Genomic DNA, 113,213 nt, shown 5'->3' on the forward strand with positions numbered 1-113,213 from the left:
TGGCGGCCTTGCGCTCCGGGTCCAGGTCCACGATGTCCTGCTCCGCCAGCCGGGTCAGCGCCAGCTCGACCATGCCCACCGCACCCTCCACGATCTGTGTGCGTGCCGCCACGACCGCGCCCGCCTGCTGGCGCTGGAGCATCGCGGAGGCGATCTCAGGAGCGTACGCGAGATGCGTGAAGCGGGACTCGATGATGTGCACGCCGGCCGCCTCGACGCGCGCGTGCAGCTCGACCGCCAGCTTCTCGGTGATCTCCTCGGCGTTCCCGCGCAGCGACAGGCCGCCCTCGTCGTGCGAGTCGTAGGGGTATTCGATCGCGATGTGCCGGACCGCCGCCTCGGTCTGGGTCTCGACGAACTCCGTGAAGTCCTCGACCTCGAAGGTGGCCCGCGCGGTGTCCTCGACCCGCCACACCACGACCGCCGCGAGCTCGATCGGGTTGCCGTAGGCGTCGTTGACCTTCAGGACGGCCGTCTCGTGGTTGCGGACCCGGGTGGAGATCTTCTCGCGCGAGGTGAGCGGGTTGACCCAGCGCAGTCCGTCGGTGCGGATCGTGCCCCGGTAGCGGCCGAAGAGCTGCACGACCCGGGCCTCGCCCGGCGCCACCGTGTTCAGGCCGCTCATGGCTATGACGGAGCCGAGGATCGTGAGGACGCCGAGGGCGATGAGCGCCGCCTTGGCCGCGACGGCCGTCGCCACCGCGCCCGCCGCGATGAGGCCCCCGCCCGCCAACAGGCCCGCCAGGCCGAGGAGTAGCGCCAGACCGCCGCCCACGCTGCGCGCGGTGAACTCCCGTACCCCGTCCGGTGTGGCGATTGGGTTCGTCATCTTTTGCCCCGTTTCTCTGGTCGCGGCCGCTCGGACCGTCTAGCAAAGTGATATCACTTTTTTGCGTTGCGGCAACCCTTCGGCTTAGGTGAGCGTCGGTTCCAGTGATGTGGGTGCTCATTCTCACGTCCGGATTGACCGGTATTGGTAAGGGTTGACCATCCTTTGTCACAGCCTGCGGTGTTAGCTTTCTGAGCTGACGTCGGGGGGGTAATCGAGCGGAGCGGGAGTGATGGGCCGAGCAGAAGTGCGTAAGGCGCAGCAGCGCGGTGCGGGGCGTGCGCCGAGCAGACGCGCCAACGGCGACAAGGGCAAGGGCGGCGCCGGCAAACGCAGCGGCATACGTCGCTTCTTCACGTGGAAGAAGATCCTCGGGACCTTCCTCGGGGCGATCCTCCTCCTCATGGCCGCGGCGATCGTCCTCTACTTCTCGGTGGACGAACCCACCGACCCCAACAAGCAGGCCACGCTCCAGAGCAACACCTACCGGTACTCCGACGGCTCGATCATGGCCCGCACCGGTGACACGAACCGCGAGATCGTGCCGATCGACAAGATTCCCGAGGACGTCCGCACCGCGTTCATCGCCATCGAGAACAAGTCCTTCTACAGCGACCGCGGCATCGACGTGATGGGCGTGGCCCGGGGCCTGTTCAACACGGCGACCGGCAAGGGCAAGGCCGGCGGCTCGACGATCACTCAGCAGTACGTCAAGAACTACTACCTGACGCAGGACCAGTCGGCGACGCGCAAGCTCCGGGAGCTGGTGATCTCCCTCAAGGTCGACCAGCGCATGGAGAAGGACGACGTCCTCGTCGGCTACCTGAACACGAACTTCTACGGCCGCAACGCGTACGGCATCCAGGCCGCGGCCCAGGCCTTCTACGGCGTGGACTCCGACAAGCTCACCCTGGAGCAGGGCGCCTACCTCGCCGCCGTCATCCAGGCCCCCAGCCAGTACGACCTGGCGACGGCCGGCCCGAACGGCACGCGGCTGGTCAACATCCGCTTCAACGCCGTCCTCGACAACATGGTCGAGATGGGCAAGCTGGACCCGGCCAAGCGCAAGACCATGACCCTCCCGCCGCCGATCAAGCCCAAGCCCCGCCCGGGCATGGACGGCCAGAAGGGCTACCTGGTCCAGGCCGCCAACGACGAGCTGAACAAGCAGAACATCACCGACGCCCAGATCGCGGCCGGCGGCTGGACCATCACGCTCAACGTCGACAAGGCGAAGCAGGCGGCGCTGGAGAAGGCCGTCGACGACGAGCTGGAGTCGAAGCTCGACCGCAAGGACACCAAGGGCCGGCCCCAGGACCAGAGCGTCCAGGCCGGCGCGACCTCCGTGGACGCGAAGACCGGTGCGATCGTCGCCATGTACGGCGGCCAGGGCCTGACGGAGAAGTCCGAGAGCAACGCCCTGCGCAAGGACTACCAGCCGGGCTCGACCTTCAAGCCGATCGTGCTCGCCTCCGCCCTGGAGAACGGGTCGAAGACCCAGGACGGCAAGCCGATCACCCCGAACTCGCTGTACGACGGCACCAGCAAGCGCCAGGTGGTCGGCAGCAAGATCCCGTTCAACCCGCAGAACCAGGACAACCGGAACTTCGGCGACCCGATGATGACGGTCCAGGAAGCCACCGACTTCTCGGTGAACTCCGTCTACGCGCAGATGATCGTGGACGTGAAGCCGCCCAACGTGAAGAAGACGGCCCTGGCCCTCGGCATGGTGGACCGCGAGGGCTGGCCCGAGGACAGGCCGGCCATGGCGCTCGGCACGATGACCGCGAGCACCGTGGAGATGGCCGGCGTCTACGCCAGCTTCGACAACCACGGCAAGAAGGTCACGCCGACGATCATCAAGAGCGCCAGTCACAAGGAACGCGAGTTCACCCCCCAGCAGGCCGTCGGCAGCCAGGCCATCAGCCGCAAGACCGCCGACACCGTCACCAAGGTGCTGCAGGGCGTGGTCAACGACGAGGGCGGCTCCGGCAACAAGGTCAGGAGCAGCTCCTACGAGGCGGCCGGCAAGACCGGTACCAGTGAGTCGAACTTCTCCGGCTGGTTCACCGGCTACACGCCCGAGCTGGTCACCGTCGTCGCGATGTTCGGCGAGGAGCCGGGCACGCACACCCAGGTCACCCTGACCGGCACCGCCGGCCTGGGACGCGCGGGCGGTTCCAGCTTCCCCGCCTCGATCTGGAAGGCGTACACGCTCGCCGCGCTCAAGGGCGTGGACACGGGCAAGTTCGACACGTCGGACGCGGAGATGGGCGCCGTGCAGGCGCCGTCCCGCAGCGCCTCGCCGACGCCCACGACGAGCCAGTCCTCCAGCCCGCCGGCGTCCAGCAGCAGCCCGGCGCAGTCCCCGACGGCGCCGGTGAGCCCCACGCCGACGAAGACCGGCCCGACGCCGACGACCACGCCGACGGCGACGCCGACCACCACGCCGACCAAGACCGGCGGTCCCAAGCCGCCGGACCCGCCGGTCTTCGGCGGGAACGAGGAACGCTGAAAAACCGCCGCCCCGCAGCCTTCACGCTGCGGGGCGGCGGTTTTTTCGCAGGGGCTCCGGTGCCCGTGGGCCTCAAGCCCACCGCCGCCGCCGCGATCCGGTCAGCGCCGCTCCTGTGCCCCCGGCAACGGGAGCTCGAACCAGACCACTTTTCCGCTGCTGAGACGGGTCGCACCCCAGCGGCGCGCCATCCGGTTGACCAGGAACAGGCCGCGGCCGCCCTCGTCGGTGTCCCGCGCCCGGCGCTGGCGGGGCAGCTGCGGGGAGTCGTCGCCGACCTCGCAGCGCAGTACGTCCGTACGCAGCAGGCGCAGCGTCACGGGCCGCTCGGCGTACCGGACGGCATTGGTGACCACCTCGCTGACCAGCAGCTCCAGCGAGTCGCTCAGCTCCTCCAGGCCCCATCGGGTCAGCGCGCGGCGGGCGAACCGGCGGGCCCGGCCCGGAGCGGTCTCCTCCGGGTCCAGGAACCAGTACGCGACGTCACTGGGCGCGATCCCGTCGAAGCGGGCCGCGAGCAGTGCGATGTCGTCGTCCCGGTCGCCCGGGCCGAGCATGTCCAGCACGTCGTCGCACAGGGCCTCCAGCGGCGGCGGGTGGTCCAGGCCGGTCAGCTGGGCGGTGGTGGCCAGCCGCTCGCGCAGCTGCTCGATGCCGGTCCACACGTCCCGCAGGCGCGACTCCACCAGGCCGTCGGTGTAGAGCAGCAGGGTGGCCCCCGCGGGCGCGTCCAGCTCCACGGCCTCGAAGTCCACGCCGCCGACGCCGATGGGCGCGCCCGGCGGTACGCGGAGCACCTCGGCGCGGCCGCCCAGGTGCAGCAGCACCGGCGGCGGGTGACCGGCGTTGGCGATGGTGATCCGGTGTGCGACCGGATCGTAGACGGCGTACAGGCAGGTGGCCATGCGGTCGGAGCCCAGGCGCTGCGCCTGCTCGTCCAGGTGGTGCAGGACCTCGGCGGGCGGCAGGTCCAGCTGGGCGAGGGTCTGCGCCGTGGTCCGGAGCTGGCCCATGATCGCGGCGGAGGTCATGGAGTGGCCCATGACGTCGCCGACGACGAGCGCGACCCGGCTGCCGGGCAGCGGTATGGCGTCGTACCAGTCGCCGCCGACCCGCGCCGTCTCGGCGGCGGGCAGGTAGCGGGAGGCCAGCCGCACCCCGGTGGGCTGCGGGAGGCTGTCGGGCAGCATCGTGCGCTGCAGCTCGTCGGCGATGTACGCCTCACGGCCGTACAGGACGGCCTTGTCGATGCCCAGCGCGGTGTGGGTGGCCAGCTGGGCGGCGACCAGGAGGTCGTTCTGCTCGAAGGCGGGACGCTCCGGGCTGCGCAGGAACACGGCGGCGCCGATCACCCGACGGCGGCCGCGCAGGGGCGCGAGCACGGCCCGGTTGCCGCGCGGCAGCGGATGGTCCGCGCCGAGCAGCTCGGGCAGCGCCGCCCGGGCGGCGGAGGAGGACCCGAAGACGGGCCGTACGCCGCGCAGCACCTCGGCGAGCGCGCCGCCGGGCCGGATCTCGCACAGCTCGGCCGCCGGCAGGTCACCCTGCGGGCCGACCAGCGGCAGCTGGCTGAAGTCGAGCTCGCCGGTGGCCCCCGCGGCCCCGGCGAGGTCCATCCCCGCGCCGATGGTGCTGCTGATGTCCGTCAGGTCGTCGATCGGCCGGAGCCGGTCGGTGCGCCGGAGCCTTAAAACGACCGGGCCGACGGGCCGCTCGTCGCCGACCGGGAGCGGATCGCGCAGGTAGACGAGGATGGCGTCCGAGAAGGTGGGCACGGTGGCCCGGCACAGGCCGAGCACGATCTCGTCGAGGTCGATGCCGCGGGCGATCCGCCGGGTGGCGGCGCCCACGAAACGCAGCCGGTCCCCTTCGCGGCGTGCGGCGGTCGCCTCTCCGGCGCCTGTGCCCGGTATGCCGCTGCCGCCGCCGTGGCGCTCGCCCCCGGCGCGGTACCCGCTGTTCTGCCCGGCGCTCTCGTCCCCACCGGCCGCGGCGTCGGTCGCCGACGGGTCCTGGTGACGGGCGGCTGCGCCGTCCGCGGTCCGCTGTCCGGCAATGCCGGGGTCGAGGCCGTCACCGCGCGGGCGGGGCGGCTCGGCGGGGTCGCCGTGCCCGGCGGTGGCGCCCGCGGCGTTGCGGGCGGCCGCGCCGTCCCGCAGCCGGACGCCGTCCTGGCCCTGGACCGGGTCCGGGGCGGCCGGGCCGCCGGACTCGCCCGGGGCGGGAGCCTTGCGGCGGGGCCGGGGGAGCCCGGCGGCCCCGCCCGCGCCCGCCGCGGAGCGGGCCGAGCGCGCGTCGGAAGCCGCCGCGGCGGCGCCGCCCGACTCTGCGGCACGGTCGGCGCCGGCGCTCGGCGCATGCGTGCGTACGGCCTCGGCGGCGGCGATGGGCGCCTTGCCGTGGCCGGCCTCGTCCGTACCTCCGCCGGAGGCGACGGGCTGCGGGCCCTCCTGGGAGGTGGGGTACTCCGTCACGCGTGGAATTCCGTCCGTTTGCGCTCGATGTGCGCTGCACTCAACTCGGTCAGTCGCGGTATACCCGCTCAGCGGCCCGGGCACCATCGCCCCGAGGTTCCTCTTTGCCTCTCGCCCCGCGCCGACCTCCCGTCAGGTTCCGCGTGCGGCACGCCACTTGCCGATGCACGACCCGAACGCACCGTCCCGCGCACGCGACCTCGCGGAGCACGATCCTACGTTTGAACCCCGGGGGCGCATCAAGGGTCTCATGAGGTCATATGCGCCGGGGTGTGGTCCCAGTCCTCCGGAAGGGCCGGAATTCTCCAGGCGGGATCCGGCCGCCAGTCCTGCCAGCCGTCGGAGAACGGCGCTCCCCATTCCTTGATCACCTCGACCGCCGTGCGGCCGGCGTGCCTGACCCGCAGCGCCTGCTCCCGGTCCATCAGACCGGACCGCTGCGCCTGCGCGAACTCGTCCTCGTCCAGCCACTTCCAACTGCGGTCCGGGTAGACGGCGATGTCGAGGAAGTGGTCCACGGAATCCACCCCGCCGGCCCACCGCGACCGCGGTTCCTCCAGGTTCACGTACCAGTTCTTGAACCGCCAGCCGTGCCCCCAGAACAGCCACACCGACCAAGGGTCCCCGGGGCGGGCCAGCTTCAGCACCCCGCCGCCGAACCAGCGCGAGCGCACGGTCGTCCGCGGCGCCGTGTAGCGGGTGGCGAGCGGTTCCTCGTGGACGGGGGTGCCGTCGGCCAGGACCGGCTTGACGCACTCGGTCCCCGGGGCCATCCAGACGGCCAGCAGCTCGTCCGTGTCCTGAACCACCGTCACCGGGCGGCAGATGTGCACCGGGCCCTTCAGTCCCGGGGCGTGGTCGCGGTAGCGCCAGAGGATCTGTTCCCCGGGCGCCCAGCGCGTGCCCCGCGCGGGATCCTGCGGCGCTTCCTGCGCCGAACCGCTCCCCGGCTTGAAGGTACCTGTCATGCGCAGATCTTAGGGCTGGGGCCCCCGTCCCCGCTGCGGTGCAGGTCACTGGGGGGTTGGCGGACGGGAATCGACCGGATCCGGCCCCCGTCCGGGGGCCGGGCCCGGCGGGTCACGGGTGCGTCATGCGCAGCACGTCCAGGGCCTCGTCGAGCTGCTCCAGGGTGAGGGCGCCGCGCTCCACGTAGCCGGACTCCAGGACGACCTCCCTGATCGTCTTCCGCTCGGCAAGGGACCTCTTGGCCACCTTGGCGGCCTCCTCGTAGCCGATGTAGCGGTTGAGCGGGGTCACCACGGAGGGCGAGGACTCGGCGTATTCCCTGGCCCGCGCCTCGTTGGCGGTGATCCCGTCGACCGTGCGGTCGGCCAGCAGGCGGCTCGCGCTGCCGAGCAGCCGGATCGATTCGAGGAGGTTCCTGGCCATCACCGGGAGCATCACATTGAGCTCGAAGTTGCCGGCCGCGCCCGCCACCGCGACGGTGGCGTCGTTCCCCATGACCTGTGCGGCGACCATCAGGACGGCTTCCGGGACCACCGGATTGACCTTCCCGGGCATGATCGAGGAGCCGGGCTGGAGATCCGGGAGATTGATTTCGGCCAAACCGGTGCGCGGCCCGGAGGCCATCCAGCGCAGGTCGTTGGAGATCTTGGTGAGCGAGACGGCGACCGTGCGGAGCATCCCGGAGGTCTCCACCAGCGCGTCCCGCGCCCCCTGGGCCTCGAAGTGGTCGCGGGCCTCGGTCAGCGGCAGCCCGGTGGCGGCGGCCACCTCGGCGATCACGGCGGCGGAGAAACCGGGCGGGGTGTTGATGCCGGTGCCCACCGCGGTGCCGCCCAGCGGCAGCTCGGCGAGGCGGGGGAGGGCGGCGCGCAGCCGCTCGACGCCGTAGCGGATCTGGGCCGCGTACCCGCCGAACTCCTGGCCCAGGGTGACCGGGGTGGCGTCCATCAGGTGGGTCCGCCCGGCCTTGACCACCTGCGCGAACCCGGCCGCCTTGCGCTCCAGTGCGGCGGCGAGGTGCTCCAGGGCCGGGATCAGCTCGCCGGTGACGGCGGCGGTGGCGGCGATGTGGATGGACGACGGGAAGACGTCGTTGGAGCTCTGCGAGGCGTTGACGTGGTCGTTGGGGTGCACCTCCCGGCCGAGCCGCTCGGTGGCGAGGGTGGCGATGACCTCGTTGGTGTTCATGTTGGACGAGGTCCCGGAGCCGGTCTGGAAGACGTCCACGGGGAAGTGGTCGTCCCAGCGGCCGTCCGCGACCTCGGCGGCGGCGGACCGGATCGCGTCGGCGACGTCCTGGCCGACGACGCCCAGCCGCGCGTTCACCACGGCGGCCGCGGCCTTGATGCGGGCGAGGGCCTCGATGTGGGCGCGTTCCAACCGCTGGCCGGACACGGGGAAGTTCTCCACCGCGCGCTGGGTCTGGGCGCGCCACTTGGCGTGCAGGGGCACCCGTACGTCGCCCATGGAGTCGTGCTCGATCCGGAACGCTTCGGCCTGCTGATGTTCGGTCATTTTCCTGGCCTCCTCAAAAACTTGAGCAATTGTCTTGTTCGAAGTGTTCCCAACTCACTTACCGGCCAGTAAATACCGTGGGTAACACTGACATCCGGGGAGGCGTTCATGGCACGTGCACGTACGAAACCCATGCTCAGATCTACCTTCGCCGCCGTCGCGGCGATCGCGGCCGCCCTGGGCGGAGTCACCGCCATCACCCCCATGGCCCAGGCGGCGGCCCCCGCAGGGGCCGTCACCCCCCTCTCGCCCGAGCTGGAGGCGATCCGCGCCGCGGAGGCCGTCAAGATCTACGGCGACGCCGCCGTCCGCCCGCTGAACGAGCGCAAGACCGGCCTGATCTCGCTGGGCGACAGCGAGATATCGGGCGAGGGCGTGGGCAACTACGACCCCGCGACCAACACGCCGAACAACCAGTGCCACCGTTCACCCGACTCGGCGATCCACCGCACCGGCATCCCCGCGGACCTGACCTTCAACGTCGCCTGCTCCGGCGGCTACACGGGCAACATCAGGATCGGCGGCAGCAAGCAGTACGCCGACGAGCTGGTGCAGAGCGACAGCCTGGCCGTCAAGGCCCGCAACACGAAGATCAAGATGGTCCTGCTGGTCGCCGGGGCCAACGACGACCTGCAGTTCGGCCCGGTCATGACCGACTGCGTGACCCGCTGGGTGCTCAGCCAGGGCACCTGCGAGCCCAAGTACGGTCCCGGCTGGCAGGGGCGCGTCGACGGGCTGAAGCCCAAGGTCGAGGCCACGGTCGCGGACCTCAAGACGGTCATGCGCGACGCCGGTTACGCCGACTCCGACTACAAGCTGGTCGTGATGGGCTACCCCAGCCCCATCGGACCCGACTTCTACGACAACCCGAACTTCCCCGGCAAGCTGCCCGGCGGATGCGCCGGCTACGACTCCGACGCCACCTGGGGCCGCAACTACGCGGTACCCACCTTCGAGAAGGGCATGCGTGCGGCGGCCCTCGCCTCCGGCGCCACCTACCTGGACAACTCGCGGCTCTTCCACGGGCACGAGGTGTGCATGGAGGACACCTGGGCCCGCGGGCTCTACCTGGACCTCGGGGACCACTTCCCGTGGGACGAGAACACCGCCCGCCAGTCCTTCCACCCCAACTACCGCGGCCACGGCGCCTTCGCGTCCTGTCTGACGCAGCTCTACAACTCGGGCCTGCGCGAGGCCTCCTGCGCCGACCCCGCGAGCACCGGGACGCCCGTCCTGCAGGCCGGGGCCTGGGATGACAAGTTCAGGCCCCTGAAGAACGAGGCGACCGGCAACTGCCTCGACTCCTTCGGCGGCTCCAGCGCCAACGAGACGAAGATCGTGGGCTGGGACTGCCACGGCGGCCGGAACCAGGGCTGGTGGTACGACAGCGTCCGCAGGTCCGTCCACACCGAGCTGACCCAGGACCGCTGCCTCGACGCCCCCGGCGCCAACTACGGCTCCGGCACCGGCCTGATCATCTGGAACTGCCACGGCGGCGCGAACCAGCAGTTCGTCCGCGACGGCGCCACCCTCCGCCCCGCCGCCGCCCCGGGCATGTGCCTGACGGTGGCCGCCGCCCACGAGCCGCTGCGCCTGCAGACCTGCAACGGGTCCGCCAACCAGCGCTTCGTGTAACCCCGCCCCGATCCGCCCGTACGACCCCCCACGCCCGGCCGGCGCACCCCGGCCGGGTGTTCCCATGCCGGTCACAAGGAGCGCAGGTACTCCCGTACCTCGCGGGGCCTGTTGGTGATCAGGGTGTCCACGCCGAGCCGCAGGCACAGCTCCACGTCCTCCGGCTCGTCCACGGTCCACACCCGTACGGACAGCCCCTTGGCCTTCAGCCGGGCCACCAGCCCCGGATCCTTGCGCAGCAGGTCGATGCCCGGCCCGGCGTGCCCCGCGAAGGGCGGCCGGACCGGCCGCAGCCGCCGCTCGATCAGGTAGACGGAGGGCAGGCCCGGCGCGAGCCGGTTCAGCCTCGTCAAGGCGTTGCGGGAGAAGCTCATCACCTCGACCAGGCCGGCCGAGCCGTCGGCCAGCCCGTGCTCCTTCAGGACCCGTACGAGCTCGGCCTCCAGACGGCCGCCGGTGCGGGTGGGGTGCTTCGTCTCGACGGCCAGCCCGACGGGCCGGTCGGCGGCCAGCGCCTCCTTGAGCAGGTCCTCGAAGAGCAGCACCTGCGCCCCGCGGTGCTCCTCGCCCTTCCAGCCGCCGAAGTCGAGCGCGCACAGCTCCTCGTAGGTCATCCCGGAGACCGCTCCGCGCCCGTCCGAGGTCCGCTCCACCCGCCGGTCGTGCACGCAGACCAGCTTCCGGTCGGCGGTGAGCCGCACATCGCATTCGAGCGCGTCGGCCCCGTCGGCGATGGCCTGCCGGTAGGCGGCGAGGGTGTGCTCGGGGTGCTTGTGGGAGGCCCCGCGATGGGCGATGACGCGCACGTCGCGGGCGGTGAGGGGCTGCATCTGCGTCATGCCCCAGACGTTATCCGCAGGTGCGGGACGCCCCGGTACCGCATCCTGCCCGGATGGCCGAACAGCAGATGTACGTGACCCTTCACTGCGAGCCGTGCGAGGAGTGCGTCCAGGAGGACCGGCGGTCATCCGGGACGGCGAGCGGGGTACCGGGCCACCCCCGTTGAGGCCCGGTACCTGTCCGGTCCGACGCCGTGACTACGGCTTCGGCTGCGGGGCCAGGGGCGCCGGGGTGACCTTGTAGCCGCCCTTGGTGACCTCCGTGAAGGGGGCCGGGGCCATGCAGGTGCCCACCGTTGCCTGCGCCACCGTGCCGTCCGGCTTCGCGTCGACGTTGGCGACGGCCCAGGAGAAGCCGACGCGGTCCGGCTCGCCGCGCTGGCCGTCCTGGACGCTGATGCCGATCCGCTGGCCCTCCCAGCCGACGTTCGAGGTCTTGACCACGGCGGTCAGGGTGGCGGTCCTGCCGCCCGTGACCAGGCAGTCCACCTCCGCCTCGGCGGTGCCGGTGAAGCCGGTCTCCGTGAAGTAGTGGGAGATCGTCACCCGGCCCCGCGCATCCGTCGGCAGACCCTTCTCCAGGCCCGGCACCGGATACGGCCTGGTCCACGGGGCAGACTCGGCGTCGACCGTGAAGCGGATGTCGTCCTTGGGGGAGTAGGGGAAGTAGATCGTGGCGCCCCCGTGCACCGAGGCGGTCTTCGGCGCGACCGGTGCCGCCGGGGCGGGGCTCGCGAGGGCCAGGGCCGCGAGCAGGGCGGCGGTTCCGGCGAAGGCGAGGGCGCGCGTGCGGGTCTGCATGGTGAACTCCCTTTTCGGGTGGTCCGTTTGGGTACGGGAACAGCCTCGCCGGGAGCCCGCCGGCCTGCCATCTGCCGATGGGCGGATATGCCTGAGGGCCTCTCCCCCGAACGGGGGAGAGGCCCTCGGGCGGTCGTGCTACAGGCCCGGGCCGCGGACCGGGATGTGGGTGAACGTCGGCTCCGGGGCCGGGTTCTGGAAGAAGTCGTTGCCCTTGTCGTCGACGACGATGAAGGCCGGGAAGTCCTCGACCTCGATCTTCCAGACCGCCTCCATGCCGAGCTCCTCGTACTCCAGGACCTCGACCTTCTTGATGCAGTCCTGCGCCAGGCGCGCCGCCGGGCCGCCGATGGAGCCCAGGTAGAAGCCGCCGTGCGTGCCGCACGCGTCCGTCACCTGCTGGGAGCGGTTGCCCTTGGCCAGCATGACCTTGGAGCCGCCCGCAGCCTGGAACTGCTCGACGTAGGAGTCCATGCGGCCGGCCGTGGTCGGGCCGAAGGAGCCCGAGGCGTAGCCCTCGGGGGTCTTCGCGGGGCCGGCGTAGTAGACCGGGTGGTCCTTGAGGTACTGCGGCATCTCCGCGCCCGAGTCCAGCAGCTCCTTGATCTTGGCGTGCGCGATGTCGCGCGCCACGACCAGCGGGCCGGTCAGCGAGAGGCGGGTCTTGACCGGGTGCTTGGTCAGGGTCGCCAGGATCTCGTCCATCGGCTGGTTGAGGTCGATGGAGACCACGTCCGCGGACTCGTCGAGGTGCGAGTCCGTGGTGTCCGGCAGGAAGCGCGCCGGGTCCGTCTCCAGCTGCTCCAGGAAGACGCCCTCGGCGGTGATCTTCGCGGTGGCCTGGCGGTCGGCCGAGCAGGACACGGCGATGGCGACGGGCAGCGAGGCGCCGTGGCGCGGCAGGCGGACCACGCGGACGTCGTGGCAGAAGTACTTGCCGCCGAACTGCGCGCCGATGCCGATCTTCTGGGTCAGCTCGAAGACCTGCTGCTCCAGGGCCTCGTCGCGGAAGCCGTGGCCCAGCGGGGAGCCCTCGCGGGGCAGCTCGTCCAGGTAGTGCGCGGAGGCGTACTTCGCGGTCTTCAGCGCGTGCTCGGCGGAGGTGCCGCCGACGACGATCGCCAGGTGGTAGGGCGGGCAGGCCGCCGTGCCGAGCGAGCGGATCTTCTCCTCCAGGAACTTCATCATGGAGGCCTCGTTGAGGACCGCCTTGGTCTCCTGGTAGAGGAAGGACTTGTTGGCCGAGCCGCCACCCTTGGCCATGAAGAGGAACTTGTACGCGCCGCCGTCGGTCGCGTACAGCTCGATCTGCGCGGGCAGGTTCGAGCCGGTGTTCTTCTCCTCCCACATGGTGAGCGGGGCCATCTGCGAGTAGCGCAGGTTCAGGCGGGTGTACGCGTCGTAGATGCCGCGCGACAGCGCCGCCTCGTCGCCGCCCTCGGTGAGGACGTTCTGGCCGCGCTTGCCCATCACGATCGCCGTGCCCGTGTCCTGGCACATCGGCAGGACGCCGGCCGCCGCGATGTTCGCGTTCTTGAGGAGGTCGAGCGCGACGAACTTGTCGTTCGAGGAGGCCTCGGGGTCGTCGATGATGCGGCGCAGCTGCGCGAGGTGCGCGGGGCGCAGGAAGTGCTGGATGTCGTGGATGGCCTCTTCGGCGAGCTTGCGCAGCGCCTCGGGCTCGACCTTGAGGAACGTACGGCCGTCCGCCTCGAAGGTGGACACGCCCTCGGCGGTCACCAGCCGGTAGGGGGTGGTGTCCTCGCCCAGGGGCAGCAGGTCGGTGTACGCGAACTCCGGCATCGTGTGGCCAATCCTCACTCGGCAGACAGCGCTGGCGACCAATTGGCAGCGCAGTCCACCAGCGTAGAACCTCTCGCCCGGGACGTGTCTGTGAGGTAAGGCTCACTCGGTAGTATCGCGATCTATCGTGTCTCGCTATGCTGGGTGCCGTGGACCTGGAAAAGCAACCCGCCGCCCCCGCAGCCGCAGCCCCTCCCGCCGGGCTGCGCGCCTCCGACGCCGACCGGGACCGGATCGCGCAGATCCTCGGCGACGCCCTCGCCGAAGGCCGGCTGACCTCAGACGAGCACTCCGAGCGCCTGGACTCGCTGTACGCCTTCAAGACGGTAGGCGAGCTGGAAGGCCTCGTACGGGATCTGCCCGCACCCGGCGGCGCCCATGCCCCGTTCGCGCCGGCCCGTCCCGCGGCGCCGGCCGGCGCGGGGCCCGCCGAGACGATCGTCGCCGTGTGCAGCAGCTCCGCCCGCAAGGGCCGCTGGCGGCCGGGCGCACACACCCGCGCGGTCTCCGTGATGGGCGACATCACCATCGACCTCACCGAGGCCGTCTTCGAGCAGCAGGTCACCGAGATCAACGTGACCTGCGTCCTCGGCAACGTCGAGGTCCTGGTCCCGGAGAACGTCACCCTGCGCGGCTACGGCAGCGGGGTCCTCGGCAACTTCGAGGTGCGCGGCGAGGGCCGCGGGGAGAGCGACCCGCAGGCGCCGGTGGTGATCGTCCGGGGCTTCGCCCTGCTCGGCAACATCGAGGCACGCCCCAAAATGGGCGCCCGCCTGGTCGATCTGGCCCGCAAACTGCGCGAGCGCCTGGACGGCTGAAAGCCGCTCACGGCTAGGGTCGCGTTTCGGACGAACCCCCGCGGCCCGGCGGCACCCGGTGCATAGGGGCGCGTGCAGCGGGTAGGGACAGGTGCATCGTCTCTCGCTCGCGTACCCGTCGTCAGGAGTAGACCGTGCCGCATCCGCCGCATCAGTCCCTGAAGGTTGCCGCCGTGCCGAACCCGCGGGTGCCGGCGAGGGCTGAGGACGGCCCATGGCATGCGGAGGCGGTGTGCCGCCGGGACGAGGCGGGGCTGTTCTTCGCCCCCTCCAAGGAGCCCACGGCGGCCCGGCTCTCCCGCGAGGAGGCCGCCAAGCGCGTCTGTGCCCGCTGCCCGGTCATGGTCGCCTGCCGGCAGCACGCACTCCTGCAGCCCGAGCCGTACGGGGTCTGGGGCGGCCTCACCGCCGCCGAGCGCCGGGTGGTCCTGGCGCGCATGCGCCGCAGGTCGGCCGAGCTGCGCCAGGCCCCGGCGGCCGGACCCGTCGCAGCCGCCGGCTAGCCGGCTGCCGCCGGCGGCCGCGGTCCGGGCCCGCACCGCGGCGCAGCCCCGTGCGAGCCGCGCAGCCCCCGTACGAACCCGCGTGGACACAGCGAGAGGGGCGGTCACCGCCGCACACGGTGACCGCCCCTCTCGCTGTGGACGCGCGCTGTCTGCCTACTGCGCGCGGTCGAAGTCGATCGCGCTGTACGCGCGCAGCTTCGACAGGCGGTGCGTGGAGTCGATCTGCCGGATCGTGCCCGACTTCGAGCGCATGACCAGCGAGGACGTCGTCGCGGTCTCCGAGCGGTAGTGGACGCCGCGCAGCAGCTCGCCGTCCGTGATGCCGGTGGCGACGAAGAAGACGTTGTCGCCGGACACCAGGTCGTTCGTGTGCAGGACGCGGTCCAGGTCGTGGCCCGCGTCGATGGCCTTCTGACGCTCGGCCTCGTCCTTCGGCCACAGCTTGCCCTGGATCGTGCCGCCGAGGCACTTGATGGCGCAGGCCGAGATGATGCCCTCGGGGGTGCCGCCGATGCCCAGGAGCAGGTCCACGCCGGTGCCCTCGCGCACCGCCATGACCGAGCCCGCGACGTCGCCGTCCGAGATGAACTTGATCCGGGCGCCGGTCTCGCGGATCTCCTTGACGATGCCCTCGTGGCGGGGGCGGTCCAGGATGATGACGGTGACGTCCTCGACGGCCATGTTCTTGGCCTTCGCGACGCGCCGGATGTTGACCGAGACGGGTGCGTTGATGTCGACGAAGTCGGCGGCCTCGGGACCGGTGACGAGCTTCTCCATGTAGAAGACCGCGGACGGGTCGAACATGGTGCCGCGGTCGGCGGCGGCGAGCACGGCGATGGCGTTGGGCATGCCCTTGGCGTTCAGGGTGGTGCCGTCGATCGGGTCCACGGCGATGTCGACCTCGGCACCGGTGCCGTCACCGACCCGCTCGCCGTTGAAGAGCATCGGGGCTTCGTCCTTCTCGCCCTCGCCGATGACGACGACGCCGTTCATCGAGACGGTGGAGATCAGGGTCCGCATCGCGTTGACCGCGGCGCCGTCGGCGCCGAGCTTGTCGCCGCGCCCGACCCACCGGCCCGCGGCCATGGCGGCGGCCTCGGTGACCCGGACGAGTTCCAGGGCGAGGTTGCGGTCGGGGGCCTCCGGAGAGACTTCGAGCTGGGGCGGCAGGTTGTGCTCGGTCATCGGAGCGCACCTTTCTGTACGGCGACGGCCGGGAAGTGAGGGTGCTGGAACTCTATCGGTACGTCGACATATTGAGCAGAGCGGGTCACGTATGAGCGGAATATCGGTCAGGCGTTTGGCCTGAGCGGACATCTTGCGGGCCCCTGCGGGAATCTCAAGCGTCCGCCGTGCGGCCCGCCGGCGCGACCCCGGCGGTGATCGCCCCCCTGTGATGCGGGACGATGGTGCCGTGGCAGGTATGAAAGGCAAGCAGACGGTCTGGGACATGGTCCGGTCGCTGGGGGTGATCGGCATCGTCGTCGCCGGGATCTACCTCTTCGTCCCCCATGACGAGGAGGCCGACCCGACGCACGCGGTCGACTACCGGGTGGAGACGATCACGGCCCGGCGCGCCGCCCCGTACCCGGTGGCGGCCCCCGTGGGGCTCCCGGAGCAGTGGCGGGCGACCTCGGTGACGTACGAGCGCAAGAACGCCAACGCCTGGCACCTGGGCTTCCTCGACCCGGAGAAGCAGTACGTGGCGGTGGAGCAGTCCTCGGACACTTCGCCCAAGTACCTCGACCGGGTCACCCAGAAGGCGACGGCCACCGGACAGACCCAGCAGGTCGGCGACACGGCGTGGGAGCGCTGGGACGGCGAGAAGTACGACGCCCTCGTCCGCCGGGAGCAGGGCCACGTCACGGTGGTGACGGGGACGGCCTCGTTCGAGCAGCTCGGTGCGATGGCGGCGACGCTGGAGTTCAAGCGGGGCAGCTAGGCCCTGACCCGTCCGGTACGGGCCGGGCGTCCCGCTGCGGGCGGCCGGTCCCCTGCGGGACCGGACCGGCCGGCCGGCGCAGATGTGCGAGAAGGGCCGTGCGCCCCGGGATCCCGGGGCGCACGGCCCTTCTCGCGTACTGCGGCTACGGCCGCGGCCGGGCTCAGACGGTGGTGACGACCTCGTCGAACGCCAGGCGCGGGGAGCGCGGGAAGGCGGCGTCCTCGCCCGGCTTGCCGATGTTGACGACCATCAGCGGGGTGTGGTCGGCGTCCAGGAACTCCTTCTGGATGCCGCCGAAGTCGGCGCCGGTCATCGGGCCCGCGGCCAGACCGGCGGCGCGGACGCCGACGATGAAGTACGCGGCCTGCAGGGCGGCGTTCAGCAGCGCGGACTGCTCGCGGACCGGACGCTCGGCGAAGAACAGGTCCTTGGCCTGCGGGAAGTGCGGCAGCAGCTGCGGGAGCTCCTCGTGGAACTCGTTGTCCGCGGAGAGGATCGCGACCAGCGGCGCGGTGGCGGTCTTCGCCGCGTTGCCCTCGGCCATGTGCTTCACGAGGCGCTCGCGGGCCTCGGGGGAGCGGACCAGGGTGATGCGCAGCGGCGTCTGGTTGAACGCGGTGGGGCCGAACTTCACCAGGTCGTAGATCGCCTGGACCTGCTCCTCGGTGACCGGCTCGTCCGAGAACGAGTTGGCCGTGCGGGCCTCGCGGAACAGCAGGTCCTGCGCGGCGGAGTCAAGAACGAGAGACATCGGAAAGCCTTCTTCCATACGGAGGTGAAGCGATGTCCCAGACTCTACGGCCGAAGTAGATGAACTTTCAACTAAATCCCCCTGATGGTGACCGGGATCACTCCTCCTCGGCCGGCTCGCGCGCGGCCAGCGCCGAGTCCAGCCGGGCCCTGGCCCCCTCGAGCCAGTGCCGGCAGACCTTCGCCAGCTCCTCGCCGCGCTCCCAGAGCGCCAGCGAGTCCTCCAGCGAGGTCCCGCCCGCCTCCAGCTTGCGGACGACCTCGATGAGCTCGTCGCGGGCCTGCTCGTATCCCAGCGCGGTCTCGGCTTCTGCCATTCCCTTTTCCACCCTATGTGTGTAGTGCAACCAGTTGGTTGCGGCCGTGTGTCGTGTTCCCGGGGCGGCTGCCGACTGCCCGCTGTCCGCTACTCGGGCGGGGCGACCCGTACCGAGAAGGTGCCCTCCGCCACCCGTGCGCGCAGCACCTCGTCCGTCGCGAGCCCCTCCGGCGAACGCACCACATGGCCGTCGGCCCGCTGCAGTACGGCGTACCCGCGCTCCAGGGTCGCGGCCGGGGACAGCGCCACCACCCGGGCGAGCGTGTGGGCGAGCTCCGAGTCGGCCCGGTCCAGCAGGTGCCCCAGCGTGCGCCGGCCGCGCGCCAGCAGCGCGTCCAGCTCGTCCTCCCGGATCTCCACCATCCGCTGCGGGTGGACGAAGACCGGCCGGGCGAGGGCGTGCGCGAGCCCCCGCTCCTCCCGGTCGAGCAGACCGGTCACCGCGCGCAGCCCCCGGCCCTGCAGCTGGCGTACGCGCTCCAGCTCCTCGCCCACGTCCGGGACCACCTTCTTCGCCGCGTCCGTGGGCGTGGAGGCCCGCACGTCCGCGACCAGGTCCAGCAGCGGGGAGTCGGGCTCGTGGCCGATCGCCGAGACCACGGGGGTGCGGGCCGCCGCGACCGTGCGGACGACCTCCTCGTCGGAGAAGGGCAGCAGGTCCTCCACGCTGCCGCCGCCGCGCGCCACGATGATCACGTCGACCTCGTCCAGGGCGTCGAGCTCCTTGACCGCCTGGACCACCTGGGGCACCGCGTGCACGCCCTGGACGGCGACGTTGCGCACCTCGAAGCGGACGGCCGGCCAGCGGCGCCGGGCGTTCTCCAGTACGTCGCGCTCGGCCGCCGAGGCCCGCCCGACCACCAGCCCGATCAGCTGCGGCAGGAAGGGCAGCGGCTTCTTGCGCTCCAGCGCGAAGAGCCCCTCGGAGGCCAGCGACCGCTTGAGCCGCTCCAGCCGGGCGAGGAGCTCGCCGATGCCGACGGGCCGTATCTCCGTGGCCCGCAGGGACAGCTGCCCGCGCGGGGCGTACCACTCCGGCTTGGCCAGCAGGACGACCCGCGCGCCCTCCGAGACCACGTCCGCGACCTCGTCGAAGACCTGGCGGAAGCAGGTCACGCTGACCGAGATGTCGTGCGAGGGGTCGCGCAGCGTCAGGAAGACCACCCCCGCCCCCGGCCGCCGCGAGAGCTGCGTGATCTGCCCTTCCACCCACACCTGACCGAGCCGCTCGATCCAGCCCCCGATGAGCCGGGACACCTGGCCTACCGGCAGCGGCGCCTCGGCCGACGTATTCAGACCCATGCACGCAGGCTAACGGGCGTCGCTGACAGCGTCTCAGGCTCCGGGGCGGGTGTCGGGTCCCGGGGCCGCGGAATCCACGGGTCCGCCAGGTGCGCGCGAGGTGCCCGGTGTGCGCGAGGCGCCGGGTGCGCCGGGTGGACCCGGTCCGTCCGGTGTGCCCGGTCCGGCCGGTCCGGCGCGCCGGCCGCGCTGGGCGAGGAGCACGCCCAGGCCCACCGCCAGCCACACCGCCCCCACCACCTGCGCCGTCCAGGAGGCCTCCACGATCACCGCGACGGTCACCGCGGCGCCGAGCACCGGCATCACCAGGTGCTTCCACCAGACCGGCGGGCCCTCCCGCCGCTTCACCACGAACCACCCCACCACCGAGGCGTGCAGCAGGGTGAAGGCCACCAGCGCCCCGACGTCCACGACGGACACCAGGTGGTCCAGCCCGTCGTCGCGCCGGGCCGCCCACACGGCCGCGACCAGCGTGATGGCGGCCGCCACCAGCAGGGCGAGCCGCGGGGTGCCGTCCGAGGTCCGGGCGAGCGCCCGGGGCAGCCGGCCCTCCCGGGCCATCGCGAACACCAGCCGCCCGGCCGCCGCCTGCCCCGCCAGCGCCGCGAAGGCCGCTCCGATCGCCTTGCTGACCGCCACCAGGTCGTGCAGCCAGGTGCCGACCGAGGACTCCACCGCGTTGTAGAAGGCCGGTCCCTGCAGCCCCGGATCGGCCGCCAGCTCCGCCGCGGAGAGGGGCGTGAGCAGCGCCGCCAGATAGCTCTGCGCGAGGAACAGCAGCCCGGCCAGCGCCAGGCAGAACAGCACCGCCCGCGCCACCCGCTCCGAGCCCCCCGTCACCTCCTCGGCGAAGGAGGCGATGGCGTCGAAGCCGAGGTACGACAGCACCGCCACCGACACCGCGCCCAGCACGGCGGCGGTGCTGAAGCCGAGCGAGCCGTCGCCGGTCAGCGGCGAGAGCCAGCCGCGCTGCGCCCCGCCCCGGACCAGCACGGTCACCGCGGCGACCAGGAAGACGAGCAGGACGAGGATCTCCAGGGCCAGCACGGCGAAGCCCACGCGCGCGGCCGCCCGCACGCCCCACAGGTTCAGCAGGGTGGTGATCACGACGGCCAGGGCCGTCCACACCCACCGGGAGACCTCCGGCACCAGCGCGTTCATCGCGATCCCCGAGAAGAGGTACGCGACCGCCGGGATCAGCAGGTAGTCGAGCATCGCCATCCACCCGGCGATCAGCCCGGGCCCCTCGCCCAGGCCCTTGCGGGCGTAGGTGAAGACCGAGCCGGCCTGCGGGGCGACCCGCACCATCTGGGCGTAGGAGAAGGCCGTGAAGGCCATGGCGACGGTCGCGGCGAGGTAGACGAGGGCGACCGCGCCGTGCGACTTGGCGTCCAGGGTGCCGAAGACCCCGACCGGGGCCATGGGGGCGATGAAGAGCAGCCCGTAGACGACCAGGTCCCGGAAGCCGAGGCTCCGCCGCAGCGGGCCGGCCGGGGCCCGCTCCGGTACCGGCGGCGCCGTACCGGGATCCGCACCCGACACCATCGGCCCTCCGAGGGATGCTGTGAACACGCTTGCGATCAAGTGTGGGACGGACGGGGGACGAACGGCCTGCTGGGGACCCCCGTACGATGGAGGGCATGACTGCTGCCGCTTCCCGCCGTGTCCTGCTCGCCGCCCCTCGCGGCTACTGCGCGGGCGTCGACCGAGCCGTGATCGCTGTCGAGAAGGCTCTCGAGCAGTACGGCGCGCCGGTCTACGTCCGCCACGAGATCGTGCACAACAAGTACGTCGTCCAGACCCTGGAGAAGAAGGGCGCCATCTTCGTCGAGCGGACGGAGGAGGTGCCCGAGGGCTCCATCGTGATGTTCTCCGCGCACGGCGTGGCGCCGGTGGTGCACGAGGAGGCGGCGCGCGGCAAGCTGGCGACGATCGACGCGACCTGCCCGCTGGTCACCAAGGTGCACAAGGAAGCCATCCGGTACGCGAACGAGGACTTCGACATCCTCCTCATCGGCCACGAGGGCCACGAGGAGGTCATCGGCACCTCCGGCGAGGCCCCGGACCACATCACGATCGTCGACGGCCCGGACGACGTCGCCAAGGTCGAGGTGCGGGACGAGTCGAAGGTCGTCTGGCTGTCGCAGACCACCCTCTCGGTCGACGAGACGATGGAGACGGTCGACGCGCTGAAGACCAAGTTCCCGCTGCTGGTCTCGCCGCCGAGCGACGACATCTGCTACGCCACCTCGAACCGGCAGGCCGCCGTCAAGGTGATGGGCGCCGACTCCGACCTGGTCATCGTGGTCGGCTCGAAGAACTCCTCGAACTCCATCCGGCTGGTCGAGGTCGCGCTCGACGCGGGCGCGGGCGCCGCGTACCTCGTCGACTTCGCGAGCGAGATCGACGAGGCCTGGCTGGAGGGCGTCACCACCGTCGGCCTCACCTCGGGCGCCTCGGTGCCGGAGGTCCTGGTCGAGGAGGTCCTGGAGTGGCTCGCGGCGCGTGGTTACGCGGACGTGGAGATCGTCAAGACCGCCGAGGAGTCGATCGTCTTCTCGCTGCCCAAGGAACTCCGCCGCGACCTGCGGGCCGAGGCTGCCGAACTGGTCGCCGACAAGTAACTCCTTTCGTACGGTATGTCCATGCAGATCTTCGGCGTGGACATCGGCGGATCCGGGATCAAGGGCGCTCCCGTGGACCTGGACCGTGGCGACCTGGCGCAAGAGCGCCACAAAGTACTGACACCGCAGCCGGCCACCCCCGACGGGGTGGCCGGCTGCGTCGTCGAGGTGGTGCGCCACTTCGACTGGGACGGCCCGGTGGGCGTCACCTTCCCCGGGGTGGTCACGGGCGGCGTGACCCGTACGGCGGCCAACATGGACAAGGCGTGGATCGGCGTCGACACGGCGGACCTGCTCTCCGGGCGCCTGGACGGCAGGCAGGTCACGGTCCTCAACGACGCGGACGCGGCGGGGATCGCGGAGATGACGTACGGGGCCGGGAAGGGGCGGGACGGCACGGTCATCCTGCTCACCCTGGGGACCGGCATCGGGAGTGCCCTGTTCCGGGACGGGCTGCTGGTCCCGAACACGGAGCTAGGACACCTGGAGCTGAAGGGCCACGACGCGGAGACGCGGGCGTCGGTGAAGGCCAAGGAGGACCACGGCCTCACCTGGGAGCGATGGGCCCACCGGGTGCAGAGGTACCTGGAGTACGTGGAGATGCTCTTCTCCCCCGACCTCTTCATCATCGGCGGCGGCGTCAGCCGCAAGCCGGAGAAGTTCCTTCCGCTGATCGAGAACGTCCGGGCCGAGATCGTGCCGGCGAAGCTGCAGAACAACGCGGGGATCGTGGGCGCGGCGATGGCGGCGAAGGGGTCCGCCCGGGGCCGGGTCCAGGAGGGGCCGGGAGGGGCCGGGAGGGGCTAGGGAGGTCGAGGCGGTCCGGCGGGGCTAGGAGGTCGGGGCGGTCCGGCGGGGGAGCCGCCTCTTCCCGATCAGCACCGCCTTGCGCACGACGGCGATCAGCGCGGCGACCAGCGTGCCCGCGTACAGCCAGCCTGCGTGCAGGGACAGCGCGGACACCAGCCCCATCAGCTGCCCGCCGAAGCCGCCGGAGCCGCCCGAGATGGGCCACACCCCGGCGGCGAAGGCGATGGGGGCGCTGATCGGCGCGGTGATCAGGTCGGCGGGCCGCACCCAGAGCGCGGCGGCGGCCGCGACGGGCACGAAGAGCAGCCCGTAGACGAAGAGCGAGGAGCTGAAGAGCAGCCAGCAGATCCCTGCGACGAGCACCATGCCGGCGCATGCGAACAGCCCGCCGCCGAGCCCGGTCAGCCGGGGCCGGGGCATCCGCCGCGCCGGCGCGGGCCGCGGGGCGCCGCCCTGGGCGGGCACGCCCGCCGGCGGCCGCCGACGCTGGGCCGGAGGTCGCTGCGGGTGAGGGGCCGATCGCGTGCTGTATTGCTCCACTCCACCAAACTAGGCGGGGAGACGGCCGGATCGGGCCCCGGACACGCGTACATCGACCGCCACTCATCGGAAAGTAAACTGTCCGGTGGCCCACCTCCGGGCCGCCGCCCCCTCCAGCTACGGGAAGTCGCCAACGTGTCGCTCACGATCGGAATCGTCGGCCTGCCGAATGTCGGCAAGTCGACCCTGTTCAACGCCCTGACCAAGAACGACGTGCTGGCGGCCAACTACCCGTTCGCCACGATCGAGCCGAACGTCGGCGTCGTCGGCGTCCCGGACCAGCGCCTCGCCGTGCTGGCCGGCATCTTCGGCTCGCAGCGCGTCCTCCCGGCGACGGTCGACTTCGTCGACATCGCGGGCATCGTCCGCGGCGCCTCGGAGGGCGAGGGCCTGGGCAACAAGTTCCTCGCGAACATCCGCGAGTCGGACGCCATCTGCCAGGTCATCCGCGCCTTCAAGGACGAGAACGTCGTCCACGTCGACGGCAAGGTCTCGCCGAAGGACGACATCGAGACGATCAACACCGAGCTGATCCTCGCCGACCTCCAGTCCATCGAGAAGGCGGTGCCGCGCCTGACGAAGGAGTCCCGCCTCCAGAAGGAGAAGGTCGCGGTCCTGGCCGCCGTCGAGAAGGCCCAGAAGATCCTGGAGGAGGGGCACACCCTCTTCTCCCGCGGCATCACCAAGGGCACGGAGCAGGGCGACCTCCTCCACGAGCTCCACCTCCTCACCACCAAGCCCTTCCTCTACGTCTTCAACGTGGACGAGGACGAGCTGACGGACGACGCGTTCAAGGCGGAGCAGTCCGCGCTGGTCGCCCCGGCGGAGGCGATCTTCCTGAACGCCAAGCTGGAGGCGGACCTGGTCGAGCTGGACGACGAGGAAGCCCTCGAACTCCTCCAGTCGGTCGGCCAGGACGAGCCGGGCATGGCCACCCTGGGCCGCGTCGGCTTCGCCACCCTGGGCCTGCAGACCTACCTGACGGCCGGCCCGAAGGAAACCCGCGCCTGGACGATCAAGCAGGGCGCCACCGCCCCCGAGGCCGCCGGCGTGATCCACACCGACTTCCAGCGCGGCTTCATCAAGGCCGAGGTCATCTCCTTCGCGGACCTGGTCGACTGCGGCTCGGTCGCCGAAGCCCGTGCCAAGGGCAAGGCCCGCATGGAGGGCAAGGACTACGTCATGCAGGACGGCGACGTGGTCGAGTTCCGCTTCAACGTCTGAGCGGATGAAGTGACGCCACGTCGCTGACGTGGCAAACACGCAGGTCAGAAGGGGTCGGACTCGGTTGAGTCCGGCCCCTTCCGCCTTGGCTCGGCGCGCGAGGGGGGGCGCAGGGTCAGGCGTGGGGGACCGCCGTGGCGAGGACCACCTCGAATTCCTCCAGGCTGAGGGCGCTCACGCGGGCCTTCGCCGCGGCCTCTCCGCGGACCGCCGCGACGGCGCCACGGGATGCCACCAGTGCGTCGCGGTCGGTGTAGAGCGAGCCGACAGCGGCTCTGCCTCGATCGCGGTCGATGAGCAGGGAGATGCCGGCCAGTCCGGGGATCTTCTGGACCTTGGGCAGTGAGGTGTCGCGGAACGTGTCCACCAGCAGGTCGATGTCGGACGGCTGGACGTCCATGCGGACCAGCCGGAACCTGGCGCCCGGCCCGAGTTCCTCTGCGCGGCGGGCGACCGCCGCTTCCCAGTTGTCGACCGCCATGGTCTGCGCGAAGGGTGCCATCATCTCGGCCCGCCGCTTGCTCAGGTTCTCGTAGCTGGCCTGCCGGGAGGCCTCGTCCTCCCACCACGATCCCACCAGGAGCTTGCCGAGCTCGCGGTCGGCGAACAGACCCATCCCGCGAAAGCCCGGCTGCGTCGACAGCAGCGCCCGCCCGTCGGTCCGTAGAGCCTCGGCGACCCCGTCGAGCTCGGCCGGATCACCCGTTGCATAGATGCTGCGAACGTACATGGCGCCCTTTCCTGCCTTCCGGTGCCCCGCGCGGGCTCGTGCTCCTCACTCCATGCGATGGCCGGGGTGGACGGGGGGCAACGCGGCCGGGGCATTCAGGTGAAGAGGCGGGCCGTCGCCGGGCGCGTGCGGCTCCCTGTGGAGCCCATGGGCGACGAGTCGGAATCAGGCGTCGTAAACGGTGGACCGTGTCCTACGTGAACGACCCAGACCACCAGTTCCCCGTTGTCGATCGTGTAGACGACCCGGTGGTCGCCGACCCCTAGCCGACGGCGGTCTGGCTGGGACACGAGTGCGGTGGTGTTGAAGCCGAGCGGATCGCTTTCCAGCTCGGTCAGCTTGGCCAGGATGCGCAGCGCCGTGTCGCGAGGGATTTTCCGAAGTTCGGCCTGCGCCTCAGGGCGGAAGACGGTTCGGTACTCACTCACTGCGCGCCAGGGTCTCCCTCATGCTGTCCTCGATCGGGATGCCGGGTGCGGGGTTGGCCATGCGCTCGTCGATGATCCGATTGATCTCGCGCTCTTCCCACTCCTGGTACTTGCGCAGCACCTCGCTGGAGACGACGGCGGCGACTTCCTTGCCCCGGCGCGTGATCACCGTGGGCACGTCGTCGCGGTCCGCGCGCTCCACGACCTCCGCCAGGTGGGCGCGCACGTCGGGTCGGACTCTGGCGAGTCCGACCCTTTTTCAGCTGCTGCGTGGCGGCGTGAGCTTGTCGAGGTCCAGGGTGATCTCGAAGGGCGCCGGCCGCTGGAGGGTGCCCCGCCCGGTCCGGGTTTTTCGGCAGCGTGCCGCGCCGTGGCCGCCGCGTGGCCGACTCCCGCGGGGGGTCGGCCCCTTCGGTGTCGGCGGGCCGGTGCGGGCGTGGTTTCTTGTGGTGCAAGGTAGTTCGGGACTATCTTGTACCGCATGACAAAGGAACTGTCCGCGACCGGTGACCAACGGCGCAGTCAGCTCCTGCGCGGGGTGCTCGACCTCTGTCTGCTCTCGCTGATCGCCGAGCGGCCGAGGTACGGCTTCGAGTTCGCCGAGGCGCTCGCCGGCGGTGGGATGGAGCTGGTCAGTGACGGCAGCATCTATCCGCTGCTCGCGCGGATGGAGCGGGCGGGGCTCGTGTCCTCGTACCGTGCTCCGTCGCCCAGCGGCGGTGCCCCGCGCAAGTACTACCGCCTGACCGAGGCGGGGCGCACCGAACTGAGCGCCGGCCGGGCCGACTGGCAGGCCTTCGCCGGGGCGGTGGGCCGGATCCTGGCCGGTACGGAGTCCACGGGGGACAGCACATCATGACGAACGCGCAGATAATCGCCGCCTGCCGCAGCAACTGGGAGTACCGGGGGATCGACGACGCCTCCATGCGCGAGATGCTCGACGAGCTCTCCGCGCACCTCGAGGACGCGGAGGCCGCCGGCCGCACCGCGCAGGACGTCGTCGGGCGGGACGTCCGGGCCTTCGCCGCGTCCTGGGCGCGGGCCCGCGCCCCGCTCTCCCGCCGGGCGCCGCGCACGCTGGCCATGGCCTGCTTCGTGACCGGCTGGCTCCTGCTGGGCGTGTACCTGTTCCGGTGGACCACCGAGGTGGACGTGACCGCCGCCTTCCTCGCCTTCTGGCTGGCCACCGGCACGGCCACGGTCGCCTGGGAGCTGCGGCGGGGCGGCCTCGGCCCGGTGACGAACTGGCTGGTCGGCCTCGCCGTCGGTCTGCCCGCGGCGATCGTCACCCAGCGGCTGGCCGGTGACGGGGTGCTCTTCGCCCTGCCGCTGTGGGCCGCTCCGCTCCTGCTGCTGCCCGGGCTGCCGTACGCCGTCGCCGACGCGCGCGCCGCGAAGCGGCGCCGCAAGGTCGAGGCCGAAGGCTCCTGAGCGGAGGCCGGAGCGGAATGGGATGGCTCAACTTGCCCTTGCACAAGGTTACTTGACGGTATCCCTGTCCGGCGCGCCGGAGGCTTGGCACGATCGCGTGATCATGTGCCCCGCCAGCGACGCAAGGAGAGTGCCACCGCGATGACGAACGCAACGGTCCTGATATCCGGAGCCGGGATTGCCGGTACCGCGCTGGCCTACTGGCTGCGCAGGCACGGTTTCGAGCCGACCGTGGTGGAGCGGGCTCCCGCGATCCGCGACGGGGGCTACAAGGTCGACATCCGGGGCGCGGCGCTCGACGTGGTCACGCGCATGGGCCTGCGGGAGGACATCCGCAAGCACCGTACGGACGTGCGCGGCGGCTCGGTCGTCAACGCCGCAGGCAAGCGCGTGGCCAGCATGGACGGGGACACCTTCGGCGGCCGGCAGGGCGAGGACGCGGAGATCCTGCGCGGCGATCTCAACCGGCTGCTGCACGACGCGGCCGCGGGGGAGGTCGAGTACCTCTTCGACGACTGCGTCACCGGCATCGACGAGGGAGACTCCGGGGTGACGGTGACCTTCGCGAGCGGCCGGGTCCAGGACTTCGGCCTCGTCGTCGGCGCGGACGGGCTGCACTCCGCCACCCGTGCGCTGGCGTTCGGCAGCGACGAGACGCGGTTCGTGCACGACCTCGGCTACTACGTCTCCATCTTCAGCGTGCCCAACCACCTCGCCCTCGACCGCTGGGAGCTGACCTACGTCGGCCCCGGCCGCACCGCGCTCACCTACAGCACGGCCAAGGACGCCGGAGCCAAGGCCATGTTCCTCTTCGCCTCCGCACCGCTGGAGTACGACCGGCGCGACCGGGCCGGCCAGCAGCGGCTGCTGGCCGACGCCTACGCCGGCGAGGGCTGGGAGGTGCCCCGGCTGCTCGAAGGCATGGACGGGGCACCCGACTTCTACTTCGACTCGCTCAGCCAGGTCCGCATGGACCGCTGGTCGACCGGCCGGGTCACGCTGCTCGGCGACGCCGCCTACTGCGCCTCGCCCGCCTCCGGGCAGGGCACCAGCCTCGCGCTGGTCGGCGCGTACGTCCTGGCCGGCGAGCTGGCGGCGGCGGCAGGCGAGCACACCGCCGGACTGGCCGCGTACGAACGCGAGATGCGCCCCTTCGTCGAGCGGAACCAGGAGCTCGGGCCCGCCAACATCAAGCGGATGGTGCTGCGCACCGCGGGCCAGGTCCGGATCTCCATGGCGATGCTGTCGCTGCTCTCCCGCCTTCCGGGCAAGGACAAGCTCATGGCCAAGGCCGTCGAGCCGATCCACCGGGCCGCCACGGCGATCACGCTCGAGCAGTACTGACGGCCCCGGCCGGCGCCGCCGCGCTCAGAGGCCCCGGACCGAGGCGATCGTGAACGTGGTCGGGGTGCCAGAGCCGGGGGACATCGGACCGCCCTTGTCGAACTGGGAACGGACCACCAGCGTGCGGCCCGGGATGTGGGCGAGGGTGGTGGGGATCTGCAGCGACGGGTCCGTGATCGTACGGGTCAGCCGGGCGCGGGCGCCGTCCGCGGAGAGCTGCCAGCGGGTCAGCGTGTTGGTGGTGTTGTGCGCCACGCGCAGGGTGCCGTCGGGGGAGAGGTCGAGTCCGTCGGCGGCCTTCAGGTCGCCGCCGGTGAGGGCGACCCGGCGGACGGCGCCCGTGCACAGGTCGATGCGGAAGAGCTCGCCCTCCACCATGTCGACGGTGAGCAGGTAGCGGCCCGTCCGGTCGGAGACGATGCCGTTGAGGCTGAACCCGCCCGCAGGCCGGGGGCGCAGGGCCGGAGTGAGGTCGTAGGCCTCGGTCAGGACGCCGCCGCCGGCGGCCAGCTGCTCCGGGGTCGCACGGTAGACCACGCCGCGGATGCTGTCGGTCAGGTACGCGGTGCCGTCCGGGGTGACGGCCAGGTCGTTGACGAAGCGGGCGGCGGTCCCCGCGGCCACCTCGAAGTGGGCGATCCGCGCCCCGGTGGCGGTGTCGTAGACCGCCACGCCCGCGGTGGAGTCCGTCACCCACAGGCGGCCGCGGGCGTCGACCCGCAGGCCGTTCGCCGTGTGCCGGCCGTCGGTGCCGGCGGGCAGGAACACCTCCGCCTCGGGCCGGCCGGGGCGGGCCCGGTAGACGGTGCCGTCCGCGTACGAGCCGACGTAGACCGTGCGGGTGCGGGGGTCCGTGGCGATTCCCTCGGGGTAGACCTTTGCGCCGGGCAGGGTGAAGGCCGTGGATATCCGGCCGTCGGTCGCCTGCGCGGGTGCCGCGCCCACGGTGAGGGCGGCGGCCAGGGCCGTGGTGAGGGCCAGAACCGTGGTGGGCAGGAACTTCTTCTGCGGTGCACGCATGAACAGGTGTCCCCTTCTCGATGTGTGAGGACGAAGATAAATTAGAGTTCTAATGCACGCAAGGGTCGTAGGATGCGGGCCGTGGTTCCGCCGAGATCCCCGTCATTCTTTGCTCGGACTTGGAACTGTGCGGGGGTTTCGCACATCAGCACTAGGGGATGCCCAGCCGTTCTGCCCTCGGGGGCAGTCAAGACCGTTCGGAGCGAAGTCCGTGCACCAGTACCCGCAGCCTGACGGCCATCCGTCGTACGAGGAGTACCCGCCCGGGGGCCAGGGTCAGGGCCCCTACGAGCACCCGCAGCCCGGGCGGTCCCGGCGCCGAATATGGATCAGTGCGGTGGTCGCCTCCGCGCTCCTGCTCGGCGGCGGGGGTTTCGCCGCGTGGAAGTTCGACTGGTTCTCGGGCGACGGCGAGGCGGTGAGCTTCGGCAAGACCCCGCCCCCGGCCGCGGAGAAGAGCGAGCCCGGAACCCCGACCGCCCCGGCCAAGCCCTCCGGTGACCCGGACGTGCTCATGCCGGCCGGCCCGAAGTCCGACTTCAAGCAGACGACCAAGCTCGACGACGGCACGATCATCGCCAAGACCCGCCTCGCGGGCGCGAAGTCCGGCTTCGAGGGCGACGTATGGGTGTGGGCGCCCAAGGAGTACGACGATCCGAAGTACGCCAAGAGCGGCTTCCCGGTCCTCATCGCGCTCCCCGGCGGCAACGGCTTCCCGGCCAACTACTGGTCCGACCGCAGCCTCGGCCTCCAGAAGGCCATCAGCGAGGGCGTCCAGGCCGGCACCAGCCTGCCGTTCATCGTGATCATGCCGGTGCTCAATCCGGACGCCAAGTTCTACTACGACGGTTCCGACATCCCCGGCCAGGCCAAGATGGGGACGTGGATGGCCGAGGACGTCCCGGACTTCGCCAGGGCCAACTTCCGTACGTACAAGTCCCGTGACGGCTGGGCCTTCATGGGCTCCTCCTCCGGCGCCTTCGTCGGCATGAAGACGGTCCTGCAGCACCCGGACAAGTTCAAGGCCGTGATCGCCAGCGGCGGCGAGATCGTTCCCGATTCCCCGCTGTGGAAGGGCCACCAGGCGGAGATGGACGCGAACAACCCCGAGAAGCTCGCGAAGAAGCTGATCGACGGCAACGGCCCCGAGGTCTACATCAACTTCCAGATCGGCACGAAGGAGAGCGGGAAGGAGCGGATGACGAAGTTCCAGCAGCAGTACGGCAAGGGACCCGTCAAGATCACCATCCGCGACATCCAGAACGGCGAGCACAACGGCTGGCACTACGTCCGGGGCATGAAGGAAGGCTCCCTGGAGTGGGTCAGCAAGGTGCTGAAGGGCCCGAAGCCCGAAGCCGGCTGACCTCCGCACGGGCCCCCGCACGGCCCCCGCGCGGCCGCCGTTCGGCCGCCACGTGGTGCTCACCACGTCCCGCCCGTCCCAGGCAACCCATCCGGTCGTTCATACCTCTGTAAAGGGTGTAAGGGGGACCGATCGGTCCGACCCGCGCTCCGAGGTGAGCGCCGGAGAAGGAACGGGACAACGACCGTGCAGCATGACCAGCAAGGCGACGGCAGCCCCATGACCAAGGGCAGCAGCCGTCGCCCCCACCGCCTGCGCCTGATTCTGATCAGCGGCGGACTCGCGCTCACCCTCGCCGGGGGCGGAGCGGCCGCCTACAAGTACGGCCTCTTCTCCGACATAGGGGATCCGGTCTCCTTCGGGAAGGTCCAGGAGAAGGCTGCCGTCGCAGCCGACGTTCCGCCCGAGGTGCTCATGCCCACCGGGCCCGCGGCCCAGTTCGTCCGCACCAACCGGCTGGCGGACGGCACGCAGATCGGCCGGACCACCCTCACCGGCAAGAAGTCCGGCTTCACGGGCGACGTGTGGGTGTGGGTGCCCAAGGAGTACGACGACCCGAGGTACGCCAAGAGCGGCTTCCCGGTCCTGATCTCCCTGCCCGGCGGCCGCGGCTACCCCACGAACTACTGGGGGACCGGCCCCGGCCTGGGCCTGCAGAAGGCCGTGAGCGACGGGGTCAAGGCCGGCACCAGCCTGCCCTTCATCCTCATCATGCCGGTGCACAACGCCGACACCAAGCACCACTTTGACGCCTCGGACATCCCCGGAGAGCCCAAGATGGGTACCTGGATGGTCGAAGACGTCCCGGATTTCGCGAAGGCCAATTTCCGGACCTTCACCTCCCGCGACGGGTGGGCCTTCATGGGCTCCTCCGCCGGCGGATTCGGCGCTTTCAAGCACGTCCTGAAGTACCCCGACCGGTTCAAGGCCGCGATCGCGAGCGGGGTCGACATCGTCCCCGATTCCCCGCTGTGGAAGGGGAACACGCAGGCCATGGACGAGAACAACCCCGAAAAGCTCGCCGAGAAGCTGATCAAGGCGGGCGGCCCGGACGTCTACATCAACTTCCAGATCGGCACCGCGGAGAGCGGCCGGGACAAGGCCGAGAAGTTCATGAGCGACTACGGGAGGGGCCCCGTGCACACCTCGCTGCAGGTGATCCAGGATGGTGAGCACAACGGAAAGTCGTACGTGCGCGGTATGAGGGAGGGCTCCCTGGAGTGGATCAGCAAGGTGATGAAGGGACCGACACCCGAGCCCGCCGTGCGATGAGCACGGTGGTGAAGGGGGCCTCCGCGGCCGTCGCCGCGGGGGTCGCGGCGGTGTGCGCCCTCGCCTTCATGGAGGCGCCCGGCGACCGCCCCGTACTGCCCTTCCCCACCGTCGGCGTCCTCATGGCGGGCGGCGAGCACTGGTGCACGGCGAGCGTCGTCGACAGCCCGAAGGGCAACGTCGTCGCCACCGCCGCGCACTGCGTGGCCCCCGCCGGCGAGGACGGCCGGCCGGGAGAGGTGGCCCATGACGGCCTCGCCATCGGCGAGCTCTCCTTCGCCCCCGCCTTCTCCGGCGAGGGCGCCGGCACCCAGCCGCTGGGGGTGTGGAAGGTCCGCTCGATCCACGTGGACGACCGCTGGACGAAGTGGGGCGAGGACACCGCCGACTTCGCCTTCCTCACCATCGCGCCGGACGAGGACGGGCGCAGCGTCCAGGACGCCGTCGGCGGCCGCGCCGAGGCCCCGAAGCCCGAGTGGACCTCCGGGTACGACCGGGACGTGACCGTCGTCGGCTATCCGGAGTCCGAGCACAACCCGGAGAACAAGCCCGTCTCCTGCACGACGCAGACCCGCCACGACGACGAGGACCCCGACATGCTCTACATGAGCTGCGCCGGGTTCTGGACGGGCACCAGCGGCAGCCCCTGGATCGCCGACCGGGGCGGGGCGGACCGCGCCGGACGGCTGATCGGGGTGCTGAGCGGCGGGGACACGGACGTGGACTCCACTGCCGCGCTGTTCGACGAGCACGCGAAGGCCCTCTACGAGAAGGCCGCGCGGGGCTGAGCCGGCGCTCGGTGCCCGCTCCTTCCTGAGCTCAGCTACTTCCTGCGCTCCGTGCTGACGATCACGCCCACCGCCGCCACGACGATCGCACCGCCGACCACGATCGGCCAGGTCAGGGCCTCGCCGAGGATCAGCGCGCCGAGCGCGACGGCCACGACCGGATTGACGTACGCGTACGTGGCCACGAGCGACAGCGGCGCGGCCTGCAGCAGCCACACGTACGCGGTGAAAGCGACGAGCGAGCCGAAGAGCACCAGGTAGCCGAGGGCCAGCCAGGAGGCGGTGGAGAAGGCCGCCGGGTCCAGACCGCGGTGCTCGCCGCGCAGCAGGCCGACGACCACCCCGCCCACTCCGCCGGCGAGCATCTGGTACGCGCTGCCCGCGAACGGATTGCCCGGCAGCGGCAGCTTCGACGCCGAGAACGAGCCCAGCGACCACAGGACGGACGCCACCAGGATCAGGAGCACCCCCGACAGCCGCACCGTCCCGCTGAGGCCCGGACTGGTCAGCACCGCGAGCCCGGCCAGGCCGACGAGCACCCCGCCCAGGGTGCGCAGCGGAGGCCGGTCACCGGTGCTCGCCCGCAGCACCACCAGCCACATCGGCACCGCCGCGACCAGCAGTGCGGCCAGGCCGGACGGCACGGAGGTCTCGGCGAGCACCACCAGGCCGTTGCCGCCGAGGATCAGCAGCAGGCCCACCAGCACCGCCGAGCCGAGCTGCGCACGGGTGGCCTTGAGCGCGGCCGGGCCGTACCGCCAGGCGACGGCCGCGGCCAGCAGCAGGGCGGCGGTGATGAAGCGGGCTCCGGCGGAGAGGAAGGGAGGCATGGTCTCGACGACGATCCGGATGCCGAGGTAGGTCGAGCCCCAGACGACGTAGACCAGGGCGAGGGCGATCCAGACCGCGCCGGTGATCCTGCCGCGCGACGCGGACGCCGCCTTCTCGTCCACCGGGATTGAAGTGCGCATGACTGGATCCTATGGTCGTTGCCCCATGCAGGCTTCTGGAAATCTCAGCCCTTGAGCAGGGTGTTCAGTTCGCCGTAGGGGAGGGAGTGGGCGAGGGCTCCGTACGTGCCGTCGGAGATCAGCTCCTCGGCGGCGCGGCGGACCACGGCGTACGCGGCTTCGGCGACCCACGAGCCGAGGCTGACGCGGGACACGCCGAGTGCGCCGAGGGCGGCGACGGTCGGGGCGTCGGGGCCGAGGAGGATGTTGAGGGGGGCGTCGACGCCCTTGGCGAGATCGGCGACGGTGGCCGGGTCGAGCACGCCGGGCACGAAGATGCCGGTGGCTCCGGCGCGGAGGTAGGCGGCGACGCGGGCCAGGGTCTCGTCGAGGCGGGTGGCCGGGTCCCCGAGGCCCCTGAGGTACGTGTCGACGCGGGCGTTGATGTAGAGCGGGACCCCGGCGGCGTCGGCCGCGGCCCGGGCGGCGGCCAGGCGCTCGGCCATCTCGGCCGGGGCGCGGTGGGGGCCGTCCTCGATGTTGATGCCGACCGCCCCGGCGGCGAGCACCCCGGCGACGGTCTCGCCCACGGCGTCGGCGTCGGCGCCGAAGCCGCCCTCGATGTCGGCGGTGACGGGCACGGAGACGGCGGAGACCACGCGGGCGACGAGGTCGAGGGCCCGGTCGCGGGCGAGCGCGTCGCCGTCGGGCGAGCCGAGGGACCAGGCGACGCCGGCGCTGGTCGTGGCGACGGCGGGGGCGCCGGCGGCCTCGACGATGCGGGCGCTGGCGACGTCCCAGGCGTTCGCGAGGGCGAGGGGGTTCGCGGAGGTGTGCAGGGCCGCGAACGCGGTGGCCTTGGCGGCGAGGTCAAGATTCGTGGTCATGGGGCCACTTCACCAGACCGGGCGGGCCCGGGCTCGCGGTTTTCCGACATCAAGGTCGCCCCCTCCACCGGGGCTCCGCCCCAGCCCCGTACGGCGCTCCGCGCCCGCGCCTCAATCGCCGGCGGGGCTCGAAAGTACGGGGCTCCGCCCCGGACCCCGGTCCTCAAACGCCGGACGGCTGAAAGATCGCCTCAAACGCCGGCGGGGCTGGAGGCAGGACGGAGCTTGTCCTCCAAGCAGTTCAGCGGCACCGACGGAACGGCGGCGGCCCGCATCCAGCCCCGCCGGCGTTTGAGGCGCGGGTCTGGGCGGAGCCCAGGAAGGCGGCGTGCAGGCGCGCACGGTGCTGGGCCGCCCATTCAGCCCCGCCGGCGTTTGAGGCGCGGGTCTGGGCGGAGCCCGGGACAGCGGCCCGCAGGGGCTCGCGGGCTCGGGCGGAGACCGGAGGGGGGCTTACGGGGCCAGGCCCGTTTTGGCGCCTGCGCCGCAGAGGGGGATCACCGCGGTGCGGCCCTGCAACGGGTCGGAGGGGGCGCCCGGCCCCACCGCCGCCCAGCAGGCCGCCGCCGTCGGTTCGACGAAGAGCCCGCGCCGGGCCAGGTCCCGCTGGGCCTCGCGCAGCCGGGCGTCCGGGACCGTCAGGAAGGTGCCGCCGGACTTGCGGACCGCGGCCAGGATCTGCCGGGCGCGCGGCGGCGCGGGGATCGCGATCCCCTCGGCCAGGGTCGGCAGCTGCGGAACGGGATCCGCGTCCTCGGCGCCGGCAGCGAAGGCCGTGGCCAGCGGAGCCACCGCCTCCGACTGCACCGCGATCAACGCCGGCGGCCGCACCCCGCGCCGGGCCAGCTCCTCCACGGCCAGTGCGGCCCCCAGCAGCAGGGTCCCGTTGCCGACCGGCACGACCAGCACCTCCGGCAGCCGCCCGCCCAGTTCCTCCCACACCTCGTACACGTACGTCTTGGTCCCGTGCAGGAAGTAGGGGTTGAAGACGTGGCTCGCGTAGAACACCCCGGGCGCGTCCGCTTCCGTACGGGCGGCCTGCGCAGCGGCCTCGCGCCCACCCGGGATCACCCGCACGAGCGCCCCGTGTGCCCGCATCTGGTCGGTTTTCTTCTCTGATGTGCCCTCGGGCACATAGATTTCACAAGAGAGCCCGGCCCGGGCGCAGTAGGCCGCGATCGAGGTCCCCGCGTTGCCGCTGCTGTCCGCCACGACCCGTTCCGGAGACAGCCGTCGGGCCAGCTCCACGAGCATCACCGCGCCCCGGTCCTTGAACGACAGCGTCGGCATCAGGAAGTCGAGCTTGGCGTGAACCCGCTCCGCCAGCGGAACCAGCGGAGTGTGGCCCTCCGCCAGTGACAGCGAGAACGCCCCCGGCAGCGGCAGCGCCGACCCGTACCGCCACAGCGAATTCGGCCCGGCGGCGGGCTCCAGCGGCGCGTCCGGATCCGGCGTGAAATCGAGGTCCCAGGGTCCGCCACAGACCGGGCACCCCCAAGGAGCAGTCCGGACGTCCGCGCGTGTACCGTCCTCTGAGCAGACGTAACCGGGGGTTGCGTGCGTCATGTGCGGATCGCCTTCGCTCGATCATGGCCGCTGTATGGCACGGATGTTACGCGTCCGTTGTCCTCTTGTGGGTCGCGCCGGGGGTGGGCCAACCTTTCGAAGGCGGCAGCCCGTTGGGCCATCTGCTTTGTCATGGCCACGCTTGTGCGGCACCGCTCCACCCCCCGCAGTGCACCACCTATGAGGAGGACCCGTCACATGCCCGTGATGCGTCACACGAGCCGGAAAATCGCCGGCATCAGCGCGACCGCGGTCGTGGCCCTCGCGCTCGGCTCGGCCGCCGCGCTGCCGGCCTCGGCCGCCGACATCGGCGTACGGGGCGTGATCCAGAACGCCGGAGCCCCCGGATCGGTCCCCGGCAGCTACATCGTGACCCTGAACGACACCGCCGCCCGCTCGACCGCCGCGAGCGGCAAGGCCGTCGCCAAGCGCTACGGCGCGAAGATCGACAAGACGTACAGCGCGGCCCTCAACGGCTACTCCGTCGAGGTCTCCGAGGCGCAGGCCAAGAAGCTCGCCGCCGACCCGGCGGTCAAGTCGGTCGTGCAGAACCGCACCTTCACGGTCAGCGCCACCCAGCCCAACCCGCCGTCCTGGGGCCTGGACCGCGTCGACCAGCGCGCGCTCCCGCTCAACCAGAGCTACACCTACCCGGACCAGGCGGGCGAGGGCGTCACCGCGTACATCATCGACACCGGTGTCCGCATCACGCACCAGGACTTCGGCGGCCGTGCCTCCTACGGCTACGACGCCATAGACAACGACAACACCGCCCAGGACGGCAACGGCCACGGCACGCACGTCGCCGGCACCGTCGCGGGCGGCTCGTACGGCGTGGCCAAGAAGGCCAAGATCGTCGGCGTGCGCGTGCTCGACAACAGCGGCTCCGGCACGACGGCCCAGGTCGTCGCGGGCATCGACTGGGTGACCCAGCACGCCGTCAAGCCGGCCGTGGCCAACATGTCGCTCGGCGGCGGCGCCGACTCCGCGCTGGACGCGGCCGTCCGCAACTCCATAGCCTCCGGCATCACCTACGCCGTGGCCGCGGGCAACGAGTCGAGCAACGCCTCCACCAAGTCCCCGGCGCGCGTCACCGAGGCCATCACGGTCGGTGCCACCACCAGCACCGACGCCAAGGCGAGCTACTCCAACTACGGCACCGTCCTCGACATCTTCGCGCCGGGCTCCTCCATCACCTCCGCGTGGGGTACGGGCGACACCGCCACCAACACGATCAACGGCACGTCGATGGCCACCCCGCACGTCGCGGGCGCGGCCGCCGTCTACCTCTCGCAGAACCCGGCCAGCACCCCGGCCCAGGTGGCCACGGCCCTGGTCAACTCGGCCACTCCGGACGTCGTGACCGGCCCGGGCACCGGTTCCCCGAACCGCCTGCTCCACGTGAGCGCCCAGGGACCCGTCCCGCCGGGCAAGCGCTTCGAGAACACCGCGGACTACGCGATCAACGACCACGCGACCGTGGAGTCCCCGATCACCGTCAGCGGTGTCACCGGCAACGCCCCGTCGACGCTGAAGGTCCCGCTCGACATCAAGCACACGTACATCGGTGACCTCAAGGTGGACCTGGTGGCGCCCGACGGCACCGTCTACGTCCTGCACAACCGTGCCAACGGCAGTGCCGACAACATCGTGAGGACCTTCACCGTCAACGCCTCGTCGGAGACGGCGAACGGCGTCTGGAAGCTCCGCGTGAACGACAACGCGAGCGCCGACACCGGGAAGATCGACTCCTGGGCGCTCCAGTTCTGAGCAGCCGGGGCGGCGGGCATGTGACCGAGCCGTGAGGAACAGCGGGGGCGACCGACTTGGCGGTCGCCCCCGCTGCGTACTATTTCGCGCATTCGTTCGCGCATGCGTTCGCAGCCTCTGCGGGTGCCGCACGTGACACCCCGCGATGCGCCTGCGATGTCCCTGCGACGCCCGACGCGATGGAGTCCGACCCCGTGAGCACCCCGCCGAGTCCTCCTCCCGGACCGGGCCACTCCTGGCCCCCGCCGTCCCCGCAGCCGGCCTGGGGGCCGCCGCCCGGATACGGGCGGCAACAGCCGCCGCCGCTCAACGGTTTCGCGCTCGCCTCCTTCCTGTCCGGGCTGCTGTGCTTCGCGCCGCTCGGCATCGCCTTCGGCATCGCGGCCCTCGTGCAGATCTCGAAGAACCGCGAGCGGGGGAAGGCCCTGGCGATCGTCGGCCTGGTGCTGTCCGTGGTGATGACCGGAGGGCTGTTCTTCGCCGCCGACCGGATCTCCTCGGCGGTCGGGGACCGCTTCGACGGGCTGAGCGAGTACACCGAGGTCGAGGGCGTGCTCACGGACGTCGAGGAACTGCGGGCGGGCGACTGCTTCAACGTCGAGGACGGTGAACTGCTCGACGAGCGGCCCCTGATGTACAAGATCGACTGCGCGGAGAAGCACCACGGCGAGGTCACCGCGGCGAAGCGGCTCGACGGGGTGGTGGCCGCCCCCGACTCGGACGTGGCCCGCCGCGCCTCCGAAGACGCGTGCTGGCAGGCCCAGGACGAGTACGCGATGGACACGTGGGCGCTGCCCGACCACGCGGAGATGTTCTACTACGCGCCCTCCCGCCAGTCCTGGGGCCAGGGGGACCGGTTGCTGCTCTGCGTGATCGGCACGACCTCGGTGGAGACGCGGGGCAGCCTGCGCCAGGACACCGGAATGCTCAAGCCCGAGCAGGTGGCCTTCCTGCGGGCCGCCAATGCCGTCGAGTTCGTCATGAGCCGGCCGCCCGCGGAGGAGGTCGACGAGGCGCTGGCGAAGCACCAGGCGTGGGCGCGCCGGGTGCACGCGGCACTGGGCGAGGAGGCGAAGGTGCTCCAGGGGCACGCGGGACGGCCGGGGCTGGAGAAGAAGGTCCCGGCGCAGCTCAAGGAGATCGAGGCGGCCCGCGCGGAGTGGCTGCGTGCCTCGCAGTCGAAGACCCCGGGGGAGTTCGACAAGCAGTGGGACCGGGCCATGGCCGCGATGTCGATGGAGACGGAGCAGGCGCTGCGCGGTGCGTACGGGCTTTCGATGGCGATCCCGGAGTGGCTGGAGGACAGCCGGCAGGACCCGGAGGACCCGGACGGCGGGCCCGGACGGAGGCCCTCGACGGAGGCGGCGTGACGTCGACGGGGTAACGCGCGGTAACGGGTTTGAGTGACCTGGCTTCATCACTTCGGGTGAAACTCTGGCCCTTGCTTGCGGTCTACAACCGTCGGTTGCCAGGGTGTAGCTGTCTGTCAACCTGATGGGAGTGGCCAGTGACTTTCGGTGAGCAGCCGGCCTATCTGCGCGTGGCCGGGGATCTTCGACGGAAGATCGTCGACGGTTCTCTGCCCCCGCACGCCCGGCTCCCCTCCCAGGCCCGCATCCGCGAGGAGTACGGGGTCTCCGACACCGTGGCCCTGGAGGCGCGCAAGGTCCTCATGGCGGAGGGACTGGTCGAAGGCCGGTCCGGGTCCGGCACCTACGTACGGGAGCAGCCGGTCCCGCGGCGCGTGGCCCGCTCCGGCTACCGCACGGGCGGCGCTTCGACGCCCTTCCGGCAGGAGCAGGCGGAAGCGGGGGCGCGCGGCACGTGGGAGTCGAGCAGCGAGCAGGCGGCCGCGCCCGCCGAGATCGCGAAGCGGCTCGGCATCGAACCGGGCGAGCGGGTGATGCGGACGCGGTACGTCTTCCGCGACGCGGGGGAGGCGATGATGCTGTCGACCTCCTGGGAGCCGCTCGCCGTGACCGGCCGTACCCCGGTGATGCTGCCGGAGGAGGGGCCGCTGGGCGGCTCCGGGGTGGTGGACCGGATGGCCGCGATCGACGTCGTCGTGGACAACGTGGTGGAGGAGGTCGGTGCGCGGCCGGGCCTGGCGGAGGAACTCGTCCAGCTGGGCGGGGTGCCGGGGCACGTGGTGCTGGTGATCGGCCGCACCTACTTCGCCTCCGGGCGCGCGGTGGAAACGGCCGACGTGGTGGTCCCGGCCGACCGCTACCGCCTGTCGTACCACCTCCCGGTGCGGTAGCCGCCGCCCCCGGGGCTCCGCCCCCGAACCCCTACGGCGCTCCGCGCCCGCGCCTCAAACGCCGGCGGGGCTGGATTTGACCCGGCCTGTGTCCGCTGGTGGAGGCCGGTTGCCGCGCAGCGGCAATCTCAGCCCCTCCGGCGTTTGAGGAGCGGGGTCCGGAGCGGAGCCCCGGCAGCGGAGGTGCACCGGAAAGCGGACGGGGAGCACGGGGGGTGTAACCCCGTCGTGACGAGGAGGCCGGGGGTGTAACCGCCGGGCAATGCCCGAGAGTGACGGGGCGTCACAGGATGGCCCTACCGTCCGGCGGTATGACCGACACCGCCACCACCCCCGTCGCGGCGGCGCAGCCGACCCGCACCTACGCGAAGCTCGCCGCCGACGAGAGCCGCGAGGACTACTCGCTCAGATACGCGCCCCACTCCTTCCGCCGCTGGGGCCCCGGCACCGTCGCCGGCACCGCCCTCGGCGGCATCGCCTACCTCGCCGACTTCGCCATCGGCGCCTCCATCGTCTTCGCCTACGGATTCACCAGCGGCGCCGCCGCGATCCTGGCCGCCGCCGTGGTCATCTTCCTGACCGGCATCCCGATCGCGCGCGCGTGCGCCACGTACGGCCTGGACATGGACCTGGTGACGCGAGGCGCGGGCTTCGGGTACTTCGGCTCCACCCTGACCTCCCTCATCTACGCCTCCTTCACCTTCATCTTCTTCGCGCTCGAAGGCTCGATCATGGCCCAGGCCATGCACCAGGCCTTCGGTCTGCCGGTCCAGGCCGGCTACCTCGTCACCACCCTCATCGTGATCCCCATCGTCTTCCGCGGCATGGGCGCCCTCGCCAAGGTGCAGGCCTGGACCCAGCCGGTCTGGCTGATCGGACTGGTGCTGCCCTTCGTGGTGCTCGCCTTCCACGCCCCCGACGCATGGGGCGCCTTCGCCGACTTCGGCGGGACCGAGGGCGCCGGGTCCGGGTTCTCGTGGATCGGCTTCGGGTTCGGGACCGGCATCGCGCTCTCGCTGATCGCGCAGATCGGGGAGCAGGCCGACTACCTGCGGTTCATGCCCGCCAAGACCCCGGCCAACAGCCGCAGGTGGAACCTCGCCGTGCTCGCCGCCGGCCCCGGCTGGGTGGTCATCGGCGCGGCCAAGCAGCTCGGCGGTGCCTTCCTCGCCTTCGTCGCCCTGGAGGCGGTGGGCCGGACCCACGCCCTGGAGCCGATCGCCCCGCAGGTCGAGGCCCTGCGCCCGTGGCTCGGCGGCTTCGCGCTGCCCGCCGCCGCACTCTTCGTGATCGTCTCCCAGATCAAGATCAACGTCACCAACGCGTACAGCGGATCGCTGTCCTGGTCGAACTTCTTCTCCCGCGTCACCCACCGCCACCCCGGCCGGGTCTGGTACATCTTCCTCAACCTCGCCATCGCGCTGACGCTGATGGAGCTGAACATGTTCGCGATGCTCGGCAAGCTGCTTGGCTTCTACTCCAACGTCGGCATCGCCTGGATCGCCGCGGTCGCCGCCGACCTCGTGATCAACAAGCGGCTCGGACTCAGCCCGCCCTACATCGAGTTCAAGCGCGCCTACCTCTACGCCGTCAATCCGGCGGGTTTCGGCTCGATGGTGATCGCCTCGACCGTCTCGATCCTCGCCTTCTTCGGGCTGTTCGGCACCTACGCGGAGGCCTTCTCCACCTTCATCGCCGCCGGACTCGCCCTCGTGCTGTGCCCGTTGATCGCCTGGATGACCAGGGGGAAGTACTACCTGGCCCGGCCCAACACGGTGACCGGTCCGGACGTCGCCGTCGAGGACGTCACCGCCACCCACGTGTGCACGGTCTGCGAGGCCGGGTACGAACTCCCCGACATCGCCGACTGCCCTGTCCGATCGGGGCCGATCTGTTCCCTGTGCTGCTCGCTCGACGCGACCTGCGGGGACGTCTGCCGCAAGGAGGTGCAGGGCGGCGCGGTGATCCTGCCCATGCCGTCCGTGCGCCCCGCCTGAACCGGCGCGCACGGCCCGCTCGTACGCATGGCCGGATGCGTACGCCTGTGAGGTACCTCTTCGTGAAAAACCGTATCCGCTGCGTAAAGGTCGGGCGTAAGGTCGGGCATATGCGCAATGCGGTTTCCCGGGCAGGTACGTCGGCGGAGGGTGAAACGCGATGAACGACAGCGGTGCCCTGCTCCCGTGGCTGGTCATACGTCAGGACGACAACGGCAACCGCTACCGGGTGGGCCGGTACGCCACCCGGGCCGAGGCCCAGAAGGTCGTCGACAGCCTCGACGACCGAGGACACAAGCAGCTCTACTGGGTCGAGCGGATCGGTCAGACCGCCACGATGAACTGAGCATCCAGTGTTGACATAGGCTCCGCCCATGACTGTACGAGTGGTCGTGGGCGGAGCCCTTTGTCATGAGGGGCGCCTGCTGGCCGCCCGCCGCAGCGCACCGCCGGAGCTCGCCGGACGCTGGGAGTTGCCGGGCGGGAAGGCCGAACCGGGTGAGTCCGTCCCCGAGGCGCTGGTGCGCGAACTGCGCGAGGAGCTCGGCGTGGAGACCGAGCCGCTGGAGCGGATCCCGGGGGAGTGGCCGCTGAGGCCCGGTCTCGTCCTGCACGTGTGGACCGCCCGGCTGCTGTCCGGAGTGCCCGCGCCGCTGGAGGACCACGACGAGCTGCGCTGGCTCGGGCCGGAGGAGCTGGAGTCGGTGGACTGGCTCGACCAGGACCGGCCCGCGGTCGCCGAGGCCGGCCGCCGGCTGCGACGGGGGGAGGGTGTCCCGGACGCAAACCCGGACGCAAACCCGGACGCAAACCCGGACGCAAACCCGGACCTCGGCCCGGGCGGAAGCCCGGACGCCGGCGGGGGCGCGTGACGCTCGCGCGGTAGGCCGTCTGTGCCACAGTGCGCCGGTGGGCGGGGATCGAGTGGTACGACGCCCCGAATATCGGGTATGTCGCTATTAATCCCTATCTCGTCCCTCTTTCGTCCCAGACGAACCGGACTGGGGTCACTGCTGGCCCGGGAAGTGATCGGCGTGATCGACACAGACGGTGAATGCGCCGAGTGGGCCTTCCCCGCCGAGCCCGGTGCCGTCCGCACCGCCCGACACGCCGTGCGCGGCACCCTGCACGCCTGGGGCCTGGAATCCGTCGGCGATGTGACCGTCCTGCTGGTCAGCGAGCTCGTGACCAACTCCCTGCGCTACGCCTCCGGCCCCATCGGCGTCCGTCTGGAACGGCGCAATCCAGCCGCCGACAGCCCCGCGAGCGCTTCCGCGCTGCTCGTGGAGGTTTCCGATCCGCTTCCGGATCCGCCCCGCGAACGGGTCGCCGAGGCGGACGACGAAGGGGGCCGTGGCCTGCATCTCGTCGCCGTCTCCTCGCAGCGCTGGGGGACCCGCCACGGGAAGTCGGGCAAGACAGTGTGGTTCGAATTGGCTCTTCCTGGTGAGTAACAAGGTGAACGGTGGCGGGGGATCCCCCGGCGGAACCTCCCGGTGACAGGGGGAGGAGGACTCCGGGGGAGATCACGCGAGATGGCTCGAAATCATCGAGACCGTGCTGTGATCGTGAACGCCGTGCCGTCCGGGGCCGTGGTGCTGAATACTGCGGTCATGGCCGGTCCGGTTGCGGTGAGCTGGAGGGGACGGTCGCGTGAGCGAAATACCTGCGCAGGCACATCAGGCCAATGTGCCTCGGGAGACATGGCACGACGCCCTGTGGCACAGCAGTCCGCCTGGCTCGATATATGACTACATAAAGGTCGCATCCTTCTCGATCGGACCCGACGGGTACATCGACCAGTGGAGTCTGCGCGCCGAGGAACTGTTCGGCCTGACGGCCGCCCAGGCCGTCGGCCGCGACCCGGTCGACGCCTTCATGCCGCCCGAGCTGCGCCCCGACGCCCACCGCAAGGTCGCGGAGATCCTCGACGGCAAGGAGTGGACCGGCCTGATCCCCTTCCGGATCCCGGGCGGGGACGGCGCGCACGGAGTGGCCGAGATCTATGTGATGCCCACACAGACCGAGACCGCCGAGCGGGCCGCACTGTGCGTCGTCGTCGACGTCCGCGCGCTGCGGCGCATCGAGTCCGATCTGGCGGCCTCACAGGCCATATTCGGCCAATCTCCTTTCGGCTTCCTGCTCTTCGGCACGGACCTCACCGTGCAGCGGGCCAACCGCCGCTTCGCCACCGTCTTCGGAGGCAGCGCCGAGGAGCACCGAGGCCGCACCGTGCACGACTACCTGCCGGCGCACGAGGCCGACCGGATGGCCGAAGCCCTGCGACGGGTGCTGGACACCGGGGACTCGGTCACCGACCTGCGGATCACCGGCGCCGCCCCCGGCAGCCGGGAGAACCGCCACTGGTCCATCAACCTCTACCGCGTGCACGGCGGCACCGGCCGGCCCATCGGCGTCGCAGGCATCGGCACCGACGTCACCCGCCGCCACCTCGCCGCCCGCGAGGCCGCCGGGGTCCGGCGCAATCTCGCCCTGCTCAACGAGGCCGGGCACCGCATCGGGAACTCCCTCGACCTGGAGACCACCGCCCGGGAACTCCTCGACGTCACCGTCCCGGGCTTCTGCGACCTGGCCGCCGTCGACCTCTACCAGGGGCTGCTGCTCGGCGACGACGACCGGCCCGCACGGCCGCAGGGGCCGGGCGTGCCCAGCCTGCCCGGCCAGGGCCCGGCCCGGACCCCGTCCGCCGCGCTGCGCCGGGTCGCCTTCGCCTCCGCCGTCTCGGACGCGCCACTGTCCGGTCCGGGCGCGCTGGTCTCCGTGGGCGACGTCCACCGGTACCCGGCGGCGTCACCGGGCGCGCTGGCCCTGCGCACGGCGCGGCCGCGGCTGATCGAGGGCGGCGGACCCGAGGACCTCGTGCAGTCCACGCTGGTCGTGCCGATGGTCGCCCACGACACCGTGGTCGGGCTCGCGCAGTTCTCCCGTACGAAGGGCAGCGAACCCTTCGGGGAACGCGACCGGGCGGTGGCCGTGGAACTCGCCGCCCGGGCCGCCGTGTGCATCGACAACGCACGGCTGTACCGGCGCGAGCACGAGCGGGCGTTGATACTGCAGCGCAGCCTGCTGCCCCCCGGCGACCCGGAGGCCGCGGGCCTGGACATCGCCTGCCGCTACCTGCCGGGGAACGCGGCGACGGAGGTCGGCGGCGACTGGTTCGACGTGATCGAGCTGCCCGGGCACCGCACGGCACTGGTCGTCGGCGACGTCATGGGCCGGGGACTGCGGGCCGCCGTCGCGATGGGCGAACTGCGCACCGCCGTACGGACCCTCGCCCTGCTGGACCTCGAACCGGCGGAGGTGCTGACCGCGCTGGACGAGATCGCCCGGGGCCTCGGCGCCCCCGGCGGCTCCCAGCAGGCCTCGCGGGCGGCCCTGCACTCGCGGGACGCCGACCGCTCCGAGGTCTACCTCGCCACCTGCGTCTACGCCGTCTACGATCCGGTGACGCGGCGCTGCACGATCGCCAACGCGGGCCACATGCCGCCCGTGCTGGTGGAACCGCCGGACGAGCGCGGGAAGCCGAGGCCCGCACTGCTCCTGGAGGTGCCGCCCGGGATGCCGCTGGGCGTGGGCGGGGAGCCGTTCGAGGAGGTCGAGGTCGAACTCCCCGAGGGCGCCCTGCTGGCCCTCTACACCGACGGGCTGGTGGAGTCCCGGGACCATCCGCTGGAGGAGGGCCTGCGCGGCCTGCGGGCGGCCCTCGCCGACCCGGTCCGCCCGCTGGAGGACGTCTGTGACCACGTGCTGAACACGCTGGACACCCGGCACGGCGAGGACGACATCGCCCTGCTGATGGCCCGCGTGCAGGGGCTGCCGGTGGACGCGGTGGGCGACTGGCAGCTGCCGCGCGAAGCCCGGTCCGTGGGCCGGGCGCGGGAGCTGGCCCGGGCCAAGCTGCCGGCGTGGGGCCTGGAGGGCCTGCTGGACACCACCGAGCTGCTGGTCAGCGAACTCGTCACCAACGCGCTGCGCTACGGGGAGGGCGAGATCCGGCTGCGGCTGCTGCTGGACCGGACCCTGGTCTGCGAGGTGTGGGACGCCAACCTGGTGCAGCCGCGCCGGCGGCGGGCCCGCGACACCGACGAGGGCGGCCGGGGTCTCCAGCTCGTGGGCCTGCTGTCCGCCGGGTGGGGCACCCGCCGGACCCACCGCGGCAAGACGGTCTGGTTCGAGCTGCCCCTGCCGGGCGCGGCGGCGGAGGCGGTCGCCGAGCTGTCGGCGGAGCAGTTGCTGAGCATGTACGGCTGAGCGGACCCGTGGCCCGCTGCCCGTTCCCCCCGGACCCGCCGGGTCCGGGGGGCAGCCGGTCACTTCGGGTCGGTGTCCTTGAAGCACCGCGAGTACACGGCGAAGTTGATCAGGTTCTCGCCACCGTGCGAGCCGTCCATCCACCGGGCCTCGAGCTGGGTGTGCGTCGCCTCGTGGACGGCCATGACCTCGATCCGCTTGCTCTCGGTGTCGGGGTTCGGCCCGTTCTTCACGACCTTCCATCCGTTCTCCGGCAGCTGCGCGGCGAGGTTCTTCATGCCCTTGTCGAGGGTGTCGTGGTCCACGCCGTACACGGACCAGACGTGCCGGACATTGCGGAGGCCCTTCTTCTTCTCCTCGTCGGTGCCGCAGGGGTAGGCCGCCGGTCCCCCCTCGGTCACCTTGCCCTTGACCTGGGTCATGTCGAGCGCCCTGCTCGACAGATCGCCGACTTCCTTCTCCACCTCCTGACGGGTGCGGGGCTGCGGGTCGTACGAGCGGGAGGAGGATTCGCTGTCCATGGAAGTGCATCCTGCTGTGAAGGCCAGGGCGCCCAGGAGCGCCAGGGCAGTGACGTTGTGCCTGTTCTTTCGGTTCACTGCGGGGCCTTCCTGTCCAGCACGACTTCTTCGTAGCGCCCGGCTATGACGGCTGCCTGGTTCGAGAGGCTGACAGACGGCCTGCCGTCCTGCTCGTCCCAGAAGTTTCCGTGGCCGGGGGAATCGCTGTGCATCTTGTTGGCACCGAAACGCTCGTCCGTGGGGATGACCCCCCAGTCACCGAGACCGCTGACCCTGCCGCCGAGCGTGACCCCATTGTCGTCACCCCCGCCTTCCATGGCCCACACGTGCCTCGGCTGGAAGCCCAGGTCCCCCGCGCGGTCCGCCTGCATACCGGGGCTGCCGACCGCGACCACGTCCTGGACGGGCATGGGGTCGGCCCAGCTGTCGGCGTACTCGCTGCGGTACTTCGCCGTGTCGCCGATCAGCGTGGATCCGTAGCTGTGGCCGATGAGCGTCGTGTGCGCGGTGTCGCCGGTGGCCGCCTGATGGGCCGTCTGGTTGCCGTCGAGGAACTGTCGCAGGGTCGGCGCCCCCTGCTCGGCCCACTTGTCGTGGGGGGCCTCGGTGAGGATCGTGTTCGGGGCGTCGTAGTCGAACCAGGTGATGGTCGACACCGACTGCCCGGGTGCCAGCGCCGAGCTCTCGCGCCACAGGGCGTCGCTCTTCGCGGCCTCGTCGGAGATGGTCCCCAGCGTCGTCTTCGTGCCCGGCACGAAGATGGCCGTGTGGTCCGCGGTGTCCGGGTTCCCGTTGGCCAGGATCACGCGTCCGTCGTTGTTCGCCTCGGCGTCGAATCCGAGCAGGTACGCCTCGGGCAGTCCCCGCTCGCCGGTGGCGTTGAAGCGGTTCTGGATCGTCTCCATGCCCTCCAGACGGTCCTTCAGGTGGGCGTACCGTTCCCCGTGCTTGTCGTTCCAGGCGCTCCACTCGTCGGTCTTTTCGCGCGTCCAGGTGCGCCCGTGCTGGACGTGGTGGTACTTGGGCTTCGGTTCCCCGGGGATGGCGTTCAGCTCCGTCTTGTAGGCGCCGTGCGTCTCCGCGAGGACCGTACGGTTGGCGCTGTCACGGACGTCCGCCGGGAGCCCGTTCAGTGCTCCGACGCTCGCCGGCTGAAGGGTGATGTAGGCCTCCCGCTCCTCCTCCGACAGACCCTTCCACCACTCGGCGTTCAGCTGCGGGTCGCTGCCCTTGGGCGGCGGGGGCTTGATGTGGGCCAGGTAGTCCTTGGCGCCGCTGCCGACCGAGGCGGAGTCGCCCTGGACGTCCGCCCAGTCGGACTCGGAGACCTTGAGGTCGTCGTCCGCCTTGAGCCTGCGCAGGCGCGGGGCCCACTGGGTGTCGGCCTCGGTCGCCTCGGCGACGGCCTGCGCGATCCGGTTGGCTATCTCCACCGCCTTGCCGAAGTTCGGGTTGGGGTGGATGTTCGCCGCCTGTCGTTCCAGGGCGGCAGAGAGGTCGTTGGCGTCCCTGGTGGGGTCGATGGCGTTCCCCGACGGCTTGCCCTTGGCGCTGCCGCTGACCGTGCCGCCTTCGGGCAGCTTGCCGTCCTTTTCCGTCCCGCCGGGCGGGAAACTCACCGAACCGTCGGAGCCGACCGAGAACTTCTGGGCTTCGGCGTCACCTACGGCCGCGTCCAGCTTCCGCTTCGCCTCCGTGAAGGAGGCGGCGAGCGCGTTGAGGGAGGTCGCGGCGAGCCCGCACTCGACCTGCGTGTAGTGGAAGTTCTGCGCGAGGCCCCGCAACTGCACCAGGGCCTCGTCCACGGCCTTCCCGCTGAGGCCGGCCCGCAGCCGGGCGGTGATCCGGCCCTCGGCGCTGCCGTAGGCGTGGTCGGCCATGGCGCTGACCGACTGGTAGCCGTCGGCGGCTTCGGTGAACTCCGACGGATTGAGCGCCTTCAAGGTTGCGTAGTCCATGCCCGCCCTCACCGGCCCCCGTCGTTGCCGCCGGTGGCCGGCGTGTCCTTGTACATGCCGTCCATGCTGGCGAAGTCACCGCGCAGGGCCTCGTCGTTGGAGACCTGGCCCTTGCCCGCCGAGATCATCGGCCCCTGCAGCGTCGTGCACTTGCCCACCAGACCGTCGAGGTACGTCTTCCACGACTGGTACAGCTCGCCCTGCGCGGTGGCGCTCTCGACGCCGGCGACAGCGGCGCCCTTCTGGGCCGTCTCGAACCCGGTGAGGGCCTTCCTGATCGCCGTCACCAGCTCGCCGACGTCCTGGCTGCCCTTCTTCCAGACCGCCATGTCGGACTTGAGGTCCTCACCACCGGACCCGCCGCCGTCAGGCGCGGCACTCGCCAGCCGCATCTGCGCGTCGGCCGCGGTTCCCTGTTTGAGACCCGCCCACTCCGCGTCGAAGGACGTCATGCTCACCCGGACCCCCCGTAAACATCTGCTATTGCAATGATCGGGTGATCCTAATGCCTCGACAGTGCTTCGACTTCCGCTGGGTGCAACGCCGTTGGCCTGCCCGGATTCCGTAACGGACCGTAAGGTCCCGTGACATCACGGCTGTTTCCCGCAGTGACGGTCAGGCGGCGCGCCCCTGCTTGAGCGCGGCGAGCCGGGCCTCGATCTCCGAGGACTTCCCGAGGTCCTCCAGGTACTCGAACTGGGCGTCCAGCGAGGAGGCCGCCAGCTCCTGCCTGCCCATCGCCAGGGCCTCCTCCCGCCGTACCTTCTCCTCGAAACGGTTCAGGTCGCTCGTCGGGTCCAGGACGTCGATGTTCTTCACCGCGTCCATCATCGTGTTCTGCGCCTGAGCGGTCTTCGCCCGGGCCACCAGCTCGTCCCGCTTGGACTGCAGCTCCACCAGCTTGCTCTTCATCGAGTCCAGACCCGACTTGAGCTTGTCGACGACCTCCGTCTGGGCGGCGATCGTCGGCTCCGCCGTCCGCGCCTCCTTCTCCGACTGCATCTGCCGGCCCAGCGCCACCTTCGCGAGGTTGTCGAACTTGTCGGCGTCCGCCGTCGCCCCCGACGCCCGCAGCTCGTCACCCTTCCTGCTCGCCGCCAGGGCCTTGACGCCCCACTCGGAAGCCGCCTCGACGTCCTCCTTGTGGTCCGCCTCCAGCATCCGGAGGTTGCCGATCGTCGTCGCGACGGCCTGCTCCGCCTCCGAGATGTTGTTCGTGTAGTCGCGGATCAGCTGGTCCAGCATCTTCTGCGGGTCCTCCGCCTGGTCCAGCAGCGCGTTGATGTTGGCCTTCGCGAGCTGGGTGACGCGGCCGAGGATGGTCTGCTTGCTCATGGCTCGTCTCTCCTGGTGGGGATGGGCTGTCCGTTGCACGTTCAGAAGCGGCCGCCGCCGCCCATGCGGCCGCGGGTTCCGCCGCCGCCGAAGGAGCCGGGGCCGCTGCCGCCGCCCCCGCCGCCGAAACCGCCGCCGAAGCCCCCGCCCCCGCCCCCTCCGCCGCCGCGGCCGAAGCCCCCGGCGCCGCGCAGGATCTCGCCGAGGATGATCCCGCCGAGCACGGCGCCGCCCTGGCCCCCGCGCCGGCCCGCGTACGGGTCCTGGTACGCCCGTACGTCCTGCTCGGCCAGCTGCTGCGCCTGCCGTGCCATCGTGTCCGCCCGCTGGGCCTCCGCCAGCGCGCCCGAGGGGTCGGCCGCCGCCAGGGAGCCCGCCCGCTCCAGGTGCCGGCCCGCCTCCGCCAGCCGGGTGCGGGCCTTGCTGCCGACCGCGCCCCGGCTGGTGGTGACGTAGTCCGTCGCCGCGCCGATCGCGCTGCGCGCGGAGAGCATGGCCTGGTCGAGCAGGGCCACCGCCCGCTGCCGGCCCGACTCCCGCTCCCGCGCCCCGGAGAGCGCCTCGTCGAGCGCCGCATCGGCCTCCTCGATCCGCCGCAGGGTGTCGATCGGGTCGTACCGGCCGGAAGCCTCCTCCTGCCGTACGTCGGCCAGTACGGCCTCGGCCCGGCCGATCCGCCCGCGCAGGTCCGCCGTCGAGGTGCCCTCCGTGGTGCCCGTCAGCAGCCCGCGGGCGTCCGCGAGGTCGGTCTCCGTCTCGTTCAGCGCGCCCGTCAGCTTCCCGGCGGCCTCCGCCAGTTCCTGTGCCCGCCGCTCGACCGCGTCCACCAGCGTCGCCGCCTGGTCGACGGCTCCCTCGGCGGCCCGTACGTGCACGGCCGCCGCACCGTTCTGACCGGCGTCGACGGCCGCGTGGGCCAGGCCCAGGTTGGTCGCCGCGAACAGCAGCCGGTCCTTGGCCTGTCCGGGGGCGGCGGCGACGGGCGCCGAAGCGGAGTCCGCGTACCTCCGGGTCAGCGCGGTCAAGGTCGCCTCGGCGGTGGTGGCGCGGCCGGTCAGCTCCAGGTAGCGCTCCTCCACGGCCGCAAGCGCCTGCGGCGCGTTCTTCTCCAGGTCCCGCAGCCGGTCGAAGTCCGCCGACTCGGCGTCGAGCCGCCGGTTCGCCTCGGTGCAGCGGGCGACGATCTCGTCCAGCATCCGGCGCCGGGTCGCGTCGTCCTCCGGGTACGCGTCGTCGAGCTGCTGGCGCAGCCGGAACGCGTGGGTCAGCTCGCCCTTGGCGTACTCCACGGCCTCGGTGAACGGGCCGACCGCCTCCTCGCCGAACTGCGCCGAGGCGAAACCGAGTTCCTCCGTGCTGGTGCGGACGGCGTCGTCGGTCTCCACCAGCAGGGTCTTGGCCCGGCCGTCCAGTTCCGGCAGCGGAAGCCGGTCCGGCGCGCCTTCGGGCCAGCCCGGCCCGGTGGTCGTACCGCGACCGCCGCCGCCGGCCGCCTTCCGCTTGCGGCGGGTGTACGCGTACGCCGCGAGCGCCCCGGCCGCGCCGACCGCGACCACCGGCAGCACGAAGTCCCCGGCGCCGTTCTCGCCGCTCGCCCCGCCGCCGGGATCGGCCGGGCCGGGGGTGATGGTGGGCACGGGCACGGGCTGTCCGCCGAGGACCGCGTTGTACCCGTTCGCCGCGCCGATCGCTGCGCCCGCCCAGTCGTTCTGCCTCAGGGCCGGCTCGATGGCCGTCTGCGCGACGGCCGCCAGCTGCTGCTCGGTGAATCCGGAGTCGACGTCGGCCGAATAGGCGTACTGGCGGGCCCCCGTCGCCACGGCCAGCAGGAGGTCGTTCTGGCCGAGCCCGTTCTTCTGCGCGGTGGCGTCGGCCCAGCTCTGGGCGGAGCGCCCGGAGAAGTCGTCCACGTACGCCACGAAGAGCTGGATCCTCCGGTCGGCGTAGAGCTTGTCGAGCGCGGCGGCGACGGCCGGCTGCCGGTCCCCCAGCGCCCCGACCCGATCCGTGATCTGGCCCTGCCGGGACAGGGTGACGGGGTCCTCGGCCCGCGCGGGCGGTGCCTGGGCAACGCCCCAGCCGCCGAGCGCCAGCAGTCCGGCGGCCAGGGCGAGCCCGGCCCGTACGCGTACCTGGCTCTTCGGCTCGCTTCTCGGCGGGGTCACATTTGGGAGGGTATGAGCGGTTTCCTGTGCCCGCATCCGGAGCAATGCGCAGTGACCCGCCCAGGCCGTGGTCGTTGGCAGACCATGAAGAAGATCATGACCGCGGCCGCGCTCACCCTGGCCGCCCTCAGCCTCGGGGCCCCCGCACACGCCGACAACGACAGCAACTTCGGCGGCGGGGTGAACGCGGCCAACAACTGGAACTTCACCGCGGCCGCCGTCTGCCTGCAGGAGGTCGCCGTGGTCCCCGTCCTCGGCGACTGGGTGGGCGACCACACCGACAACTGCTCCAACGGCAACGTCATCGACCACTCCGGGCGCTGACCGGCCCGGGGCCGGGATCCCTCCCGAGAGGGTCCCGGCCCCGCGCCCGCGGCCTCAGCCCTGTCGGCGCCCGATCCTGTTCCCCAGCCACACCAGCGGGTCGTACTTGCGGTCCACCGCCCGCTCCTTCAGCGGGATCAGCGCGTTGTCGGTGATCTTGATGCCCTCGGGGCAGACCTCCGTGCAGCACTTGGTGATGTTGCAGTAGCCCAGCCCGTGCTCCTCCTGTGCGGTGCGCTTGCGGTCCAGGCCCGCCTCCGCCGCCGCGTCCAGGGGGTGCATGTCCAGCTCCGCGACCCGCATCAGGAAGCGCGGACCGGCGAAGACGCCCTTGTTCTCCTCGTGGTCACGCACCACGTGGCAGGTGTCCTGGCACAGGAAGCACTCGATGCACTTGCGGAACTCCTGCGAGCGCTCCACGTCGATCTGCTGCATCCGGTACGCGCCCGGAGCCACCCCCTCCGGCGGCACGAAGGCCGGGACCTCCCGCGCCTTCCGGTAATTGAAGGACACGTCCGTCACCAGGTCGCGGACGACCGGGAAGGCGCGCAGCGGGGTGACCGTGATCGTCTCGGACCGCTCGAAGGTGGACATCCGCGTCATGCACATCAGCCGCGGCCGGCCGTTGACCTCCGCACTGCACGAGCCGCACTTGCCCGCCTTGCAGTTCCAGCGCACCGCGAGGTCCGAGGCCTGGGTGGCCTGGAGCCGGTGGACGATGTCCAGCACCACCTCCCCGTCGTGCACCTCGACGGTGAAGTCCCGCAGTTCCCCGCCCTCCGCGTCGCCCCGCCAGATCCGGAAGCTCGCGTCGTACGTACTCATTCGTACAGCTCCTCTTCGGCGAGGTACTTGGCCAGCTCTTCCTTCTCGAAGAGCGCGAGCAGGTCGGGACGGATGGGCTCGGTGCGCGTGCGTACGAGGGCGATCCGGTCGGCTGCCGGGTCCACCGGGGGCGGGTCGACCGGCCGGCACAGCAGGTTCACCGGCCGCCAGCTGCGCTCCATCGACGGGCAGTCCTCGCGGGTGTGCCCGCCCCGGCTCTCGGTGCGCTCCAGGGCCGCGCGCGCCACGCACTCGCTGACCAGCAGCATGTTCCGCAGGTCAAGGGCCAGGTGCCAGCCCGGGTTGAACTGCCGGTGCCCCTCGACCCCGGCCCGGGAGGCCCGTACGCGCAGGATCGCGAGCTTCTCCAGCGCCTCGGCCATCTCGCCCTCGCGCCGGATGATGCCGACGAGGTCGTTCATGGTCGTCTGGAGCTCCTGGTGGAGGGTGTACGGGTTCTCCGCGCCCTCGGCGGCGTGGAACGGGGCCAGCGCCTCCGCGGCCGCCGCGTCGATCTCCGCCTGGGAGACCGCCGGGCGCTCACCCGTGGCCGTGGCGTGCTCCGCCGCGTGCAGCCCGGCCCGCCGCCCGAAGACCAGCAGGTCGGACAGGGAGTTCCCGCCGAGCCGGTTCGAGCCGTGCATCCCGCCCGCGACCTCGCCCGCGGCGAACAGCCCCGGCACCCCGACGGTGGCCGCGGTCTCGGAGTCGACCGCGATCCCGCCCATCACGTAGTGGCAGGTCGGGCCCACCTCCATCGGCTCCGCCGTGATGTCCACGTCCGCCAGCTCCTTGAACTGGTGGTACATGGAGGGCAGCCGCCGCCTGATCCGCTCGGCGGGCATCCGGGTGGACACGTCGAGGAAGACCCCGCCGTGCGGGGAGCCGCGGCCGGCCTTCACCTCGGAGTTGATGGCCCGCGCCACCTCGTCGCGCGGCAGCAGTTCGGGCGGGCGCCGGTTGTGGTCCGGGTCCTCGTACCAGCGGTCGCCCTCCGCCTCCGACTCGGCGTACTTCTCCTTGAAGACGTCGGGGACGTAGTCGAACATGAACCGCTTGCCCTCGGAGTTGCGCAGCACCCCGCCGTCGCCGCGCACCGACTCGGTGACGAGGATGCCCTTCACCGACGGGGGCCAGACCATGCCGGTCGGGTGGAACTGCACGAACTCCATGTTGAGCAGGGGCGCGCCCGCGAGGAGGGCCAGTGCGTGGCCGTCGCCGGTGTACTCCCACGAATTCGACGTGGTCTTGAAGGACTTGCCGATCCCGCCCGTGGCCAGCACCACCGCCGGGGCCTCCAGGACGAAGAACCGGCCGGACTCGCGTTCGTAGCAGAAGGTCCCCGAGACCCTCTCCCCGTCCTTGAGACCGCGGTCCTTCAGAACGCGCGTGACCGTGCACTCCTGGAAGACCTTGAGCCGGGCCTCGTAGTCCCCGTACTCCTTGAAGTCCTCCTGCTGGAGCGCGACGATCTTCTGCTGGAGGGTGCGGATCAGCTCCAGGCCGGTGCGGTCGCCGACGTGCGCGAGGCGCGGGTACTCATGGCCGCCGAAGTTGCGCTGGGAGATCTTCCCGTCGGGCGTCCGGTCGAAGAGGGCGCCCCAGGTCTCCAGCTCCCAGACCCGGTCCGGGGCCTCCTTCGCGTGCAGTTCCGCCATCCGCCACTGGTTGAGGAACTTGCCGCCGCGCATGGTGTCGCGGAAGTGCACCTGCCAGTTGTCGCCCTCGTTGACGTTGCCCATGGAGGCGGCGATGCCGCCCTCCGCCATCACCGTGTGGGCCTTGCCGAAGAGGGACTTGCAGATCACGGCCGTCCGGGCGCCGCGCTCACGGGCCTCGATCGCGGCGCGCAGCCCGGCGCCGCCCGCACCGACCACGACCACGTCCCACTGCTGCCGTTCGACTTGAGCCATGTCAGAAGAACCTCGGGTCGGTGAAGGCGCCGGTGGCGAGCAGGTACACGTAGAAGTCGCACAGGGCCACGCTGATCAGGGAGGCCCAGGCGAGCTGCATGTGGCGGGTGTTGAGCCGGCTGACCCAGCCCCACAGCCGGTAGCGCACCGGGTGCTTGGAGAAGTGCTTGAGCCGGCCGCCCATGATGTGGCGGCAGGAGTGGCAGGACAGCGTGTAGGCCCAGATCAGCGTGATGTTGACCAGGAACAGCAGGGTACCCAGGCCCATGTGGCCCCACGCGTAGTGCTCGTCGCGGAAGGTCAGCACGGTGTCGTACGTGAGGATGCCCGCGACCGGGACCGCCGCGTAGAAGAAGTACCGGTGGATGTTCTGGAGGATCAGCGGGAAGCGGGTCTCGCCGGTGTACTTCGTGTGCGGTTCGGCGACGGCGCAGGCCGGCGGCGAGGCCCAGAAGCCCCGGTAGTAGGCCTTGCGGTAGTAGTAGCAGGTCAGCCGGAACCCGAGCGGGAAGATCAGGATCAGCAGGGCGGGGGAGAGGCCCCACCAGCTGCCGAAGATCTCCCAGTTGGGGCCGCCCTTCATCGGGACGCAGTTCTCCGCGAGGCACGGGGAGTAGAAGGGGGAGACGTACGGGGCCGCGTAGTAGTCGGCGTTCGCGAAGGCCCGCCAGGTCGAGTAGACGATGAAGGCGAGCAGCCCGGCCGCGGTGACGGCGGGGGAGATCCACCACCGGTCGGTCCGCAGGTGCCGGGCAGTGATCGCGGCCCGGGAGGCGTCGTGGACGCCGCCGGGCCGCTGCTGGGGTGGTTGTGTTCCTGTGGCCAAAGAAGACTCCGGGAGGAGTGATGAGGGGTGGCCCCAGGGGGCCCGGCCGCGAGCGGCCGGGCCGGATGGGGTGTACGGGGGTCTGTGGGGTCGCCTGCGCCGGTCAGGGCGCGCGGCGGTCGCGGGCGCCGAGGCCCTCGTCGTCCGAGTCGGTCCACAGCGAGCTGTCGTACGGGGTGTCCGGGACCGTCACCATCCGGGACGGGGCCGGCGGGGACGCCGGCGTCGAGCTCCCGGGCTTCTGCCGCCCGGCCTGCTGCTCCAGCCGCTCGACCTTGCGGGTGAGCTCGTCGAGGTTTCGGCGTACGGCACTCAGATCGTCTTGCAGGGACATGATTTGCCCTCACTTCCGCCATGGTGCGGTGGCAACGCTCATGTGCGCCTGCGAGTGTCGCGCTTCCCGTCCCCCGTTGTGAAGGGACGTGCAGCGATTGCGGGCGCGCAGGCGTGAACTGTGCGCCCCTCCCTGCCCCCCATTCTCATCCCTCTCCCGGGGGAACGCTCCTTCGGCACGCAAGCCGGATTGGTCCGCACGGGTGGGGTTCGCGGCGTGGCGAGAGGCTGCTGCGAAGGGTGCGGCGGGCCGTCGATTTCAGTGGGATCCGGCAACCGGTGTGATCAGCTCCATATACCGCCGAACGTGATCATGCTTCCCCCACGCCCCGCCCCGGAGGTACCACCCATGTCCCAGCGAAGGCGCAGGTCCTTGGCGCTCCTGACCTCGGGAGTCCTCGCACTGCCGCTCCTCACGGGCTGCGGCGCGGGTGAAGACGAGGGCGGCCCCGTCGCCGCAGGACAGGACATCGCCACGACCGCGCGCGAGAAGGTCGCGGACGGGGGTGTGCTGCGCTGGGCCGTGGACACCCTGCCGGACACCCTGAACACCTTCCAGGCCGACGCGGACGCCACCACCACCCGCATCGCGGGGGCCGTGCTGCCGCAGCTGTTCGTGCTGGACGCCAAGGGACGGCCCGTGGCCAATCCCGACTACCTGGAGAAGGCCGAGGTCGTCGAGCGGGAGCCCAAGCAGGTCGTCCTTTACAAGCTGAACCAGCAGGCGGTGTGGAGCGACGGACGCGAGATCGGCGCCGCCGATTTCGTGGCGCAGTGGCGGGCCCTGAACGGCAAGGACTCGGCGTACTGGACGGCGCGCAACGCCGGCTACGAACGGATCGAGAAGATCGAGAAGGGCAAGACCGACCTGGAGGTCAGGGTCACCTTCGCCAAGCCGTACGCCGACTGGCGCTCCCTGTTCAGCCCGCTCTACCCGAAGCAGGTCACCGGCACCCCCGACGCCTTCAACGAGGGCGCCCGCGGCGCCCTGAAGGTCACCGCCGGACCCTTCGCCCTCGGCGCGATCGACAAGAAGACCGGCACCGCGGCCCTCACCCGCAATCCGCGCTGGTGGGGCCGGCAGGCCAAGCTGGACACGCTGGTCCTGACGGCGGTGCCGCGGGCCGAGCGGCCGGCGGCGCTGGCCGCCGGGAAGCTCGATCTGGCCGAGATCGACCGCACCGGGGCCGACCGGATCGCCCTGGCCCGCAAGGAAGCCGCCAAGGGAGCCGCGGGCAAGGGCGGCGCGGGCTCGGGCGGCGCCCCGGCGCACGGCCCGGGAGCCGCGCTGACCCCGGCGCAGGCCACGCTGTCGTGGGCGGTCGCCTTCGGGGCGGACGAGGACAAGGCCATGGCGGAGAAGGAGAGCCGCGACAAGCACGTCGCGGCGGTGAAACGGTACGCCGACGAGCAGACGGCCCTGCGGAACTTCACCGTTCGCAAGTCCCTGGAGCCCGCCTACACGCAGCTCGCGATGAACGGGGCCTCGGGCCCGCTGGCGGACGAGCGGGTGCGCCGGGCGATCGCCCGGGCGCTGGACCGCAAGGCGCTGGCCGAGCTCGTCCTCAAGCCGCTCGGCCTGCCCGCCCAGCCGGTCGGCAGCCACGTGGCGCTCGCCGGGCAGCGGGCGTATGCCGACAACAGCGACGCCCTCGGCGGACGGGACACCCAGGCGGCCCAGGCCCTCCTCGCGGATGCGGGCTGGCGCCGGGGCGGCAAGATCACCGAGCCGGCGGGGGCCAAGGCCGGCCCGGAGAGCGCGCCGCAGGACGACGGGAAGACCCCGTCGGGCCCGGGCACCGGCAACGACGGGCTCTACATCGTGGGCCAGGACGACGAGGCCAACGGCGACCTGCGCTCGGCCGCGGGGCAGCGCCCGCAGGCCCGTCCGGGCGCCCTCGGCGAGCGCCCCCTCGCCGCGGCCCCCGAGGGCGCGCAGGACCGGACCTCCCCGGTGCTGGCTCCCGCACCCTTCGGCGCCCAGCAGAAGGCGTCCCTCCTCGCCCAGGCCGCCCGGGTGGCGCCCGTCGACGACGGCAAGCGCAGCGCGGCCCGCGACGGCGACGCGGCGGATCCCGCCAAGGCCTCCCCGGCCCCGGCCAAGCAGGCCACCCGCACCTCAGGCGCCATGCTCGCCAAGGACGGCAAGGCGCTCACCCTGCGCTTCGTCCTCCCGGCCGGCCCCGGCTCGGAGTCCCTGCGCACGGTCGGCGAGCGGATCGCCCAGATGCTGCGCAAGCTCGGCGTGGCCACCGAGACGACCAAGGTGACCGACGACAGCTTCTTCAAGGACCACATCGCCTCGGGCCAGTACGACCTGGCCCTCTACTCCTGGCCCGCGACCGCCTACCCGGCGACCGACGCCCGGCCCATCTTCGCCAAGCCGGAGCCGGCCGCGGACGGCTCGCTCCTCGTCGAACAGAACTACACACGGGTCGGCACCGACCACATCGACCAGCTCTTCGACCAGGCGGTCGGCGAGCTGGACGAGGACCAGTCCCGCGAGCTGATCCGCAAGGCGGACGCCCGGATCTGGGCCGCCGCCGGCTCCATCCCCCTCTACCAGCGCCCGGAGCTGGTGGCCGTCAAGCCGGGCCTGGCCAATGCCGGCGCCTTCGGCCTCGGCACCCCCCGCTACCAGGACATCGGCTGGAAGAAGCCGCCGACCGCCAAGGACAAGAAGAAGTAGCGTGGGCGAAGAAGTGATGACAAAGGGGTGCCTGTCAGGTTGACCCGCAGGTAGCAAGCTCAGATGTGACTCAAGTCCCTTGCCCGCCGGATCTGCGGCGGGCAAGGTCGTGCCATACCCATTGACCCGGCCGTTGACCCGCATGAATACCGGCAGGATGGGCGACCGGGGCACCCCACGCAGCACTCGGCAGCGCTCATTCATCCGGCCTCTTGACAGACCCCCCGGCAGGCGGTTCCCGCCACGCGACGTACCATGGGGTAAGGCCGTGGCAGGTTTTCGCCCGGCCGAGGCGCGCGTGCCAGGCCGTACGCGACGCCATCCACGATCCCGGGAGAAGCGCCGAAGTGCCCACGCGCCACGACATCCGTAACGTCGCCATCGTCGCCCACGTCGACCATGGCAAGACGACCATCGTCGATGCCATGCTCAAGCAGGCCGGTGCCTTCGCCGCCCACCAGCACCTCGACGACCGCATGATGGACTCGAACGACCTGGAGCGTGAGAAGGGCATCACGATCCTCGCCAAGAACACGGCGGTGAAGTATCACCCCAAGGACGGCGGGGCCCCGATCACGATCAACATCATCGACACCCCCGGCCACGCCGACTTTGGTGGTGAGGTCGAGCGCGGTCTGTCGATGGTGGACGCCGTCGTTCTGCTGGTGGACGCCTCCGAGGGTCCGCTGCCCCAGACCCGCTTCGTCCTGCGCAAGGCTCTGCAGGCGAAGATGCCGGTCATCCTCTGCATCAACAAGACCGACCGCCCGGACTCCCGGATCGACGAGGTCGTCAACGAGACGTACGACCTCTTCCTCGACCTGGACGCGGACGAGGACCAGATCGAGTTCCCGATCGTCTACGCCTGCGGCCGTGACGGCGTCGCCTCGCTGACCAAGCCGGAGGACGGCACCGTCCCCGCGGACAGCGACAGCCTGGAGCCGTTCTTCTCCACCATCCTGGAGCACGTCCCGGCCCCGGTGTACGACGAGGAGGCCCCCCTCCAGGCGCACGTCACCAACCTGGACGCCGACAACTTCCTCGGCCGCATCGCGCTGCTCCGCGTCGAGCAGGGCGAGCTGCGCAAGGGCCAGACCGTCGCGTGGATCAAGCGTGACGGCTCGATGTCCAACGTCCGCATCACCGAGCTGATGATGACCGAGGCGCTCACCCGCAAGCCGGCCGAGGTGGCGGGCCCGGGTGACATCTGCGCGGTCGCCGGTATCCCCGACATCATGATCGGCGAGACCCTGGCCGACCCGGAGAACCCGATCGCGCTCCCGCTGATCTCGGTCGACGAGCCGGCGATCTCCATGACCATCGGCACGAACACCTCCCCGATGGTCGGCCGCGGCGGCAGCGGCAAGGGCGCGGACGCCAAGTCCGCGGTCAAGGACCGCAAGGTCACCGCCCGCCAGGTCAAGGACCGTCTGGACCGCGAGCTGGTCGGTAACGTCTCGCTCCGCGTCCTCGACACCGAGCGCCCGGACGCCTGGGAGGTCCAGGGCCGCGGTGAGCTCGCGCTCGCCATCCTGGTCGAGCAGATGCGCCGCGAGGGCTTCGAGCTGACCATCGGCAAGCCGCAGGTCGTCACGCAGGAGGTCGACGGCAAGGTCCACGAGCCGGTCGAGCGCATGACGATCGACGTCCCCGAGGAGCACATGGGCGCGGTCACGCAGCTCATGGGCGTCCGCAAGGGCCGCATGGACAACATGTCGAACCACGGCTCCGGCTGGGTCCGCATGGAGTTCGTCGTCCCGTCGCGCGGCCTCATCGGCTTCCGTACCGAGTTCCTGACCGGTACGCGCGGCACCGGCATCGCCCACTCGATCCACGAGGGCCACGAGCCGTGGTTCGGCCCGCTGGTGACCCGTAACAACGGTTCGCTGGTCGCCGACCGCGCCGGCTCGGTCACGCCGTTCGCGATGATCAACCTGCAGGAGCGCGGCGTCCTGTTCACCGACCCCGGCACCGAGGTGTACGAGGGCATGATCGTCGGCGAGAACTCGCGCTCCGACGACATGGACGTGAACATCACCAAGGAGAAGAAGCTCACCAACATGCGTGCGGCTTCCGCGGACAACACGGAGAACGTGATTCCGCCCCGCAAGCTCTCCCTGGAGCAGTCCCTGGAGTTCTGCCGCGACGACGAGTGCGTCGAGGTGACCCCGGAGGCCGTCCGCATCCGCAAGGTCGTGCTGGACCAGAAGGACCGCTCGCGCACCGCGTCGCGCGCCAAGTCCGCCAAGTAGCAGTAAAGGTCTGACGCAGCAGGGCGGTTGTGCCGCCCGTCCCGGGTTTGCTCGGGCGGGCGGCCCCGTCGCCGACTGTCGGCCGCAGTACCCCGGATATGCAGCAGCCCCTCCCTTCACGGAGTCCGTGAAGGGAGGGGCTGTTCGCTTTTGTCAAGCGGATTTTTGCGTTCTGGTGTCCGCATACCGACCGTGACACTCCGGAAGATGAGCTAACCGTCCGTTTCGCACGTGTCTGTCTCCTATCCGTTTGTCCGGATTTCGGGTTTCTGCCGCGGATCGATGTTGTGAAAACGAGACCACCTAAGTGTGGTTTACGGCCTGGCAGTCCCTGAGGATGGCTCCATTGAGCTCGGGTCAATGGGTCACGCGCTGTGGGGAGCGCGCCGACTCACGAGCACACTATGGGCAGGAAATCGCTCGCCGTCAGGGGTGTCGGCGAGGTTTTTTTGCCCCTCAAGTCGATCAGTGGACTCATGAGGAGGAAACCCATGCGCGGTGCCAAGAGCGCCAAGTGGGTCGTGGGCGCGGTTGTCGTCGCCCTGGCCGCTACCGCCTGTGGCGGCGGTGACGGTGACAGCAAGGACAAGGGCAGTGCAGCCAATGGCGGCACGTTCCGGATGGGCAGCACCGAGCCGGACACCATCGACCCGGGGCGTGCCCACGAGTCCACGGGCATCCTGCTGGCCAACGCCCTGTTCACCGGCCTGTACTCGAACACGCCGGACGGCCTGGCCGAGCCGGCGCTCGCCGAGTCGGCGAGCTCGGACGAGGGCTGCACGTCCTGGACCTTCAAGCTGAAGCCGGACACCAAGTTCTCCAACGGCGAGGTCGTGGACGCCGAGGCGTTCGCCCGTGGTTGGGCCCGTGCCGCGCACAAGGCCGCCGCGTCCGACGTCGCGTACCACTTCGCCGGCATCAAGGGCTACGCGGAGCTGCAGGACGGCTCGGCCAAGACCTTCTCCGGTGTCACCACCCCGGACGCGAACACCATCAAGGTGGACCTGTCCAAGGCGGACTGCGAGTTCGTCCTGAAGACGGCGCACAACGCCTACAGCCCGGTCCCGAAGTCGGCCAAGGTCGGCGAAGAGGACAAGGCGTTCGGCGAGGCCCCCATCGGTAACGGTCCGTTCAAGATGGACGGCACGTGGGAGCACAACAAGGCGATCAACCTCGTCCGCAACGACGCGTACTCGCTGACCAAGGCCTCCCTCGAGAAGGTCCAGGTCACGCTCCTCAACGACAAGACCGCGCAGCAGCTCGAGTACGACGGCTTCCAGGCCGGCACCTTCGACTACGCGCACATCCCGACGCCGATGCTCAAGACGGCCGAGGCGAAGTTCAAGCCGCAGAACAAGTGGTTCGCCAAGGACACGAACGGCATGAACTTCGTTCTGCCGATCGGTGACAACGGTCCGACGAACAACAAGGACGCCCGTCTGGCGATCTCCTACGCGATCGACCGTCAGGCCATCGCCAAGGGTGTCTTCCAGGGCTACCAGACCCCGTCGACCACCATCGTTCCGCCGGCGTTCCCGAAGGCGTACCAGAAGGACCTGTGCGTCTCCTGCATCAAGCAGGACGTCGCCAAGGCCAAGGAGCACGCCGAGAAGGGCGGCCTGAAGCCGGGTACCGAGATCAAGTTCAGCTTCAACACCGGTGCGGGCCACGAAGAGTGGGTCCAGGCCATCGCGAAGCAGGTCGAGGACGTCCTCGGCGTCAAGGTCAAGCTGGACGGCAAGGACTTCCCGGGCATGCTCAAGGAGCAGCAGGGTTCCAGCGCCACCGGCATCTACCGCTTCGCGTGGGGCGCGGACTACCCGACCCCGGAGAACTTCCTGTTCCCGCTGCTGCACTCGGCTTCGATGAACAAGGACGCCGAGGGCAACGTGACCGGTGACAACCGCGTCCGTTACAACAACCCCGAGTTCGACAAGCTGATCGACACGGCCCGCGCCACCAAGGACGAGGCCGCTCGCATCCAGATGTACAAGACGGCCGAGAAGATGGCCATGGACGACATGGCGCTCATCCCGACCTTCAACCGTTCCCAGTTCCGCCTGATGGCGACCGACAAGTTCAACGGTCTGGACGACATCAACTTCAACGAGGACCCGATCCTCGAGAAGATCTCGCTCAAGAAGTAATCGGTTCGGACGGTATATCCGTCAGGAGCGAACGTGCCGCGGCCCCCGGGTGACCGGTGGGCCGCGGCCCCGCTCGGCAGGCCGTTTTCACTTCGGCACCCCTCACATCCGCGGGCAACCCCCGCAGGCCGAGAGCCGGCCCGTTCCTTGGGCCGGAGGCCGCTGCTCCCAGAAGCGGCCAGGTAGAGAGGCAAAACATGGGAAGGTACGTCGCCCGTCGCCTCGGGCAGATGGTCATAGTCCTCATAGGCGCGACCATGGTTCTGTTCGCGTGTCTGTTCGTCCTCCCCGGCGATCCCGTGGGTTCGATCGCGGGCAGCGACAAGGCACGTGACCCCGCAGTGGTCGCGGAACTGAAGGCGCGTTACGGGCTCGACAAGTCGTTGCCCGAGCAGTACGTGAACTACGTCGCGAAGGTTGCCACCGGCGACCTCGGCGAAGACTTCGTGCAGCGCCGCGAGGTTTCCGAGATCCTCGCACCCAAGCTTCAGAACACGGCGAAGCTGGCCCTTCTGGCCATCGTCCTCGTCACCGTGTTCGGTATGGGCGTGGGCATCATCGCCGCGCTCTACAGATACAGCATTCTCGACATGGCCACGACATTTTTTACGACGATGGCCGTCGGTTTCCCCACCTTCGTGATCGGCATGCTGCTCATGAAGTACTTCGCCGTGGAACTGCAGTGGTTCCCGCAGCTCGGCGGAGACAAGCTCGAAGGCATGGTCCTTCCCGCGATCACCCTCGCCGTCACCGACATCGCCTTCGTCGCCCGCCTCACCCGCGGCACGATGCTCGAGGTGCTGCGCGCGGACTACGTGAAGACGGCCGTGGCCAAGGGACTTCCGCGCCGCCGCGTGCTGTTCAAGCACGTACTGCGCAACTCGTCCATTCCCGTGGTCACGTACCTGGGTATTTCGTTCGGCGGACTCCTCGGTGGTGCGCTCATCACTGAGGCGATCTTCAACTGGGACGGTGTCGGTCTGGCACTGGTTCAGGCGATTCAGCAGCAGAACAACCCGATCGTCATCGGTGTCGTGACCTACAGCGTCGCGATCTTCGTCGTCCTCAGCCTCATCGTGGACCTGCTGTACGCGGCCCTCGACCCGCGTATCCGCCTCAGCTGACCGCCCCCAAGGAGGATTTCCTCATGTCTGAGCTCGCAACGAGCCCGGCGATCGGGGACGAGAACCCCGTGTCGTCCGCTTCGGCCACGGCCGAACCCGCACCCAAGCAACTGAGCCAGTGGGGCGAGATCCGTCACCGCTACGTCCAGAACAAGCTGGCCGTCGTCGGTCTCGTGATCATCTCCCTGCTGTTCCTGACGGCGATCTTCGGCGACATGCTCGCGCCGTACGACCCCGGCGCCCAGGACCTGGAGAACACCCTCGCGTCGCCCAACGGCACGCACTGGATGGGCACCGACGCCCTGGGCCGCGACATGTTCTCGCGCCTCATAGCCGGTACCCGCGTCGCCATGTTCGTCGGCCTCGCCTCGATCTTCTTCGCGGTGCTGATCGGTGTCGCCCTCGGCGCCATCGCCGGTTACTTCGCCGGCTTCGCCGACACCCTGGTCATGCGCGTCGCGGACGTGTTCCTCGCGTTCCCGCTGATGATCGGTGCCGTCGTCATCATCCTGGTCACCGGGCGCGGCATCACCCCGGTGGTCATCTCGCTGGCCATCTTCTCCTGGGCCACCGTGTCCAGGCTCCTGCGCAGCTCGATCCTGTCGGTGCGCGAGATGGACTACGTCCACGCGGCCAAGGCGCTCGGCGCCGGCGGCTGGCGGGTCGTCCGCACGCACATCCTTCCGAACTCGCTGACCGCCGTTCTGGTCTACGCGACCTTCAACGTCGGCACCACGATCGTCGGTGTGGCAGCGCTCTCCTTCCTCGGAGCCGGTGTCCCCGTCGACGTCCCCGAGTGGGGCAACATGCTGGCGGCCGGGCAGGGCTTCATCGGCGTCAATGACTACCTGTGGTACTTCCCCAGCCTGTTCGTCGTCGTCACCGTGCTCGGCTTCGCCTTCGTCGGCGACGGCCTGCGTGACGCGCTCGACCCGAAGCTCCGGTAGGGCCGCGCGATGCCCCGAGACAACATCAGCAAGCAGGACGAAGGTGGCGGCGTGACGACGTCGGAGATTCTCAGCGTTGCGGAGACGGGTGGCGGTTCCGCCGTGCCGCTGCTGGAGGTGGACAACCTCCAGGTCGAGTTCAAGACCCGTGACGGGGTCGCCAAGGCCGTCAACGGCGTGAGCTACAGCGTCAACGCCGGCGAGACCCTCGCCGTGCTCGGCGAGTCCGGCTCCGGCAAGTCCGTCACCGCACAGGCGATCATGGGCATTCTCGACAGCCCGCCCGGACGGATCGCCGGCGGCGAGGTGCGCTTCCACGGCAAGGACATCCTCAAGATGTCCGACGAGGAGCGCCGCAAGCTCCGCGGCAACAAGATGGCGATGATCTTCCAGGACGCGCTGTCCTCCCTGAACCCGGTCTACTCGGTGGGCGACCAGCTCGGCGAGATGTTCCGGGTCCACCGCGGCATGTCCAAGAAGGACTCGAAGGTCAAGGCCATCGAGCTCATGGACCGCGTGAAGATCCCCGCCGCCAAGGCGCGCGTGGGCGACTACCCGCACCAGTTCTCCGGCGGTATGCGCCAGCGCATCATGATCGCCATGGCGCTGGCCCTGGAGCCGGACCTGATCATCGCCGACGAGCCCACCACGGCTCTCGACGTGACGGTCCAGGCGCAGGTCATGGACCTGCTCGCCGAGCTCCAGCGCGAGATGAACATGGGCCTGATCCTGATCACCCACGACCTCGGCGTCGTCGCCGACGTCGCGGACAAGATCGCGGTCATGTACGCGGGCCGGATCGTCGAGACCGCTCCGGTCCACGAGATCTACAAGCGCCCGTCCCACCCGTACACCCGCGGCCTGCTCGACTCGATCCCGCGCCTGGACCAGAAGGGCCAGGAGCTCTACGCGATCAAGGGTCTGCCGCCCAACCTGCTCCGCATTCCCGCGGGCTGCGCCTTCAGCCCCCGCTGTCCCAAGGCGCAGGACATCTGCCGTACGGAGATCCCCGTACTGCACCCCGTCACCGAGCAGGACGGCACCGAACTGCCCGGCCGCGGCAGCGCGTGCCACTTCTGGAAGGAGCAGATCCATGGCTGAGCTCACCAAGAACGCCACCGAGCGCGAGCCGATCCTCCAGGTCCGCAACCTGGTCAAGCACTTCCCGCTGACCCAGGGCATCCTGTTCAAGAAGCAGGTCGGCGCGGTCAAGGCGGTCGACGGGATCTCCTTCGACCTCTACCAGGGCGAGACCCTCGGCATCGTCGGCGAGTCCGGCTGTGGCAAGTCCACGGTCGCCAAGCTCCTGATGAACCTGGAGCGGGCCACCTCCGGCCAGGTGCTCTACAAGGGCGAGGACATCAGCCGGCTGTCCGGCAAGGCCCTCAAGGCCGTCCGCCGCAACATCCAGATGGTGTTCCAGGACCCGTACACCTCGCTGAACCCGCGCATGACGGTCGGCGACATCATCGGGGAGCCCTTCGAGATCCACCCCGAGGTGGCTCCCAAGGGCGACCGGCGCCGCAAGGTCCAGGAGCTCCTGGACGTCGTGGGCCTGAACCCGGAGTACATCAACCGGTACCCGCACCAGTTCTCCGGCGGTCAGCGCCAGCGCATCGGCATCGCCCGCGGCCTGGCCCTGCAGCCCGAGATCATCATCTGCGACGAGCCGGTCTCCGCGCTCGACGTGTCGGTGCAGGCGCAGGTCATCAACCTGATGGAGAAGCTCCAGGACGAGTTCAACCTCTCCTACCTCTTCATCGCGCACGACCTGTCGATCGTCCGGCACATCTCGGACCGCGTCGGCGTCATGTACCTGGGCAAGATGGCCGAGATCGGCTCCGACGCCCAGATCTACGAGCACCCGACGCACCCGTACACCCAGGCGCTGCTCTCCGCCGTCCCGGTCCCCGACCCGGACGCCCGCGAGGGCCGCGAGCGCATCATCCTCACCGGTGACGTCCCGTCGCCGGCCAACCCGCCGTCGGGCTGCCGCTTCCGCACCCGCTGCTGGAAGGCCGAGGACAAGTGCTCCACCGAGGAGCCGCTGCTGGCGATCCCGGAGCGCTTCAAGGGCCAGACCGGCCCGGCCGCGCACGAGTCCGCGTGCCACTTCGCGGAGGAGAAGGCCATCCTGGCCGTCTGACCTCCGACGGATCCGCAAGGCCGCGGCCGGTCCCCGGTGCTTCGAGCACCGGGGACCGGCCGTTTCCGCGTGCGTCGCGGAACCCCGTTGCGGAACCCCGTCACTGAAACCCTGTTGCGGCGCCCGGACGGCGGGCCGGAGCATGAGGCAATGATCCTCACCGTACGGCCCGCCGGGCCCGGGGACGCATCCGACATCTGCGCCCTCCTCAACGCCGTCGACGTGATCGAGATCGGCCGCCCGGAGACCGACCTGGGCACCGTCGAATCCGACCTCAACGCCCCCGACGTCGACCTGGCCACGGACTCCTGGCTCGCCTTCGAGGACGGCCGGCTCGTGGCCTACGCCCTCGTCTGGGCGGACTCGGGTCCGGGCCGCGTCGACGGCGACCACTATGTGCTGCCCGGTCACGACGAGGCCGCCGAACGGCTGCTGGAGCACATGGAGACCCGGGCCCGGGAGCTCGCCGGCGAGTCCGGCGTGCTGAGACTCCAGCTCAACGTGGAACCCACCCTCGACCTCTCCCTCCTCACCGCGCGCGGCTACCGCACCATCCGCCGCTACCAGGTCATGACCCGCTCCCTGTCGCAGGCCGCCGACCTGCCGCCGGCCGTCCCGGCCGGCGTGACCCTGCGCCACTGCGCCGACGACGAGGCCGACCGCCGGCGGGCCCACGCCCTGATCGAGGAGACCTTCGCGGCGCACTTCGGCCATGTGGACCGCCCGTACGAGTCCTGGCTGGACCACATCGACGGCCGCAGGCTCGACTGGTCCCTGGTCTGGATCGCGAGCCTGCCCGGCCACGGCGACGCGGCCGTCCTCCTCAGCCGGGACGACCGGACCAGCATGGGCTGGGTCGGCCACATCGGCGTGCGCAAGGAGCTCCGCGGCCGCGGCCTCGGCGGCTTCCTGCTGCGCCACTGCTTCGCGGTGTACGCCGCGCGCGGCCGGGACACCGTGGGCCTCGGCGTGGACATCCACAACGAAACGGGCGCACTCGGGCTCTACGAGGCGCACGGCATGGGCCTGCACTACGCGGTCGACTCCTGGGAGCTGCCGTTGCACTCGCAGGGGTGACAGGCGCGTGACGCGCGGGTGCAATCGGTCCAACCAGGAGTGTGCGGGACCCCACATAGGGTGACATTGGCCCCTAAGTGAGTCTGGGACCCCTAGGAGGCACTCCATGCGCGGAGCCACCCACGCCAAGTGGGCCGCATGTGCTGTGGCCGTCGCCCTCGCGGCGACGGCCTGCGGCGGCGGAAGCGACAGCGGCGGGGGTGGTGGCGAGGCCGGTGTCGTCAGCTCGTCCTGGGGTGACCCGCAGAACCCGCTGGAGCCCGCCAACACCAACGAGGTGCAGGGCGGCAAGGTCCTCGACATGCTCTTCCGGGGTCTCAAGCGGTACGACCCGAAGACCGGCGCGGCGAACAACATGCTCGCAGAGAAGATCGAGACGACGGACAACCAGAACTTCACGATCACGCTGAAGGACGGCTGGAAGTTCAGCAACGACGAGCCGGTCACCTCCCAGTCCTTCGTGGACGCCTGGAACTACGGCGCGGACGTGCGCAACAAGCAGAACAACTCGCCGTTCTTCTCCGACATCGTCGGCTACCAGGACGTGCACCCGGCCTCCGGGGAGCCGAAGGCGAAGACGATGTCCGGTCTGGTGGTCAAGGACCCCAAGACCTTCACCGTCGCCCTCAAGAGCAAGTTCTCCACCTGGCCCGAGACCCTCGGCTACCAGGCGTTCTCCCCGCTGCCGAAGGCCTTCTTCACCGACCACACCGCCTGGCTGGACAAGCCCGTCGGCAACGGCCCGTACACGGTGGACTCGTACACCAAGGGCACCGGCATGAAGCTGCGCAAGTGGGACGCGTACCCCGGTGCGGACAAGGCGCAGAACGGCGGGGTGGACCTGAAGGTCTACACCGACAACAACACCGCCTACACCGACCTGATCTCCGGCAACCTCGACCTCGTCGACGACATCCCGGCGCAGCAGCTGAAGAACGTCAAGAACGACCTCGGCGACCGCTACATCAACCAGCCGGCCCTCATCATCCAGACCCTCACCTTCCCGCTGTACGACGCGCAGTGGAGCAAGCCGGGCATGGAGAAGGTCCGCCAGGGCATCTCCCGGGCGATCAACCGCGACGAGATCACCAAGCAGATCTTCCGCGAGACCCGCACCCCCGCCAAGGACTGGACCTCGCCGGCGCTCGGCGAGAAGGGCGGCTTCTCCGCCACGGTCTGCGGCGACGCCTGCGTCTACGACCCGGCCGAGGCCAAGAAGCTCATCCAGGAGGGCGGCGGGCTCCCCGGCGGCAAGGTCACGCTGACCTCCAACGTGGACACCGGTTCGCACCGCGACTGGATGGACGCCGTCTGCAACAGCGTCAACAACGCGCTCGGCGAGGGCCCGGTCTGCACGGTCAACCCGGTCGGCACCTTCGCCGACTTCCGCAACCAGCAGAGCGCCTTCAAGCTGACCGGCCCCTTCCGTTCCGGCTGGCAGGCCGACTACCCGCTGATCCAGAACTTCCTCCAGCCGCTCTACTACACCGGCGCCTCCTCCAACTACGGGAAGTTCAGCAACCCGGACTTCGACAAGCTCGTCGACGAGGCCAACCAGGAGAGCGACCAGGCCAAGGCCATCACGAAGTTCCAGGACTCCGAGAAGATCCTCGCCGAGCAGATGCCGGCCATCCCGCTCTGGTACCAGAACGGCAGCGCGGGCTACGCCGAGCGGCTCTCGGACGTGGCGCTCAACCAGTTCAGCGTCCCCGTGTACGACCAGATCAAGGTCAGCTGACCCACGTTTCGGATCGATCCTGGAGCAGTCCATGGGACGTTATGTGATCCGGCGGCTGCTCCAGATGATCCCGGTGTTCATCGGCAGCACGTTCCTGATCTTCCTGATGGTGTACGCGCTCGGCGACCCGGTCGCCGCCCTCTTCGGCGACAAGGCACCCGACCCGGCCACCGCCGCGCGCATCCGCAAGGACCTCTTCCTCGACCAGCCCCTGTGGAAGCAGTACCTCCACTACATGGGCGCGATCTTCCAGGGCGATTTCGGCACGGCCTTCAACGGCCAGCCGGTCACCGAGCTGATGGCCAGCGCCTTCCCCGTGACCCTGCGCCTGACCATCGTCGCGATCTTCTTCGAGGTCGTCATCGGCATCACCCTCGGCGTGATCAGCGGCTTGCGCCGCGGCAAGACCGTCGACACCTCCGTGCTCGTGGCCACGCTCGTGGTCATCTCGGTGCCCACCTTCGTGACGGGCTATCTGATCCAGTTCCTCTTCGGCGTCAAATGGGGCTGGGTGCGGCCCACCGTCTCCCCGGACGCCCCCTTCAACGAGCTGATCCTGCCCGGCATCGTGCTCGCGCTGGTCTCCCTCGCCTACGTCACCCGGCTCTCCCGCACCTCCATCGCCGAGAACGTCAAGGCCGACTACGTGCGCACCGCCGTCGCCAAGGGCCTGCCGCGCCGCCGGGTCGTCACGCGCCACCTGCTGCGCAACTCGCTAATCCCCGTCGTCACCTTCATCGGCACCGACATCGGCGCCCTGATGGGCGGCGCCATCATCGTCGAGCGGATCTTCAACATCCACGGTGTCGGATACCAGCTCTACCAGGGCATCCTGCGCAACAACTCCCCGACGGTCGTCGGCTTCGTGACGATCCTCGTCATCGTCTTCCTGCTGGCGAACCTGCTCGTCGACCTGCTCTACGCGGTCCTGGACCCGAGGATCCGTTATGCCTGAGCCCGAGCCCCCCGAGCGCGCCGAAGGCCCCGGCGGATACGACCCCGTCGGCCCCCGCCGGCACGAGGCGATCTCCCCCACCGGCCAGGGAGGACCCATGGATCTCGCGCTGGAGGAGGCCGAGAGCGTCGAGGGAATCGAGAAGACCGCCGGACCCACCGGCCCCGGGCCGCGGGAGAAGGCCCGCTCCCTGTGGTCGGACGCCTGGCACCAGCTGCGCCGCAACCCGGTCTTCGTCATCTCCTCGCTGATGATCCTCTTCCTCGTGATCATCTCGATCTGGCCGCAGCTCATCGCGAGCGGCGACCCGCTCCAGTGCGACCTGTCCAAATCGCAGCAGGGCTCCTCCCCGGGCCACCCCTTCGGCTACGACACCCAGGGCTGCGATGTGTACACCCGTACCGTCTACGGGGCCCGCGCCTCCATCACCGTGGGCATCTGCGCCACCCTCGGCGCAGCCCTGCTCGGCTCGGTGCTCGGCGGGCTCGCCGGGTTCTTCGGCGGGTGGGGCGACGCACTGCTCTCCCGGGTCGCGGACATCTTCTTCGGCATCCCCGTCGTCCTCGGCGGCCTGGTCTTCCTGTCCGTGGTCACCAGCACCACCGTCTGGCCGGTCGTCGGCTTCATCGTGCTCCTCGGCTGGCCGCAGATCGCCCGCATCGGCCGCGGCTCCGTCATCACCGCCAAACAGAACGACTACGTCCAGGCCGCGCGGGCCCTCGGCGCCGGCAACGGGCGGATGCTGCTCCGGCACGTGGCGCCCAACGCCATCGCCCCCGTCATCGTCGTCGCCACCATCGCGCTCGGCACCTACATCTCCCTGGAGGCCACGCTGTCCTTCCTCGGCGTCGGCCTGCGCCCGCCCACCGTCTCCTGGGGCATCGACATCTCCAACGCGGCCTCGCAGATCCGCAACGCCCCGCACATGCTGCTCTGGCCGGCGGGCGCGCTGAGCCTCACGGTGCTCGCCTTCATCATGCTCGGCGACGCGGTGCGCGACGCCCTCGATCCCAAGCTGCGCTGAGGAGCCCCGCACATGCTGCTCGAAGTCCGCGACCTGCACGTGGAATTCAAGACGCGCGACGGAGTCGCGAAGGCGGTCAACGGTGTCGACTACTCGGTGGACGAGGGCGAGACGCTCGCCGTGCTCGGCGAGTCCGGTTCCGGCAAGTCGGTGACCGCCCAGGCCGTGATGGGGATCCTCGACATGCCGCCGGGCCGGATCGCGGGCGGCGAGATCCTCTTCAAGGGCAAGGACCTCCTCAAGATGAAGGAGGAGGAGCGGCGCAGAATCCGCGGCGCCGATATGGCGATGATCTTCCAGGACGCGCTCTCCTCCCTGAACCCGGTGCTGAGCGTGGGCAAGCAGCTCGGCGAGATGTACGAGGTCCACCGCGGGATGTCCCGCAAGGACGCCAGGGCCAAGGCCGTCGAGCTGATGGAGCGGGTGAAGATCCCGGCGGCGAAGCAGCGGGTGGGGGACTTCCCGCACCAGTTCTCGGGCGGCATGCGCCAGCGCATCATGATCGCCATGGCGCTGGCCCTGGAGCCCTCGCTGATCATCGCGGACGAGCCGACGACGGCCCTCGACGTGACCGTCCAGGCCCAGGTGATGGACCTCCTGGGCGAGCTGCAGCGCGAGCTCAACATGGGCCTCATCCTGATCACCCACGACCTGGGCGTGGTCGCCGACGTGGCCGACAAGATCGCCGTCATGTACGCGGGCCGGATCGTCGAGGCGGCCCCCGTCCACGAGATCTACAAGGCGCCCGCCCACCCGTACACGCGCGGACTGCTGGATTCCATCCCGCGCCTGGACCAGAAGGGCCAGGAGCTGTACGCCATCAAGGGCCTGCCGCCGAACCTGCTGGCCATCCCGCAGGGCTGCGCCTTCAACCCGCGCTGTCCGATGGCCCAGGCCCGCTGCCGCGCCGAGGTCCCGCCGCTCGCGCAGGTCGCCGGGGAACGGACCAGTGCGTGCTTCTTCTGGAAGGAGTGCCTCCGTGGCTGAGTCCCTTCTGGAAGTGAAGGACCTGGTCAAGCACTACCCGCTGACCCAGGGCATCGTCTTCCGCAGGCAGGTCGGCGCGGTCAAGGCCGTCGACGGGGTCTCCTTCGACCTGCGCGCCGGCGAGACGCTGGGCATCGTCGGCGAGTCCGGCTGCGGGAAGTCGACCGTGGCCAAGATGCTGGTCAACCTGGAGCGGCCGACGGCGGGTTCGATCCTCTACAAGGGCGAGGACCTCACCAGGCTGTCCGGCCGCGCCCTGAAGGCCGTGCGCCGCAACATCCAGATGGTGTTCCAGGACCCGTACACCTCGCTGAACCCGCGGATGACGGTCGGCGACATCATCGGCGAGCCCTTCGAGATCCACCCGGAGGTGGCTCCCAGGGGATCGCGCCGTCAGAAGGTCCAGGACCTCCTCGACGTGGTCGGACTGAACCCGGAGTACATCAACCGCTACCCGCACCAGTTCTCCGGCGGCCAGCGCCAGCGCATCGGCATCGCCCGCGGCCTCGCGCTCCAGCCCGAGATCATCGTGGCCGACGAGCCGGTCTCCGCGCTCGACGTCTCCGTGCAGGCGCAGGTGATCAACCTCCTGGACCGGCTCCAGAACGACTTCAGCCTGTCCTACGTCTTCATCGCACACGATCTGTCGATCGTGCGGCACATCTCCGACCGGGTCGGCGTCATGTACCTGGGCCGGATCGTGGAGATCGGCACCGACAGCCAGATCTACGACCACCCCACCCACCCGTACACCCAGGCCCTGCTTTCGGCCGTTCCCGTGCCCGACCCGGAGGCCCGCGCCCACCGCGAGCGGATCATCCTCTCCGGCGACGTGCCCTCCCCGGCCGACCCGCCGTCGGGCTGCCCCTTCCGCACCCGGTGCTGGAAGGCCCAGCCCCGCTGCACGGCCGAGGTTCCGCTGCTGGCGGTCCCGGAGGCCTTCCCCTCGGGTCCGGCGGCCCACCCCTCGGCGTGCCATTTCGCGGCGGAGAAACAGGTCGTCCCGCCCGCGCCGCCGAAGGGCGCGCAGGACTAGCCCCCGCCCCGTCCGTCCCGTCCTGTCCGTGGGACGGACTCCCCGGTCATCGATCATTTCCGGCCACCCACGGGGTGTGGGGTGAGGGTGTGGCCACCGCTCCGCAACACGGTTTACACGGGGGCAACTTGACCGTTTCTGCCCCGAGATCTGGGGCATGCAGCCTGGGTGGCGTGCGGCCGTGCGGGTGCCGACAGCCGGCCGGGGAGGCGTACAGCCGCCCCGGCCGGCCTCCCCGTGACCCCGCCCGTGCGCGCCATGCGCCCCTCGTGCTGCCGGATTTCGATCGATGCGCTGGCACGGATAGTTATGATCCGTAGCGCACGGTGGGTATGACTCTCGCCGAGCGCGAATACGCGTACCGATGTCCGCTCGACGTGGAGGTGAAACGCCGTGGCACTCTCGATCTCCGCCGTGGTGCTGCTGGCGATCATCGTCTTCCTGCTGGTCCGGAGGGCCGGCCTGAAGGCGGGACACGCGGTCGTCTGCGTCCTGCTCGGCTTCTACCTGGCGAGCTCCACCGTCGCGCCGACCCTCAGCCAGCTCACCTCGAACGTGGCCACCATGATCAGTGGCCTCAAGTTCTAGCCCTGGCCTCGTAGGCTAGGTCCATGAACGGTCTTCCCGCCCGTCGTCTGCTCCTCGTGCACGCACACCCGGACGACGAGTCGATCAACAACGGCGTCACCATGGCCAAGTACGCGGCCGAGGGCGCCCACGTCGCGTTGGTGACCTGCACCCTCGGCGAGGAGGGCGAGGTCATCCCGCCCGGCCTCGCCCACCTGGCGGCCGACCGCGACGACACGCTCGGCGCCCACCGCGTCGGCGAGCTCGCCGCCGCCATGGCCGAACTGGGCGTCCACGACCACCGGTTCCTCGGCGGCCCCGGCCGCTTCCGGGACTCCGGGATGATGGGCGCCCCGCAGAACCACCGCCAGGGGGCCTTCTGGTCGGCCGACGTCGACGAGGCGGCCGCGTACCTCGTGGAGGTGATCCGGGAGCTGCGCCCGCAGGTGCTCGTCACCTACGACCCGGACGGCGGCTACGGGCACCCGGACCACATCCAGGCCCACCGGGTCGCCATGCGCGCCGCCGAACTGGCCGCGGAGACCGCGTACCGGCGCGACCTCGGCGACCCGCACGCGGTCGGGAAGATCTACTGGAACCGCGTCCCGCTCTCCGTGGTCGAGGAGGGCTTCGCCAGGCTGCGCGCCGCCGGAGGCGGGAACCCCTTCCCGGGCATGGGTTCGCCCGAGGACGTGCCCGGGGTCGTCGCCGACGAGCGGATCACCGCCGAGATCGGGGCCGAGGAGCCCTTCGTGGCGGCGAAGGCGGCCGCCATGCGGGCCCACGCCACCCAGATCGCCGTGGACGGGCCCTTCTTCGCCCTCTCCAACGACCTGGCGCAGCCGCTGTTCACGCGCGAGTACTACGAACTGGTCGAGGGTCACCCGGGCGCCCCGGCGGGGACGCGCGAGCACGACCTCTTCGCGGGGGTGCAGGCGTGACCGGCCGCCCCCTGACGGCCGGCCGGATCGCCGGCTGCCTGGGCCTGGTGGTCGCGGGCGCGCTGACCGGCGCGGCCGGCTGGCTGGTGGTGGACCTGTGGTTCCCCGGCGGCCTGCTGCTCGGTCTGCTGGCCCTCTTCGGACTGTTCCTCGGGGGCCGGATCGCCCTCGGGACCGGCCTCGGGGTGGGCGGGGCCGCGGCCGGCTGGTTCCTCGCGTACGTGATGCTCAGCGTTCCGCGCCCCGAGGGGGACTTCCTCCTCAGTTCGTCCGGAATCGGCATGTACGTCTACCTTTTGGGTGGAACGGTGCTCGCTGTGATGTGTGCCACGATGCGCGGTCCGCTGGACCGGCCGGTTTCGGCCGCGCGGTCTGCCAAGTGACGTGGTGTCGGACCTCGTAGGGAGATGGGCGCAGGGGGGCGCGCAGGGGCTCTCGGGGCGGTTCAGGGGGGTTTGGCGGGCGTGATGGGGAACCGCTGATTCCCGGCCGTCAGTTGCGCGCGGGCGGCGGCCAGTATGGTGGACGGGCCGCCGAGCTGCCCGCGCACGGTATGACGGGCGGCGGAGCCAACCGGGAGAACCTGCCTTGAGTCGTGAAACCGACAGTTCGTCCTCCGGGCCCAAGGGGCACGGCGGAGCCGCATACCCCTCGGGGACGCCGCCGTATGGAACCGGCCAGCACCCGTCCACGACTGTGCCGTCCGGACCTGGCGCGCCGACCGCTCCGGAGGAGAACCCTGTGACCTCGAAGCCGTCCACGCCCGAATCCGACGGGCCCAAGACCGAGACCACCCTGACGACCCGGATCCGGATCAACATCCCGGGTTCCCGGCCGATCCCGCCGGTGGTCGTGCGCAAGTCGATGGGCACCAATTCCAGCCCGGCCGCCACCACGCCGGAGCAGGGACCGCAGCCCACGCCCGAGCCGAGGCCCGAGCCGCCGCTCGCGCAGCGCCCCAAGCCCCAGCCGACGCGGATCGAGGCCGAACGGGAGCCGGAGCCGCCGCGCGCCCAGGGCCCGGCCGCGGCCGAGGAGCCGGCCGCCAGCAACTGGTTCGCCCCCCGCAAGCCGGCGGGCGCCGCGCCCGCGCCCGCGGCCCCGGCGCCCGGTGCCGCGCAGATGCCGCCGGCCGCCGCCGCCCCGCCGCCCCCGCTCGCGCAGCGGCCCGTGCCCGGCGCCGCGCCCGGCCCGACGCCGCCTCCGCCCGTGCCGGGCGGCGGTTACGCGCCCCCGCCGCGCACCCAGGCCCCGCCGGCGCCGGACAGCGCCTACGCGCCGCCGCGCACCCCGCCGCCGCCCGTGGCGGACTACGGCACCGGCTATCCCCAGGCGCCCGCACCCGCCGCCCCGATGCCCGGCGGCCCCGGCGTCGGGTCCACCCAGGGCTTCCCGGTGTACGGGAGCGACCAGGGCGACGGCCCCGTCACCGAGGCCTTTCCGGTCTACGGCAACGGCCCCGCCGGACCCACCAACGGTCCCGGCTTCGGCACCGGCCCGGTCGGCGGCCCCGGCGCCGGACCCCGCGTCGAGGAGGCGCCGAGCTGGCCCGGCCCCGAGCTGGACGCCCCGCTGCCCACCCCCGCACCGGCCCCGGCCGCCCCGCGCCCCGTGCCCGCGCAGCAGAAGGCCGAGGCCGCCAAGCCGGCCAAGCCCGCCAAGAAGGGCCGCTCCAAGCTGGTCCTGCTCGGCGGCGGGATCGTGGCCCTGATCGGCGTGGCCTACGGTGCAGGGCTGCTCCTGAACCACTCCGACGTCCCCAAGGGCACCACCGTCCTCGACGTCGACATCAGCGGCAGCCGCGACGAAGCCGTGGCCAAGCTCCAGACGGCCTTCGGCACCCGCGCCGCCACCCCGATCCAGCTCAGCGTCGGCGGCAAGCAGGTCGAGCTGAAGCCCGACAAGGCCGGGCTGACCCTGGACAGCCAGACAACCGTCCGCAACGCGGCCGGCAGCGACTACAACCCCGTCACCGTCATCGGCTCCCTGCTCGGCCGGCAGCGCGTCGCCGATCCCGTGATGCCGGTCGACGAGGAGAAGCTCCAGGTCGCGCTCCAGGAGCTCGCCGGCACGGCCGGCTCGGCCACCGAGGGCACGATCACCTTCGACACCGGCAAGGCCGTCGCCGTCCCCGGCAAGCCCGGCACCACCCTGGACGTGGACGCCTCCGCCGACCTGGTCGGCAAGGCCTTCCGCGACCAGGTCGCCACCGGCAAGGCGACCGTGCCCGAACTGCCGACCACCACCAAGGAACCGGTCGTCAACCAGGCCGAACTGGACCGGGCGATGAAGGAGTTCGCGGAGCCCGCGATGTCCGCCATCGCCACGGTCAAGGCGGGGGGCAAGTCCCTCCCCTTCGGCTCCAAGTCCCTGCCGAAGTTCCTCAGCATGCAGGCCGTGGACGGCCGCCTCACCGAGAAGTTCGACCTGGAGGCGCTCAAGGCGGTCTACGGGAACACCTTCGACGGGGTCCTGATCACCCGCGGCACCGGCGCCAAGACGGCGGTCACCCCGCAGGACGTCGCCGGCGCCCTCGGCAAGGCCCTGCGCGGCAAGACCACCGCCGAGCGGACCGTCGTCATCGACACCAACGCGAGCTAGCCTCCGCCGCGTCACGACCGACCAGTGCCCCCGCCCGGACCCCGGGCGGGGGCACTGTCACGTCCGCCGCATGACATCTGTCATCCCGCACACACGACGCCCGACACTGCCGCGCGGGACCCCGTACGGGCGAACCTCTTCCCATGACGACGACCGCGACACGCACCGCGAAGCCCGCCACCGACACGGTGGTCAGCTTCGAGAACGTGACCAAGAACTACGGCCCGGTCCGGGCGGTCGACGGCCTCTCCCTCACACTCCACCCGGGTGAGACCGTCGCGCTCCTCGGCCCCAACGGCGCCGGGAAGTCCTCCACCCTCGACCTCCTGCTCGGCCTGCGCCCCGCCGACTCCGGCACCGTCCGGCTCTTCGGCACCACCCCCCGCGAGGCCGTCGCCGCCGGCCGGGTCGGAGCCATGCTGCAGAGCGGCGGCCTGATGGCGGAGGTGACCGTACGGGAGATCGTCGCGCTCGGCTGCGCCCTGCACCCGCGCCCGCACCCGGTCGACGAGGTGCTCTCCCGCGCCGGCATCGACAAGATCGCCGGCCGCAAGGTCGACAAGCTCTCCGGCGGCCAGGAACAGCGCGTGCGCTTCGCCCTCGCCACGGCCGGCGACAACGACCTGATCGTGCTCGACGAGCCGACCACCGGCATGGACGTCACCGCCCGCCAGTCCTTCTGGGCCACCATGCGGGAACAGGCCGACCGGGGCCGCACCGTGCTCTTCGCCACCCACTACCTGGAGGAGGCGGACGCGATCGCCGACCGGGTGCTGGTCCTCGGCAGGGGCCGGCTGCTCGCCGACGGCACCGCCGCCGAGATCAAGGCCAGGGCCGGCGCCCGGAAGGTCTCCTTCGACCTGGACGGCCACGACACCGTGGACGAGCAGGCGCTCCGCGCCCTGCCCGCCCTCACGGCCTACGAGCGGCACGGCGCGACCGTGCGGCTCCAGTCCGCCGACGCCGACGCGACCGTCCACGGCGTGTACGCGCTCGGGCTCTACCCCCGCAATCTGGAGGTCGCGGGCCTCGGCCTGGAACAGGCCTTCATCGCCCTCACCGAGGCCGAGGAGGCCGCCCTGTGAACGCCCTGGTCAAGCTGGAGATCACCCGCGCCCTGCGCAACAAGAAGTACCTCTTCTTCACCGTGCTCTACCCGGCCGCCCTCTTCCTGATGCTCGGCGGCACCCTCGACGGCACCACCAAGGTCATGGGCACCGAACTGACCATGCCCGCCTTCTACATGGTCGCCATGGCCTCCTTCGGGGCCCTGACCGCCGTCCTCATGGGCAACAGCGAGCGCATCGCCAAGGAGCGCGAGCAGGGCTGGGTCCGCCAGCTGCGGCTCACCGCACTCCCCGGCCACGGCTACGTCCTCGCGAAGACCGCCGGCGCCGGCGTCCTCTCGCTCCCCTCCATCCTGACCGTCTTCGCGGTGGCGGCCGCCGTCAAGGACGTACGGTTCGAGGCCTGGCAGTGGCTCGCCCTCACCGGCGCGATCTGGGCCGGCAGCCTCGTCTTCGCCGCGCTCGGCGTCGCGATCGGATACCTGGCCAGCGGCGACAACGTCCGCCCCCTCTCGATGCTGTTCTACTTCGGCCTGTCGATCCTCGGCGGCCTGTGGATGCCCACCGCCAACTTCCCGCAGTGGCTCCAGACCATCGCGAACTGGCTCCCCACCCACGCCTACGCGGGCCTCGGCCAGGCCATCGAGCTGGGCGGCGCACCGCACGCCAAGGACGTGGCGATCCTCGCCGTCTACTTCGTACTGTTCACCGGTGCCGCCGCCTGGCTGTACCGCAAGGACTCACTGAAGGCATGAACCCGTGGCGCTGAAGCAGGATGACGCAGACCGCGCAGACCGGGGCTTCCCCGAGATCGCCAAACGGCCGGAGAACCGCCGCCAGCAGGCGGTGAAGGCCCTCTGGATCAGCATCTGGCTCTTCTACCTGAGCGCGCCCGTCACCGACCTGATCAGCGGCGGACACGCCCTCGGGCCCCGGCTGCTCGGCGGCCTGGGCCTCGCGGCCTTCGTCGCCTGGTACCTGGTGCTGGTCTTCCGCACCGCACGCCAGATGCCGGTCCGCAGGGTCCTGCTCTCCCTGGCGGTGCTCGCCGCCCAGGCCACGGTCCTGTCGCTGACCCTGGGCCGCGAATGGCTCGTGCTCTTCGTCTACGTGGCCATCTCCTCCGGAGCCGCGCTGCCGGCCGAGTACTCCCGCTGGACCGTCCCCGGCACCACCGCCCTGCTGGCGGTCACGGCGAACGCGGTCCCGGGCGGCTCCGCCTACCTGGCTGGCCTGCTGATCCCGGCGCTGATGGGCGGGTTCGCCATGGTCGGCGTCCGCGCGATGATCCGGACGACGATAGAGCTGCGCGAGGCCCGGGCCACGGTGGCGCAGCTCGCCGCCAACGAGGAACGCCTGCGGATGGCCCGCGACCTGCACGACCTGCTGGGGCACTCGCTGTCGCTGATCACGCTGAAGAGCGAGCTGGCGGGCCGGATGCTGCCCGGGCAGCCCGAGGCGGCGGCCCGGCAGGTCGCGGACATCGAGCGGGTCAGCCGGCAGGCGCTGGTCGACGTACGCGAAGCGGTCAGCGGCTACCGGCGGCCCACCCTGCCCGGCGAACTCGCCGGCGCACGGACGGCGCTGACCGCGGCGGGCGTGGTGGCGGACCTCCCGGCGGAGCCGGCCGAAGAGCTCCCGGAGGAGGCGGAATCGGCCCTGGCCTGGTCCCTGCGCGAGGCCGTGACGAACGTGGTCCGGCACAGTGGGGCCAAGCGCTGCCGGGTCACCCTGGAGACGCGCCAGACGCTGGACGGGCCGGTGCTGGAGCTGACGGTGACGGACGACGGCTCCGGCGGCCAGGGCACCCCCGGCAACGGCCTGACGGGCCTGACGGAACGTCTGACGGCGGTCGGCGGCACCCTGTCGGCGGGCCCGGCCGGCCGGACCGGCTTCGCCCTCACGGCCCGCGTCCCCCTGGCCCTAGGATCGGGATCATGACCTCACGCCCGATCCGCATCCTGCTGGCGGAGGACCAGTCGATGGTCCGCGAGGCCCTCGCCGCCCTGCTCGGACTCGAACCCGACATCGAGGTACTGGTCCAGGTGGCCCGCGGCGACGAGGTCGTGGACGCGGCCCGCGCGCACGACGTGAACGTCGCGCTGCTGGACATCGAGATGCCGGGCATGACGGGCATCGAGGCGGCCGCGGCCCTGCAGACGGCCCTTCCCGGCCTGCGCATCGTCATCCTGACCACCTTCGGCCGCCCCGGCTACCTCCGCGGCGCGATGGAGGCGGGCGCCTCGGCCTTCCTGGTCAAGGACGCCCCGGCCGCGCAGCTGGCGGCGGCCGTGCGCAAGGTCCTCCGGGGGGAGCGCGTCATCGACCCCACGCTCGCGGCGGCGGCCCTGGCGGAGGGCGCGAACCCGCTGACGGACCGCGAACGGGAGGTTCTGCGGGAGGCGGAGACCGGCGCCACCAACGCGGAACTCGCGGCGCGGCTGCACCTGTCGGCGGGCACGGTCCGCAACTACCTCTCGACGGCGATCCAGAAGCTGGCGGCACGCAACCGCGCCGAAGCCGTGCGCGTGGCCCGCGAAAAGGGCTGGCTCTAGCCCGCGCCACGGCTGCCCGGGATCAGCCCCGCGGTCACCCGCGCCGCCTTCGCCGGGGCCGGCCCCCGGACCCCCCCCGCTCCTCAAACGCCGGAGGGGCTGAAATTGCCCTGCGGGCAATCCAGCCCCGCTGAGCGGACGGCGTCGGCAGATCAAGCCTCGCCGGCGATTGAGGCACGGGGTGCGGGGCGGAGCCCCGTCAGTTCAGCAGGGCGCGCGCGGAGACGGCTTCGGCGTGGATACGGGCCGCCGCGTCGGCGTCCACCGCGGACACCACCGCGGCGTACGCGTCGAGCTCGGCCGCCCCCTCCTGGAAGGAGCCCCGCTCCACCAGCAGCCGTGCCCGCTCGTACCGCAGCGCCGCCGGATGCGACGGCAGCAGCAGGGAGAGCTCGAGCGTCCACAGGGCCACCCCGGACTGCTCCGGGCGGGTCGACGCCCACGCCCGGATGTTGCCCAGGATCCGCAGCACGATGTCGAGGGTGCCGGCCGGGGTGCGCGGCCCCGACGCGAGCTCCGCCGGCCCGGCGCCCAAGGACGCGCCGCCCGCGAAGGGGTCCACGACCACGCCCTCCTCGGGGTCCCCGAAGCCCACCACGAAGTGCCCCGGCAGCCCCAGCCCGTACACGGGCGCGCCCGCCCGCCGGGCGACCTCCATCCACACCACCGACAACAGGATCGGCAGGCCGCGCCGCCGCCGCAGGACCTCGTGCAGCAGCGAGGACGACAGCCGGCCGTAGTCCGCGGGGGTGCCGTGGAAGCCGAGCCGCCCGCCCAGCAGTTCCGTCACGGCCGACGCCCACGCCCGCGCGCCCCGCAGCCCGTACGGCAGCATCCCGGCGAGCCGGTCCAGCTCGATCTGTGCCCAGTCCATGGCGCGTTCGTCCAGGTCCGGGTCCGCCTCCGTCGCCAGCAGCAGGCACAGCAGTGCCAGATCGGGCCGCTCCGACCGGACTTCCGCCGCGAACTGCTCCCGCCATCCCACCGGACTCACCCCGCCGCCCGGTAGTGGTGGTAGGTGTGGTGCGTCGCGAAGCCCAGGCCGTCGTACAGCGCCAGCGCCCCCGCATTGTCCGTCTCGACCTGCAGCCACGCCGCCGACGCGCCCTCCTCCAGCGCCCTGCCGGCCAGTGCGGCCATCACGGCCGTCGCCAGGCCCGCCCGCCGCTGCACGGGATCGACCGTCACGGCCGAGAAGCCGGCCCAGCGCCCGTCCACCACGCACCGCCCGACGGCCCGGCCCCCGGGCAGCGACGCGAACCACACCGACGGGCCCTCCACCAGCAGCCGCCGGGCCACGTCGGGGTCGTTGACCTTCCCGTAGCGCCCGAGCCACTCCTCGTCCGGGACACGGGTCAGTCGTACGGATCCGGCGGCGGGCGCCGCCACGTCGGCCACCGTCGCCAGCGCCCCGATCCGTACCTCCGCCGACACCTCGGACGCCCAGCCCCGCCGCTCCAGCTCCGCGCAGAGCAGCTCCTGCGTGCCGACGGCTCCGGTCGCGGCCTGCACATAGGCCGGAAGACCTCGTTCCGCGTACCAGGAGGTCACTCGCGCGAGTGCATCGTCCAGCGGTATCCCCGGGTCGCCGACAGCCAGCACCGAATTGGCCCGCCGGGTGAATCCGGCGGCCGCCCGCAGCGTCCAGTCGCCCAGCCGCTCGCTCTCCAGCGGCTGCCAGGACCGCGCCGCGACCCGCGAGAGCTCCTCGAAGGAGGCCGCCGGGCCCCTCCGCCGGGCCGGCGCCGGAGGCACCGTCTTGCCCGCCACCAGGGAGGATTCCGCGATGCGGACGGACTGTCCGTTCTTCTTTGTGATCAGCAGCACACCCTGGTCCCAGGATGTGAGAACACCGACCGTGTCCGAGAACTCGGGTGATCCGCTCAGCCCGGCCTCCACCCGTCGTACAGAGACACGTTTACCCACGTCAGCCGGGGTAATTCGGACCTCCAGCAGTCCTCCGGCATTGATTTCCACAGCTCTGTCCGCCCCTCCTGTTCGGATCGTGCCCGGGAACGGAGATACTAGGTGCGGGCATCGACGACGCCGCGCTCCCGCGCGATATGGAAAGCCCTACCGAGGAGGAACGAGAGCGTGACCTACGTCATCGCGGAGCCTTGTGTCGACGTCAAGGACAAGGCATGCATCGAAGAGTGCCCCGTCGACTGCATCTACGAGGGCCAGCGGTCCTTGTACATCCACCCGGACGAGTGCGTCGACTGTGGTGCGTGTGAGCCGGTCTGCCCGGTCGAGGCCATCTTCTACGAGGACGACACTCCGGAAGAGTGGAAGGACTACTACAAGGCGAACGTCGAGTTCTTCGACGAGCTCGGTTCGCCCGGTGGTGCCTCCAAGCTGGGCCTGATCGAGCGCGATCACCCCTTCGTCGCCGCGCTGCCTGCCGGCATCAACGGCGAGCACTGACCTTTTCAGGCAGACGCGCCCCTCGGTCCCGTACGGCCTCGTCGCCGCACGGGACCGAGGCGTTTGCGCACCCGCTACCAGCCAGTACTCAGAGAGAGCAGAGACCATCGTGGCCGCAGTATCCGACCGTCTTCCCGCCTTCCCCTGGGACAAGCTGGAGCCGTACAAGAAGACGGCGGCGGCCCACGCGGACGGCATCGTCGACCTGTCCGTCGGCACGCCCGTGGACCCGGTTCCGCCGCTGATCCAGCGCGCCCTGATCGAGGCCGCCGACTCCCCGGGCTACCCGACGGTGTGGGGTACGGCCGCCCTGCGCGACGCGATCACGGGCTGGGTGCGCGGGCGCCTCGGCGCGAGCGCCGCCGGGCACCGCAACGTCCTGCCGGTCGTCGGCTCCAAGGAGCTGGTGGCCTGGCTGCCGACCCAGCTGGGTCTCGGGGCGGGGGACAAGGTCGCCTACCCGCGCCTCGCCTACCCGACGTACGAGGTCGGCGCGCGGCTGTGCGGCGCCGAGGCGGTCGTCTACGACGACCCCACCGAGCTCGACCCGGCCGGTGTGAAGCTGCTGTGGCTCAACTCCCCGTCCAACCCGACCGGGAAGGTCCTCGCCAAGGAGGAGCTCGTCCGGATCGTGGCCTGGGCGCGCGAGCACGGGATCCTGCTCTTCAGCGACGAGTGCTACCTGGAGCTGGGCTGGGAGGCGGAGCCCGTCTCCGTCCTGCACGACGACGTGTGCGGCGGTTCGTACGAGGGGATCGTCGCCGTCCACTCCCTCTCCAAGCGCTCCAACCTGGCCGGCTACCGGGCGGCCTTCGTCGCCGGTGACGCGGACGTGCTCGGCGAGCTCCTGGAGATCCGCAAGCACGGCGGGATGATGACCCCGGCCCCGGTGCAGGCGGCCACGGTGGCGGCCCTCGGCGACGACCGCCACGTCGAGGAGCAGCGCGAGCGCTACGCGGCCCGCCGTGCGGCGCTGCGCGCGGCCCTGGAGGCGCACGGCTTCCGGGTCGAGCACAGCGAGGCCAGCCTCTACCTGTGGGTGACCCGGGACGAGCCCTGCTGGGAGACGGTCGCCCATCTCGCGGACCTGGGCATCCTGGTCGCACCGGGCGACTTCTACGGCGAGGCGGGCGCGCGGTTCGTGCGTGTCGCCTTCACCGCCACGGACGAGCGCGTCGAGGCGGCGGTCAAGCGCCTCGGCTGAGTGCCGGGCAGGGCCGGGAACAGCCCGAGGGGGCCGGGAGTTCGCACTCCCGGCCCCCTCGGTGTTTCCCGCGGCGTCAGCCGCCCAGCGGTGCTCCGGGCAGTCCCGCCGGCAGGACACTGCCCACGGGCAGCTCGGACACCGGCAGCTGGGACACGGGGAGCTCGGACACCGGCAGCTCCTTCGCCGCGGGCAGCCCGCCGAGCAGACCGCCCGCCTTGCCGGCCACGTCGGCGGCCGGGGCCGGCAGGGTCTCGGCGGTGGAGCCCACGGCGTCGGTGGCCGCGCCCGTGGCCGCGCCGGTGGCGGCTTCGGGCGCGCCCTGCGCGGTGAGTGCGCCCAGCGGCACGGACTCCAGGCCGGCGGCACTGGCCGCGCCGGCCGCACCGACCACGGGCGCTGCCCCGGCTGCGAGGAGCAGCGCGGCACGGGCGATCCGACGGGTCAGGGGGAGGGACATGTTGCTCCTAAGCGGTAGCGGCTGAGTACGCCGTGACTAACCGCTCGTGGGGCGGGTGGAGTTGCGGTGCCGGACGGTAAAGGATCGGTAACGCATCGTTTAATCGGCTTCCGCGACAAGCGCATCGGATACGGCCGACCAGGGCTTCCGTGCCTCCCGGGGGTCATGGCCCGCCGAACGGATCACCCTCGCAGGGGTGATCACTCGTACGCGCGCCCGGGTGTCCGTCCCGGCGTGTCGCGAGGACCCCGACGGATGACCGGCGCCGGCCCCCCCGGTAAGCCCGGGACGTCAGCGGGCCATGAAGATCCGTACCTCGCCCGGGCTCGCGTTGTGCGGATCCCCGTCGCCGTCCTTCGCCCCCGTGCCGCCCTTTTGCTGCCACTGCCCCCGGGCCTGGCCCGCGATCCAGGCGCGCAGGCTGAAGGAGACCCGGGAGATGCCCAGCTCCTTCGCGTTGGCCACCGCCCAGTAGGCCATCGCCCGGCTGCGGCGCATGGCGGGCTCGCCGCCGTTCGCCTTCTCCACCAGGGTGACCTCGGCCTCCGGGCCGTTCTTGCCGACGACGCTGTCCCGGCCGGCCTGGCCGGTCTGGCCGCCCAGGCCGGTCTGGAGGGGAATGGTGTGCGTGCCGTCCTCGCCGAAGATCCGGACCACCTCGCTCCGTACCTTCGCCGGGTCGCCCGGCCCGGTGGGCTCGGGGCCGCCGCACTCCAGGGTGCCGTCGCCGCCGAAGGCGGCCGTCAGCACGGTCGCGTCCGGCTCGTGCTTCGCGTACGCCTGCGGGAACCCGCTGCGCTGCACCTTCTGTGCGGCCACCGTCAGCGGCAGCCGCGAGTAACCCGGCACGTCGACGAGGTGGTCGTAGAAGATGCCGGCCGAGTAGACCGGGTCCCTGATCTGGTCCGGCGTACCCCAGCCCATCGAGGGCCGCTGCTGGAAGAGGCCCAGCGAGTCCCGGTCGCCGTGGTCGAGGTTGCGCAGCGCGGACTCCTGCATGGCCGTCGCCAGCGCGATGGTCACCGCCCGGTCGGGCAGGCCCTTCGCGACGCCGACGGCGGCTATCGTCGCCGCGTTCGCCGCCTGCTCCGGGGACATTTCGTAGGATACGGAGCTTCCGTCGTAGTCGCCCGTGTACATCCTGGCCGTGCAGTACGGGGCGCCGCCACCGCCGTTCGAGGCGCGTTGCACGGCGAAGTAGCCGATCACCGCGAGGAGAACGAGCAGACCGACGGCCGCGCGCAGCGGCCGGCGGCGGCGAGGACGGGAATCACGGTTCTCGGACACGCGGCCCACCGTACTTGAGGCATATGACGCGTCCACCGGCCGGACGGCGAGGCCCCGCCCCAGTCCGGGGCGTTAGGGTCATTCCATGTCCGAATCCGAGCTGGACCTCACCCAGGACGCCGCCGAGCTGACCGCCCGGCTCGTCGACATTCCGTCCGTGAGCGGCGACGAGAAGGTACTCGCCGACCTCGTGGAAGACGCACTGCGCGGCCTGCCCCACCTCACCGTGGACCGCTTCGGCAACAACGTCGTCGCCCGCACGCACCTCGGCCGCGCCGAGCGCGTCGTGCTCGCCGGCCACCTCGACACCGTGCCGATCGCCGACAACGTCCCGTCCCGCCTCGACGAGAACGACGTCCTGTGGGGCTGCGGCACCACCGACATGAAGTCCGGTGTCGCCGTACAGCTGCGCATCGCCGCGACCGTGCCCGAGCCGAACCGGGACCTCACCTTCGTCTTCTACGACCAGGAGGAGGTCGCCGCCGACCTCAACGGCCTGGGCAAGGTCGCAGAGGCCCACCCCGACTGGCTGACGGGCGACTTCGCCGTGCTGCTGGAGCCCTCCAACGCCGAGGTCGAGGGCGGCTGTCAGGGCACGCTGCGCGTCCTGCTGCGCACCGCCGGCGAGCGCGCGCACTCCGCCCGCAGCTGGATGGGCTCCAACGCCATCCACTCGGCGAGCCCGATCCTGGCCCGGCTCGCGTCGTACGAGCCGCGCAAGCCGGTCATCGACGGCCTGGAGTACCACGAGGGCCTCAACGCGGTGCGCATCGAGGGCGGGGTCGCCAACAACGTCATCCCCGACGCGTGCACGGTGACGGTCAACTTCCGCTACGCCCCCGACCGCAGCGAGGCCGACGCGCTCGCGCACGTACGGGAGGTGTTCGCCGACTGCGACATCGCCGAGTTCGTCGTCGACGACTCCTCCGGCGGCGCCCTCCCCGGCCTGTCCCACCCGGCGGCCGCGGCCTTCATGGAGGCGGTGGGCGGTCGCGCCATGCCGAAGTTCGGCTGGACGGACGTCTCCCGCTTCAGCGCACTGGGCGTCCCGGCCGTCAACTACGGCCCGGGCGACGCCCTGCTGGCCCACAAGGTCGACGAGCGGGTCGAGACGAAGGCGATCCTGCACTGCGAAGAACGACTCCGCGCCTGGCTGACCTCCTGAATTCCGCTTCTCGTCACCTTTGTGCGCCTACCCTGATCCAACGATCAGCAGGAGGGAGCACATCATGGGCAACCCCGAAGGAACCGCTCGTCGTCGGCCCGAGGAGCAGCAGCTCGGGCCGGTGCTGAGGAGGCGGAGCCAGATCAAGGCGGGCAGTACGACGGACCAGCGGCTGCTGGACTCCGCCGGGCCCTCCGAGTGGGTGCACACCGATCCCTGGCGGGTCCTGCGCATCCAGTCGGAGTTCATCGAGGGCTTCGGCACGCTCGCCGAGCTGCCGCCCGCGATCAGCGTGTTCGGATCGGCCCGCACCGCGGCGGGCACGCCCGAGTACGAGGCGGGCGTAAGGATCGGCGGCGCGCTGGTGGACGCCGGCTTCGCGGTGATCACCGGCGGCGGTCCGGGAGCGATGGAGGCGGCCAACAAGGGCGCCCGCGAGGCCAACGGCATCTCGGTCGGCCTCGGCATCGAGCTCCCGTTCGAGCAGGGGCTCAACCAGCACGTCGATCTCGGGCTGAACTTCCGGTACTTCTTCGTCCGCAAGACGATGTTCGTGAAGTACAGCCAGGGCTTCGTCGTCCTGCCGGGCGGCCTGGGCACGCTGGACGAGCTGTTCGAGGCGCTGACCCTGGTCCAGACCCAGAAGATCACCCGGTTCCCGATCGTGCTGTTCGGCACGGAGTACTGGAGCGGCCTGATCGACTGGCTGCGGGGCACGGTGATCGCCCAGGGCAAGGCCTCGGAGAGAGACCTCTACCTGTTCCACGTCACGGACGACGTGGACGAGGCGATCGCGCTGGTGACGAAGGAAGTCGGCAAGTAGCGCCCGCGGCCCGGGCCTCCACGGCCCGGGCCCGTTTCCTCCGCGTGAGGGTGTTCAGGCGAGGCCGCGGCGGGCGACGGCCGGCGGGCGGTGGCCCTGGATGGAACGGACCATCTCCAGGATCTGCCTGGTCTCGGCGACCTCGTGGACGCGGTAGACCTGCGCGCCCAGCCAGGCCGACACGGCCGTCGTCGCCAGGGTGCCCAGCAGGCGCTCCTTGACCGGCCTGTCGAGGGTCTCGCCGACGAAGTCCTTGTTGGACAGGGAGACCAGGACCGGCCAGCCCGTCGCCGTCATCTCCTCCAGCCGGCGCGTGGCCTCCAGCGAGTGGCGGGTGTTCTTCCCGAAGTCGTGGCCCGGGTCGATCATGATCGCGTCCCGGCGGACGCCGAGCGCGGCGGCGCGTTCGGCGAGGCCGACCGTGACCCGCAGGATGTCCTCCATCACGTCCTCGTACGCGACCCGGTGCGGCCGGGTGCGCGGCTCGACCCCGCCCGCGTGCGTGCAGACCAGGCCGACGTCGTAGCGCGCCGCGACCTCCGCCAGCTTGGGGTCCACCCCGCCCCACGCGTCGTTCAGCAGGTCCGCCCCGGCCTCGCACACGGCCTCGCCGACCTCGTGCCGCCAGGTGTCCACGCTGATCACCACGTCCGGGAAGCGGCGCCGGACCTCGGCCACGAAGCCGACCGTGCGCCGCGCCTCCTCGGCCGCGTCCACGTGCTCGCCCGGGCCCGCCTTGACGCCGCCGATGTCGATGATCGCGGCGCCCTCGGCGACCGCCTGCTCGACGCGGTCCAGTGCCGGCTCGTCGCGGAACGTCGCGCCCTGGTCGTAGAAGGAGTCCGGAGTCCGGTTCACGATGGCCATGATCACCGGCTCGTGGGTGTCGAACTCGCGCCTGCCCAGTCGCAGCATCCTGCTCTTTCCTCCTTCGGCGGCCCTCGCGCCTCGCCTGCGACCTTAACCTGGTGGCCGGAGTCTCTCAGGGGAGTTGATCGTGTTCTTCTTCTTGATGATCGCGCTGGTCGTGGTCGTGGCGGCGGTCACCCTGGCCGTGATCGGGGGCGGCTCGGAGGCCGTTCTGCCGGAAGCGGAGCCGGACCGGGTGGCGGACGGGCTGCCGGAGAGCCGGCCCGTCGTACGCGAGGACATCGACGCGCTGCGGCTGCCCGTCGCGCCGCGCGGCTACCGGATGGCCGAGGTGGACGACGTACTGGAGCGGCTCGCGGCGGAACTGGCCGAGCGGGACGCGCGGATCGCGCAGCTGACCGCCGCGGCGGCCCCGCCCGCCACCGCCCCGGCGGACGCGGCCGACCGGGTCGACCTCGGCAAGGGCGGTGAGCGGTGAGCGGCGTGCTGGCCGGAACCGACGGGCTGCTGCGCTGCCCCTGGGCCCTGTCCACGCCGGACTACGTCGCCTACCACGACACCGAGTGGGGCCGCGCGGTCCACGGCGACGACGCCCTGTACGAACGGCTGTGCCTGGAGGCCTTCCAGTCGGGCCTGTCGTGGATCACGATCCTGCGGCGCCGCGAGGGCTTCCGCAAGGCCTTCTCCGACTTCGGGATCGCGGCGGTCGCCGCGTTCGACGAGCGGGACGCCGAGCGGCTGCTGGCCGACGAGGGGATCATCCGCAACCGGGCCAAGATCGAGGCGACCCTGGCCAACGCGAAGGTCCTCGCCGGGTGGGAGCCGGGCGAGCTGGACACCCTGATCTGGTCCCACGTCCCGGAGGAGCCCGCACCCGCCCCGCGGACGGTCACCGAGGTCCCGGCCATCACCCCGGAGTCCACCGCCCTCGCCAAGGCCCTGAAGAAGGCCGGCATCCGCTTCGTCGGCCCCACGACCGCCTACGCGCTGATGCAGGCCTGCGGCCTGGTCAACGACCACCTGGCGGACTGCACCTCCCGCGACCCCGCCTGATCCGGCGCGGCGGCTGCCGGGGGTACACGGCCCCCGGCCCCGACCGGAACGGCCTAGCGGCCGAGGTACTTCGGCGGCTGCTTCGCGAGGAAGGCCTGGACGGCGATGCCGTGGTCCTCGGAGGCCCCTGCACGGGTCTGGAGGACGTCCTCGTGGGCCAGGGACTCCGCGAGGGAGTGGGAGGCCCCGTAGGCCAGGGACTCCTTCAGCGCGGCGTACGCGACCGTGGGGCCCGCGGCGAGTGTGCGGGCCACGGCCTCGGCCTCCGCGTGCAGGGAGTCCGCGGGCACCAGGCGGTTGACGATGCCGAGCTCGTACGCCTCCTGGGCCTTGATCGAACGCGGGAAGAGCAGCAGGTCCGAGGCGCGGGAGGCGCCGATCAGGCGGGGCAGGGTCCACGAGACCCCGGAGTCGGCGGTCAGCGCCACCCCGGCGAACGAGGTGTTGAAGGAGGCGGTGTCGGCGACCACCCGGAAGTCCGCCGCCAGCGCGAAGCCGAAGCCCGCCCCGGCCGCGACGCCGTTCACCCCGGCCACCACGGGCTTCGGCATCTCGGTGAGCGCCCGCACGATCGGGTTGTAGTGGTCGGCGACCGTGGTCATGGTCAGCGAGGTGCCGCCCTCGCGGTCCGAGGCGAGGTTCCCGATGTGCTCCTTGAGGTCCTGGCCCACGCAGAAGGCCCGGTCGCCGGCCGCGGTCAGCAGGACGGCCCGCACCGCCGTGTCCCCGGCAGCGGCCTGGACCGCGTCGCGCAGGGCGACCTTGGCCTCGGTGTTCATCGCGTTCATCGCGTCGGGACGGTTGATCGTGATGGTGGCGAGTCCGTCGGTCACTTCGTAGAGCACGCTGTCGGCCATGGCAGGGGGTCCCCCTTCGTCGCGGGCTTGGCTACCGGCCGGTACCGGCCGGTGCAAGGGCCAGCATGGCGGACCGGACGCGGCGCGCACATGTGATGTGCGTCAAAGAAAGCCGAGGCCGTTCCCGCGGTGCGGCGGCGAAGTATCGCAGGCGGGTCCCCGAAATGAGTGGTTTTGGTCAAGCGCGTTGCGCAAGCGTTCCCAGCCGATGTTGGTCATCGGGTCCTGACATGCGGGATAATGGCTGGGAAGCAATGTGTTCGATGCCGGGTATTAGGCGCCTGAATGGGGCCGTCGGCTGACGATGAGCTGGTTTCAGGAAGGGGAACGAGCATGGCGGCCATGAAGCCGCGGACGGGCGACGGCCCGCTCGAGGTCACCAAGGAGGGGCGGGGCATCGTCATGCGCGTACCGCTCGAGGGCGGCGGTCGGCTTGTCGTCGAGCTGACCCCCGATGAGGCGGACGCCCTGGGTGACGCCCTGAAGAAGGTCGTCGGCTGACCTTCCAAGGACGCTGACAGCACTTCCACCTTCTGCATTCTGCATTCTCTGCGCTGCCCCGACCGCGATCAGCGGCCGGGGCAGCGTTGTGTCGTGTTCGAGGACAGATACCCTCCGGAGCCACGCCGTGACCTTCTCCCCGCCCGCGCCGCCCGCCTTCGCCGACTGCAGCCCCCGGCAGAAGGCCGCCCGGGTCCTCTCCGACGTCCTGGCGCCCGCGAACCTGGTGGTGGCCCTGCTCCTGCTGGTCGGCTGGCACAGCACCGCCTCGTGGACCGGGCTCGGCTGGGGCCTGCTCGGCGCCCTGTTCTGCGGCGTGGTCCCGATCGGCATCATCGTCCTCGGCGTCCGCCGCGGGGCGCTGACCGACCAGCACATCCGGGTGCGGCGCCAGCGGATCGTCCCGATGGGCCTGAGCCTGCTCTCCGTGATCGCCGGGATCACCCTGCTGCACGTCCTCGGCGCGCCCCGGGACGTCTTCGCGCTCGTCGTCGCGATGCTCGTGGGGCTGGTCTCTTCCCTGCTGGTCACCGTCGGCTGGCAGATATCCGTCCACATGTCGGTGGCCGGCGGCACGGTGATGATCCTGGCGCTCGTCTTCGGCCCGGTGGTGCTCCCCGCGGCCCTGATCGCCGCCGCCGTCGGCTGGTCCCGCCTGGTACTGAAGGCGCACACACCGGCTCAGCTCCTCGCCGGCGCCGCCCTGGGCGGCACGGCGGCCCTCACCTTCGCGCTCCTGAGCTGACCGTACGGGGGCCGCGCGCCCGGCGCCGGGCGCTCAGCGGCGGACGGCGCAGAGCAGTCCGTCGCCCACCGGGAGCAGGGCGGCCTCCAGGGCCGGGCTCTCCCGGACGCTGCGCAGCAGCTCGCGGACGCGGAGCACCTCCACCGGCTGGGCCGCGGAGTCGACCGTACGGCCGTCGGAGAAGACCCCCTCGAAGCACACCAGCCCGCCGGGGCGCAGCAGACGCAACGATTCAGCGAGGTAGTCGAGGGACTCGGTGGGGTCCCCGTCGCAGAAGACGAGGTCGTATCCGCCGTCGGCGAGCCGGGGCAGGACGTCGAGGGCGCGGCCGGGGATGAAGCGGGCGCGGTTGCCCGCGAAGCCGGCGGCGCGGAAGGCCTGGCGGGCGAAGGCCTGCCGGTCCGGCTCGGGATCCACCGTGGTCAGCACCCCGTCGGGGCGCATGCCGTGCAGGAGGTGGATGCCGGAGACGCCCGTTCCGGTGCCGATCTCGGCGACGGCCTTGGCGTCCGCGGTGGCGGCAAGCAGGCGCAGCGCGGCCCCGGTGCCGGGGGAGACGGAGCGCAGGCCCGCTTCCCTGGACCGGTCGCGGGCCCATCGCAGAGCGTCGTCCTCGGCGACAAACGCGTCGGCGAACGCCCAGCTCGTCTGCCGGTTGCCGGTAATGACCCTCTCCTGTCCCCATAGTTGGCGCAACGGTGACTGTATCCGCTGACGTCGGGAACCCGCAGATGGGACCGGGCGTTGTGAGAGGTGGAGGCGGGACGAGAAGGACGGCGCCGGGCAGATCGGCGGCCGGGACCGCTCCAGGGCCTAAGTTCTGCGTAAAGATACTGCAAAAATGCTTATCCGGAGCTGACAGAGGGGGTGGCTATGGTAGGGACTCCACTGGACACCACCAGAGCCGATAGGGGAGGTGCGGCTGCGCCTGTGGATCGTCGGGGCGTGCTGAGACGCCTCCTCCGGTCGGCGGGTGAGCCGAAATCCGTGACCTACATTGCTGACCGCTTCCACACCGCCGAAGCCGCAACCACCGCGACCTTTGCCGCCGATGCGGGCTCCCAGGCGTGGACCCCTCCCTCGTGGGAGGAGATCGTCAGCACGCACAGCGCGCGGGTCTACCGCCTTGCCTACCGTCTGACGGGGAACCAGCACGATGCCGAGGACCTGACCCAAGAGGTCTTCGTCCGCGTCTTCCGCTCGCTCTCCACGTACACGCCCGGCACCTTCGAGGGCTGGCTCCACCGCATCACGACGAACCTGTTCCTGGACATGGTCCGCCGCAAGCAGCGGATCCGCTTCGACGCGCTCGGCGACGACGCCGCCGAGCGGCTGCCGAGCCGCGAGCCGTCCCCGCAGCAGGTGCTGCACGACACCCACTTCGACGCGGACGTCCAGCAGGCGCTGGACACCCTCGCGCCCGAGTTCCGCGCGGCCGTGGTGCTGTGCGACATCGAGGGCCTGTCGTACGAGGAGATCGCCGCCACGCTCGGCGTGAAGCTCGGCACCGTGCGCAGCCGCATCCACCGGGGCCGTTCGCACCTGCGCAAGGCGCTCAGGCACCGGTCTCCCGAGGCCCGTGCCGAGCAGCGCGCCCTGGCGGGCGTGTCGATGGGCGCCCCCGGCGCCGGGGGAGAGGGCGGAGCCGAGTGAGCGGAGTCAGTCCGTCCCCTGCCGAACAGCACCTGGGCGACCGGCTTGCCGCCCTGGTGGACGGGGAGCTGAAGCACGACGCGCGGGAGCGGGTCCTGGCCCACCTGGCGACGTGCGCCAAGTGCAAGGCCGAGGCCGACGCCCAGCGCCGCCTGAAGACCATGTTCGTCGAGAGCGCGCCGCCGCCGCTGTCCGCAGGACTGCTGGCGCGGCTGCAGGGGCTGCCCGGCGGCGGTCCTGACGGCCCGTCCGGCCCCGCGGGTCCACCGGGCCCGGCCGCGGCCGACCCCTTCGAGGCCTTCGCGTACGGGCTGCACGCGGCCGCCCGGCCGCAGCAGCAGGGCTTCCGCATCCACGAGGTGGGCCGGCCGCGCCGCCGGTTCGCCTTCGTCGCCGCCGGAGCCGTGTCGCTGGCCGCGCTCGCGCTGGGCGGCGGACTGCCGCAGGAGGCCGCGGACCCGAACGTCCGGGGGGATTCCCCGGCGCCGGCCTCCAGGCCCGGCCCCGCGCTGCCCGTGGCCGACGCGGCGGTGCGTGAGCGCATGCCCACGCCCGCGGCCGTCCCGAGCCTCCTGTCCACCGCCGCGACCCCGCTGCCACCCGTGCACCCCACCGCGGCGAGCCCGGCCCGTCCGGTCTCCCTGCTGCGCTGACCCCGGAGCTGGTTGAATCTGTGGCACATGCGCATAGGTACGCGGGGAGCGCCCATGGCCGACAGGCAGCAGACCGATCCGGCTCCACAGTGGTGGAGCCGGCCCGAGGGCACGGCTGACGGCCGCCCCGCAGGAGTGCCCTCCCCGCGACCCGGAGCCGGGGACGGGACGGGGCAGGGGGCGTGGCAGGAGCCCGGAGCCGAGGACGGCGACCCGGCTGCCCGGGACGCCGCCCCGGCATCTCAGGAAGCCGTCCCGGACGGGGCGGCGCCGGCCCGCGAGGTGCGGTACGACCCCTGGGGCGGTCAGCCGCTGCAGGTCGTGGACCGCGGCAGGGAACGGCGCGGCTTCCGGCTGTGGCAGGTGGCGGCCCTCAGCGCCGGAACCGCCCTGCTGGCCGGCGGGATCGGCGGCTACGTCGGCGTGCTCGCCGAGCGGCAGACCGGCACGCGGCTGGAACTCCCCCAGGCCGCCGTCGCCGACAAGGGCCGGGCGCCCGGGAGCGTGGCCGGGATCGCGGCCACCGCACTGCCCGGTGTGGTGACCCTGCACGTGCGGGGCGAGAAGGGCAGCGGCACGGGCACCGGCTTCGTCCTCGACGAACAGGGCCACATCCTGACCAACAACCACGTGGTCGCCGACTCCAAGGAGATAGCGGTCACCTTCAGCACCGGCGAGAGCGTCACCGCCGAGCTGGTCGGCCGCGACTCCGGGTACGACCTGGCCGTGGTCAAGGTCAGCGGCGTACGGGGCCTGCGGCCGCTGAGCCTGGGCAACTCCGAGAACGTGCAGGTCGGCGACCCGGTGGTGGCCATCGGTGCGCCCTTCGACCTCTCGAACACCGTCACCGCCGGCATCATCAGCGCCACCGGCCGGCCCGTCACCGCGGGCGGCGACAAGGGCGACGGCAGCGACATCAGCTACGTCGACGCCCTGCAGACCGACGCCCCCATCAACCCGGGGAACTCCGGCGGCCCCCTCCTCGACGCCAAGGCCCACGTGGTCGGCATCAACAGCGCGATCCGCGGAGCCGACAAGGACGACCCCACCCGCCAGGGCGGCTCCATCGGGCTCGGCTTCGCCATCCCCATCAATCAGGGCAAGCGCGTCGCCGAGGAGCTCATCCGCACCGGCCGCGCCACGCACCCCGTCATCGGGGTCACCCTCGACATGGACTACACGGGCGACGGAGCCCGGGTCGGGGACAAGGGCGAGGACGGCAAACCGTCCGTGGTCGCCGACGGGCCGGGCGCGCGCGCCGGGATCAAGGCCGGCGACGTGATCACCAAGGTGGACGGGCAGCGGGTCCGGGGCGGAGACGAGCTGATCATCAAGATCCGGGCGCACCGCCCGGGCGACGCGCTGACCCTCACCGTGCTGCGCGAGGGCCGGGAACGCACCCTCCAGGTGGTCCTCGGATCGGCGAACGGATCATGAGCGCGGGGTGACGGCCGGGTCACCTCCCGGACGAAGTCTGGGGGTGAAACGGCCACGGAGTGGCACGCAGGTATGGGTGTGAGGACAACGCCGGGTACCGTGTGTTCGGGCCCGAAGTGATAGAGAGCCGAGGAGCGGCAAGGTGTTCAACGACATAGGCGCACTCGAACTCGTCACGATCGTGGTGCTCGCCATTCTCGTTTTCGGCCCGGACAAGCTGCCCAAGGTCATTCAGGACGTGACGGGCGTCATCCGGAAGATCCGTGCGTTCTCGGACAGTGCGAAGCAGGACATCCGCTCCGAACTCGGCCCGGAATTCAAGGACTTCGAGTTCGAGGACCTGAATCCGAAGACGTTCATCCGCAAGCAGCTGACCGAGAACGAGGACCTCAAGGAGATCCGCAGCAGCTTCGATCTCCGCAAGGAGCTGAACGACGTCGCCGACGCCGTGAACAGCGACGAGGCCACCCCCGCCGCGGCCTCCACGTCGGCCGCCGCCACGCCCGTCGGCACCGGCCCGGATCTGCTGAAGAAGCCCGTCTCCCCGGCCCCGGAACAGCGCTCGCGCTTCGACGCCGACGCCACGTGACACGCGGCCTGCCCGGCGATCCGCGGTCGGGTGGCTATCCTCCATCTGTTGTCCGGACCCAGGACGCCCGAGGGAGGGGGTCCCCCCAGCCCAGCGAGGGGGAGGGCCGTTCCGGACCCCACGGAACGAGAGGCCGCTCAGATGGAGACGACGAGCAGTAGCCGGGTCGGGGCGCAGACCGCCGAGGCACCCGCCACCGCCGCCGCACCCGCGCAGGATCCGCAGACCGACGCGGTGACCGGCGCGCAGACCGACACACAGCCGCAGGAGGCCGCCGCACCCGTGCCGGCCGCCCGGCGGACGGCCGAGGGCTTCCTGGCCGCAGACTTCCCCTGGTACGGGCTGGACGGGGCCTTCAGCGGCCCCCGCTGGCTGATGCAGGTCGGCACCGCCGCCGACGGGACGGTGGAGCACGGCTCCACCGGTCACGGCGACGAGCCGTCCGCCCGGGGCGAGATCGCCACCGGCGAGAAGGAGCGCTTCGCGGTGGTCATCACCGTGGCGAGCAACCCGCTGCGCCGCAGCGGCGACGGCACCGGCGTCCTGGAGGCCACTTCGGTCTCCTCGGCGGCCTGGCTGGCCGGCTCCGGGCTGCTGGCCTACAGCTGGCCCGGGCAGATGGACCACTCCCTGCGCGACGACTGGCTCGACCAGCAGACCGAGGCCGCGTGGGAGCTCGCGGACGACCTCGCCGGGGAGGACTGGTCGACGCTGTCGCTGCCGGTCGACGGCGAGCCGACGCCCTTCCACTACCGGGAGTCGGAGTTCGGGTGGGTGCTCGCCGGTTCCACCGGGAGCGGAGTGCACCTGGGGGCGTACGGGCGGGGGATGAGCGCGTACGGGATCGGGTTCTCCGCGATCGCGGACCTCGGCACGTACGAGTAGCAGACAGACGGGTACGGGAAAGGGCACCGCCGGACGGCGGTGCCCTTTCCCGTACGCCACGCCGCGCGGCCCGTGCGGGCCGCGGCCGGCTAGAACTTGTTGCGCGGGGTGATGCCCAGGGACATGCCCGACAGGCCGCGGGCCCGGCCGCCCAGCTTGCCCGCGATCGAGCGCAGGGCCGCGCCGGCCGGGGAGTCCGGGTCGGACAGGACGACCGGCTTGCCCTCGTCGCCGCCCTCGCGCAGGCGGACGTCGATCGGGATCGAGCCCAGCACCGGCACCGTCGCACCGACCGTCTTGGTCAGCCCGTCGGCGACCTTCTGGCCGCCGCCCGAGCCGAAGACGTCCACCATCTCGTCGCAGTGCGGGCACGGCAGGCCCGACATGTTCTCGACGACGCCGACGATCTTCTGGTGGGTCTGTACGGCGATCGAGCCGGCCCGCTCCGCGACCTCGGCCGCGGCCTGCTGCGGGGTGGTGACGACGAGGATCTCGGCGTTCGGCACCAGCTGGGCCACCGAGATCGCGATGTCGCCGGTGCCCGGCGGCAGGTCCAGCAGCAGGACGTCCAGGTCGCCCCAGTACACGTCCGCCAGGAACTGCTGCAGCGCCCGGTGCAGCATCGGGCCGCGCCACACCACCGGGGCGTTGCCCGGGGTGAACATGCCGATGGAGATGACCTTCACGCCGTGCGCCGACGGCGGCATGATCATGTTCTCGACCTGGGTGGGACGGCCGTCCACACCCAGCATGCGCGGCACGCTGTGGCCGTAGATGTCGGCGTCGACCACGCCGACCTTCAGGCCGTCGGCCGCCATCGCCGCGGCCAGGTTGACCGTGACCGAGGACTTGCCGACACCGCCCTTGCCGGACGCGACCGCGTACACGCGGGTCAGCGAGCCCGGCTTGGCGAAGGGCACCTCGCGCTCGGCGGTGCCGCCGCGCAGGGTGGCGGCCAGGTCCTTGCGCTGCTCGTCGCTCATCACGTCGAGGGAGACGGCGACGGAGGTGACGCCGGCGACCTTCTCGACGGCCTCGGTGACGTTCTTGGTGATGGTCTCGCGCATGGGGCAGCCCGACACCGTGAGGTAGACCGTGACGGCGACCGCGCCGCCGTCGCCGATCTCCACCGATTTCACCATGCCGAGCTCGGTGATCGGCCGGTGGATCTCGGGGTCGTTCACCGTCGCCAGAGCGTCCAGGATCGCGTCCTGCTCAGGCACGGCGGCGGAGCTTGTGTCGGTAGCCATGCCCCGATGGTACGGCTCGGTAGCAGGGCTCGGGAAAGCCCGTCAGCGGTCGCCTTCGTCACGTTCCGCAGGGAATAGGCGCCGCTCGTCCATCTCCTTGATCAGGTCCTGGAACTCGGACCTGATCCAGTCGCGGGTGGCGACCTCGCCCAGGCCCATGCGCAGGGCCGCGATCTCGCGGGTCAGGTACTCCGTGTCGGCGATGGACCGCTCGTTCTGCTTGCGGTCCTGCTCCAGGTTGACCCGGTCGCGGTCGTCCTGCCGGTTCTGCGCGAGCAGGATCAGCGGAGCGGCGTAGGAGGCCTGGAGCGACAGCATCAGCGTCAGGAAGATGAACGGGTACTTGTCGAACCTCAGATCGTCCGGCGCGAAGATGTTCCACAGCACCCACACCACGATGACCAGGGTCATCCAGACGATGAACCGGCCCGTGCCGAGGAACCGCGCCACCTTCTCCGACAGCCGCCCGAAGGCCTCCGGGTCGTACTCGGGCAGCAGCGAGCGGCGCGGCGCGCGCGGCAGGTCCAGGCGCACCCGCGAGCGCGTCAGCGCGCTCGACCCGGTGCTCTGGGCGGACTTTCCCGCCCGTTCTGCAGAACGTTCCGCCGCCTCCACCGCCAGCCCGTGCTCACGCGCCTGCATCCGGGCCTGCTCGCGCCGCTCCCGGATCTGCTCCCGGCGCCGCTCGCGCGCCTGCTCGCCGCGCCCCCGGTCGAAGCGCCCTCTCTCATTGGCCACCCACGGCCTCCTCGGAATGGAACTCCGTCTCCCGCCAGTCGTCCGGCAGCAGGTGGTCCAGCACGTCGTCGACCGTCACCGCGCCCAGCAGCGATCCGCTCTCGTCGACCACCGGCACCGCGACCATGTTGTAGGCGGCGAGGTGCGTGGTCACCGCGGGCAGCGACGCGTCCGGCCGCAGCGGCGGCAGGTCCGTGTCCACGATCGAGCTGACCAGCGTGAACGGCGGGTCCCTCAGCAGCCGCTGGAAGTGCACCGTGCCCAGGTACTTGCCCGTGGGCGTCTCGTCCGGCGGCCGGCACACGTACACCTGCGCCGCCAGCGCGGGCGACAGGTCCGCCTGCCGTACGCGGGCCAGCGCGTCCGCGACCGTCGCGTCCGGCCGCAGCACGATCGGCTCGGTGGTCATCAGGCCGCCCGCGGTGTTCTCCTCGTAGGACAGCAGGCGGCGCACATCGGCCGCGTCGTCCGGCTGCATCAGCGTCAGCAGCCGCTCCTTGTCGTCCTCCGGCAGCTCGGAGAGCAGGTCGGCCGCGTCGTCCGGGTCCATCGCCTCCAGGACGTCGGCGGCGCGCTCCTCCTTCAGCTTGCCGAGGATCTCCACCTGCTCGTCCTCGGGCAGCTCCTCCAGCACGTCCGCGAGCCGGTCGTCGTCGAGGGCGTTGGCCACCTCGGCGCGCCGCTTCGGCGTCAGGTGGTGGAGGACGTTCGCCACGTCGGCCGGGCGCATCTGCTCGAAGGTGGCGACCAGGTTCTCGGCGCCCTGCCCGTGCTCCTCCAGCGAGAAGCCCGTCACCGCCGACCACTCCACCGTCAGCGTCTCGCCCCGCCGGCGCAGCGCCCCCGACTTGCCCTTCCGTACGAAGATCCGGTCGATCTCCCAGTCGCGGCGGGCCGGAAGCTGCTGGATGGCCACGTCCAGGACGGTGACCTCCTCGCCGCTGCCGACCAGCGTCACGCGGCGGTCCAGCAGTTCGCCCAGGACCAGCCGCTCGGTGGGGCGCTGCTCGAAGCGCCGCATGTTGACGACACCGGTGGTGATGACCTGCCCGGACTCCACGCCCGTGACGCGGGTCATCGGCAGGAAGATCCGGCGCCGGCTGACCACCTCGACGACCAGGCCCAGCAGCCGCGGCGGGCGCCCGCCGACGCGCAGCATCGCGACCAGGTCGCGGACGCGCCCGACCTGGTCGCCGTTGGGATCGAAGACGGGCACACCCGACAGATGCGAGACGAAGATCCGCGGGGCGCCTGCAGCCATCCGAGCGCCTCCTAGAGCGTCCATCAACAGTCGTACGGGCCCTCAGGCTAGCCCGTGCCGCGAGGAAGCGTCCTGGTGGGCGGTCCGCCCGGGGTCCGGCGGGGTCCGCCCCCGTCACCTGGGGCGCGGTCGCGGGCGGCGACGTACGGGCGGGTACGCTGCCTGCGGCTCGCAGACGTACGCTGCCTGCTGCCCGCAGACGACCGACGAGAGGCACCTGCCCGTGACCGCCTACTTCCCTGCCGCGCGGCTGCGCCGGGCCGCCTTCATCGGTGTCTTGTGCGCGGGTCTCGCCGTCGCAGGCACGGGCTGCGGGGAGGACCCCGACGAGGGCACGAACGGCGTCGGCAAGCTCTCCGCCGACAAGATCGAGGCGAAGGCGAAGGCGGCCGCCACGGAGGCGGACTCGGTGCACCTGTCCGGCACGCTGGTGAGCGGCGGCAAGTCCTTCACCCTCGACATGCGGCTGAAGTCGGACGGCGGCTCCGGCGAGGTGAAGTCGAAGGACGACACCTTCCAGCTGCTGCGCGTGGGCGAGCAGCTGTACCTCAAGGCGAGCGCGGCGTTCTGGGGACAGTCCGACTCGGCGGGCAAGCTCGGCGACAAGTACGTGAAGGTGCCCGAGGGCGACCCCTCGTACAAGCAGTTCCGCGGGTTCACCGACATGGACGTCCTGCTCGACGGGCTGCTCGGCCTGGAGGGCAAGCTCGCCAAGGGCTCCTACACGAAGGTCGGGCACACCCGCGCGGTCCAGGTCACCGCGGACGACGGCAAGGGCGGAAAGCTTTCGGTCTCCCTGGAGGGGACCCCGTACCCGCTGCTCATGGAGCGCGCGGGCGGCGCCGGCCGGGTGGAACTCGCCGAGTGGGGCAAGGCCTTCCCACTCGACCCGCCCGCCCAGGACCAGACCGTCGACTACGGATCCCAGCTGCCGACGACCAAGGAGCAGGGCGGCGACTCCGCCCCGGCGCCGTCCAAGGGCTCCGGCCAGGGCGCGAACCCGACCAAGCCCTGACGCGCCCGCGGGCCGGGCCGTGATTCCGGGCCGTGCCCCGGGCTCAGCCCCGGGCGGCCTTCTTGCGCTTGAGCAGGAGCTTCGGCAGGTGCGCCGGGATCGGGCGGCGGGTGATCGCCGGGGACGCGAGCGGGGCCGCGGCCAGGGAGCCGCCGGGAAGGGCGGAGACCGCCTCCGGCTCCAGGCGCAGCAGCCGGCACTCCCGTGCCCACCGCTCGGTCATCTCCTCCGAGTCGGACGCGTTCAGCCGCTTGCCCTTGAGCTCGGCCACCGCCGCCGCCCACTCCTCGCCGCGCGGCGGGAGCTCGCGCACGGTCGCCGTCCAGGCCACCAGCCGGCCGCCCTTGTCCTTGCTCCGCACGGTCACCTCGGCGGCCGCGCCGTCCGCGAGCCCCGGGAACGGCTGCTCGCCGGGCCCGTCGCCCAGGACGTGGGCCGCGCCGTCCACCCAGGCGTGCCACAGGGCGCGGTCGGCCCCGGCGCCCCGGACCCAGATCAGGCCAGACTTCTTGGTGGCCTCCTCGACGAGGGCCAGGTCGAGCGTGCTGAGAGTCATGCGGACAGGGTAGGGGGTCCCTCCGCGCGCCCTACAGCCAGCCGTGGCGGCGCAGTGCGCGGTGGATGGTGAAGCAGGAGGCGGCGATCGCGGCCATCACCATCGGGTAGCCGTAGCGCCAGTGGAGCTCCGGCATGTGCTCGAAGTTCATCCCGTACACCCCGCAGATCATCGTCGGCACGGCGATGATCGCCGCCCACGAGGTGATCTTGCGCATGTCCTCGTTCTGGGCGACCGTCGCCTGCGCGAGGTTGGCCTGCAGGATCGAGTTCAGCAGCTCGTCGAAGCCCACCACCTGCTCGTGCACCCGCGCCAGGTGGTCGGCGACGTCCCGGAAGTACTTCTGGATGTCCGGGTCCACCAGCCGCATCGGCCGCTCGCTCAGCAGCTCCATCGGGCGCAGCAGCGGCGAGACCGCCCGCTTGAACTCCAGCACCTCGCGCTTGAGCTGGTAGATGCGGCCCGCGTCGCCGCCGCGCGTACTGCCCTTGGCGGGGGCGGCGAAGACGTCGCTCTCCACCTCGTCGATGTCGTCCTGCACCGCCGCCGCGACCGCGATGTACCCGTCGACGACGTGGTCGGCGATGGAGTGCAGGACCGACGAGGGGCCTTTGGCGAGGAGGTCGGGGTCGTCCTGGAGCCGGTGGCGCAGGCCCTTGAGGGAACCCTGGCCGCCGTGCCGCACGGTGATGACGAAGTCGGGGCCGGTGAAGCACATCACCTCGCCGGTCTCCACGACCTCGCTGGTGGCGGTCAGTTCGGCGTGCTCGACGTAGTGGATCGTCTTGAAGACGGTGAAGAGCGTGTCGTCGTAGCGCTCCAGCTTCGGCCGCTGGTGCGCGTGCACCGCGTCCTCCACGGCCAGCGGGTGCAGTCCGAAGGTGGCGGCGATGCCCGCGAACTCGGCCTCGGTCGGCTCGTGCAGACCGATCCACGCGAAGCCGCCGTCCTCGCGGACCCGGCGGATCGCCTCACGGGGCGTCAGACATGCCGGCCCCAGCACCCGCCGGCCGTCGCGGTACACGGCGCAGTCGACCACCGCGCTGCTCGCCGACGGGTCACGGGTGGTGTCGTAGCCGGGCTGGGCGGGGGTGGACTTGCGCAGCGCCGGGCGGACGGCCGCACGCAGGTAGGGCAGCATCGACATGGCAGGCTCCTTCGCACGCACGGCTGCGGACCGTACGGGTGGGAGACCCTCCACGACCGCGGGCGGGCAGGCCCGGGTACTGGGGGAGGGAACAGGACGGGAGGACAAAGTTCTGCCGTCGCTCTTCTACTGATCAGGAGATCAGACGGGGCGGGAAGCACCCGTCACAGAAGCGGAAGAGCGATTGGTACTGCACGATCGACTTCGATCCATTGCAGCCCCACCTCCTCCGGCCGGTCCCCCGTGGGGGAGGTCCTGTCTCGGGGTGCCAGGCATGCTTCGGCATGCGGCCCCGAACAGCTGTCAACACTATCAGCCGACGGATGGTCAAGACCCGCCCTTTACCCGCCTGATACGAGTTCTATGCTCGCTCCATGGCAGAAATTCTGGCCCTCGTCGAAGCCCGGCTGCGCTCCGCGTTCGGAGAACCCGACGCACGCGCCGCCGTCACCTTCCTGGGCACCGACCGCATCGAGGTACTCCGTTTCGCCGAGGGCGACCTCGTGCGGTACGCGACCCTGGGGATGTCCGCACACCCGATGACCGATCCGACCGCCGTGGTCGCCGACCCCGTACGGGGCCCGCGCGCCGAGCTCGTACTGACCGTACGGGGAGGGCTCGCGGCCACCGACAAACTGCTCCGGCCGCTCGCGGTGCTGGCCGCGTCCCCGCAGGTCGAGGGGCTGATCGTGGCCGCCGGCGCCTCGCTGGACGTGGGCGGGCCGCTCTGGGACGGGGCGCCCTTCAGCTCCGTCCTCGTGGCGGAACCCGGGGGACTGGTGGAGGACCTGGTGCTCGACGAGCCCATGGATCCCGTGCAGTTCCTGCCCCTGCTGCCCATGACGGCGAACGAGGCAGCCTGGAAGCGGGTGCACGGCGCGGCCGCCCTCCAGGAACGATGGCTCGCGCGCGGAACGGACCTGCGGGATCCTTTGCGTACCGCTGTCGCACTGGACTGACGGCCCGGACGGGTGAGCGCGCCTTGACTGGCGGCCGGGCGGGGAGGAGCGTGGCTTCCTATGAGGGGTGAACCAAGTTGCCCGAAGTGCGGTGGCCGGGTCAGGGCGCCCGGACTCTTCTCCGACTCCTGGCAGTGCGCGCTGCACGGCGCTGTCCACCCCCTGCAACCCGTCATCCCGCCCAGTGTCGAAGGCCTCAGCGTTGTCGCGCACCGGTCCCGGGTTCCGGTGTGGATGCCCTGGCCGCTGCCGGTGGGGTGGCTGTTCACGGGCATCGCGTCCGCCGGTGACGACCGCAGCGGCGGCAGGGCGACGGCCGTGGCCTGTTCGGGCCCCGGTCCGCTGGGGGGCATCGGCGAGCTGGTGCTGGTCGCCGAGGAGCTGGGCGTGGGCCTCGGCACGCGGTACGCGGGGATCGACGGGCCCGACCCCGGCTCCTACATCAACGTCTCGTCACCGCCCCACACCAAGGTGGTCGCCGCGGGCCGCCCGACCCCGCTGTGGCACCTGAACGGAGCCCCCGACGACCGGGCCGTCTTCGCGGGGGAGGCGAGGGGCCTGTGGCTCTGGGCCATCGTCTGGCCGGAGCAGTCCGGCCTCCTCATGTACGACGAGCTCGTCCTCACCGATCTCCGCGACGCGGGAGCGGAGGTCGAGCTCCTTCCGTGCGGGGCCCTGAGCCCGCGCATCCTGGGCCCCGCGTAGACCGTCCGCTCCGGATCAGCAGGCCCCCGGGCCCGGTTATCCTGGAGTGCCCCCGTCCGTACGAACCCTGGAGCTCGGCTGTGCGCATCGACCTGCACGCCCACTCCACGGCCTCCGACGGTACGGACACCCCCGCCGAGCTCGTGCGCAACGCCGCCGCCGCGGGGCTCGACGTGGTCGCGCTGACCGACCACGACACCGTGGGCGGATACGGCGAGGCCCTCGCCGCCCTTCCCGCCGGACTGACCCTGGTGACCGGGGCCGAGCTGTCCTGCCGGCTCGACGGGATCGGCGTGCACATGCTCGCGTACCTCTTCGACCCCGAGGAGCCCGAGCTCGCCCGCGAACGGGAGCTCGTCAGGGACGACCGCACCCCGCGCGCCCGGACCATGGTCGGCAAGCTGCAGGCGCTCGGCGTCGACGTCACCTGGGAGCAGGTGGCCCGGATCGCCGGTGAGGGCTCGGTCGGGCGGCCGCACGTCGCCACCGCCCTGGTCGAGCTGGGCGTCGTGCCCACCGTCTCGGACGCCTTCACGCCCGACTGGCTCGCCGACGGCGGCCGCGCGTACGCGGAGAAGCACGAGCTCGACCCCTTCGACGCGATCCGCCTGGTCAAGGCGGCCGGCGGCGTCACCGTCTTCGCGCACCCCGCCGCCGTCAAGCGCGGCCGGTGCGTGCCCGAGTCCGCGATAGCCGAGCTGGCGGCCGCGGGCCTGGACGGCATCGAGGTGGACCACATGGACCACGACGCCGGCGCCCGCGCACGGCTGCGCGGCCTGGCGGCCGACCTCGGCCTGCTGACCACCGGGTCCAGCGACTACCACGGCAGCCGCAAGACCTGCCGCCTCGGGGAGTACACGACCGACCCCGAGATCTACGGCGAGATCACGCGCCGCGCGACCGGGGCCTTCCCGGTGCCCGGCGCCGGCGGACGCGAGCGCTGACCGGCCCCTCCCGGCCCGCTCCACCCGTCCCACACCTTTTCTTCGCGACACCCCTCTCTCCTGCAAGGCATCACTGTGTTTGATTTCGCCGTCTTCGGATCCCTTTTTCTCACGCTTTTTGTGATTATGGACCCTCCGGGGATCACGCCGATCTTCCTCGCCCTGACCTCCGGCCGCCCCGTCAAGGTGCAGCGCCGGATGGCCTGGCAGGCCGTCTGCGTGGCCTTCGGGGTCATCGCCGTCTTCGGCATCTGCGGCCAGCAGATCCTGGACTACCTGCACGTCTCCGTCCCGGCGCTGATGATCGCCGGTGGTCTGCTGCTCCTGCTCATTGCGCTGGACCTGCTCACCGGCAAGAACGACGAGCCGAAGCAGACCAAGGACGTGAACGTGGCCCTGGTGCCGCTGGGCATGCCGCTGCTGGCCGGTCCCGGTGCGATCGTGTCCGTCATCCTCGCCGTGCAGAAGGCGGACGGGCCCGCGGGCCAGGTCTCCGTCTGGGCCGCGATCATCGCCATGCACGTCGTGCTGTGGATCACCATGCGCTACTCGCTGGTGATCATCCGGGTCATCAAGGACGGCGGCGTCGTCCTCGTGACGCGGCTCGCGGGCATGATGCTCTCGGCGATCGCCGTCCAGCAGATCATCAACGGCGTGCTCCAGGTCGTACAGGGCTCCTGACCCGAGGGCCTGCACATGCGAACGCCCCCGCACCGGGATCGGTGCGGGGGCGCGTACGTTTTCGTGCGTGCGTCAGGAAGACGCACTCTCGGCCGGTCGGATCAGAATGCGCTGGCCGACCGATGCGGCCTGCTGCACGATCCGGTTGACGGAGGCCGCGTCCACGACGGTGCTGTCCACGGCGGATCCGTCGACGTCGTCCAGGCGCAGAATCTCGAAGCGCATGGGGCTTCTCCCTTCGTCAGTGTTTCTCCTTGCACTGGTTCAACGAAGTGTAGGCCGCAATCATTCCCTACGCTAAGGAAATTTTTCGACAGGCTAAATATCAGTCGGTGCAGGCGTCCCAGAAGGCGGCCAGCGCGGCGGCCGTGACGGCCGGATCCTCGGCGTTCGGGGAGTGCCCCGTCCCGGGGACCACCACCCGCTCGGCGCCGAGGCGCCGGGCCATCTCGTCCATCAGCGGGACCGGCCACGCATCGTCGACGGCTCCGGAGAGAACCAGCTTCGGCAGTCCGGTCCGGCTCAGCTCCGCCACCCGGTCGGGCTCGGAGATCAGCACCCGGCCCGTGACGATCAACTGCTCGGGAACGGTCGCCACCCACCGCCCGCGCAGGAACTCCGCGAGCTCGGCGGAGTCCGCGGCCGCGTCCTGCGGGTCGTAGGCCCGCATCGCCGTCCAGATGGCGGGCATGTCCCCGCCCATCGTCTCCAGCGCCGCCACCAGCAGCTTCGTACGCGCCTGCTGATCCTCGGCGATCGCGGCGGGCCCGCTGCTCAGCAGGGTGAGCGAGGCGAAGGGCGAAGGGTCGCGCAGCACCGCGGCGCGCGAGATCAGCCCGCCGAGGGAGTGGCCCACCAGGTGCACGCGGTCCGACCCCAGGGCGCGGGTCTGCGCCAGCACGTCCTGCGCCAGCTCCTCCAGGGCGTACGCCGGCTCCTCGCGCGGGCCCGGCGTCTCGTACTGGCCGCGCCCGTCGACGGCGACCACCCGGTACCCGGCGGCGGCCAGCGGCTCCAGGAGGCCGATGAAGTCCTCCTTGCTGCCCGTGAAACCGGGGACCAGCAGGGCGGTGCCGCGGACGGTCTCACCGGCTTCGTGCACGGCGAACACGCCGCGGTCGGTGGTGAGGCGGTACGCACGGGCGGCGGAGGGCAGGGTGAGGCGCGGCGGCTTGCTCATGAGCCAGAGGTTACCGGCCCGTAGATTCCCGCCGCAGCCTCCCCCGGACGACCCCACCGGGTACACCGACGGCCCCGGCCCCCTCGGAAGGGGGACGGGGCCGTCGGTGCGGTGCCCGGGTGCTTACGCCTCCGGGGCGGCCGCGACCTTGCGGGTGCGGGTGCGCTTCGGCTTCGCCGGCGCCTCCTCGGCCACGGCGGCGGCCTCGGCGACCGGAGCGGCCTCCGCGACCTTGCGCGTACGGGTGCGCTTCGGCTTGACCGGAGCCTCCTCTGCCACCACGACGGCGGCGGCCTCGGCGACCGGAGCGGCCTCGGCGACCTTGCGGGTCCGGGTGCGCTTGGGCTTGACCGGCGCCTCCTCGGCCACGGCGGTGACCTCGGCGACCGGGGTCACCGGGGCGGCGGCGACCTTGCGGGTGCGCCGCGCCTTCACCGGCTCGACGGGCGGAGCCATCTGGAAGTCCGGCTCCGGGGCCGTCTCCACGATCTTGCGCGGACGCCGTGCCCGGACGGGCGCGGGCTCGACCGGCGTGGCCATCTGGAAGTCCGGCTCCGGGGCGCTCTCCACGACCTTGCGGGTGCGGGTGCGCCGCGGCTTGGCCGGGGCCTCCTCGGCGACCGGGGTCACCGCGGCCTCGACCACGGGGGCCTCGACCACTGCGGCCGGTGCGGCCTGAGCGGTCTCGACGGCCTGCGCCGGCACCGCGGCCACGCGGGTGCGGCGGCGGCGCGGCCGGCGCGGCTCGTCGGCGGCCGGAGCCGTCGGCGCGTCCACCACGGGGGTGACGGCGGCGGCCTCGGCGCCCTCGGCGAGCTCCGCACCGCCACGGGTACGGCGGCGCTGGCGCGGCGTACGGGTGCGCGCGGGGCGCTCCTCGGTCACCACGGCGGCGGCCGGACCGGAGCGTCCGCCACGACCACCGCGGCCGCCGGTCTCGCCCAGGTCTTCCAGGTTCTCGGCCTTCAGGCCGGCCCGCGTGCGCTCGGCGCGCGGCAGGATGCCCTTGGTGCCGGCCGGGATGTTCAGCTGCTCGAACAGGTGCGGGGACGTGGAGTACGTCTCCACCGGCTCGTGGAAGTCCAGCTCCAGCGCCTTGTTGATCAGCTGCCAGCGCGGGATGTCGTCCCAGTCGACCAGGGTGACGGCGATGCCCTTGTTGCCCGCGCGGCCGGTGCGGCCCACGCGGTGCAGGAAGGTCTTCTCGTCCTCGGGCGTCTGGTAGTTGATGACGTGCGTCACGCCCTCGACGTCGATGCCGCGCGCGGCGACGTCGGTGCACACCAGCACGTCGACCTTGCCGTTGCGGAACGCGCGCAGGGCCTGCTCGCGCGCACCCTGGCCCAGGTCGCCGTGGACGGCGCCGGAGGCGAAGCCGCGCTTCTCCAGCTGCTCGGCGATGTCGGCCGCCGTGCGCTTGGTACGGCAGAAGATCATCGCCAGGCCGCGGCCTTCGGCCTGCAGGATGCGGGAGACGAGCTCCGGCTTGTCCATGTTGTGCGCACGGAAGACGTGCTGCGCGATGTTGGCGACGGTCGCGCCCTCGCCGTCCTCGGAGACGGCGCGGATGTGCGTGGGCTGCGTCATGTACCGGCGGGCCAGACCGATGACCGCGCCCGGCATGGTCGCCGAGAACAGCATGGTCTGACGCTTCACGGGCAGGTAGCCCATGATCTTCTCGACGTCGGGCAGGAAGCCCAGGTCGAGCATCTCGTCGGCCTCGTCGAGGACGAGCGCCTTGACGTGCGACAGGTCGAGCTTCTTCTGCCCGGCCAGGTCGAGCAGGCGGCCCGGGGTGCCGACGATCACGTCGACGCCCTTGTTCAGCGCCTCGACCTGGGGCTCGTACGCGCGGCCGCCGTATATGGCGAGGACGCGGACGTTGCGGACCTTGCCCGCGGTCAGGAGGTCGTTGGTGACCTGGGTGCACAGCTCGCGGGTCGGAACCACCACGAGGGCCTGCGGAGCGTTGGTCAGCTGCTCGGGCTTGGCCCGGCCTGCCTCCACGTCCGCGGGGACGACGACCCGCTCCAGCAGGGGAAGGCCGAAACCGAGCGTCTTGCCGGTTCCGGTCTTGGCCTGGCCGATGACGTCCGTGCCGGAAAGGGCGACGGGGAGGGTCATCTCCTGGATCGGGAAGGGGGACACAATGCCGACGGCCTCGAGGGCTTCGGCCGTCTCGGGAAGGATCCCGAGGTCTCGGAACGTAGTCAGGGTGCTGCCTCTTCTGTGAGACGCGGCGCGAGGCGGCGAGGGGGGTCGTACCGTGCTGTGCTTGCAGTACTGCTACGTACGAAGCTGCGCGGGACCACTAGCCTTCGCTCAGGCGCATCTGCCGCTGAGGGGGCCCCTCGTGGGAGGCGGTACGCATGAACGTACGCACCACACCGAGGGCGGTCGGTTGGAGCCGATCGGGCCACCGACCGGGCATCCTCATTCGGATGGCCCGCCGAGTGTTCGGCAGGCGCATTACCACTGTACCCCGGAATCGCGCAGGTGTGTCGGGTGAATTCACCGGGTAGACGCGTTTAGCTGGACAGGCAGTCAACCGGCGTGGTGCCTTGGAGGGCCATTCGGCGGGCTATTGTGCGGAGCATGTCGACCGTAGAAAACGCCTCGCCTTCCGACGACAGCGCCCCCGCCGAACCCGTCGGTATCGCTTCCCAGGACTGGGCGACCGCCTCTGCCTCGCCGCAGTACCGGGCCGCCGTCGTGGACCTGCTCGGCGCGCTCGCGTACGGAGAGCTCGCGGCCTTCGAGCGCCTCGCGGAGGACGCGAAGCTCGCGCCCACCCTGGACGACAAGGCCGAGCTCGCCGCGATGGCCTCCGCCGAGTTCCACCACTTCGAGCGGCTGCGGGACCGGCTCACGGCCATCGAGGTCGAGCCCACCGCCGCCATGCAGCCCTTCGCCAAGGGCGTCGACGACTTCCACCGCCAGACCGCTCCCTCGGACTGGCTGGAGGGCCTGGTCAAGGCGTACGTCGGCGACTCCATCGCCAGTGACTTCTACCGCGAGGTCGCCTCCCACCTGGACAACGACACCCGCGCGCTCGTGCTCGGCGTGCTCGACGACACCGGCCACGGCAACTTCGCCGTCGAGAAGGTGCGCGCCGCGATCGAGGCGGACCCGCGCTGCGGCGGCCGGCTTGCGCTGTGGGCCCGCCGGCTGATGGGCGAGGCCCTCTCGCAGGCCCAGCGCGTGGTCGCCGAGCGCGACGCGCTCTCGACCATGCTGGTCGGCGGCGTCGACGGAATGGCGGCGGGCTTCGACCTGGCGGCCGTCGGCGAGATGTTCACCCGGATCACCAAGGCGCACACCAAGCGGATGGCGGCCCTCGGCCTCGCCGCCTGACCGGACGCCTCCGTAACGCCCTGCAGCCCCTCACGGCTCCACGCGGCTCCATGCAACGGCCCCGGCGTGCATCGTGCGCGCCGGGGCCGGCGTACGTCTGTCAGGGGATCCCCGGCGGCGGGTCCCCGGGTGGCGGGTCCTCAGGGGTCACCCCCGTGACGGGAGTGAAAACGGAGTCCTGTGTGCGGGCCTGCGGGGCCCGGCGGCCGGACGGAGCAGCAGGGACAGCACCACCGCGGACACGAGCACCCCGCCGACGAAGGTCGCGGTCAGGGTGTTGTGCCCGGGGCCCAGCGCGAAGTGGGTGAGATACGCCCCGAACAGTGCGCCCAACACCCCGCTGACCAGCACCACTCGCGGGGACGGCAGTCGGCGTGCGAGCACTCGGGCGGCTGTTGCGGACAGGGCGAGGCCCAGCAGAGCGGAGCCGAGCACTTCCATCAGCAGCATGAGGTCTCTCCCATACGT

Annotated in this window: 107 protein-coding genes and 1 pseudogene (1 of these 108 running past the window's edge); 63 read left to right on the forward strand and 45 right to left on the reverse strand. The window is 71.3% G+C overall.

Features of this window, described 5'->3' with window-relative positions; genetic code table 11:
• Positions 1–829: the 5' portion of an SPFH domain-containing protein gene (locus OG472_RS28195; RefSeq protein ID WP_405942186.1), read on the reverse strand. 80 nt of this gene lie to the left of the window's left edge; only the first 829 of its 909 coding nucleotides appear in the window; the start codon lies at positions 827–829; its stop codon lies off the left edge, out of view.
• Positions 830–1,061: 232 nt separating this feature from the next.
• On the opposite strand from OG472_RS28195, the gene OG472_RS28200 reads away from it, so the two are divergent.
• Positions 1,062–3,344 (forward strand): transglycosylase domain-containing protein, encoded by a 2,283-nt coding sequence (locus tag OG472_RS28200; protein ID WP_401606908.1) that lies wholly within the window; start codon positions 1,062–1,064, stop codon positions 3,342–3,344.
• A gap of 101 nt (positions 3,345–3,445) precedes the next feature.
• Here the strand turns inward: OG472_RS28200 and OG472_RS28205 are convergent, their stop codons facing one another.
• The 3 genes from OG472_RS28205 to OG472_RS28215 all read right to left on the reverse strand — a co-directional run bounded on the left by OG472_RS28205 (position 3,446) and on the right by OG472_RS28215 (position 8,302).
• Positions 3,446–5,818: a SpoIIE family protein phosphatase gene (locus OG472_RS28205; RefSeq protein ID WP_401606906.1), complete on the reverse strand. Its 2,373-nt coding sequence runs from the start codon at positions 5,816–5,818 to the stop codon at positions 3,446–3,448.
• Between the two features lie 248 nt (positions 5,819–6,066).
• Positions 6,067–6,786, reverse strand: a complete 720-nt coding sequence (locus OG472_RS28210; protein WP_401606903.1) for a DUF402 domain-containing protein — start codon at positions 6,784–6,786, stop codon at positions 6,067–6,069.
• Positions 6,787–6,898: 112 nt separating this feature from the next.
• On the reverse strand, positions 6,899–8,302 hold the full coding sequence (locus OG472_RS28215; protein ID WP_405831809.1) for a class II fumarate hydratase: 1,404 nt from the start codon (positions 8,300–8,302) through the stop codon (positions 6,899–6,901).
• 132 nt (positions 8,303–8,434) lie between these two features.
• Here OG472_RS28215 and OG472_RS28220 point away from each other — a divergent pair, with 132 nt between their 5' ends.
• Positions 8,435–9,937, forward strand: coding sequence for a ricin-type beta-trefoil lectin domain protein (locus OG472_RS28220; RefSeq protein ID WP_401606897.1), 1,503 nt, complete (start codon positions 8,435–8,437; stop codon positions 9,935–9,937).
• A gap of 71 nt (positions 9,938–10,008) precedes the next feature.
• Here the strand turns inward: OG472_RS28220 and OG472_RS28225 are convergent, their stop codons facing one another.
• The 3 genes from OG472_RS28225 to OG472_RS28235 all read right to left on the reverse strand — a co-directional run bounded on the left by OG472_RS28225 (position 10,009) and on the right by OG472_RS28235 (position 13,380).
• Complete coding sequence (locus tag OG472_RS28225) at positions 10,009–10,776, reverse strand: glycerophosphodiester phosphodiesterase (protein WP_401606895.1); 768 nt, start codon at positions 10,774–10,776, stop codon at positions 10,009–10,011.
• 198 nt (positions 10,777–10,974) lie between these two features.
• Positions 10,975–11,577 (reverse strand): hypothetical protein, encoded by a 603-nt coding sequence (locus tag OG472_RS28230; RefSeq protein WP_401606893.1) that lies wholly within the window; start codon positions 11,575–11,577, stop codon positions 10,975–10,977.
• 138 nt (positions 11,578–11,715) lie between these two features.
• On the reverse strand, positions 11,716–13,380 hold the full coding sequence (locus tag OG472_RS28235; RefSeq protein WP_401606890.1) for a fumarate hydratase: 1,665 nt from the start codon (positions 13,378–13,380) through the stop codon (positions 11,716–11,718).
• Between the two features lie 149 nt (positions 13,381–13,529).
• On the opposite strand from OG472_RS28235, the gene OG472_RS28240 reads away from it, so the two are divergent.
• Positions 13,530–14,198 (forward strand): DUF1707 domain-containing protein, encoded by a 669-nt coding sequence (locus OG472_RS28240; protein ID WP_401606888.1) that lies wholly within the window; start codon positions 13,530–13,532, stop codon positions 14,196–14,198.
• 134 nt (positions 14,199–14,332) lie between these two features.
• On the forward strand, positions 14,333–14,701 hold the full coding sequence (locus OG472_RS28245) for a WhiB family transcriptional regulator (protein WP_383576227.1): 369 nt from the start codon (positions 14,333–14,335) through the stop codon (positions 14,699–14,701).
• Between the two features lie 156 nt (positions 14,702–14,857).
• Here OG472_RS28245 and glpX read toward each other — a convergent pair whose 3' ends face one another.
• Entirely contained in the window at positions 14,858–15,889 is a 1,032-nt protein-coding gene (glpX, locus tag OG472_RS28250) for a class II fructose-bisphosphatase (RefSeq protein WP_030159594.1), read from the reverse strand.
• 238 nt (positions 15,890–16,127) lie between these two features.
• Here glpX and OG472_RS28255 point away from each other — a divergent pair, with 238 nt between their 5' ends.
• On the forward strand, positions 16,128–16,646 hold the full coding sequence (locus tag OG472_RS28255; protein WP_401607851.1) for a DUF4245 domain-containing protein: 519 nt from the start codon (positions 16,128–16,130) through the stop codon (positions 16,644–16,646).
• Positions 16,647–16,809: 163 nt separating this feature from the next.
• Here the strand turns inward: OG472_RS28255 and OG472_RS28260 are convergent, their stop codons facing one another.
• From OG472_RS28260 to OG472_RS28275, 4 genes are all read right to left on the reverse strand, one after another.
• Positions 16,810–17,400, reverse strand: a complete 591-nt coding sequence (locus tag OG472_RS28260; RefSeq protein WP_351583971.1) for a malonic semialdehyde reductase — start codon at positions 17,398–17,400, stop codon at positions 16,810–16,812.
• 97 nt (positions 17,401–17,497) lie between these two features.
• Positions 17,498–17,716, reverse strand: a complete 219-nt coding sequence (locus OG472_RS28265) for an exodeoxyribonuclease VII small subunit (protein ID WP_319723379.1) — start codon at positions 17,714–17,716, stop codon at positions 17,498–17,500.
• Positions 17,717–17,805: 89 nt separating this feature from the next.
• Positions 17,806–19,020 (reverse strand): exodeoxyribonuclease VII large subunit, encoded by a 1,215-nt coding sequence (xseA, locus tag OG472_RS28270; RefSeq protein ID WP_401606884.1) that lies wholly within the window; start codon positions 19,018–19,020, stop codon positions 17,806–17,808.
• A gap of 33 nt (positions 19,021–19,053) precedes the next feature.
• A complete protein-coding gene (locus OG472_RS28275) occupies positions 19,054–20,565 on the reverse strand; it encodes an APC family permease (protein WP_405943216.1) in 1,512 nt (503 codons plus the stop codon).
• Positions 20,566–20,651: 86 nt separating this feature from the next.
• Between OG472_RS28275 and OG472_RS28280 the strand changes: the two genes are divergently transcribed.
• Together OG472_RS28280 and ppgK are read left to right on the forward strand one after the other, a co-directional pair.
• Positions 20,652–21,644, forward strand: a complete 993-nt coding sequence (locus tag OG472_RS28280; protein WP_383576235.1) for a 4-hydroxy-3-methylbut-2-enyl diphosphate reductase — start codon at positions 20,652–20,654, stop codon at positions 21,642–21,644.
• 21 nt (positions 21,645–21,665) lie between these two features.
• Complete coding sequence (ppgK, locus tag OG472_RS28285) at positions 21,666–22,451, forward strand: polyphosphate--glucose phosphotransferase (protein WP_405942187.1); 786 nt, start codon at positions 21,666–21,668, stop codon at positions 22,449–22,451.
• 24 nt (positions 22,452–22,475) lie between these two features.
• On the opposite strand, the gene OG472_RS28290 is transcribed toward ppgK, so the two are convergent.
• Positions 22,476–22,874, reverse strand: a complete 399-nt coding sequence (locus OG472_RS28290) for a DUF6542 domain-containing protein (RefSeq protein ID WP_405942188.1) — start codon at positions 22,872–22,874, stop codon at positions 22,476–22,478.
• A gap of 255 nt (positions 22,875–23,129) precedes the next feature.
• Here OG472_RS28290 and ychF point away from each other — a divergent pair, with 255 nt between their 5' ends.
• Positions 23,130–24,218, forward strand: a complete 1,089-nt coding sequence (gene ychF, locus OG472_RS28295) for a redox-regulated ATPase YchF (protein WP_319723389.1) — start codon at positions 23,130–23,132, stop codon at positions 24,216–24,218.
• A 115-nt stretch (positions 24,219–24,333) separates the two neighbouring features.
• On the opposite strand, the gene OG472_RS28300 is transcribed toward ychF, so the two are convergent.
• The 3 genes and pseudogenes from OG472_RS28300 to OG472_RS28310 all read right to left on the reverse strand — a co-directional run bounded on the left by OG472_RS28300 (position 24,334) and on the right by OG472_RS28310 (position 25,602).
• Complete coding sequence (locus tag OG472_RS28300; protein WP_401606878.1) at positions 24,334–24,948, reverse strand: antibiotic biosynthesis monooxygenase; 615 nt, start codon at positions 24,946–24,948, stop codon at positions 24,334–24,336.
• 165 nt (positions 24,949–25,113) lie between these two features.
• Positions 25,114–25,376: pseudogene (locus OG472_RS28305) on the reverse strand (type II toxin-antitoxin system RelE family toxin).
• Positions 25,369–25,602 (reverse strand): type II toxin-antitoxin system Phd/YefM family antitoxin, encoded by a 234-nt coding sequence (locus tag OG472_RS28310; RefSeq protein WP_405942189.1) that lies wholly within the window; start codon positions 25,600–25,602, stop codon positions 25,369–25,371. Before OG472_RS28310 ends, OG472_RS28305 begins: the two are co-directional and overlap by 8 nt.
• Before the next feature lie 255 nt (positions 25,603–25,857).
• Between OG472_RS28310 and OG472_RS28315 the strand changes: the two genes are divergently transcribed.
• The 3 genes from OG472_RS28315 to OG472_RS28325 all read left to right on the forward strand — a co-directional run bounded on the left by OG472_RS28315 (position 25,858) and on the right by OG472_RS28325 (position 28,151).
• Positions 25,858–26,235: a PadR family transcriptional regulator gene (locus OG472_RS28315; protein ID WP_401606875.1), complete on the forward strand. Its 378-nt coding sequence runs from the start codon at positions 25,858–25,860 to the stop codon at positions 26,233–26,235.
• Positions 26,232–26,807: a hypothetical protein gene (locus OG472_RS28320; protein WP_405942190.1), complete on the forward strand. Its 576-nt coding sequence runs from the start codon at positions 26,232–26,234 to the stop codon at positions 26,805–26,807. Before OG472_RS28315 ends, OG472_RS28320 begins: the two co-directional genes overlap by 4 nt.
• 141 nt (positions 26,808–26,948) lie before the next feature.
• The gene (locus OG472_RS28325; protein ID WP_405942191.1) at positions 26,949–28,151 is read left to right on the forward strand and encodes an FAD-dependent monooxygenase; all 1,203 of its coding nucleotides are present in this window, start codon (positions 26,949–26,951) and stop codon (positions 28,149–28,151) included.
• A gap of 24 nt (positions 28,152–28,175) precedes the next feature.
• On the opposite strand, the gene OG472_RS28330 is transcribed toward OG472_RS28325, so the two are convergent.
• Entirely contained in the window at positions 28,176–29,171 is a 996-nt protein-coding gene (locus tag OG472_RS28330; RefSeq protein WP_405942192.1) for an SMP-30/gluconolactonase/LRE family protein, read from the reverse strand.
• A gap of 211 nt (positions 29,172–29,382) precedes the next feature.
• Between OG472_RS28330 and OG472_RS28335 the strand changes: the two genes are divergently transcribed.
• From OG472_RS28335 to OG472_RS28345, 3 genes are all read left to right on the forward strand, one after another.
• Entirely contained in the window at positions 29,383–30,534 is a 1,152-nt protein-coding gene (locus OG472_RS28335; RefSeq protein ID WP_401606866.1) for an alpha/beta hydrolase-fold protein, read from the forward strand.
• A gap of 186 nt (positions 30,535–30,720) precedes the next feature.
• Complete coding sequence (locus OG472_RS28340) at positions 30,721–31,806, forward strand: alpha/beta hydrolase (RefSeq protein ID WP_401606864.1); 1,086 nt, start codon at positions 30,721–30,723, stop codon at positions 31,804–31,806.
• The gene (locus OG472_RS28345) at positions 31,803–32,594 is read left to right on the forward strand and encodes a trypsin-like serine peptidase (RefSeq protein ID WP_401606861.1); all 792 of its coding nucleotides are present in this window, start codon (positions 31,803–31,805) and stop codon (positions 32,592–32,594) included. The genes OG472_RS28340 and OG472_RS28345 overlap by 4 nt, the downstream gene beginning before the upstream one ends.
• A gap of 35 nt (positions 32,595–32,629) precedes the next feature.
• On the opposite strand, the gene OG472_RS28350 is transcribed toward OG472_RS28345, so the two are convergent.
• From OG472_RS28350 to OG472_RS28360, 3 genes are all read right to left on the reverse strand, one after another.
• Entirely contained in the window at positions 32,630–33,565 is a 936-nt protein-coding gene (locus OG472_RS28350) for an EamA family transporter (RefSeq protein ID WP_405831827.1), read from the reverse strand.
• 44 nt (positions 33,566–33,609) lie between these two features.
• Complete coding sequence (locus OG472_RS28355) at positions 33,610–34,431, reverse strand: isocitrate lyase/phosphoenolpyruvate mutase family protein (RefSeq protein WP_405942193.1); 822 nt, start codon at positions 34,429–34,431, stop codon at positions 33,610–33,612.
• Positions 34,432–34,884: 453 nt separating this feature from the next.
• Complete coding sequence (locus tag OG472_RS28360; RefSeq protein ID WP_401606853.1) at positions 34,885–35,997, reverse strand: threonine synthase; 1,113 nt, start codon at positions 35,995–35,997, stop codon at positions 34,885–34,887.
• 198 nt (positions 35,998–36,195) lie between these two features.
• Between OG472_RS28360 and OG472_RS28365 the strand changes: the two genes are divergently transcribed.
• From OG472_RS28365 to OG472_RS28400, 8 genes are all read left to right on the forward strand, one after another.
• Positions 36,196–37,767: a S8 family peptidase gene (locus tag OG472_RS28365; RefSeq protein ID WP_405942194.1), complete on the forward strand. Its 1,572-nt coding sequence runs from the start codon at positions 36,196–36,198 to the stop codon at positions 37,765–37,767.
• Positions 37,768–37,961: 194 nt separating this feature from the next.
• The gene (locus OG472_RS28370; protein WP_401606850.1) at positions 37,962–39,137 is read left to right on the forward strand and encodes a DUF4190 domain-containing protein; all 1,176 of its coding nucleotides are present in this window, start codon (positions 37,962–37,964) and stop codon (positions 39,135–39,137) included.
• Between the two features lie 137 nt (positions 39,138–39,274).
• Complete coding sequence (locus OG472_RS28375; RefSeq protein WP_405831833.1) at positions 39,275–40,027, forward strand: GntR family transcriptional regulator; 753 nt, start codon at positions 39,275–39,277, stop codon at positions 40,025–40,027.
• 311 nt (positions 40,028–40,338) lie between these two features.
• Positions 40,339–42,024, forward strand: coding sequence for a purine-cytosine permease family protein (locus tag OG472_RS28380; protein ID WP_405831835.1), 1,686 nt, complete (start codon positions 40,339–40,341; stop codon positions 42,022–42,024).
• A gap of 160 nt (positions 42,025–42,184) precedes the next feature.
• Entirely contained in the window at positions 42,185–42,370 is a 186-nt protein-coding gene (locus OG472_RS28385; protein WP_030029543.1) for an SPOR domain-containing protein, read from the forward strand.
• 28 nt (positions 42,371–42,398) lie between these two features.
• Entirely contained in the window at positions 42,399–42,896 is a 498-nt protein-coding gene (locus OG472_RS28390; RefSeq protein ID WP_405942195.1) for an NUDIX domain-containing protein, read from the forward strand.
• A 153-nt stretch (positions 42,897–43,049) separates the two neighbouring features.
• Positions 43,050–43,478: an ATP-binding protein gene (locus OG472_RS28395; protein WP_401606841.1), complete on the forward strand. Its 429-nt coding sequence runs from the start codon at positions 43,050–43,052 to the stop codon at positions 43,476–43,478.
• Between the two features lie 208 nt (positions 43,479–43,686).
• Positions 43,687–46,296 (forward strand): SpoIIE family protein phosphatase, encoded by a 2,610-nt coding sequence (locus OG472_RS28400; RefSeq protein ID WP_383576365.1) that lies wholly within the window; start codon positions 43,687–43,689, stop codon positions 46,294–46,296.
• 59 nt (positions 46,297–46,355) lie between these two features.
• On the opposite strand, the gene OG472_RS28405 is transcribed toward OG472_RS28400, so the two are convergent.
• The 5 genes from OG472_RS28405 to OG472_RS28425 form a co-directional block, all read right to left on the reverse strand.
• The gene (locus OG472_RS28405; RefSeq protein ID WP_405831839.1) at positions 46,356–46,817 is read right to left on the reverse strand and encodes a hypothetical protein; all 462 of its coding nucleotides are present in this window, start codon (positions 46,815–46,817) and stop codon (positions 46,356–46,358) included.
• A gap of 74 nt (positions 46,818–46,891) precedes the next feature.
• Positions 46,892–48,775, reverse strand: coding sequence for an alpha/beta hydrolase (locus tag OG472_RS28410; protein ID WP_405942196.1), 1,884 nt, complete (start codon positions 48,773–48,775; stop codon positions 46,892–46,894).
• Between the two features lie 8 nt (positions 48,776–48,783).
• The gene (locus OG472_RS28415; protein ID WP_405942197.1) at positions 48,784–49,233 is read right to left on the reverse strand and encodes a hypothetical protein; all 450 of its coding nucleotides are present in this window, start codon (positions 49,231–49,233) and stop codon (positions 48,784–48,786) included.
• Between the two features lie 157 nt (positions 49,234–49,390).
• A complete protein-coding gene (locus OG472_RS28420) occupies positions 49,391–50,110 on the reverse strand; it encodes a PspA/IM30 family protein (RefSeq protein ID WP_405831844.1) in 720 nt (239 codons plus the stop codon).
• 41 nt (positions 50,111–50,151) lie between these two features.
• The gene (locus OG472_RS28425; RefSeq protein WP_405942198.1) at positions 50,152–52,275 is read right to left on the reverse strand and encodes a TPM domain-containing protein; all 2,124 of its coding nucleotides are present in this window, start codon (positions 52,273–52,275) and stop codon (positions 50,152–50,154) included.
• 84 nt (positions 52,276–52,359) lie between these two features.
• Between OG472_RS28425 and OG472_RS28430 the strand changes: the two genes are divergently transcribed.
• The gene (locus OG472_RS28430) at positions 52,360–52,599 is read left to right on the forward strand and encodes a hypothetical protein (RefSeq protein ID WP_405942199.1); all 240 of its coding nucleotides are present in this window, start codon (positions 52,360–52,362) and stop codon (positions 52,597–52,599) included.
• Between the two features lie 54 nt (positions 52,600–52,653).
• On the opposite strand, the gene OG472_RS28435 is transcribed toward OG472_RS28430, so the two are convergent.
• From OG472_RS28435 to OG472_RS28450, 4 genes are all read right to left on the reverse strand, one after another.
• Complete coding sequence (locus OG472_RS28435; protein WP_401606830.1) at positions 52,654–53,424, reverse strand: succinate dehydrogenase/fumarate reductase iron-sulfur subunit; 771 nt, start codon at positions 53,422–53,424, stop codon at positions 52,654–52,656.
• Positions 53,421–55,337: a fumarate reductase/succinate dehydrogenase flavoprotein subunit gene (locus OG472_RS28440; RefSeq protein WP_405942200.1), complete on the reverse strand. Its 1,917-nt coding sequence runs from the start codon at positions 55,335–55,337 to the stop codon at positions 53,421–53,423. Before OG472_RS28440 ends, OG472_RS28435 begins: the two co-directional genes overlap by 4 nt.
• 1 nt (position 55,338) lies before the next feature.
• Positions 55,339–56,163, reverse strand: a complete 825-nt coding sequence (locus tag OG472_RS28445; RefSeq protein ID WP_405942201.1) for a hypothetical protein — start codon at positions 56,161–56,163, stop codon at positions 55,339–55,341.
• A gap of 103 nt (positions 56,164–56,266) precedes the next feature.
• The gene (locus OG472_RS28450) at positions 56,267–56,497 is read right to left on the reverse strand and encodes a hypothetical protein (protein WP_383576320.1); all 231 of its coding nucleotides are present in this window, start codon (positions 56,495–56,497) and stop codon (positions 56,267–56,269) included.
• 348 nt (positions 56,498–56,845) lie between these two features.
• On the opposite strand from OG472_RS28450, the gene OG472_RS28455 reads away from it, so the two are divergent.
• From OG472_RS28455 to OG472_RS28555, 21 genes are all read left to right on the forward strand, one after another.
• The gene (locus OG472_RS28455; protein ID WP_405942202.1) at positions 56,846–59,185 is read left to right on the forward strand and encodes an ABC transporter family substrate-binding protein; all 2,340 of its coding nucleotides are present in this window, start codon (positions 56,846–56,848) and stop codon (positions 59,183–59,185) included.
• A 347-nt stretch (positions 59,186–59,532) separates the two neighbouring features.
• Positions 59,533–61,437 carry a translational GTPase TypA gene (typA, locus tag OG472_RS28460; RefSeq protein ID WP_401606824.1) on the forward strand — a complete coding sequence of 635 codons (1,905 nt, stop codon included), beginning with the start codon at positions 59,533–59,535 and terminating at the stop codon, positions 61,435–61,437.
• A gap of 491 nt (positions 61,438–61,928) precedes the next feature.
• Positions 61,929–63,584, forward strand: coding sequence for an ABC transporter substrate-binding protein (locus tag OG472_RS28465; RefSeq protein WP_401606823.1), 1,656 nt, complete (start codon positions 61,929–61,931; stop codon positions 63,582–63,584).
• A gap of 257 nt (positions 63,585–63,841) precedes the next feature.
• On the forward strand, positions 63,842–64,708 hold the full coding sequence (locus OG472_RS28470) for an ABC transporter permease (RefSeq protein ID WP_383576332.1): 867 nt from the start codon (positions 63,842–63,844) through the stop codon (positions 64,706–64,708).
• A 23-nt stretch (positions 64,709–64,731) separates the two neighbouring features.
• Positions 64,732–65,655 carry an ABC transporter permease gene (locus tag OG472_RS28475; RefSeq protein ID WP_383576335.1) on the forward strand — a complete coding sequence of 308 codons (924 nt, stop codon included), beginning with the start codon at positions 64,732–64,734 and terminating at the stop codon, positions 65,653–65,655.
• Positions 65,656–65,664: 9 nt separating this feature from the next.
• Positions 65,665–66,756, forward strand: a complete 1,092-nt coding sequence (locus OG472_RS28480; protein ID WP_401606821.1) for an ABC transporter ATP-binding protein — start codon at positions 65,665–65,667, stop codon at positions 66,754–66,756.
• Positions 66,749–67,801 (forward strand): ABC transporter ATP-binding protein, encoded by a 1,053-nt coding sequence (locus OG472_RS28485; RefSeq protein ID WP_383576338.1) that lies wholly within the window; start codon positions 66,749–66,751, stop codon positions 67,799–67,801. Before OG472_RS28480 ends, OG472_RS28485 begins: the two co-directional genes overlap by 8 nt.
• Before the next feature lie 150 nt (positions 67,802–67,951).
• The gene (locus tag OG472_RS28490; RefSeq protein WP_405831854.1) at positions 67,952–68,878 is read left to right on the forward strand and encodes a GNAT family N-acetyltransferase; all 927 of its coding nucleotides are present in this window, start codon (positions 67,952–67,954) and stop codon (positions 68,876–68,878) included.
• 106 nt (positions 68,879–68,984) lie between these two features.
• Positions 68,985–70,616, forward strand: coding sequence for an ABC transporter substrate-binding protein (locus OG472_RS28495; RefSeq protein ID WP_401606818.1), 1,632 nt, complete (start codon positions 68,985–68,987; stop codon positions 70,614–70,616).
• A gap of 31 nt (positions 70,617–70,647) precedes the next feature.
• A complete protein-coding gene (locus tag OG472_RS28500) occupies positions 70,648–71,571 on the forward strand; it encodes an ABC transporter permease (RefSeq protein ID WP_383576347.1) in 924 nt (307 codons plus the stop codon).
• Positions 71,564–72,595, forward strand: coding sequence for an ABC transporter permease (locus tag OG472_RS28505; protein WP_401606815.1), 1,032 nt, complete (start codon positions 71,564–71,566; stop codon positions 72,593–72,595). Before OG472_RS28500 ends, OG472_RS28505 begins: the two co-directional genes overlap by 8 nt.
• 12 nt (positions 72,596–72,607) lie before the next feature.
• The gene (locus OG472_RS28510; RefSeq protein WP_405942203.1) at positions 72,608–73,582 is read left to right on the forward strand and encodes an ABC transporter ATP-binding protein; all 975 of its coding nucleotides are present in this window, start codon (positions 72,608–72,610) and stop codon (positions 73,580–73,582) included.
• Positions 73,575–74,618, forward strand: coding sequence for an ABC transporter ATP-binding protein (locus OG472_RS28515; RefSeq protein WP_401606810.1), 1,044 nt, complete (start codon positions 73,575–73,577; stop codon positions 74,616–74,618). Before OG472_RS28510 ends, OG472_RS28515 begins: the two co-directional genes overlap by 8 nt.
• A 393-nt stretch (positions 74,619–75,011) precedes the next feature.
• Positions 75,012–75,206 (forward strand): hypothetical protein, encoded by a 195-nt coding sequence (locus OG472_RS28520; RefSeq protein ID WP_361770372.1) that lies wholly within the window; start codon positions 75,012–75,014, stop codon positions 75,204–75,206.
• Between the two features lie 23 nt (positions 75,207–75,229).
• Positions 75,230–76,126: an N-acetyl-1-D-myo-inositol-2-amino-2-deoxy-alpha-D-glucopyranoside deacetylase gene (gene mshB, locus OG472_RS28525; protein ID WP_401606808.1), complete on the forward strand. Its 897-nt coding sequence runs from the start codon at positions 75,230–75,232 to the stop codon at positions 76,124–76,126.
• Positions 76,123–76,509, forward strand: coding sequence for a DUF6113 family protein (locus OG472_RS28530; RefSeq protein WP_405831858.1), 387 nt, complete (start codon positions 76,123–76,125; stop codon positions 76,507–76,509). The genes mshB and OG472_RS28530 overlap by 4 nt, the downstream gene beginning before the upstream one ends.
• A gap of 358 nt (positions 76,510–76,867) precedes the next feature.
• The gene (locus OG472_RS28535) at positions 76,868–78,727 is read left to right on the forward strand and encodes a hypothetical protein (protein ID WP_405831860.1); all 1,860 of its coding nucleotides are present in this window, start codon (positions 76,868–76,870) and stop codon (positions 78,725–78,727) included.
• A 143-nt stretch (positions 78,728–78,870) separates the two neighbouring features.
• Positions 78,871–79,812, forward strand: a complete 942-nt coding sequence (locus OG472_RS28540; protein WP_401606800.1) for an ABC transporter ATP-binding protein — start codon at positions 78,871–78,873, stop codon at positions 79,810–79,812.
• Positions 79,809–80,549 carry an ABC transporter permease gene (locus OG472_RS28545; protein WP_405831862.1) on the forward strand — a complete coding sequence of 247 codons (741 nt, stop codon included), beginning with the start codon at positions 79,809–79,811 and terminating at the stop codon, positions 80,547–80,549. The genes OG472_RS28540 and OG472_RS28545 overlap by 4 nt, the downstream gene beginning before the upstream one ends.
• A gap of 4 nt (positions 80,550–80,553) precedes the next feature.
• Positions 80,554–81,735 carry a sensor histidine kinase gene (locus OG472_RS28550; RefSeq protein ID WP_405831864.1) on the forward strand — a complete coding sequence of 394 codons (1,182 nt, stop codon included), beginning with the start codon at positions 80,554–80,556 and terminating at the stop codon, positions 81,733–81,735.
• The gene (locus tag OG472_RS28555; RefSeq protein WP_401606793.1) at positions 81,732–82,349 is read left to right on the forward strand and encodes a DNA-binding response regulator; all 618 of its coding nucleotides are present in this window, start codon (positions 81,732–81,734) and stop codon (positions 82,347–82,349) included. The genes OG472_RS28550 and OG472_RS28555 overlap by 4 nt, the downstream gene beginning before the upstream one ends.
• Before the next feature lie 199 nt (positions 82,350–82,548).
• Here OG472_RS28555 and OG472_RS28560 read toward each other — a convergent pair whose 3' ends face one another.
• Together OG472_RS28560 and OG472_RS28565 are read right to left on the reverse strand one after the other, a co-directional pair.
• Positions 82,549–83,334, reverse strand: coding sequence for a transglutaminase-like domain-containing protein (locus OG472_RS28560; RefSeq protein WP_401606791.1), 786 nt, complete (start codon positions 83,332–83,334; stop codon positions 82,549–82,551).
• Between the two features lie 5 nt (positions 83,335–83,339).
• Positions 83,340–84,326, reverse strand: coding sequence for a GNAT family N-acetyltransferase (locus tag OG472_RS28565; RefSeq protein ID WP_401606788.1), 987 nt, complete (start codon positions 84,324–84,326; stop codon positions 83,340–83,342).
• Positions 84,327–84,443: 117 nt separating this feature from the next.
• On the opposite strand from OG472_RS28565, the gene fdxA reads away from it, so the two are divergent.
• Positions 84,444–84,773 carry a ferredoxin gene (gene fdxA, locus OG472_RS28570; RefSeq protein WP_030011906.1) on the forward strand — a complete coding sequence of 110 codons (330 nt, stop codon included), beginning with the start codon at positions 84,444–84,446 and terminating at the stop codon, positions 84,771–84,773.
• 109 nt (positions 84,774–84,882) lie between these two features.
• A complete protein-coding gene (gene dapC, locus OG472_RS28575) occupies positions 84,883–85,977 on the forward strand; it encodes a succinyldiaminopimelate transaminase (protein WP_401606786.1) in 1,095 nt (364 codons plus the stop codon).
• Positions 85,978–86,053: 76 nt separating this feature from the next.
• On the opposite strand, the gene OG472_RS28580 is transcribed toward dapC, so the two are convergent.
• On the reverse strand, positions 86,054–86,437 hold the full coding sequence (locus tag OG472_RS28580; RefSeq protein ID WP_405831867.1) for an ATP-binding protein: 384 nt from the start codon (positions 86,435–86,437) through the stop codon (positions 86,054–86,056).
• Between the two features lie 291 nt (positions 86,438–86,728).
• On the reverse strand, positions 86,729–87,733 hold the full coding sequence (locus OG472_RS28585) for a hypothetical protein (RefSeq protein WP_405831868.1): 1,005 nt from the start codon (positions 87,731–87,733) through the stop codon (positions 86,729–86,731).
• Between the two features lie 76 nt (positions 87,734–87,809).
• Between OG472_RS28585 and dapE the strand changes: the two genes are divergently transcribed.
• Both dapE and OG472_RS28595 read left to right on the forward strand, forming a co-directional pair.
• Complete coding sequence (gene dapE, locus OG472_RS28590) at positions 87,810–88,889, forward strand: succinyl-diaminopimelate desuccinylase (RefSeq protein WP_383562569.1); 1,080 nt, start codon at positions 87,810–87,812, stop codon at positions 88,887–88,889.
• Positions 88,890–88,953: 64 nt separating this feature from the next.
• Entirely contained in the window at positions 88,954–89,712 is a 759-nt protein-coding gene (locus OG472_RS28595) for a TIGR00730 family Rossman fold protein (RefSeq protein WP_383562572.1), read from the forward strand.
• Between the two features lie 54 nt (positions 89,713–89,766).
• Here OG472_RS28595 and folP read toward each other — a convergent pair whose 3' ends face one another.
• Positions 89,767–90,627 carry a dihydropteroate synthase gene (folP, locus tag OG472_RS28600; RefSeq protein ID WP_401606779.1) on the reverse strand — a complete coding sequence of 287 codons (861 nt, stop codon included), beginning with the start codon at positions 90,625–90,627 and terminating at the stop codon, positions 89,767–89,769.
• Positions 90,628–90,703: 76 nt separating this feature from the next.
• Here folP and OG472_RS28605 point away from each other — a divergent pair, with 76 nt between their 5' ends.
• The gene (locus OG472_RS28605) at positions 90,704–91,060 is read left to right on the forward strand and encodes a DivIVA domain-containing protein (protein ID WP_401606776.1); all 357 of its coding nucleotides are present in this window, start codon (positions 90,704–90,706) and stop codon (positions 91,058–91,060) included.
• Positions 91,057–91,635: a DNA-3-methyladenine glycosylase I gene (locus tag OG472_RS28610; RefSeq protein WP_401606773.1), complete on the forward strand. Its 579-nt coding sequence runs from the start codon at positions 91,057–91,059 to the stop codon at positions 91,633–91,635. The genes OG472_RS28605 and OG472_RS28610 overlap by 4 nt, the downstream gene beginning before the upstream one ends.
• Positions 91,636–91,688: 53 nt before the next feature.
• Here the strand turns inward: OG472_RS28610 and OG472_RS28615 are convergent, their stop codons facing one another.
• Entirely contained in the window at positions 91,689–92,492 is an 804-nt protein-coding gene (locus tag OG472_RS28615) for an enoyl-CoA hydratase/isomerase family protein (RefSeq protein ID WP_383562584.1), read from the reverse strand.
• Positions 92,493–92,825: 333 nt separating this feature from the next.
• Here OG472_RS28615 and OG472_RS28620 point away from each other — a divergent pair, with 333 nt between their 5' ends.
• Positions 92,826–92,993 (forward strand): DUF3117 domain-containing protein, encoded by a 168-nt coding sequence (locus OG472_RS28620; protein ID WP_003966491.1) that lies wholly within the window; start codon positions 92,826–92,828, stop codon positions 92,991–92,993.
• 127 nt (positions 92,994–93,120) lie between these two features.
• Positions 93,121–93,738 carry a hypothetical protein gene (locus OG472_RS28625; RefSeq protein ID WP_405942204.1) on the forward strand — a complete coding sequence of 206 codons (618 nt, stop codon included), beginning with the start codon at positions 93,121–93,123 and terminating at the stop codon, positions 93,736–93,738.
• 33 nt (positions 93,739–93,771) lie between these two features.
• Here OG472_RS28625 and OG472_RS28630 read toward each other — a convergent pair whose 3' ends face one another.
• A complete protein-coding gene (locus tag OG472_RS28630) occupies positions 93,772–94,434 on the reverse strand; it encodes an O-methyltransferase (RefSeq protein ID WP_030710037.1) in 663 nt (220 codons plus the stop codon).
• Between the two features lie 177 nt (positions 94,435–94,611).
• On the opposite strand from OG472_RS28630, the gene sigE reads away from it, so the two are divergent.
• The 5 genes from sigE to OG472_RS28655 all read left to right on the forward strand — a co-directional run bounded on the left by sigE (position 94,612) and on the right by OG472_RS28655 (position 98,955).
• On the forward strand, positions 94,612–95,391 hold the full coding sequence (gene sigE, locus OG472_RS28635) for an RNA polymerase sigma factor SigE (protein WP_401606768.1): 780 nt from the start codon (positions 94,612–94,614) through the stop codon (positions 95,389–95,391).
• Positions 95,388–96,044: a zf-HC2 domain-containing protein gene (locus OG472_RS28640; RefSeq protein ID WP_405942205.1), complete on the forward strand. Its 657-nt coding sequence runs from the start codon at positions 95,388–95,390 to the stop codon at positions 96,042–96,044. Before sigE ends, OG472_RS28640 begins: the two co-directional genes overlap by 4 nt.
• 54 nt (positions 96,045–96,098) lie before the next feature.
• A complete protein-coding gene (locus tag OG472_RS28645; protein WP_405942206.1) occupies positions 96,099–97,481 on the forward strand; it encodes a S1C family serine protease in 1,383 nt (460 codons plus the stop codon).
• A gap of 142 nt (positions 97,482–97,623) precedes the next feature.
• Complete coding sequence (locus tag OG472_RS28650; RefSeq protein WP_401606761.1) at positions 97,624–98,070, forward strand: sec-independent translocase; 447 nt, start codon at positions 97,624–97,626, stop codon at positions 98,068–98,070.
• Between the two features lie 141 nt (positions 98,071–98,211).
• Positions 98,212–98,955, forward strand: coding sequence for a hypothetical protein (locus OG472_RS28655; protein ID WP_401606758.1), 744 nt, complete (start codon positions 98,212–98,214; stop codon positions 98,953–98,955).
• Positions 98,956–99,044: 89 nt separating this feature from the next.
• Here the strand turns inward: OG472_RS28655 and OG472_RS28660 are convergent, their stop codons facing one another.
• From OG472_RS28660 to OG472_RS28670, 3 genes are all read right to left on the reverse strand, one after another.
• A complete protein-coding gene (locus tag OG472_RS28660) occupies positions 99,045–100,160 on the reverse strand; it encodes an Mrp/NBP35 family ATP-binding protein (protein ID WP_383563836.1) in 1,116 nt (371 codons plus the stop codon).
• Between the two features lie 87 nt (positions 100,161–100,247).
• The gene (locus OG472_RS28665) at positions 100,248–100,847 is read right to left on the reverse strand and encodes a DUF1003 domain-containing protein (RefSeq protein ID WP_401607844.1); all 600 of its coding nucleotides are present in this window, start codon (positions 100,845–100,847) and stop codon (positions 100,248–100,250) included.
• 85 nt (positions 100,848–100,932) lie between these two features.
• Positions 100,933–102,204: a magnesium transporter MgtE N-terminal domain-containing protein gene (locus OG472_RS28670; RefSeq protein ID WP_401606756.1), complete on the reverse strand. Its 1,272-nt coding sequence runs from the start codon at positions 102,202–102,204 to the stop codon at positions 100,933–100,935.
• Positions 102,205–102,427: 223 nt separating this feature from the next.
• Here OG472_RS28670 and OG472_RS28675 point away from each other — a divergent pair, with 223 nt between their 5' ends.
• Positions 102,428–103,219, forward strand: coding sequence for a hypothetical protein (locus OG472_RS28675; RefSeq protein ID WP_401606754.1), 792 nt, complete (start codon positions 102,428–102,430; stop codon positions 103,217–103,219).
• Positions 103,220–103,262: 43 nt separating this feature from the next.
• On the opposite strand, the gene OG472_RS28680 is transcribed toward OG472_RS28675, so the two are convergent.
• Positions 103,263–103,775, reverse strand: coding sequence for a hypothetical protein (locus OG472_RS28680; RefSeq protein WP_405831872.1), 513 nt, complete (start codon positions 103,773–103,775; stop codon positions 103,263–103,265).
• 31 nt (positions 103,776–103,806) lie between these two features.
• Positions 103,807–104,922 carry a magnesium and cobalt transport protein CorA gene (locus tag OG472_RS28685; RefSeq protein WP_401606751.1) on the reverse strand — a complete coding sequence of 372 codons (1,116 nt, stop codon included), beginning with the start codon at positions 104,920–104,922 and terminating at the stop codon, positions 103,807–103,809.
• Between the two features lie 374 nt (positions 104,923–105,296).
• Here OG472_RS28685 and OG472_RS28690 point away from each other — a divergent pair, with 374 nt between their 5' ends.
• The 4 genes from OG472_RS28690 (at position 105,297) to OG472_RS28705 (ending at position 108,211) form a co-directional block, all read left to right on the forward strand.
• The gene (locus OG472_RS28690; RefSeq protein WP_401606748.1) at positions 105,297–105,881 is read left to right on the forward strand and encodes a suppressor of fused domain protein; all 585 of its coding nucleotides are present in this window, start codon (positions 105,297–105,299) and stop codon (positions 105,879–105,881) included.
• A 60-nt stretch (positions 105,882–105,941) separates the two neighbouring features.
• Complete coding sequence (locus tag OG472_RS28695) at positions 105,942–106,586, forward strand: DUF6758 family protein (RefSeq protein ID WP_401606747.1); 645 nt, start codon at positions 105,942–105,944, stop codon at positions 106,584–106,586.
• A gap of 80 nt (positions 106,587–106,666) precedes the next feature.
• Positions 106,667–107,530 (forward strand): PHP domain-containing protein, encoded by an 864-nt coding sequence (locus OG472_RS28700; RefSeq protein ID WP_401606744.1) that lies wholly within the window; start codon positions 106,667–106,669, stop codon positions 107,528–107,530.
• 75 nt (positions 107,531–107,605) lie between these two features.
• On the forward strand, positions 107,606–108,211 hold the full coding sequence (locus OG472_RS28705) for a MarC family protein (RefSeq protein WP_319724802.1): 606 nt from the start codon (positions 107,606–107,608) through the stop codon (positions 108,209–108,211).
• A 72-nt stretch (positions 108,212–108,283) separates the two neighbouring features.
• On the opposite strand, the gene OG472_RS28710 is transcribed toward OG472_RS28705, so the two are convergent.
• The 3 genes from OG472_RS28710 to OG472_RS28720 form a co-directional block, all read right to left on the reverse strand.
• Positions 108,284–108,436, reverse strand: a complete 153-nt coding sequence (locus OG472_RS28710) for a hypothetical protein (RefSeq protein ID WP_099889616.1) — start codon at positions 108,434–108,436, stop codon at positions 108,284–108,286.
• Positions 108,437–108,536: 100 nt separating this feature from the next.
• Positions 108,537–109,391 (reverse strand): alpha/beta fold hydrolase, encoded by an 855-nt coding sequence (locus OG472_RS28715; protein ID WP_405831874.1) that lies wholly within the window; start codon positions 109,389–109,391, stop codon positions 108,537–108,539.
• Between the two features lie 123 nt (positions 109,392–109,514).
• On the reverse strand, positions 109,515–111,515 hold the full coding sequence (locus OG472_RS28720) for a DEAD/DEAH box helicase (protein ID WP_405831875.1): 2,001 nt from the start codon (positions 111,513–111,515) through the stop codon (positions 109,515–109,517).
• A gap of 471 nt (positions 111,516–111,986) precedes the next feature.
• On the opposite strand from OG472_RS28720, the gene OG472_RS28725 reads away from it, so the two are divergent.
• Positions 111,987–112,745, forward strand: a complete 759-nt coding sequence (locus OG472_RS28725) for a ferritin-like fold-containing protein (RefSeq protein ID WP_401606736.1) — start codon at positions 111,987–111,989, stop codon at positions 112,743–112,745.
• Between the two features lie 147 nt (positions 112,746–112,892).
• Here OG472_RS28725 and OG472_RS28730 read toward each other — a convergent pair whose 3' ends face one another.
• Entirely contained in the window at positions 112,893–113,195 is a 303-nt protein-coding gene (locus OG472_RS28730) for a hypothetical protein (RefSeq protein ID WP_401606734.1), read from the reverse strand.
• Between the last annotated feature and the right edge of the window lie 18 nt (positions 113,196–113,213).

The sequence above is a fragment of the Streptomyces sp. NBC_00207 genome (assembly GCF_045160965.1).
Classification (GTDB): Bacteria; Actinomycetota; Actinomycetes; order Streptomycetales; family Streptomycetaceae; genus Streptomyces.

Excerpts from the sequence above, each read along its gene's own strand:
- OG472_RS28260 (WP_351583971.1), bottom strand. The coding sequence starts at position 17,400 with ATGTCTCTCGTTCTTGACTCCGCCGCGCAGGACCTGCTGTTCCGCGAG.
- OG472_RS28345 (WP_401606861.1), top strand. The coding sequence starts at position 31,803 with ATGAGCACGGTGGTGAAGGGGGCCTCCGCGGCCGTCGCCGCGGGGGTC.
- OG472_RS28325 (WP_405942191.1), top strand. The coding sequence starts at position 26,949 with ATGACGAACGCAACGGTCCTGATATCCGGAGCCGGGATTGCCGGTACC.
- OG472_RS28275 (WP_405943216.1), bottom strand. The coding sequence starts at position 20,565 with ATGGTGTCGGGTGCGGATCCCGGTACGGCGCCGCCGGTACCGGAGCGG.
- OG472_RS28580 (WP_405831867.1), bottom strand. The coding sequence starts at position 86,437 with ATGTCCCTCCCCCTGACCCGTCGGATCGCCCGTGCCGCGCTGCTCCTC.
- OG472_RS28265 (WP_319723379.1), bottom strand. The coding sequence starts at position 17,716 with ATGGCAGAAGCCGAGACCGCGCTGGGATACGAGCAGGCCCGCGACGAG.
- OG472_RS28410 (WP_405942196.1), bottom strand. The coding sequence starts at position 48,775 with ATGGACTACGCAACCTTGAAGGCGCTCAATCCGTCGGAGTTCACCGAA.
- OG472_RS28385 (WP_030029543.1), top strand. The coding sequence starts at position 42,185 with ATGAACGACAGCGGTGCCCTGCTCCCGTGGCTGGTCATACGTCAGGAC.
- ppgK (WP_405942187.1), top strand. The coding sequence starts at position 21,666 with ATGCAGATCTTCGGCGTGGACATCGGCGGATCCGGGATCAAGGGCGCT.
- OG472_RS28290 (WP_405942188.1), bottom strand. The coding sequence starts at position 22,874 with ATGCCCCGGCCCCGGCTGACCGGGCTCGGCGGCGGGCTGTTCGCATGC.
- OG472_RS28365 (WP_405942194.1), top strand. The coding sequence starts at position 36,196 with ATGCCCGTGATGCGTCACACGAGCCGGAAAATCGCCGGCATCAGCGCG.
- OG472_RS28720 (WP_405831875.1), bottom strand. The coding sequence starts at position 111,515 with ATGACCCTCCCCGTCGCCCTTTCCGGCACGGACGTCATCGGCCAGGCC.
- OG472_RS28350 (WP_405831827.1), bottom strand. The coding sequence starts at position 33,565 with ATGCGCACTTCAATCCCGGTGGACGAGAAGGCGGCGTCCGCGTCGCGC.
- OG472_RS28315 (WP_401606875.1), top strand. The coding sequence starts at position 25,858 with ATGACAAAGGAACTGTCCGCGACCGGTGACCAACGGCGCAGTCAGCTC.
- OG472_RS28225 (WP_401606895.1), bottom strand. The coding sequence starts at position 10,776 with ATGACGCAGATGCAGCCCCTCACCGCCCGCGACGTGCGCGTCATCGCC.
- OG472_RS28450 (WP_383576320.1), bottom strand. The coding sequence starts at position 56,497 with ATGTCCCTGCAAGACGATCTGAGTGCCGTACGCCGAAACCTCGACGAG.
- OG472_RS28505 (WP_401606815.1), top strand. The coding sequence starts at position 71,564 with ATGCCTGAGCCCGAGCCCCCCGAGCGCGCCGAAGGCCCCGGCGGATAC.
- OG472_RS28320 (WP_405942190.1), top strand. The coding sequence starts at position 26,232 with ATGACGAACGCGCAGATAATCGCCGCCTGCCGCAGCAACTGGGAGTAC.
- OG472_RS28725 (WP_401606736.1), top strand. The coding sequence starts at position 111,987 with ATGTCGACCGTAGAAAACGCCTCGCCTTCCGACGACAGCGCCCCCGCC.
- OG472_RS28655 (WP_401606758.1), top strand. The coding sequence starts at position 98,212 with ATGGAGACGACGAGCAGTAGCCGGGTCGGGGCGCAGACCGCCGAGGCA.
- OG472_RS28710 (WP_099889616.1), bottom strand. The coding sequence starts at position 108,436 with ATGCGCTTCGAGATTCTGCGCCTGGACGACGTCGACGGATCCGCCGTG.
- OG472_RS28500 (WP_383576347.1), top strand. The coding sequence starts at position 70,648 with ATGGGACGTTATGTGATCCGGCGGCTGCTCCAGATGATCCCGGTGTTC.
- OG472_RS28220 (WP_401606897.1), top strand. The coding sequence starts at position 8,435 with ATGCTCAGATCTACCTTCGCCGCCGTCGCGGCGATCGCGGCCGCCCTG.
- OG472_RS28485 (WP_383576338.1), top strand. The coding sequence starts at position 66,749 with ATGGCTGAGCTCACCAAGAACGCCACCGAGCGCGAGCCGATCCTCCAG.
- OG472_RS28235 (WP_401606890.1), bottom strand. The coding sequence starts at position 13,380 with ATGCCGGAGTTCGCGTACACCGACCTGCTGCCCCTGGGCGAGGACACC.
- xseA (WP_401606884.1), bottom strand. The coding sequence starts at position 19,020 with ATGGGTCTGAATACGTCGGCCGAGGCGCCGCTGCCGGTAGGCCAGGTG.
- OG472_RS28210 (WP_401606903.1), bottom strand. The coding sequence starts at position 6,786 with ATGACAGGTACCTTCAAGCCGGGGAGCGGTTCGGCGCAGGAAGCGCCG.
- OG472_RS28455 (WP_405942202.1), top strand. The coding sequence starts at position 56,846 with ATGTCCCAGCGAAGGCGCAGGTCCTTGGCGCTCCTGACCTCGGGAGTC.
- OG472_RS28495 (WP_401606818.1), top strand. The coding sequence starts at position 68,985 with ATGCGCGGAGCCACCCACGCCAAGTGGGCCGCATGTGCTGTGGCCGTC.
- OG472_RS28215 (WP_405831809.1), bottom strand. The coding sequence starts at position 8,302 with ATGACCGAACATCAGCAGGCCGAAGCGTTCCGGATCGAGCACGACTCC.
- OG472_RS28390 (WP_405942195.1), top strand. The coding sequence starts at position 42,399 with ATGACTGTACGAGTGGTCGTGGGCGGAGCCCTTTGTCATGAGGGGCGC.
- OG472_RS28465 (WP_401606823.1), top strand. The coding sequence starts at position 61,929 with ATGCGCGGTGCCAAGAGCGCCAAGTGGGTCGTGGGCGCGGTTGTCGTC.
- OG472_RS28665 (WP_401607844.1), bottom strand. The coding sequence starts at position 100,847 with ATGCAGGCGCGTGAGCACGGGCTGGCGGTGGAGGCGGCGGAACGTTCT.
- OG472_RS28670 (WP_401606756.1), bottom strand. The coding sequence starts at position 102,204 with ATGGCTGCAGGCGCCCCGCGGATCTTCGTCTCGCATCTGTCGGGTGTG.
- OG472_RS28615 (WP_383562584.1), bottom strand. The coding sequence starts at position 92,492 with ATGGCCGACAGCGTGCTCTACGAAGTGACCGACGGACTCGCCACCATC.
- OG472_RS28380 (WP_405831835.1), top strand. The coding sequence starts at position 40,339 with ATGACCGACACCGCCACCACCCCCGTCGCGGCGGCGCAGCCGACCCGC.
- OG472_RS28680 (WP_405831872.1), bottom strand. The coding sequence starts at position 103,775 with ATGACTCTCAGCACGCTCGACCTGGCCCTCGTCGAGGAGGCCACCAAG.
- OG472_RS28475 (WP_383576335.1), top strand. The coding sequence starts at position 64,732 with ATGTCTGAGCTCGCAACGAGCCCGGCGATCGGGGACGAGAACCCCGTG.
- OG472_RS28695 (WP_401606747.1), top strand. The coding sequence starts at position 105,942 with ATGAGGGGTGAACCAAGTTGCCCGAAGTGCGGTGGCCGGGTCAGGGCG.
- OG472_RS28645 (WP_405942206.1), top strand. The coding sequence starts at position 96,099 with ATGGCCGACAGGCAGCAGACCGATCCGGCTCCACAGTGGTGGAGCCGG.
- OG472_RS28595 (WP_383562572.1), top strand. The coding sequence starts at position 88,954 with ATGGGCAACCCCGAAGGAACCGCTCGTCGTCGGCCCGAGGAGCAGCAG.
- OG472_RS28355 (WP_405942193.1), bottom strand. The coding sequence starts at position 34,431 with ATGACCACGAATCTTGACCTCGCCGCCAAGGCCACCGCGTTCGCGGCC.
- OG472_RS28470 (WP_383576332.1), top strand. The coding sequence starts at position 63,842 with ATGGTTCTGTTCGCGTGTCTGTTCGTCCTCCCCGGCGATCCCGTGGGT.
- OG472_RS28360 (WP_401606853.1), bottom strand. The coding sequence starts at position 35,997 with ATGACGCACGCAACCCCCGGTTACGTCTGCTCAGAGGACGGTACACGC.
- dapE (WP_383562569.1), top strand. The coding sequence starts at position 87,810 with ATGTCCGAATCCGAGCTGGACCTCACCCAGGACGCCGCCGAGCTGACC.
- glpX (WP_030159594.1), bottom strand. The coding sequence starts at position 15,889 with ATGACCGAGCACAACCTGCCGCCCCAGCTCGAAGTCTCTCCGGAGGCC.
- OG472_RS28430 (WP_405942199.1), top strand. The coding sequence starts at position 52,360 with ATGAAGAAGATCATGACCGCGGCCGCGCTCACCCTGGCCGCCCTCAGC.
- mshB (WP_401606808.1), top strand. The coding sequence starts at position 75,230 with ATGAACGGTCTTCCCGCCCGTCGTCTGCTCCTCGTGCACGCACACCCG.
- OG472_RS28715 (WP_405831874.1), bottom strand. The coding sequence starts at position 109,391 with ATGAGCAAGCCGCCGCGCCTCACCCTGCCCTCCGCCGCCCGTGCGTAC.
- sigE (WP_401606768.1), top strand. The coding sequence starts at position 94,612 with ATGGTAGGGACTCCACTGGACACCACCAGAGCCGATAGGGGAGGTGCG.
- folP (WP_401606779.1), bottom strand. The coding sequence starts at position 90,627 with ATGCTGCGACTGGGCAGGCGCGAGTTCGACACCCACGAGCCGGTGATC.
- OG472_RS28200 (WP_401606908.1), top strand. The coding sequence starts at position 1,062 with ATGGGCCGAGCAGAAGTGCGTAAGGCGCAGCAGCGCGGTGCGGGGCGT.
- OG472_RS28420 (WP_405831844.1), bottom strand. The coding sequence starts at position 50,110 with ATGAGCAAGCAGACCATCCTCGGCCGCGTCACCCAGCTCGCGAAGGCC.
- OG472_RS28230 (WP_401606893.1), bottom strand. The coding sequence starts at position 11,577 with ATGCAGACCCGCACGCGCGCCCTCGCCTTCGCCGGAACCGCCGCCCTG.
- OG472_RS28690 (WP_401606748.1), top strand. The coding sequence starts at position 105,297 with ATGGCAGAAATTCTGGCCCTCGTCGAAGCCCGGCTGCGCTCCGCGTTC.
- OG472_RS28435 (WP_401606830.1), bottom strand. The coding sequence starts at position 53,424 with ATGAGTACGTACGACGCGAGCTTCCGGATCTGGCGGGGCGACGCGGAG.
- OG472_RS28730 (WP_401606734.1), bottom strand. The coding sequence starts at position 113,195 with ATGCTGCTGATGGAAGTGCTCGGCTCCGCTCTGCTGGGCCTCGCCCTG.
- OG472_RS28330 (WP_405942192.1), bottom strand. The coding sequence starts at position 29,171 with ATGCGTGCACCGCAGAAGAAGTTCCTGCCCACCACGGTTCTGGCCCTC.
- OG472_RS28300 (WP_401606878.1), bottom strand. The coding sequence starts at position 24,948 with ATGTACGTTCGCAGCATCTATGCAACGGGTGATCCGGCCGAGCTCGAC.
- OG472_RS28490 (WP_405831854.1), top strand. The coding sequence starts at position 67,952 with ATGATCCTCACCGTACGGCCCGCCGGGCCCGGGGACGCATCCGACATC.
- OG472_RS28685 (WP_401606751.1), bottom strand. The coding sequence starts at position 104,922 with ATGTCGATGCTGCCCTACCTGCGTGCGGCCGTCCGCCCGGCGCTGCGC.
- OG472_RS28480 (WP_401606821.1), top strand. The coding sequence starts at position 65,665 with ATGCCCCGAGACAACATCAGCAAGCAGGACGAAGGTGGCGGCGTGACG.
- OG472_RS28510 (WP_405942203.1), top strand. The coding sequence starts at position 72,608 with ATGCTGCTCGAAGTCCGCGACCTGCACGTGGAATTCAAGACGCGCGAC.
- OG472_RS28540 (WP_401606800.1), top strand. The coding sequence starts at position 78,871 with ATGACGACGACCGCGACACGCACCGCGAAGCCCGCCACCGACACGGTG.
- OG472_RS28405 (WP_405831839.1), bottom strand. The coding sequence starts at position 46,817 with ATGGACAGCGAATCCTCCTCCCGCTCGTACGACCCGCAGCCCCGCACC.
- OG472_RS28555 (WP_401606793.1), top strand. The coding sequence starts at position 81,732 with ATGACCTCACGCCCGATCCGCATCCTGCTGGCGGAGGACCAGTCGATG.
- OG472_RS28620 (WP_003966491.1), top strand. The coding sequence starts at position 92,826 with ATGGCGGCCATGAAGCCGCGGACGGGCGACGGCCCGCTCGAGGTCACC.
- OG472_RS28440 (WP_405942200.1), bottom strand. The coding sequence starts at position 55,337 with ATGGCTCAAGTCGAACGGCAGCAGTGGGACGTGGTCGTGGTCGGTGCG.
- OG472_RS28280 (WP_383576235.1), top strand. The coding sequence starts at position 20,652 with ATGGAGGGCATGACTGCTGCCGCTTCCCGCCGTGTCCTGCTCGCCGCC.
- OG472_RS28255 (WP_401607851.1), top strand. The coding sequence starts at position 16,128 with ATGAAAGGCAAGCAGACGGTCTGGGACATGGTCCGGTCGCTGGGGGTG.